General features: G+C 40.9%; 90 protein-coding genes, 2 tRNA genes, 1 pseudogene and 1 other annotated feature. Of the genes and pseudogenes, 41 read left to right on the forward strand and 52 right to left on the reverse strand.

Annotation, left to right across the window (positions count from 1 at the left end):
- Positions 1-516: 516 nt before the first annotated feature.
- Entirely contained in the window at positions 517-1,173 is a 657-nt protein-coding gene (locus EAE91_RS12705) for a riboflavin synthase subunit alpha (RefSeq protein ID WP_214088817.1), read from the reverse strand.
- Positions 1,174-1,397: 224 nt separating this feature from the next.
- On the opposite strand from EAE91_RS12705, the gene EAE91_RS12710 reads away from it, so the two are divergent.
- The 4 genes from EAE91_RS12710 (at position 1,398) to pykF (ending at position 5,011) form a co-directional block, all read left to right on the forward strand.
- Positions 1,398-2,771 carry an MATE family efflux transporter gene (locus tag EAE91_RS12710; RefSeq protein WP_214088818.1) on the forward strand — a complete coding sequence of 458 codons (1,374 nt, stop codon included), beginning with the start codon at positions 1,398-1,400 and terminating at the stop codon, positions 2,769-2,771.
- A gap of 171 nt (positions 2,772-2,942) precedes the next feature.
- A tRNA-Val gene (locus EAE91_RS12715) sits at positions 2,943-3,019 on the forward strand.
- Between the two features lie 45 nt (positions 3,020-3,064).
- Positions 3,065-3,141 (forward strand) — tRNA-Val (locus EAE91_RS12720).
- 460 nt (positions 3,142-3,601) lie between these two features.
- Positions 3,602-5,011 carry a pyruvate kinase PykF gene (pykF, locus tag EAE91_RS12725; protein WP_214088819.1) on the forward strand — a complete coding sequence of 470 codons (1,410 nt, stop codon included), beginning with the start codon at positions 3,602-3,604 and terminating at the stop codon, positions 5,009-5,011.
- Positions 5,012-6,210: 1,199 nt separating this feature from the next.
- Here pykF and EAE91_RS12730 read toward each other — a convergent pair.
- Complete coding sequence (locus tag EAE91_RS12730) at positions 6,211-7,062, reverse strand: enoyl-CoA hydratase-related protein (RefSeq protein WP_214088820.1); 852 nt, start codon at positions 7,060-7,062, stop codon at positions 6,211-6,213.
- Between the two features lie 439 nt (positions 7,063-7,501).
- Here EAE91_RS12730 and EAE91_RS12735 point away from each other — a divergent pair, with 439 nt between their 5' ends.
- Entirely contained in the window at positions 7,502-7,738 is a 237-nt protein-coding gene (locus EAE91_RS12735; RefSeq protein WP_036805405.1) for a major outer membrane lipoprotein, read from the forward strand.
- Positions 7,739-7,847: 109 nt separating this feature from the next.
- Here EAE91_RS12735 and EAE91_RS12740 read toward each other — a convergent pair whose 3' ends face one another.
- The 7 genes from EAE91_RS12740 to sufA form a co-directional block, all read right to left on the reverse strand.
- Positions 7,848-8,921 carry a L,D-transpeptidase family protein gene (locus EAE91_RS12740; protein WP_214088821.1) on the reverse strand — a complete coding sequence of 358 codons (1,074 nt, stop codon included), beginning with the start codon at positions 8,919-8,921 and terminating at the stop codon, positions 7,848-7,850.
- Between the two features lie 233 nt (positions 8,922-9,154).
- Positions 9,155-9,571, reverse strand: coding sequence for a cysteine desulfuration protein SufE (gene sufE, locus EAE91_RS12745; RefSeq protein WP_214088822.1), 417 nt, complete (start codon positions 9,569-9,571; stop codon positions 9,155-9,157).
- A gap of 36 nt (positions 9,572-9,607) precedes the next feature.
- Entirely contained in the window at positions 9,608-10,846 is a 1,239-nt protein-coding gene (gene sufS / locus EAE91_RS12750; protein WP_214088823.1) for a cysteine desulfurase SufS, read from the reverse strand.
- Positions 10,843-12,156 (reverse strand): Fe-S cluster assembly protein SufD, encoded by a 1,314-nt coding sequence (gene sufD, locus EAE91_RS12755; RefSeq protein ID WP_214088824.1) that lies wholly within the window; start codon positions 12,154-12,156, stop codon positions 10,843-10,845. The genes sufS and sufD overlap by 4 nt, the downstream gene beginning before the upstream one ends.
- Entirely contained in the window at positions 12,131-12,877 is a 747-nt protein-coding gene (gene sufC, locus EAE91_RS12760) for a Fe-S cluster assembly ATPase SufC (RefSeq protein ID WP_214088825.1), read from the reverse strand. Before sufC ends, sufD begins: the two co-directional genes overlap by 26 nt.
- A gap of 57 nt (positions 12,878-12,934) precedes the next feature.
- On the reverse strand, positions 12,935-14,431 hold the full coding sequence (sufB, locus tag EAE91_RS12765) for a Fe-S cluster assembly protein SufB (RefSeq protein WP_214088826.1): 1,497 nt from the start codon (positions 14,429-14,431) through the stop codon (positions 12,935-12,937).
- Between the two features lie 12 nt (positions 14,432-14,443).
- Complete coding sequence (sufA, locus tag EAE91_RS12770; protein WP_214088827.1) at positions 14,444-14,812, reverse strand: Fe-S cluster assembly scaffold SufA; 369 nt, start codon at positions 14,810-14,812, stop codon at positions 14,444-14,446.
- A 766-nt stretch (positions 14,813-15,578) separates the two neighbouring features.
- Here sufA and EAE91_RS12775 point away from each other — a divergent pair.
- The 3 genes from EAE91_RS12775 to EAE91_RS12785 all read left to right on the forward strand — a co-directional run bounded on the left by EAE91_RS12775 (position 15,579) and on the right by EAE91_RS12785 (position 17,503).
- On the forward strand, positions 15,579-15,737 hold the full coding sequence (locus EAE91_RS12775; RefSeq protein ID WP_071824117.1) for a Hok/Gef family protein: 159 nt from the start codon (positions 15,579-15,581) through the stop codon (positions 15,735-15,737).
- Between the two features lie 546 nt (positions 15,738-16,283).
- Entirely contained in the window at positions 16,284-16,442 is a 159-nt protein-coding gene (locus EAE91_RS12780; protein ID WP_075262240.1) for a Hok/Gef family protein, read from the forward strand.
- Between the two features lie 902 nt (positions 16,443-17,344).
- Positions 17,345-17,503, forward strand: a complete 159-nt coding sequence (locus EAE91_RS12785) for a Hok/Gef family protein (RefSeq protein ID WP_214088828.1) — start codon at positions 17,345-17,347, stop codon at positions 17,501-17,503.
- A 407-nt stretch (positions 17,504-17,910) separates the two neighbouring features.
- Here EAE91_RS12785 and menI read toward each other — a convergent pair whose 3' ends face one another.
- Positions 17,911-18,327, reverse strand: coding sequence for a 1,4-dihydroxy-2-naphthoyl-CoA hydrolase (gene menI, locus EAE91_RS12790; protein WP_036805375.1), 417 nt, complete (start codon positions 18,325-18,327; stop codon positions 17,911-17,913).
- Entirely contained in the window at positions 18,324-21,383 is a 3,060-nt protein-coding gene (gene ydiJ, locus EAE91_RS12795; RefSeq protein ID WP_214088829.1) for a D-2-hydroxyglutarate dehydrogenase YdiJ, read from the reverse strand. The genes menI and ydiJ overlap by 4 nt, the downstream gene beginning before the upstream one ends.
- A 223-nt stretch (positions 21,384-21,606) precedes the next feature.
- On the opposite strand from ydiJ, the gene ydiK reads away from it, so the two are divergent.
- Positions 21,607-22,716, forward strand: a complete 1,110-nt coding sequence (ydiK, locus tag EAE91_RS12800; RefSeq protein ID WP_214088830.1) for an AI-2E family transporter YdiK — start codon at positions 21,607-21,609, stop codon at positions 22,714-22,716.
- Positions 22,717-23,154: 438 nt separating this feature from the next.
- On the opposite strand, the gene ppsA is transcribed toward ydiK, so the two are convergent.
- On the reverse strand, positions 23,155-25,533 hold the full coding sequence (gene ppsA, locus EAE91_RS12810) for a phosphoenolpyruvate synthase (RefSeq protein ID WP_214088831.1): 2,379 nt from the start codon (positions 25,531-25,533) through the stop codon (positions 23,155-23,157).
- Positions 25,534-25,736: 203 nt separating this feature from the next.
- Here ppsA and ppsR point away from each other — a divergent pair, with 203 nt between their 5' ends.
- The 8 genes from ppsR (at position 25,737) to EAE91_RS12850 (ending at position 34,002) form a co-directional block, all read left to right on the forward strand.
- Positions 25,737-26,618 (forward strand): posphoenolpyruvate synthetase regulatory kinase/phosphorylase PpsR, encoded by an 882-nt coding sequence (gene ppsR / locus EAE91_RS12815; RefSeq protein ID WP_214088832.1) that lies wholly within the window; start codon positions 25,737-25,739, stop codon positions 26,616-26,618.
- Between the two features lie 141 nt (positions 26,619-26,759).
- Positions 26,760-27,806: a 3-deoxy-7-phosphoheptulonate synthase gene (locus EAE91_RS12820; protein WP_214088833.1), complete on the forward strand. Its 1,047-nt coding sequence runs from the start codon at positions 26,760-26,762 to the stop codon at positions 27,804-27,806.
- Between the two features lie 172 nt (positions 27,807-27,978).
- A complete protein-coding gene (hemP, locus tag EAE91_RS12825) occupies positions 27,979-28,176 on the forward strand; it encodes a hemin uptake protein HemP (protein WP_244868823.1) in 198 nt (65 codons plus the stop codon).
- A gap of 90 nt (positions 28,177-28,266) precedes the next feature.
- Positions 28,267-30,288: a TonB-dependent hemoglobin/transferrin/lactoferrin family receptor gene (locus EAE91_RS12830; RefSeq protein WP_214088834.1), complete on the forward strand. Its 2,022-nt coding sequence runs from the start codon at positions 28,267-28,269 to the stop codon at positions 30,286-30,288.
- Positions 30,289-30,318: 30 nt separating this feature from the next.
- Positions 30,319-31,392, forward strand: a complete 1,074-nt coding sequence (locus EAE91_RS12835; protein WP_214088835.1) for a hemin-degrading factor — start codon at positions 30,319-30,321, stop codon at positions 31,390-31,392.
- Positions 31,389-32,210, forward strand: a complete 822-nt coding sequence (locus EAE91_RS12840) for a heme/hemin ABC transporter substrate-binding protein (protein WP_214088836.1) — start codon at positions 31,389-31,391, stop codon at positions 32,208-32,210. The genes EAE91_RS12835 and EAE91_RS12840 overlap by 4 nt, the downstream gene beginning before the upstream one ends.
- Positions 32,207-33,208 (forward strand): FecCD family ABC transporter permease, encoded by a 1,002-nt coding sequence (locus tag EAE91_RS12845; RefSeq protein ID WP_214088837.1) that lies wholly within the window; start codon positions 32,207-32,209, stop codon positions 33,206-33,208. Before EAE91_RS12840 ends, EAE91_RS12845 begins: the two co-directional genes overlap by 4 nt.
- Positions 33,208-34,002, forward strand: coding sequence for a heme ABC transporter ATP-binding protein (locus EAE91_RS12850; protein WP_065391484.1), 795 nt, complete (start codon positions 33,208-33,210; stop codon positions 34,000-34,002). Before EAE91_RS12845 ends, EAE91_RS12850 begins: the two co-directional genes overlap by 1 nt.
- A 49-nt stretch (positions 34,003-34,051) precedes the next feature.
- Here EAE91_RS12850 and EAE91_RS12855 read toward each other — a convergent pair whose 3' ends face one another.
- Complete coding sequence (locus EAE91_RS12855) at positions 34,052-34,666, reverse strand: hypothetical protein (RefSeq protein WP_214088838.1); 615 nt, start codon at positions 34,664-34,666, stop codon at positions 34,052-34,054.
- Between the two features lie 263 nt (positions 34,667-34,929).
- Here EAE91_RS12855 and EAE91_RS12860 point away from each other — a divergent pair, with 263 nt between their 5' ends.
- A complete protein-coding gene (locus tag EAE91_RS12860; RefSeq protein WP_214088839.1) occupies positions 34,930-35,295 on the forward strand; it encodes a helix-turn-helix domain-containing protein in 366 nt (121 codons plus the stop codon).
- An 846-nt stretch (positions 35,296-36,141) separates the two neighbouring features.
- Here the strand turns inward: EAE91_RS12860 and EAE91_RS12865 are convergent.
- From EAE91_RS12865 to EAE91_RS12890, 6 genes are all read right to left on the reverse strand, one after another.
- A complete protein-coding gene (locus EAE91_RS12865; protein WP_214088840.1) occupies positions 36,142-36,615 on the reverse strand; it encodes a hypothetical protein in 474 nt (157 codons plus the stop codon).
- Between the two features lie 825 nt (positions 36,616-37,440).
- The gene (locus EAE91_RS12870) at positions 37,441-37,896 is read right to left on the reverse strand and encodes a hypothetical protein (protein WP_214088841.1); all 456 of its coding nucleotides are present in this window, start codon (positions 37,894-37,896) and stop codon (positions 37,441-37,443) included.
- A gap of 392 nt (positions 37,897-38,288) precedes the next feature.
- Positions 38,289-39,575, reverse strand: a complete 1,287-nt coding sequence (locus EAE91_RS12875) for an HlyD family secretion protein (RefSeq protein ID WP_244868824.1) — start codon at positions 39,573-39,575, stop codon at positions 38,289-38,291.
- Positions 39,559-41,037 (reverse strand): TolC family protein, encoded by a 1,479-nt coding sequence (locus EAE91_RS12880; RefSeq protein ID WP_214088842.1) that lies wholly within the window; start codon positions 41,035-41,037, stop codon positions 39,559-39,561. The genes EAE91_RS12875 and EAE91_RS12880 overlap by 17 nt, the downstream gene beginning before the upstream one ends.
- Positions 41,030-42,244: an ABC transporter permease gene (locus EAE91_RS12885; protein WP_376744756.1), complete on the reverse strand. Its 1,215-nt coding sequence runs from the start codon at positions 42,242-42,244 to the stop codon at positions 41,030-41,032. Before EAE91_RS12885 ends, EAE91_RS12880 begins: the two co-directional genes overlap by 8 nt.
- On the reverse strand, positions 42,237-42,980 hold the full coding sequence (locus EAE91_RS12890) for an ABC transporter ATP-binding protein (RefSeq protein ID WP_244868825.1): 744 nt from the start codon (positions 42,978-42,980) through the stop codon (positions 42,237-42,239). The genes EAE91_RS12885 and EAE91_RS12890 overlap by 8 nt, the downstream gene beginning before the upstream one ends.
- 310 nt (positions 42,981-43,290) lie before the next feature.
- Here EAE91_RS12890 and EAE91_RS12895 point away from each other — a divergent pair, with 310 nt between their 5' ends.
- Complete coding sequence (locus EAE91_RS12895) at positions 43,291-43,713, forward strand: flagellar protein FlhE (RefSeq protein ID WP_214088843.1); 423 nt, start codon at positions 43,291-43,293, stop codon at positions 43,711-43,713.
- Between the two features lie 99 nt (positions 43,714-43,812).
- On the opposite strand, the gene EAE91_RS12900 is transcribed toward EAE91_RS12895, so the two are convergent.
- Positions 43,813-44,037: a type II toxin -antitoxin system TacA 1-like antitoxin gene (locus tag EAE91_RS12900; protein WP_244868826.1), complete on the reverse strand. Its 225-nt coding sequence runs from the start codon at positions 44,035-44,037 to the stop codon at positions 43,813-43,815.
- A gap of 174 nt (positions 44,038-44,211) precedes the next feature.
- The gene (locus EAE91_RS12905) at positions 44,212-45,147 is read right to left on the reverse strand and encodes a hypothetical protein (protein ID WP_214088844.1); all 936 of its coding nucleotides are present in this window, start codon (positions 45,145-45,147) and stop codon (positions 44,212-44,214) included.
- A gap of 443 nt (positions 45,148-45,590) precedes the next feature.
- On the opposite strand from EAE91_RS12905, the gene EAE91_RS12910 reads away from it, so the two are divergent.
- Positions 45,591-46,394, forward strand: a complete 804-nt coding sequence (locus EAE91_RS12910; protein ID WP_214088845.1) for a YrpD family protein — start codon at positions 45,591-45,593, stop codon at positions 46,392-46,394.
- 283 nt (positions 46,395-46,677) lie between these two features.
- Here EAE91_RS12910 and EAE91_RS12915 read toward each other — a convergent pair whose 3' ends face one another.
- The 18 genes from EAE91_RS12915 to EAE91_RS13000 form a co-directional block, all read right to left on the reverse strand.
- The gene (locus tag EAE91_RS12915) at positions 46,678-47,169 is read right to left on the reverse strand and encodes a C40 family peptidase (RefSeq protein WP_214088846.1); all 492 of its coding nucleotides are present in this window, start codon (positions 47,167-47,169) and stop codon (positions 46,678-46,680) included.
- 105 nt (positions 47,170-47,274) lie between these two features.
- Positions 47,275-47,655: a 4-amino-4-deoxy-L-arabinose-phosphoundecaprenol flippase subunit ArnF gene (arnF, locus tag EAE91_RS12920; RefSeq protein WP_214088847.1), complete on the reverse strand. Its 381-nt coding sequence runs from the start codon at positions 47,653-47,655 to the stop codon at positions 47,275-47,277.
- Positions 47,652-47,993 (reverse strand): 4-amino-4-deoxy-L-arabinose-phosphoundecaprenol flippase subunit ArnE, encoded by a 342-nt coding sequence (arnE, locus tag EAE91_RS12925; RefSeq protein WP_214088848.1) that lies wholly within the window; start codon positions 47,991-47,993, stop codon positions 47,652-47,654. Before arnE ends, arnF begins: the two co-directional genes overlap by 4 nt.
- Positions 47,990-49,651: a lipid IV(A) 4-amino-4-deoxy-L-arabinosyltransferase gene (arnT, locus tag EAE91_RS12930; protein WP_214088849.1), complete on the reverse strand. Its 1,662-nt coding sequence runs from the start codon at positions 49,649-49,651 to the stop codon at positions 47,990-47,992. The genes arnE and arnT overlap by 4 nt, the downstream gene beginning before the upstream one ends.
- A 7-nt stretch (positions 49,652-49,658) precedes the next feature.
- Entirely contained in the window at positions 49,659-50,552 is an 894-nt protein-coding gene (gene arnD / locus EAE91_RS12935; RefSeq protein WP_214088850.1) for a 4-deoxy-4-formamido-L-arabinose-phosphoundecaprenol deformylase, read from the reverse strand.
- Positions 50,552-52,534, reverse strand: coding sequence for a bifunctional UDP-4-amino-4-deoxy-L-arabinose formyltransferase/UDP-glucuronic acid oxidase ArnA (gene arnA / locus EAE91_RS12940; protein WP_214088851.1), 1,983 nt, complete (start codon positions 52,532-52,534; stop codon positions 50,552-50,554). Before arnA ends, arnD begins: the two co-directional genes overlap by 1 nt.
- On the reverse strand, positions 52,531-53,514 hold the full coding sequence (arnC, locus tag EAE91_RS12945) for an undecaprenyl-phosphate 4-deoxy-4-formamido-L-arabinose transferase (RefSeq protein ID WP_214088852.1): 984 nt from the start codon (positions 53,512-53,514) through the stop codon (positions 52,531-52,533). Before arnC ends, arnA begins: the two co-directional genes overlap by 4 nt.
- Positions 53,515-54,660 carry a UDP-4-amino-4-deoxy-L-arabinose aminotransferase gene (gene arnB, locus EAE91_RS12950; RefSeq protein WP_214088853.1) on the reverse strand — a complete coding sequence of 382 codons (1,146 nt, stop codon included), beginning with the start codon at positions 54,658-54,660 and terminating at the stop codon, positions 53,515-53,517. It abuts the gene before it with no gap.
- Positions 54,661-54,816: 156 nt separating this feature from the next.
- On the reverse strand, positions 54,817-55,563 hold the full coding sequence (btuD, locus tag EAE91_RS12955) for a vitamin B12 ABC transporter ATP-binding protein BtuD (protein WP_214088893.1): 747 nt from the start codon (positions 55,561-55,563) through the stop codon (positions 54,817-54,819).
- Between the two features lie 34 nt (positions 55,564-55,597).
- Complete coding sequence (btuC, locus tag EAE91_RS12960; RefSeq protein WP_214088854.1) at positions 55,598-56,605, reverse strand: vitamin B12 ABC transporter permease BtuC; 1,008 nt, start codon at positions 56,603-56,605, stop codon at positions 55,598-55,600.
- A 66-nt stretch (positions 56,606-56,671) separates the two neighbouring features.
- Positions 56,672-56,968 (reverse strand): integration host factor subunit alpha, encoded by a 297-nt coding sequence (gene ihfA, locus EAE91_RS12965; RefSeq protein WP_011146885.1) that lies wholly within the window; start codon positions 56,966-56,968, stop codon positions 56,672-56,674.
- 4 nt (positions 56,969-56,972) lie between these two features.
- Positions 56,973-59,360 (reverse strand): phenylalanine--tRNA ligase subunit beta, encoded by a 2,388-nt coding sequence (gene pheT, locus EAE91_RS12970; RefSeq protein ID WP_214088855.1) that lies wholly within the window; start codon positions 59,358-59,360, stop codon positions 56,973-56,975.
- A 15-nt stretch (positions 59,361-59,375) separates the two neighbouring features.
- Positions 59,376-60,359 (reverse strand): phenylalanine--tRNA ligase subunit alpha, encoded by a 984-nt coding sequence (gene pheS / locus EAE91_RS12975; RefSeq protein WP_214088856.1) that lies wholly within the window; start codon positions 60,357-60,359, stop codon positions 59,376-59,378.
- A gap of 86 nt (positions 60,360-60,445) precedes the next feature.
- Positions 60,446-60,570 (reverse strand) — a sequence feature (Phe leader region).
- A 101-nt stretch (positions 60,571-60,671) separates the two neighbouring features.
- Positions 60,672-61,028: a 50S ribosomal protein L20 gene (gene rplT, locus EAE91_RS12980; protein ID WP_214054252.1), complete on the reverse strand. Its 357-nt coding sequence runs from the start codon at positions 61,026-61,028 to the stop codon at positions 60,672-60,674.
- Between the two features lie 41 nt (positions 61,029-61,069).
- Positions 61,070-61,267, reverse strand: coding sequence for a 50S ribosomal protein L35 (gene rpmI, locus EAE91_RS12985; RefSeq protein WP_011146889.1), 198 nt, complete (start codon positions 61,265-61,267; stop codon positions 61,070-61,072).
- A 97-nt stretch (positions 61,268-61,364) separates the two neighbouring features.
- Positions 61,365-61,904, reverse strand: coding sequence for a translation initiation factor IF-3 (gene infC, locus EAE91_RS12990; RefSeq protein ID WP_071647077.1), 540 nt, complete (start codon positions 61,902-61,904; stop codon positions 61,365-61,367).
- A gap of 3 nt (positions 61,905-61,907) precedes the next feature.
- A complete protein-coding gene (thrS, locus tag EAE91_RS12995; protein WP_214088857.1) occupies positions 61,908-63,836 on the reverse strand; it encodes a threonine--tRNA ligase in 1,929 nt (642 codons plus the stop codon).
- Positions 63,837-65,122: 1,286 nt separating this feature from the next.
- Positions 65,123-65,791, reverse strand: a complete 669-nt coding sequence (locus EAE91_RS13000) for a transglycosylase SLT domain-containing protein (RefSeq protein ID WP_214088858.1) — start codon at positions 65,789-65,791, stop codon at positions 65,123-65,125.
- A 217-nt stretch (positions 65,792-66,008) separates the two neighbouring features.
- On the opposite strand from EAE91_RS13000, the gene EAE91_RS13005 reads away from it, so the two are divergent.
- The 5 genes from EAE91_RS13005 to EAE91_RS13025 all read left to right on the forward strand — a co-directional run bounded on the left by EAE91_RS13005 (position 66,009) and on the right by EAE91_RS13025 (position 70,563).
- Positions 66,009-66,929 carry a metal ABC transporter substrate-binding protein gene (locus tag EAE91_RS13005; RefSeq protein ID WP_214088859.1) on the forward strand — a complete coding sequence of 307 codons (921 nt, stop codon included), beginning with the start codon at positions 66,009-66,011 and terminating at the stop codon, positions 66,927-66,929.
- Positions 66,926-67,822: a manganese/iron ABC transporter ATP-binding protein gene (locus EAE91_RS13010; protein ID WP_110086455.1), complete on the forward strand. Its 897-nt coding sequence runs from the start codon at positions 66,926-66,928 to the stop codon at positions 67,820-67,822. The genes EAE91_RS13005 and EAE91_RS13010 overlap by 4 nt, the downstream gene beginning before the upstream one ends.
- Positions 67,819-68,694 carry a metal ABC transporter permease gene (locus EAE91_RS13015; RefSeq protein ID WP_214088860.1) on the forward strand — a complete coding sequence of 292 codons (876 nt, stop codon included), beginning with the start codon at positions 67,819-67,821 and terminating at the stop codon, positions 68,692-68,694. The genes EAE91_RS13010 and EAE91_RS13015 overlap by 4 nt, the downstream gene beginning before the upstream one ends.
- Positions 68,691-69,578, forward strand: coding sequence for a metal ABC transporter permease (locus EAE91_RS13020; protein ID WP_214088861.1), 888 nt, complete (start codon positions 68,691-68,693; stop codon positions 69,576-69,578). The genes EAE91_RS13015 and EAE91_RS13020 overlap by 4 nt, the downstream gene beginning before the upstream one ends.
- 118 nt (positions 69,579-69,696) lie before the next feature.
- Entirely contained in the window at positions 69,697-70,563 is an 867-nt protein-coding gene (locus EAE91_RS13025; RefSeq protein WP_214088862.1) for a fructosamine kinase family protein, read from the forward strand.
- A 57-nt stretch (positions 70,564-70,620) separates the two neighbouring features.
- Here the strand turns inward: EAE91_RS13025 and EAE91_RS13030 are convergent, their stop codons facing one another.
- Complete coding sequence (locus EAE91_RS13030) at positions 70,621-71,163, reverse strand: YniB family protein (protein ID WP_214088863.1); 543 nt, start codon at positions 71,161-71,163, stop codon at positions 70,621-70,623.
- 183 nt (positions 71,164-71,346) lie between these two features.
- Here EAE91_RS13030 and hxpB point away from each other — a divergent pair, with 183 nt between their 5' ends.
- The 3 genes from hxpB (at position 71,347) to EAE91_RS13045 (ending at position 74,364) form a co-directional block, all read left to right on the forward strand.
- Positions 71,347-72,012 carry a hexitol phosphatase HxpB gene (gene hxpB, locus EAE91_RS13035; RefSeq protein ID WP_214088864.1) on the forward strand — a complete coding sequence of 222 codons (666 nt, stop codon included), beginning with the start codon at positions 71,347-71,349 and terminating at the stop codon, positions 72,010-72,012.
- 224 nt (positions 72,013-72,236) lie between these two features.
- A complete protein-coding gene (locus EAE91_RS13040; RefSeq protein ID WP_214088865.1) occupies positions 72,237-72,785 on the forward strand; it encodes a metal-dependent hydrolase in 549 nt (182 codons plus the stop codon).
- A 187-nt stretch (positions 72,786-72,972) separates the two neighbouring features.
- Complete coding sequence (locus tag EAE91_RS13045; protein WP_214088866.1) at positions 72,973-74,364, forward strand: L-cystine transporter; 1,392 nt, start codon at positions 72,973-72,975, stop codon at positions 74,362-74,364.
- Positions 74,365-74,434: 70 nt separating this feature from the next.
- Here the strand turns inward: EAE91_RS13045 and htpX are convergent, their stop codons facing one another.
- From htpX to EAE91_RS13065, 4 genes are all read right to left on the reverse strand, one after another.
- Positions 74,435-75,322 carry a protease HtpX gene (htpX, locus tag EAE91_RS13050; protein WP_214088867.1) on the reverse strand — a complete coding sequence of 296 codons (888 nt, stop codon included), beginning with the start codon at positions 75,320-75,322 and terminating at the stop codon, positions 74,435-74,437.
- A gap of 471 nt (positions 75,323-75,793) precedes the next feature.
- Positions 75,794-77,845 carry a carboxy terminal-processing peptidase gene (prc, locus tag EAE91_RS13055; RefSeq protein ID WP_214088868.1) on the reverse strand — a complete coding sequence of 684 codons (2,052 nt, stop codon included), beginning with the start codon at positions 77,843-77,845 and terminating at the stop codon, positions 75,794-75,796.
- 19 nt (positions 77,846-77,864) lie between these two features.
- A complete protein-coding gene (gene proQ, locus EAE91_RS13060) occupies positions 77,865-78,572 on the reverse strand; it encodes an RNA chaperone ProQ (RefSeq protein WP_214088869.1) in 708 nt (235 codons plus the stop codon).
- Between the two features lie 95 nt (positions 78,573-78,667).
- On the reverse strand, positions 78,668-79,165 hold the full coding sequence (locus tag EAE91_RS13065) for a GAF domain-containing protein (protein WP_214088870.1): 498 nt from the start codon (positions 79,163-79,165) through the stop codon (positions 78,668-78,670).
- Between the two features lie 665 nt (positions 79,166-79,830).
- Between EAE91_RS13065 and EAE91_RS13070 the strand changes: the two genes are divergently transcribed.
- Positions 79,831-80,073, forward strand: a complete 243-nt coding sequence (locus EAE91_RS13070; protein ID WP_214088871.1) for a DUF1480 family protein — start codon at positions 79,831-79,833, stop codon at positions 80,071-80,073.
- A gap of 351 nt (positions 80,074-80,424) precedes the next feature.
- Here the strand turns inward: EAE91_RS13070 and EAE91_RS13075 are convergent, their stop codons facing one another.
- The 4 genes from EAE91_RS13075 to ftnA form a co-directional block, all read right to left on the reverse strand.
- Positions 80,425-80,766, reverse strand: a complete 342-nt coding sequence (locus tag EAE91_RS13075; protein ID WP_214088872.1) for a YebY family protein — start codon at positions 80,764-80,766, stop codon at positions 80,425-80,427.
- Positions 80,767-80,912: 146 nt separating this feature from the next.
- Positions 80,913-81,806, reverse strand: a complete 894-nt coding sequence (copD, locus tag EAE91_RS13080) for a copper homeostasis membrane protein CopD (protein WP_214088873.1) — start codon at positions 81,804-81,806, stop codon at positions 80,913-80,915.
- 2 nt (positions 81,807-81,808) lie between these two features.
- Complete coding sequence (yobA, locus tag EAE91_RS13085; RefSeq protein WP_214088874.1) at positions 81,809-82,195, reverse strand: CopC domain-containing protein YobA; 387 nt, start codon at positions 82,193-82,195, stop codon at positions 81,809-81,811.
- 194 nt (positions 82,196-82,389) lie between these two features.
- Positions 82,390-82,893 carry a non-heme ferritin gene (ftnA, locus tag EAE91_RS13090; RefSeq protein WP_214088875.1) on the reverse strand — a complete coding sequence of 168 codons (504 nt, stop codon included), beginning with the start codon at positions 82,891-82,893 and terminating at the stop codon, positions 82,390-82,392.
- A gap of 439 nt (positions 82,894-83,332) precedes the next feature.
- Here ftnA and EAE91_RS13095 point away from each other — a divergent pair, with 439 nt between their 5' ends.
- The gene (locus EAE91_RS13095; protein ID WP_214088876.1) at positions 83,333-83,563 is read left to right on the forward strand and encodes a DNA polymerase III subunit theta; all 231 of its coding nucleotides are present in this window, start codon (positions 83,333-83,335) and stop codon (positions 83,561-83,563) included.
- Between the two features lie 50 nt (positions 83,564-83,613).
- Here EAE91_RS13095 and pip read toward each other — a convergent pair whose 3' ends face one another.
- The 3 genes from pip to EAE91_RS13110 form a co-directional block, all read right to left on the reverse strand.
- Positions 83,614-84,567: a prolyl aminopeptidase gene (gene pip / locus EAE91_RS13100; RefSeq protein ID WP_214088877.1), complete on the reverse strand. Its 954-nt coding sequence runs from the start codon at positions 84,565-84,567 to the stop codon at positions 83,614-83,616.
- Positions 84,568-84,640: 73 nt separating this feature from the next.
- On the reverse strand, positions 84,641-85,015 hold the full coding sequence (gene yebF / locus EAE91_RS13105) for a protein YebF (RefSeq protein WP_214088878.1): 375 nt from the start codon (positions 85,013-85,015) through the stop codon (positions 84,641-84,643).
- A 107-nt stretch (positions 85,016-85,122) separates the two neighbouring features.
- Positions 85,123-85,302, reverse strand: a complete 180-nt coding sequence (locus EAE91_RS13110; RefSeq protein ID WP_036781980.1) for a YoaH family protein — start codon at positions 85,300-85,302, stop codon at positions 85,123-85,125.
- 139 nt (positions 85,303-85,441) lie between these two features.
- On the opposite strand from EAE91_RS13110, the gene pabB reads away from it, so the two are divergent.
- The 8 genes from pabB (at position 85,442) to mntP (ending at position 93,942) form a co-directional block, all read left to right on the forward strand.
- Positions 85,442-86,812, forward strand: coding sequence for an aminodeoxychorismate synthase component 1 (gene pabB / locus EAE91_RS13115; protein WP_214088879.1), 1,371 nt, complete (start codon positions 85,442-85,444; stop codon positions 86,810-86,812).
- Entirely contained in the window at positions 86,809-87,372 is a 564-nt protein-coding gene (locus EAE91_RS13120; RefSeq protein ID WP_214088880.1) for a CoA pyrophosphatase, read from the forward strand. The genes pabB and EAE91_RS13120 overlap by 4 nt, the downstream gene beginning before the upstream one ends.
- A gap of 171 nt (positions 87,373-87,543) precedes the next feature.
- On the forward strand, positions 87,544-88,908 hold the full coding sequence (locus EAE91_RS13125; RefSeq protein ID WP_112893997.1) for an L-serine ammonia-lyase: 1,365 nt from the start codon (positions 87,544-87,546) through the stop codon (positions 88,906-88,908).
- A 622-nt stretch (positions 88,909-89,530) separates the two neighbouring features.
- The gene (gene manX / locus EAE91_RS13130) at positions 89,531-90,514 is read left to right on the forward strand and encodes a PTS mannose transporter subunit IIAB (RefSeq protein WP_214088881.1); all 984 of its coding nucleotides are present in this window, start codon (positions 89,531-89,533) and stop codon (positions 90,512-90,514) included.
- Between the two features lie 75 nt (positions 90,515-90,589).
- Positions 90,590-91,390, forward strand: coding sequence for a PTS mannose/fructose/sorbose transporter subunit IIC (locus EAE91_RS13135; RefSeq protein ID WP_214088882.1), 801 nt, complete (start codon positions 90,590-90,592; stop codon positions 91,388-91,390).
- A gap of 12 nt (positions 91,391-91,402) precedes the next feature.
- Positions 91,403-92,269, forward strand: coding sequence for a PTS mannose transporter subunit IID (locus tag EAE91_RS13140; RefSeq protein WP_214088883.1), 867 nt, complete (start codon positions 91,403-91,405; stop codon positions 92,267-92,269).
- A gap of 207 nt (positions 92,270-92,476) precedes the next feature.
- The gene (locus EAE91_RS13145) at positions 92,477-92,935 is read left to right on the forward strand and encodes a DUF986 family protein (RefSeq protein WP_214088884.1); all 459 of its coding nucleotides are present in this window, start codon (positions 92,477-92,479) and stop codon (positions 92,933-92,935) included.
- Positions 92,936-93,360: 425 nt separating this feature from the next.
- The gene (gene mntP / locus EAE91_RS13150) at positions 93,361-93,942 is read left to right on the forward strand and encodes a manganese efflux pump MntP (RefSeq protein WP_214088885.1); all 582 of its coding nucleotides are present in this window, start codon (positions 93,361-93,363) and stop codon (positions 93,940-93,942) included.
- A gap of 205 nt (positions 93,943-94,147) precedes the next feature.
- On the opposite strand, the gene rlmA is transcribed toward mntP, so the two are convergent.
- Positions 94,148-94,966: a 23S rRNA (guanine(745)-N(1))-methyltransferase gene (rlmA, locus tag EAE91_RS13155; RefSeq protein WP_214088886.1), complete on the reverse strand. Its 819-nt coding sequence runs from the start codon at positions 94,964-94,966 to the stop codon at positions 94,148-94,150.
- 280 nt (positions 94,967-95,246) lie between these two features.
- Between rlmA and EAE91_RS13160 the strand changes: the two genes are divergently transcribed.
- The 3 genes and pseudogenes from EAE91_RS13160 to EAE91_RS24995 form a co-directional block, all read left to right on the forward strand.
- Positions 95,247-95,498 carry a hypothetical protein gene (locus EAE91_RS13160; protein WP_244868827.1) on the forward strand — a complete coding sequence of 84 codons (252 nt, stop codon included), beginning with the start codon at positions 95,247-95,249 and terminating at the stop codon, positions 95,496-95,498.
- A 402-nt stretch (positions 95,499-95,900) separates the two neighbouring features.
- Positions 95,901-99,767, forward strand: coding sequence for an SIR2 family NAD-dependent protein deacylase (locus EAE91_RS13165; protein ID WP_214088887.1), 3,867 nt, complete (start codon positions 95,901-95,903; stop codon positions 99,765-99,767).
- A 257-nt stretch (positions 99,768-100,024) separates the two neighbouring features.
- Positions 100,025-100,145 (forward strand): annotated as a pseudogene (locus EAE91_RS24995) (IS982 family transposase); the annotation flags it as partial.

Raw genomic sequence — 100,145 nt, forward strand, 5'->3', positions numbered from 1 at the left:
AAACGAGTCAATTAAGCATTAAAGCGAAGCGTAGACGAATATGGATGAAAACCCAATTTTTGGAGCGAGTATTACAGGCGGGTTTTGCTAATGTGAGTGATATTTAATCATTCATGCGGTTGCCCTGGAGACCCCCCTTACTTATCTATTATTATAAAGAACCTTAATTATAAAAAACCGTTAAGGCCAAAGTGCGGTACCAAAAGGTACAACAGCTTGCGCATTCATCATTTCAACAGCATCATCGTGTGTAGGCTCTTCAAGCCATTCATCTAACTCAATCGGGTTTTCCATAAAGTAGCCTCTAAAAATATCATCGTGGAGATTAGTCTGCGCTTCACGAGAAAGAGCATTAACACAATAATAACAACATTAACTATATTAGCTAACAAAATATGCAAAACCCTGCAATATAAATCACAAAAAGGAGCATCAGCGGGTTCAATGCTCCTTTAACGCAGTTAATTCTGTTTGAAAGCGACAAGCAGAGTCCTCCTATCGCTCCTCATTTATTGATTACTCTTCCATCAATGTCTCTGGTTGCTGAGAGACAACCTGATCCCGCTCTTTCTGAGCAAGCACACGCTCCACAGTATCAACAATCGCTTGAGTTTGTGAGTCAATTTCAATATTAACTCTCTGACCAAGACGTTTCTTACCTAATGTTGTGCGTCCCAATGTTTCAGGAATCAGGTGAACACAAAAACGATTATTAACCACATCGCCAATTGTCAGACTAATCCCGTCGATGCCGATAAATCCTTTATGTAGGATATATTTCATTAATTGCTTATCATGGATACGGAACCATATTTGATGGTTATTTTCTGAAGTGAAAATTTTAGCTATCTCAGCAACCGTGATGATATGACCGGACATCAAATGCCCACCAATCTCATCTCCAAATTTAGCTGCCCGCTCCAAGTTCACATAATCCCCTAACTGCAAATCACCAAGATTAGTCAGACGTAGAGTCTCTTTCATTAAATCAAAACTAATCTCATCGCCTTCTATTTTGGTTACCGTCAGACAACAACCGTTATTGGCAACCGACGCCCCGGTTTCAATACCTGGCAATAATTCAGCCGGGAATTTAACAACATGAGTCCGAAAATTGCTCTTTTCATCAATAGCAACCAAGGGTGCCTTTCCCTGAACGATGCCCGTAAACATAGAAGAACCTCTTAATGACTGTGTATAATTATTAATTAGTTTATATCAAGTTATCATTGATAAATACCATCTGAACATTTGAATATAAACTCCGCATGATTGTTGTAATATAGTATTAAATAGATACAATACCTCCGTTAGTAAACGGTTGATTTTTCGAAAATCGTTTCTTATATACAGGCGTTTTTCTTAATATTTTCTACTTTTAAAATAAGGTGTAATGCGTGCAGAAGTATTTAAAAGAAGCGCGTAGTTTGCTCGCTCTAGGGATCCCCGTCATTATTGCCCAATTTTCACAAACTGCAATGGGAGTTGTAGATACAGTTATGGCGGGCAGCGTCAGTGCAACCGATATGTCCGCGGTTGCCGTTGGCACCTCTATCTGGCTGCCAGTTATTTTGTTTGGTTACGGCTTACTATTAGCTTTAACACCCATTATTGCGCAAATGAACGGTTCTGGCCGCAGGAATTTCATTGCTAACCAAACGCAGCAAGGATTCTGGTTAGCGACTTTCCTCTCCATTATCATTATCGCTATTCTATACAACAGCAAATTCCTGATTGACAGGCAACATAATATAGATCCACTTTTAGCCGAAAAAGCAGTTGGATTTATCCACGCAATAATGTGGGGTGCGCCAGGTTTTCTGTTTTATCATGTGCTACGTAATCAATGTGAAGGTTTATCGAAAACCAAACCAGGCATGGTGATTAGTTTTTTAGGATTGCTGATTAATATTCCAATTAACTACATACTCATTTACGGTAAATTCGGCGCACCCGCTTTGGGTGGTGTTGGTTGTGGTGTTGCAACCGCCAGCGTTTACTGGGCCATGTTCCTACTAATGCGTTGGTATGTGAAACATTCGTCATCACAAAAGGATATCCGCCCTAAACATCGTTTCGCCGCACCAGATTGGCATATTCTGAAACGTATTTCAGCCCTTGGTTTTCCTATTGCGATGGCGATGTTTTTTGAAATTACTCTATTTGCCATAGTGGCATTGCTAATCTCTCCTTTAGGCATTACTGCTGTTGCAGGGCACCAAATTGCACAAAATTTCAGCTCGTTAATGTTTATGTTCCCAATATCTTTAGCCGCAGCAACCACTATCCGCGTGAGCTACAATTTAGGGCAAAAGTCTACCGATAATGCCCGGATATCAGCCTATACCGGAATTATGGTTGGTTTAGTATTTGCTTGTTTAACCGCAACTTTTTCTACTATTCTGCGCGAGCCGATCGCTTTGATGTATAACGACAATCCTGAAGTTATCATCATGGCGTCGCATCTGATGTTATTCGCTGCGTTTTATCAATTATCTGATGCCGTACAAGTTGTAGGGGCTGGTGTTTTACGTGGATATAAAGATACGCGTTCTATCTTTTATATCACTTTTATCGCTTACTGGATTTTGGGGCTACCAAGCGGTTACATTCTGGGATTAACTGACTATTTCGTACCTGCTATGGGGCCACAAGGGTTCTGGATTGGCTTTATTATTGGCTTGACCGCATCAGCAGTGATGATATTTACCCGTATTTTGTGGATACAAAAACAGTCAGATGAGATAGTTTTGCAACGCTCAACCCGCTGATTTCCTTTTTATAAAGCCGGGGACGAATACTTAATTGGTGGAATAAACGGCAAATTCACTGTATGTAGATGCAAATACGAACAGTTGAACAATAATTTATATTATTCCCCTTGCCAGAAGGCTAACTCGCCGCTAATATTCGTCCCCGTTGTCACCAATGCAATTTAGATTGCGTCCGTAGCTCAGTTGGTTAGAGCACCACCTTGACATGGTGGGGGTCGGTGGTTCGAGTCCACTCGGACGCACCAATTATTTGGTTAAAATTGTTTGGTTGATAGCATAATCTTATTAGTGCGTCCGTAGCTCAGTTGGTTAGAGCACCACCTTGACATGGTGGGGGTCGGTGGTTCGAGTCCACTCGGACGCACCAAGTCTACAAATCTCCGTTCTTGCTTTTGTTATCTCATGGTTATACCCAATCGCTTCCGATGCCAAAATACGCTGTTAGCCATTTACAAACAGTTTCCGCAATGAATTATAACTCCTTCTTGTTAAGATCTACACCATTTTTCCAGTTTATCGTTATAATTAATTTACATAATCATTTTTTGATTCATTTCACAGAAATAAGTCTCTATAATACGGCGAAATTTACAGTTGAATGGTTTCAGCCTATTAATTTGCCGAACACTGAAAAGTTACAGATTAATCGTATGTATAAACTCGCATAACTACATGTGCCTAACCTCACACGAAAAGTACTGAATGTCTTCCCCGCCACCTGTCCTTAATGTGTTGCGCAACGTTCAACACCACATGGTATCTCTGCGCAAACCATAAAGCTGGCGGTTCACTATTTTTATCCAATTAAAACCTGTAGATAGATTGTCATGAAAAAAACCAAAATTGTTTGTACTATTGGGCCAAAAACAGAATCCGAAGAGAAACTCGCTGAACTGCTGAATGCCGGCATGAATGTTATGCGCCTCAACTTTTCACACGGAAACTATGAAGAGCACGGCCAGCGTATTCAAAATATCCGTTCAGTTATGACGAAGACAGGTAAACAAGCCGCTATTTTGCTGGATACTAAAGGCCCTGAAATCCGAACTATGAAGCTGGAAGGCGGTCATGATGTCTCTCTAACCGCAGGTCAGACCTTCACTTTTACCACTGACACATCGGTTATCGGTAATAAAGATCGTGTAGCTGTCACTTACAGTGGTTTCCCAGCGGATCTGGCTCCCGGTAATACCGTGCTAGTTGATGACGGCTTGATCGGTATGACAGTCAAAGAAGTCACTAAGTCAGAAGTCATTTGTCAAGTTTTGAATAACGGAGACCTCGGTGAAAATAAAGGTGTTAATCTGCCAGGTATTTCTATCAGCCTGCCTGCTCTGGCTGAAAAAGATAAACAAGATTTGATCTTTGGTTGCCAACAAGGTGTTGATTTCGTCGCCGCTTCTTTTATCCGCAAACGCTCCGATGTTCTGGAAATCCGTGAACATCTGAAAGCACACGGCGGTGAAAATATTCAAATCATCTCTAAAATTGAAAATCAGGAAGGTCTGAACAATTTTGATGAAATTCTGGAAGTTTCTGACGGGATCATGGTTGCCCGTGGTGACCTGGGAGTTGAAATCCCGGTAGAAGAAGTGATCTTCGCCCAGAAGATGATGATTCAAAAATGTAATATCGCTCGCAAAGTTGTTATCACCGCAACTCAAATGCTCGATTCCATGATTAAAAACCCGCGCCCTACCCGTGCTGAAGCCGGTGACGTTGCTAACGCTATTCTGGATGGTACTGATGCGGTTATGCTTTCTGGTGAAAGTGCAAAAGGTAAATATCCAATAGAAGCAGTGACTATCATGGCAACAATTTGTGAACGTACAGACCGCGTAATGTCAAGCCGTATTGAAGCCGTCAATTGCCGTAACCTGCGCGTAACCGAAGCTGTGTGTCGTGGTGCCGTTGAAACAGCAGAAAAGCTGGAAGCCCCTCTGATTGTGGTCGCAACCTATGGCGGTAAATCGGCCAAATCCATTCGTAAGTACTTCCCTGGCGCTCCTATTCTGGCATTGACCACTAATGAAGTGACTGCCCGCCAATTGCTGCTTGTTAAAGGCGTTTCTACCCAAATTGTCAAAGAAATCGCCTCTACCGACGATTTTTATCGCATTGGTAAAGAAGCGGCTCTGGCAAGTGGCTTGGCGGAGAAAGGTGAAATCGTGGTTATGGTTTCTGGCGCTTTGGTTCCAAGTGGCACAACCAACACATCATCCGTTCACGTACTTTAATTTAATCAGTCGTTTTATTTCTGAAACACCGTCAGTCTGGCGGTGTTTCAATTTCAGGACATTTAATATCTGATTTTTTCCGTTAATATAATGCAATAATGAATTATTTTACCCATCATCATAATCACAGATTTATTTCCATTCTATCTATTGCAATGAATAATAAAATAACCTTATTCTTCTTATTTACCATTAGCCAAATATTTAAAACTACCATTTTCAATTTTGGTTTTTAAATTATCCCTTTAAAATAGAATAGACTTAATAACCAGCCATAATACATATGTATTTTAAAAACAATGAGCATTATTAACACACATAAAATAATAAGATTATCTACTTAATCAAAAAATAATTTACACAGATAAAATCCTATGATTATATTAATAGCTTTAAAATATAATAATGTATCTTTGTTATTTACTTCTACCTTTATTATTTCCTTCATTTAATATCTTTTTCTTATTGATATTATCTCTACCTCGCTTCCTACTCCATCCGGCTAACGGCAAGTACAGATTACCAGCCAGTTTCATTGGCGTTCATGTAATAACAGGCAAAAATCTCAGTTGATGAAAATGACAATAGATTAACTCACTCCTGAAAAATATCGCTTTTAATACTCTAATCTCTAATCTCTAATCTAAAGTTATTAAAAAATTTCTCATTAACTACTATTTCTACAATCCAATCATTAATCACGAATGTCAAATAAAATCCAACAATAATAATATTTCATCAACACCTAAAATATTATTAATAATAAATAACAACGCGAATAATCAATCAAAATTAAATTTAAATAGGAATATTATTAGTATATATTAATTTTGATTTTTATGAAAATTCACAACCTGGCTATAAATCATTTATTAACAGAAAATAAAATGCTTTGATATATTCATTATATACCTTATAGATTTCAAGATGCATCGCGACGGCAAGGGAGTGAATCCCCGGGAACATAGCAAACTATGTGACCGGGGTGAGCGAGTGCAGCCAACAAAGAGGCAACTTGAAAGATGACGGGTATATATGGATCAAATTATTCCATCCACTTATATGCTGATTGATAATAATGCCATTCTCTGTTTTCGCATGGTCAGAAAATGGCATAAATCTCAACAATGATGACATTTTCCAGCACTACATCATTTGCAGAGAACCCACTTTGCATGTCATCAATAGCTTTGCCTTAATCATGGTTCATCGAAAGCTTTACCGACTTCACTTAAGTTTTGGAACTCACTTTTTGTTCCGGCCGCTTTCGCTTGAACCGAGCACAGAATATCTTGACGACTAAAAATCGAAGCTTGCAAAAGTGCTATTTGTTGCAATGATTCGTAGACACCATGATCACGACTGTAAAGCATGGCTCGTTTAACCCCATTAATGGCAATAGGAGGCCGATCAGCAATACGCCGGGCAGTCGCCAGAGCGCCTTCGACTAATGCCTCCGTAGAAGGGAACACCTTTACCACCAGCCCCAAATCATGAGCTTGAGCCACGCTCAGTGTCTCCCCAGTAAGGGCAAGATAGCGGGCCATACTCCCCGGAATCAAATGTTGTAAACGTTGCAGAATACCTAAATCAGCCATCATACCGATATTGGTTTCTTCTATACGAAACTTCGCATTTTCAGCAGCAAAACAAAAATCGCATGCAGCGATTAAGTCAAAACCGGCACCAAGACAGGCACCTTGTACTGCGGCAATAACAGGGAATCGAGCACGTTCCAATGCGCTTATCGCCTCCTGCATTTGCAATAAGCTGAACTGCATCGATTCCCGCTCATTAGGAGTAGCCGTATTAGCCTCTTTGCTAGAGGAAAAAATTTGCAGATCAAGCCCACCACAAAATGTGTTTCCCTGTGCAGAGATCACCATTGCCCGCACTTCACCTGAACGACTAAGCTGCTCTATTGCCTCAGGAAACCGTTTCCAGAACCCAAGTGCCAAACTATTTGCCTTTTCGGGACGACTGAGTTGCAAATGAGCGACTCCGTTGTCAATGTTGATGTTAAAATATTCGTTAGATTGATCAGTTAACATAACAAACTCCTCTTACCAGTTTGAATTTGAGCCTAGGATTCAACCTGAACATTGTCAAGTTGTTCATCTACAATAAGATTCAGTTAACAAATTTGTTTTAAGAGAACCCCTAAATTTGTGTATAAAAAATAGCTTCATTAAAGAGATGTCCGACGGTTCAATAGATGCAAGATGACCTGGATGTCGTATTTTTTATTTATAAGAATTTTTAACTAAAATTATTTCGAAGAATATCATTCCCTCATGGAATAGGCTTTTTTTGATTAAAATGTTACTCAACAGTTTTGTTTTTTTACATTCAGATGAAAATTAGCCACTCGTTAAAGAGAAAAATTGAAATAATTGGTTTTCATGACAAAAATTTATTCTCTTTCTAAAAAACTTTGTGTAATACTTACATGGCTACTTGGAGATTAACTTAAATCTAGAGGGTATTATAATGAATCGTACTAAAATTGTACTGGGTGCAGTAGTTCTGGCTTCTACTCTGTTGGCTGGTTGTTCAAGCACTGCTAAGGTTGACCAACTGACTTCTGACATTCAGACTCTGAATGCAAAAGTTGATCAACTGAGCAATGACGTGAACGCAGTACGTACTGACATTCAAGCCGCTAAAGACGATGCAGCTCGTGCAAATCAGCGTCTGGATAACCAAGTTCGTTCCTACAAAAAATAATTTTTTGTAATTATGTACAAAAACGGCGCACAGTTTATCTGTGCGCCGTTTTTTATCATCGAATTCTGTTAGATAAATATTTGCCGACTTCCTTGTCCACAATAAAATATTAATTTTGCCGATAGATTGGCCCAGGTTGATATAACGGTGGTAATTTAAACGGTTCGGATACATCTTTATTCACCGCTTGTTCTACCCCTTTAACATCATCATCTTCCCCCCGCACGATATTCTCTTCTCGCAACTCCTGTTGTGTTTCAGGCTCTATGCCTTCACTTACCAACACCGGCATACCAGAACGGCGTACTATCGCTTGTTCAACAATATTTTTATCCGTTTTGCTATTATCAATGAACTTGTTTAAATCGGCTGATCGAACAATAGGTAATGTCTGTGGATCATCATTCTCTTTCCTAGACAACGGCTGGTGCACTTCAATATAACGCTTGCCATTTGGTTCTACAGAATACTTAACTGCTTCATTGATAATCTGTACTCGCGTTCCACGGGACACTGTGTTGAATAACGTTTCAATATCATCAGGACGTAAACGGATACAACCGGAACTCACCCGCATGCCGATACCAAAATCAGCATTCGTGCCGTGGATTAAGTATTCTCCGCGCCCGGCTGCCAAGCGCAACGCAAATAAGCCCATTGGGTTTTCAGGACCAGCAGGAACAACCGCAGGTAAAGTAATCCCCTGTTCAGCATAATGCTTACGAATATTCTTAGTCGGTGTCCAAGTTGGATCTTTAATTAACTGATTGACAGATGTTGTCATTACAGGCGTATTGCGCCCAAGTTGCCCAATACCAATCGGATAAACGATGACTTTGTTTTTCCCTTTCGGGAAGTAGTAAAGTCTGAGTTCTGCAAGGTTAATCACAATCCCCTGCCTCGTTGTATCAGGCAACAACATTTGGGATGGAATAATCAGTTCAGAACCCGGAGTAGGCAAATAAGGGTCAGTACCTGGGTTAGCTTCCAGCATTGCCAGCAAACCAATTTTATATTCGGCAGCAATAGCCTCCAAGGAACGCCCATCATCGGGTACAACAAATGTAGTATTTTCGCCAATTAAACGGCTATTGGCGGCTGGCAAAGTATATTCTGTGGCGCTGACGGTGTTAGCTAGTCCACTTAACAATAACACGCCAATAAACGTTAAAACTCGTTTCATGCTTGCTTCCTGGAATGGCCGCTGAATGTTATCGAATAAATTTATACCCGTCATCTTTCAAGTTGCCTCTTTGTTGGCTGCACTCGCTCACCCCGGTCACATAGTTCTCTATGCTCCCGGGGATTCGCTCCCTTGCCGTCGCGATGCATCTTGAAATCCATAGGGTATAAGTGTTAAAAGGTTGAAGCCTTATCAGCCGTATATGTTATCAGTAAAACGCGTAAGACTGGTATTCAAACCATTTTACTTGCCCTATTTCGGATGGCACATATCATCGCATGCAGCCCCTGCGTGCGTGAGGGTGTAAGATGTTGCTCCAAAGATAATTTTCCAAAATATTCAGTCACATCCAAATCCAGAATCTCCTGGGGTGTTTTATCCTGAAACAGAATAAAGACAATCGCAACCAATCCTTTAACAATAGCGGCATCACTGTCACCAATAAATTCCACTTTATTTTGGTGATTCATTCTCAGCAGTATCCACACCTGACTCTGGCAACCTGCGATTAAATTCTCAGATTGGCGCTGTTCGTCAGTAAGAGGAGGCAACCTCGCCCCCAGTTCAATCATATAGAGATATCTTTCTTCCCAGTTCTGACAACGGGAAAAATTACGTAATAACTTATTTGTGTCGGGCAAACTTGCCATGACTTTTTCCTTATCACTCTTTTGATCTATACCAGCTCAACCCAGTAACTGCTCTATTCGCTGCAACGCAACAACAAGCGCATCAATATCTTCTTGCGTAGTATAAATCGCCAATGATGCCCTACACATACTGGAAACGTGATAATGCTCCATTAAAGGAAGGACACAATGATGTCCGGTACGGATCGCTATTCCATATTGATCAAGGAAACTCCCCACATCATAAGCATGGTGCTGACCAAGGTTGAACGCAATAACCCCCTGACGCTGCTCAGGGCCATACAATTTCAGGGTTCTGACCTCTTTCAGCCGTGCTATTGCATAATCCATCAGTGCCTGTTCATGTTGCTGAATTTCATCCAGCCCAAGTGAAGTGACATAATCGACAGCAGCACCAAGCCCAATAATTCCCGTAATATTTGGGGTTCCCGCTTCAAATCGCCACGGTGGTTCTGCATAGGTTATCCCCTTTTGCAGGCTAACCTGTTTTATTATCGCGCCACCCCCTTCCCAAGGAGGCATAGCATCCAGCAAAGATTTACGCCCATAAAGCACACCGATGCCTGTTGGACCATATAATTTGTGGCTGGAAAAAACATAGAAATCACAATCCAGATCCTGCACATCAACTTTCTTATGCATAATGGCCTGAGCGCCATCGACCAGAATATGTAACCGGCTCCCCTGCTCATCAGCCAGTTTTCTTGCCTGTTTTATGATTTGACGTACAGGATTCACGGTGCCAAGCACATTAGAAAGATGAGTAAAAGAAAGCAATTTAGTACGTGAATCAATCAGAGAGGCTAAAATTGCTTGATCCAATTCGCCATTCTCATTCAATGGCCATATTCTAATTTCAAATCCAATCTGTTCTGACAGCATATACCACGGAACGATATTGGCGTGATGTTCCATTTCAGTAATAACAATATTATCGCCATTATTGATAAATTTGCGGCCATAACTGTTAGCAATCAGATTAATCCCTTCTGTCGTACCTTTGACGAACACAATCTCTTCATTACTTTGAGCATGAATAAATTGCGCCATCTGGTAGCGCACATTTTCAACCATCCGAGTAGCCGCGGAACTCAGGGTATGAATTCCCCGATGAACTGCCGCATACTGGTGCAAACAAAATTCACTTTCTCGTTCAATAACCGAAACCGGCTTCTGAGCACTAGCAGCACTATCAAGATAAACCAATGGATGTCCATTAACCTGTTGAGCTAACACCGGAAAATCTTGCCGTACCTTTTTTACAGAAAAAGTCATTTTTCCACTCTCGCTAAACGGTGCTTAATGTGTTTCATCACAACGGCTTTCAGGGATTCATCTTCAATAGATTCAGTCAGCTCAGCAGCAAAAGCAAATACCATCATATGCTCTGCATCACGTCGGTTGATACCACGTGATTGCAGATAAAACAGTTGTTCTTCATCTATCCGACCAACGGTCGCACCATGACTGCATTTCACATCATCAGCGTAAATTTCCAGTTGAGGTTTGGTATCTACTTCTGCCTGTTTACCTAACAACAAATTGTTATTGGTCATTTGTCCGTCAGTTTTCAATGCATGAGGCGCTACTTTAATCATGCCGTTAAATACCGCTTTGCTCTGATCCATCACAATGGTTTTATGCAACTGACGGCTTTCACAATACCCCTTATTATGTTCCAAATAAGTACGAGTATCGGCGACCTCTTTTCCTTGCGGCAACAGTAAGCTGTTCAACGACAGATTGGCCCCTTCGCCATTCAACTTAACACTGGTATTGTGTCGGCCAAGCCCAGAACCTAGTAAAAAACTGGTGCTTTTTACTTGAGCATCACGACCAATCACAATATCGTTATGTGCAAAGTGGTAACTTGCACTGTTCTCAACCCCCAGTTTTATATGGGCGAAATGGGCATTATCCCCCACTTCCGCAGTCAATCGGCTTCCTGTCATATGAGGTTGCTGTTTATCAATACTGACGAAATGTTCAATCACGCTGGCACTCGCATTCGTGCCTACGGCAATGTGGTAGCGATAATGACTGCTATTCAATACTTCACTACTGTGACCACTGGTTATATTCAGCAGGTACAGCGGCTTTTCTGCCACTTGTCCAGCCTTTAGCGTAATAACCAAAGGTTGTTGGGACAAGCTCTCTGTCAGATGCAGAAAAATCTCACTTTGTATCGGTACCGGCAGCCCACTTTTGTTATCCAGTAAATTTAGTTGATAGGGTCCAAATTCGTAGGAACTGAGTAAAGGTGAAAAACAACCATCCACCATAACAACGCGCCAACAATCTATCGGAATCGCCAGTTGTTCACATTGCGCTACTGTCAATTCCCAAGTTTTGCTGCTGTATTGCTGATTTAACAACTTATCCAGCGGAGTATAACGCCAATCTTCATGTCTGAATTGGGGAAAGCCGGTTTGAGTGACTCGTTGCCAATGCAAACTGGCATGAGATGAATCCTCACCATGACGGCAACGATATAAATTTGCAAAACGTGCTAATGCTTGCTGGTTACGTTCTGCAACCTGCCGCACTTTTTCAGCTTTTTCACTGTTGGTCAATAAGCCAGCCATAACCTTGCTCCTCCAACTTTTTCGCCAAACTGAAATCACCGGATTTAATAATTCTCCCCTGATAAAGTACATGCACAAAATCAGGTTTCACGTAATCCAAAATACGTTGGTAATGGGTCACAATAATGAACGAGCGGTTTGGAGCACGTAAGGAGTTCACACCATTAGCCACAATTTTCAAGGCATCAATATCCAGCCCTGAATCTGTCTCATCCAGAATACAAAGTGTCGGCTCTAGCGCGGCCATTTGCAGAATATCATTACGTTTTTTCTCACCACCGGAAAAACCGACATTGACTGAACGTGTCAGCAAATCCGGCGGCATATCCAACAATTCAATTTTTTCTTCGATAAAATCGGCAAAATCAAAGCGATCTAGCGGCTCCTGATGGCGATACTGACGGACAGCGTTCACTGCGGTTTGCAGGAAAAATTGATTACTGACACCCGGAATTTCTACCGGATATTGAAAAGCCAGGAAAATCCCCTCCCTGGCTCGCTCTTCTGGCTCAAATCCAAGTAAATTTTTGCCTTTAAAGGTGATTTCGCCATCATCAATTTCATACTCTTCACGGCCGGCTAACGTTGCTGATAATGTACTTTTACCGGAACCATTTGGCCCCATAATGGCATGAATTTCACCCGGTTTAACTTCAAGATTTAATCCTTTTAAGATTTCATTACCTTCAACACTGACTCGTAACTTTTTAATACTTAACATATTACATGCCTTCGAACGACCTAACGTTCTGTCATAAAAAAGGGAAACCGGGAAAACTCATCCAACGCTGTGTTCAAGACTGATCGCCAGCAATTTTTGTGCTTCAACGGCAAATTCAAGGGGAAGTTCAGAGAACACATCCTTACAGAATCCATTAACAATCATGGAAATCGCATCATCTTCACTGATGCCTCGTTGCAAGCAATAGAACAATTGATCTTCACCAATGCGGGAGGTTGTCGCTTCATGCTCCAGTTGCGCCGTATTATTTTGAACTTCTACATAAGGGAATGTATGCGCACCACACTCAGTACCAATCAACATGGAGTCACATTGGGTATAGTTACGAGCGTTTTCTGCTCCCGGCAATATTTTGACCAACCCACGATAACTATTCTGACTACAGCCAGCAGAAATGCCCTTTGAAATAATGGTCGATTTAGTGTTACGGCCGATGTGGATCATCTTGGTACCGGTATCTGCCTGTTGAGTGCCGTTAGTCAGAGCCACGGAGAAAAATTCACCAATCGAATTATCCCCTTTCAGGATCACACTGGGATATTTCCAGGTAATTGCGGAACCGGTTTCCGATTGAGTCCAAGACATTTTGGCATTTTCGCCTTCACATAACGCTCTTTTAGTGACAAAGTTGAGAATTCCCCCTGTATTGTCACCCCCTGAGAACCAGTTCTGTACCGTGGAATATTTCACTTCGGCATCTTTATGGATAATCACTTCGACAACCGCGGCATGAAGTTGATAGCTATCACGCACCGGCGCAGAGCATCCTTCTATATAGCTGACATAGCTACCTTCATCAGCGATCAGGATAGTGCGCTCAAATTGTCCCGTTTTCGCCGCGTTGATACGGAAATAGGTGGACAGTTCCATTGGGCATCGAACACCTTTTGGCACATAAACAAAAGTACCATCAGAAGCCACTGCGGCATTCAACGCGGCAAAAAAATTATCGTGGCTTGCAACCACACTGCCGAGGTATTTACGGACCAATCCGGGATATTCCTGTATCGCTTCACTAAATGAGCAGAAAATAATCCCCTCTTTCGCTAATTTATCCCGATAGGTCGTTGAAACAGAAACGGAGTCAAAAATAGCATCTACCGCAACAGCTTCACCTTCCCGTACAGGAACACCCAACTTATCAAATGCTTCTTCAATTTCCGCGGTTAAATAGCTATTAGCTTGCTCCGCTCCAGTTCCTTGAACAACACCAGATTGTGAATCGCAACTATCATCACAAGCACCACATGAAGGTGCTGAGTAATAACTGTAATCCTGATAATCAAGATTGGGATAATTGGCTTTCAACCAATGAGGTTCTTCCATTCCTAGCCAATGGCGATAAGCCTCCAGCCGAAATTCAAGCATCCATTCTGGCTCATTGCGTTTTGCGGAAATAGCCCGCACAACTTCTTCACTCAAACCTTTAGCCAATTCATCCGTCGCTACCTGAGTGAAGAAGCCTTCTTTATAGCGATGATCGCTGAGCCAAGTCTGCACATCATCACTGATTTCTACATTGCTCTGAGACATATATTGGTACACTTATATACCAAAGCTTTCACCACACCCACAGGCATGTTGTGCTTTTGGATTATTGAATTTAAATATCTGATTTAAACCTTCACGAACGAAATCCACTTCAGTACCATCAATAAATGGCATTGCTTTCAGAGGGACATATAGACACGCGCCTTCATTTTCATACCTCAGATCATCAGGTGCGGGATCACTAACCATCTCAAACACATAGCCAAAGCCGGCACATCCCGATTGCTTAACCCCCAGATATAACCCTTTGCTTTGTGGGTCTTGCTGCATCAACTTTAAGATCTGCGCTGCGGCTCTCGCGGTGATGGTGATTCCTTGCCATGCGGTTTCATTCAGAGAAAAGGTTTCAACACTGCTTGTCATAGTTGACCTCACATTTATTCTATAGCTATTCTTGCCGCCGTTATCGGAGTGCTCTCCTCCCGTATAATGGTAATGATAACCTTTATCACTTCAACCATTTGTTTTAAGAGGATATACCTTAACAAGGTTAAATTTTATTCGAATACGATAATTTATGTTCATTTCATATGAAGGTATCTCTTTAATTTACTGTTTTATCTATAAATTATTAGTTTGATCAATTGTGCTATCTTTTACTTATTAGCGTAAAATAAAAGCACAAAAAGTTCATCAGAAACACTATTTGATGTGAACTTTCAGATATACGGGAGAGTAGTTCCTTTCCCAGTATGAAAATAGCAGCCAACCAGATAAAATTGACATAGTTAGCCGAAGATGCAAAATAGAGATTGTCATTATGATCATAATATATAGAAATAGCATTTCTATTTAATCGAGACAATTAATCAAGCGCATTAAGAAACAATTTCATCTATATATTCCATCATCAATATCCCTTCCTTTCTTTATTAATAGCTTTACTAGCTGGTTAATTTAATTCGAAGGTATTACATGACAATAATAAATATTTTCAAGATCTTGCATCTTATATGAATAAAAGTATACTGCCTCCGGGTGCTTGAGACTTTCTGTCTTAAGCATTATGTTTCAGGCAGAAAGAGAAAAGCCCCATCCGACTATAAATCGAAATGAGGCTATCCCTATGCCTAGCAACGTAAGGCTAGCCTCTTGCCTCTTACCTGATAAAAAGCAAGGAGAGAAGGTGATGAAGCCGCAAAAAATCGCAATATTTAGTTTGATCATTATTTGTGTGACATTACTCATATTCACGTGGATAACAAGGGGTTCAATCTGTAAACTCCATATCAAACGAGGTAATACAGAGGTTGCGGCAATCATGGCTTACGAATCCAGCGACAGGTAAGGCAACCTTAGGCGGGAGGTTTTTACTCCCGCCCTTTTAGATGTTGTTATGACTTGGTTCTCAGGCACCCTTCATATTTAAGCGGCATTAAGCATAAATTAAAGCTACTGAAACTCTGGCATTCTTGGATTCACATAATAAGTGCAACATCGTTAACCGGAGATGTAAAATAGAGGTTGTTATTATATATTTTCTATTTAATCAACTCAATTAATCAAATGCATTAAGAAACCATTTTATCTATATATTCCATCATCAACATTCCTTCCTTTCTTTATTAATAGCTATACTGGCTGGTTAATTTAATTAGAAGGTATTACGTGACTATAATAAATATTTTCAATATCTTGCATCTTAGATGAATAAAAGTATACTGCCTCCGGGTGCTTGAGACTTTCTGTCTTGAGCATTATGTTCTAAGCAAGAATTATGTTTCAAGCAGAAAGAGAAAAGCCCCATCCGACTATAAATCGAAATGAGGCTACTCCTAATGCTGAACAACATAAGGCTAGCCTCTTCCCTGACAAAAAGCAAGGAGAGAAGGCGATGAAGCCACAAAAAATCGTAATATTTAGTTTGATCGTTATTTGTGTGACATTACTTCTGTTCACATGGATAACAAGAGGTTCACTCTGTAAACTCCATATCAAACGAGGTAATACCGAGGTTGCGGCAATCATGGCTTACGAATCCAGCGACAGGTAAGGCAACCTTAGGCGGGAGGCTTTTACTCCCGCCCTTTTAGATGTTGTTATGGCTTAGTTCTCAGGCACCCTTCATATTTCAGTGGAATTAAACAATAATTAAAATCACTGAAATTTTAACATTAATTGATATATACTGGTGTTTACAGATTTGAATAAATATTTGCAATTAGATTTTTTCCTATTTCAATATTAATTTTTTAATATAATTACGCAATTAACTCAAACAACCCATAATATTATAAAAATATCGATAAACTCCATAAATATCTATACTTCTTAAATGTTATTGCAACTCAATTCAATTACCGTAAAAAATAAATTTTTCACTTAAATATCAGGTTATTCCACATCAATAACCCACTTCTATTTTTATATTTTATATTTTATATTTTATATTTTATCCAAGAAAACCTGATGTGGTTAGCCAAGAGTAAGAGGATATATACTGATTAACGCAAGACAAAAGCACAAAAAGTTAATCAGAAATACTATTGATGCGAGCTTTCAGATATACAGGAAAATGGCTCTATCCCCGGAATGAGGGATTCTATTTAATCAATATAATTAATTAAACGCATTAAGAATGCCATTTTATCTATATATTCCATTTTCAACATCCCTCTATATTTTTATTAATAGCTTCACTAGCTGGCTAATTTAATTTGAAGGTATTACTTGACCATAATAAATATTTTCAAGATCTTGCATCTCATATGAATAAAAGTATACTGCCTCCGGGTGCTTGAGACTTTCTGTCTTGAGCATGATATTCCAAGCAAAAATTATGTTTCAGGCAGAAAGAGAAAAGCCCCATCCGACTATAAATCGAAATGAGGCTACTCCTATGTCCAACAACATAAGGCTAGCCTCTTACCTGACAAAAAGCAAGGAGAGAAGGCTATGAAGCCGCAAAAAATCGTAATATTTAGTTTGATCGTTATTTGTGTGACATTACTCTTGTTCACATGGATAACAAGAGGTTCACTCTGTAAACTCCATATTAAACGAGGTAATACCGAGGTTGCGGCAATCATGGCTTACGAATCCAGAGACAGGTAAGGCAACCTTAGGCGGGAGGCTTTTACTCCCGCCCTTTTAGATGTTGTTATAGCTTAGTTCTCAGGCACCCTTCATATTTCAGTGGAATTAAACAGTAATTAGAACCACTGAAATTTTAGCATTAATTGATATATCGGCATTTACAAATTTAAGTAAAATTGTTCAATTAGTTATTTATCTATTTCAATATTAATATCCTTAATATAATTCAAAATTTAAATTCATCGAATATACATAAGAAACTCAAAAAACCCATAATATTATAAAAATATTGATAAGCTTCATAAATATATATACTTCTTAAAGATTATCACAATTAAATTCAATTACTGTGAAAAATAACCTTTTCACTTAAATAGTAGGTTATTTATCCATACAATAACCTACTTTCATTTTTGTTTTATATTTTATCCAGGCAAAACTGATGTGGTTAACCGAGAGGTACAGCACAAATGCTGCCGCTCATCAAAAATATCAATTCGCCACACCTGGTGATTGCGGCCAATATGAAGAGGTTTACACACGCCTTTCACTTCACCACTACGAACCGACCGAATATGGTTAGCATTGATTTCCAGCCCAACAACTTTTTTCTCACCTTCGGAACAGAGATACCCAGCTAAAGAACCGAGTGATTCTGCCAGCACAACAGATGCCCCGCCATGCAATAAACCAAATGGTTGACGGGTGCGATGATCAACCGGCATTGTGCCTTCAATATAGTCATCACCGATATGCGTGATTTTTATGCCCAGATGGCCCATCATACATTGGCTATTTACTTGATTTAGGCTATCCAGTCCAATATCACGTTTCCAAATCATGGGATTATCTCCAATAAAGCTTGCAACGGATGCTTAAGTACTTGCCCTTCTATCCGCTTAACCTGACTGCGGCAGGAATAACCGGAGCTTAGACAACGCTCCAATGGTAATTTCTGCAAGGCAGGTTGCCAGGATAATTTATAGATACCAATAGAGTGTTCTATATTTTTGTTTTCATGACCATAGGTTCCAGCCATGCCACAGCAGCCTACACTGATATTATCCAGCTTGCTACCCAACCGATGGAAAATTTTTCCCCATTGTTGACTACTGCCCGGTAGCATAGTCACTTCAGTACAATGTCCAAATAGATACCATTTATCACCTGATTTTTCTTCATGGTTACTTTTCTCTGGTAAGGTATTAATCAACCATTCATGAACAAGCTGAACCTCAAACTTCCCACGCTGTTCTCCCAGGATTTCTTTATATTCGTCCCGGTAGCACAGTACCAGCGCTGGATCGACACCGACCATAGGAATACCCAACTCAGCCACTCGGCTCAGAAAATCTGACGTTTTTTTGGCCGTTTTAGCAAAGCGAGATAAGAACCCTTTGATATGTTGTGCTTTACCGTTTGGCGAAAATGGCAGCAATACCGGTTTATATCCCAATTTTTCTACCAAATAGGCAAAATCGGCCACAACCTTAGCGTCGTAATAGCTAGTGAACGGGTCCTGAACAATCAACACATGTTCGTTACGATGAACTTGATCCATTTTTTCAAGCTGTTCCAGCGTGGTCGAAAGCGCATAATGACCCGCCAATTGTTGGTGTAATGTCGGGCTGGATAACAAGGGTAAATCCACCATGCCAATAGTCCGGCGACTCAATTCTTGCATCCACGGCTGTTTCAGGAAGAAATTAAAGACCCGAGGAACCTTAGCCATTAATGGCGTACTACTTTCCGCACTCGCCACAATATGATCACGTAAAGGGCGAAAATAGCGACCGTGATATAACTCAAGAAAACGTGCACGAAATGACGGAACATCAATTTTAATTGGGCACTGTGTTGAGCAAGCTTTACATGCCAGACAACCAGACATTGCCTCTTTCACTTCGTGAGAAAAGTCATACTCCCCACGCCATGCCTGCCAGCTATTGCGAGTCTTTTCAATCAACCCACGCAAACTTGGGCGTTTTTGCGCTAATCCCTGTTTCAGTAACGTTAGATCCACACCCTGTTCAGACAAAAGGCGCAGCCATTCACGCACGAGTGTCGCACGTCCTTTCGGCGAATGAATACGTTGCTGAGTCACTTTCATCGATGGACACATCGGGCTTTTTACATCGAAATTAAAACAGAGCCCATTCCCATTACACTCCATAGCGCCACGGAATGTATTCCTGACATTTACCGGAATTGTCCGGTCATACGTTCCTCGTTTAACAGCATCGACTTTCATCATAGGGGCATCAATCCCCATCGGCGGACAAATTTTACCCGGATTCAAGCGGTTATCCGGATCAAAGGCAGCCTTAATCCGGCGTAATTCTTCATACAAGATGCTACCAAAAAACGCCGGGCTGTATTCAGCACGAAATCCTTTACCATGTTCTCCCCACAGCAAACCACCATAACGTGCCGTAAGATTGACAATTTCATCAGAAATCTGTTTCATCAGTATTTCTTGCTGAGGATCACACATATCCAGCGCGGGCCGAACGTGCAGCACCCCCGCATCCACATGGCCAAACATCCCATAATTGAGCTGGTGACTATCCAATAGCTGCCGGAATTCAACAATATAATCAGCAAGATGCTGTGGCGGCACACACGTATCTTCCACAAAAGGAATGGGTTTCGCCGCACCTTTACTGTTACCCAACAGGCCAACCGCTTTCTTGCGCATTGCATAAATACGCTCAATATCAGCTAATTCTCGACAAATTTGATAACCAATAACCCCTGCTTGCTTGCTATCCATCAGCTCATCAAGGCGCTGACAAAGTGTTTCTACTTGCCGGTCTATCAAAGGTTGATCATCGCCGCTGAATTCAACAATATTCAGCCCCTGCATATCTTTGTTAGGAATATCAGTGATCAATTCCTTAACTGAATGCCAGACGATATCCTCACGCGCCAAATTCAGCACCTTGGAATCTACGGTTTCAACCGATAACGCCTTTGCCTCCACCATAAAAGGGGCATTACGCAGTGCAGAATCAAATGAATCATATTTCACATTCACCAATCGCCTGACTTTCGGCAGCGGAGTAATATCCAAAACCGCTTCAGTAATAAAAGCGAGTGTTCCTTCTGAACCAGTTAAAATACGCCCCAAGTCAAATTTCTGCATATCGTCACTGAAAACATGACGCAAATCATAACCGGTCAGAAAGCGATTAAGTTTAGGGAATTTTTCAACAATAAGTTCACGCTGTTCACGGCAACGGCTAAGCACCGTGTTATAAATGCGACCAGTAACCGAATCTTCTTGCGCAATCGATTCCGCTTGGGCGATGTCCATAACACGAGTGTCAAGTAATTCCCCCCCTAATAGAACTGCCCGCAGGCTAAGAACATGATCAGAAGTTTTACCATAGACTAATGAACCTTGACCGGATGCGTCGGTATTAATCATGCCGCCCAATGTTGCACGGTTACTGGTTGAAAGCTCTGGCGAAAAGAAATAACCATATGGACGTAAATATTGGTTTAGTTGGTCTTTAATCACACCCGCTTCAACTCTGACCCAGCCTTGCTCCGGGTTAATCTCAAGGATACGATTCATATAGCGGGACATATCCACCACCACACCATCATTAAGCGCCTGACCGTTTGTGCCTGTACCGCCACCGCGGGGAGTAAATGTCAAATTCTGATATTCTTTTTCACCGGCGACACGAGCCAGTAAAACCACATCGGCACTGGATCGAGGGAAAACGACAGCCTGTGGTAAGAGTTGATAGATACTGTTATCTGTCGCCATCGTCAGGCGATCGGCATAACTGCTTGCAACATCTCCGGTGAATCCTTGTTCCTTTAATGTAGCCAAGAACTTCTGCGCGACCTCACTGACGTGCGGTGCTTGTGATATGCGTGGGATCATTATCGTTTTGACCCTTTTAAAATGAGTGTCCACATTGCTCCATTTATACTATCTTTGAATCAATGCCTTAATCAGCCGTAACCATTTACCACCGTTAACTGATTTGTCTGAGAAGGCAAGCGTTTACCTTACCATAATATTCACCTATTTTGAGTAACCTGTAGATAACATCCTATTTATTCATTATCTTTAGCGCCACTAAATCCCTGAGAGAAATTAACTTATGGACAAATCTCAACCGCATTATGACCTGCCAAAGCTATTATTTACTTTAATTTTCCTATCACTGTTAATTGTTACCAGTTTTTGGGTGATAAAGCCTTTTATCTTCGGTTTTGTCTGGGCTGGCATGGTTGTTATCGCCACCTGGCCATTATTAGAAAAACTACAGAACAGTTTATGGGGTAAACGCTGGATTGCCGTCTCCATCATGACGCTACTGTTAATTCTATTGTTTGTGATCCCTGTCGCATTACTGGTCAGCAGCTTATTGGAAAACAGCGCGCCATTAATCCAGTGGGCTAAATCCCCTTCCCATTTTCAGATACCGCCAATGACCTGGCTGAATAGTATTCCTCTGGTTGGCGATAAACTTTACAGCGGTTGGAACTCGCTCATAACTGGTGGTGGAAATGTCCTGATAGCTAAAGTCCAGCCTTATATTGGAGAAGCAGCAACCTGGTTCTTTACTCAAGCAGCAAATGCCGGGCGCTTCGTCTTCCATCTCGGTCTGATGGTGCTATTCAGCGTACTCTTATATCTGAAAGGCGAACAGGTAGCGCTAAGTATTCGCCATTTTGCCATTCGCCTGGCAAAGAAACGCGGAGATGCCGCCATCCTGTTGGCAGCACAATCTATCCGTGCCGTAGCGCTCGGCGTAGTCGTTACCGCGCTGGTTCAAGCCATTATCGGTGGTCTCGGCCTGGCTGTTTCAGGTATTCCTTATGCTACGTTGCTGACAGTACTTATGTTTGTCTGCTGTGTCGCTCAGCTTGGACCATTACTGATTTTAGTCCCTGCTGTCGCCTGGCTTTATTGGACAGGTGATACAACTTGGGGAACCGTACTACTGGTCTGGAGCTGCATCGTAACAACAATGGATGGATTTCTTCGCCCATTTTTAATTCGTCTGGGCGCAGATTTACCTATGGCGCTGATATTAATAGGTGTTATTGGTGGGATACTCTCATTTGGCATGATTGGCTTATTTATCGGCCCCGTTGTATTAGCAGTTGCTTATCGTTTATTAATCGCATGGATGAACGAAGTCCCAGAACCTGAAAATGATTTAGCTGAAACGGAAAAATATCTGGAACAAGAATTTTCAGAATAATTTGTATGATAATTAATTCTGACTTACATAGCGAAAGAGAATTAGCTCTTTCGCTAAAGCATAATCTTATAAAACTTACCACTCTTTTTCGGTGCTTATTCATTAAATATAATTATTGTGAAAAAATTGTTAAAATTTAGTTAAATTTGGCTCATTTTAGCCGTAAATAATACGGAAATTAGGACAATTCTTAATGAATAAACCACATAACTAAATTAATATAAACGGGCTATGAACGAGACGTTTATTTCTCCTTTTGATGGTTCTACTTGTTAGAAACTCCTATATTGCTGTGTGTAGTCCTTGCCTATCACGCCCATGATAGGCTTTTTTTTTGTTACTTTTACTTCCACAGAAACTGTAATCAGCAACCTTAACTGTGAAAAAACCCGCCATTATTTTGACGGGCCTTTAATTTCAATTGCGTACTATTCTCAATTAACTCACTTTCGCTAATCCTAACCAAGTTTTTACCACGGTATCTGGATTTAATGACAAGCTATCAATACCCTCTTTCATCAACCAGTGAGCGAAATCCTGATGGTCTGAAGGCCCTTGACCACAAATTCCCACATATTTGTTTTGACGTTTGGCTGCCTGAATAGCTAATGAAAGCATGGCCTTGACCGCATCATTACGTTCATCAAAGAGTTCAGATACCACGCCAGAATCCCGATCCAAACCAAGAGTCAATTGAGTCATATCATTAGAACCAATAGAGAAGCCATCAAAATGTTCAAGGAACTGTTCTGCCAGAATTGCGTTGGACGGAATCTCGCACATCATAATGACTTTTAAGCCATTTTCACCGCGCTTCAACCCTTGGGATGCCAGTTCAGCAATAACCGCTTCAGCCTGAGCTACCGTACGTACGAACGGGATCATAATTTCGACGTTGGTCAACCCCATATCATTACGTACACGTTTAACCGCTTCGCACTCCAAGGCAAAACAGCGACGGAAACTGTCAGAAACATAACGCCCTGCGCCACGGAAACCTAGCATGGGGTTCTCTTCATCAGGCTCATAAATCTCACCGCCAACCAAATTGGCATATTCATTGGATTTAAAGTCAGACAAACGCACAATAACCCGTTTCGGCCAGAACGCAGCCGCCAGAGTCGCGATCCCCTCGGTCAAGCGTCCAATATAGAATTCAACCGGATTATCATAACCGGCCATCAGCGATCTTATCTCTTGCTGTAACTCCGGAGTTTGTTGATCAAACTCCAGTAATGCGCGGGGGTGTACACCAATCATCCGATTAATAATGAACTCCAAACGAGCAAGACCTACACCGTCATTCGGCAATCGGGCAAAATCAAATGCACGATCTGGGTTGCCGACGTTTAGCATAATTTTTACATCAAGCTCCGGTAACTGATCGACCTGAGAACTTTGTACAGTAAAGTCCAGTTGATTCTGATAAACAAAACCCGTATCACCTTCCGCGCAGGAAACTGTTACCGGCTGATTCTCTTGCAAACGTTCCGTTGCATCACCGCATCCAACAACTGCGGGAATGCCCAATTCCCGGGCAATAATCGCGGCATGACAGGTCCGTCCACCTCGGTTAGTCACAATTGCAGCGGCTTTTTTCATAATAGGCTCCCAATCGGGATCGGTCATATCAGTGACCAGAACATCACCCGGTTGGATGCGGTCCATTTCATTCAGGTTGTGAATAACTTTTACTCGACCTGCACCAATACGATGACCTATGGCACGCCCTTCCACCAAGACTTGACCTTGTTCATTCAGTTGGTAACGCTCCATAACCTGCTGGTTTGAGCGGACAGTCTCAGGACGCGCTTGAACAATGTACAACTTGCCGTTATGACCATCTTTAGCCCATTCAATATCCATTGGTCGGCCATAATGTTTTTCAATTAATAATGCTTGACGCGCTAATGCCTCAACTTCTTCATCAGCTAAAGAGAAACGATTGCGTTGTGATGCAGGTACATCTTCGATACGTACCTGCTTACCATGTTCTTTATTGTCAGCATAGATCATATGCAGTTTTTTAGAACCCAGGTTACGCCGCACAATTGCCGGTTTTCCCTTATTCAGGGTTGACTTATGAACATAGAACTCATCCGGGTTCACTGCGCCCTGAACAACCATCTCACCCAATCCGTAAGCAGAGGTAATAAAAACAACCTGATCAAACCCTGATTCAGTATCAATAGTGAACATCACACCAGAAGAGGCGAGATCAGAACGCACCATACGTTGTACACCCGCAGATAGTGCAACGCCTCGATGGTCATATCCCTGATGGACACGATAGGAAATAGCGCGATCATTAAACAATGAAGCAAACACATGCTTGATGGCAACCATCACAGCATCAATGCCTTGCACGTTTAGAAAAGTTTCCTGCTGCCCGGCGAAAGAGGCATCAGGCATATCTTCAGCCGTTGCCGAAGAACGTACAGCAAAAGAGGCTTCTGGCTCTCCTTCAGACAACTGTTGATAAGCATCCTGAATATCTTTTTCCAATTGTGGCGTAAATGGCGTATCAATCACCCATTGGCGAATTTTTGCGCCAGCTTTAGACAGTTGATTAATATCATCAACATCCGTTTCATCCAACAAGTCATAAATACGCTGATTGACGCCACTTTGTTCCAAGAAATCATTAAATGCCTGTGCTGTCGTAGCAAAACCATTCGGGACAGAAACCCCCAATTCTGACAGGTGAGTGATCATTTCTCCCAGGGAGGCGTTTTTACCACCAACCCGGTCAATATCATGCATACCTAATTGGTTATACCAAAGCACATTACGCGGGGTGAGGTCATTATTGGGCATTAAAACAATCCTTTTAGCATTTGGGTACAAATCGGAAAATTGGCGCTGCATAGAGCAGCCATAATTAGATTAACACAATGTTTTCGCACACATAGAAAGGTGAATCGATCAACCCAACACATTATTTTTTTCTTAGGTATACTTTGCAGAAAATCGATATCCGGTTTTATTCAACTAAACAATAAAAGGTCACTATAAATATCATGGCAGAATTCAGATTAAAAACATCAGCGGAACGCAATAATGTTGAAGGCGTTGAGAATGTTGAACGCACCGTTTTCTTTATTTCAGATGGCACGGCAATTACCGCGGAAGTATTAGGCCATGCTGTCTTATCACAATTTCCCATCAAAATAACTTCTTATACTCTCCCTTTTGTTGCCAGTGAAACTCGCGCAAAAGAAATAAAGCAACAAATAAACCAGATATATCAGGATACGCGCATAAGACCTTTAGTTTTCTATTCCATTATCTCTTCTGGAGTGAAAAATATTATTACCAGCAGCGAAGGATTTTGTCAGGATATTGTACAAACACTGGTCGCCCCATTACAGCAAGAAACCGGATTGGAACCCAAACCCGAACTTAATCGCACCCACGGTCTGACTGAGAAGAATCTCAGTCAGTACGATGCGCGCATAGCCGCTATTGATTATGCCCTGGCACATGATGATGGCATCTCTTTACGTAATCTTGACCAAGCACAGGTTATCCTACTGGGCGTATCCCGCTGCGGGAAAACCCCCACCAGCCTCTATTTAGCCATGCAATTTGGTATTCAGGCTGCAAATTATCCTTTCACTGCGGATGATATGGACAATTTACAATTACCTGCGACATTAAAACAATTTCAACATAAGTTATTCGGTTTAACTATAAGCCCTGAACGGCTGGCGGCGATTAGGGAAGAACGTCGAGAAAACAGCCGTTATGCATCATTAAGGCAATGTAGAATAGAAATTTCCGAAGTTGAAGCTTTATTCCGTAAAAATAAGATTAATTATCTTAACACCACCAATTATTCTGTTGAAGAAATCTCGACCAAAATAATCGATATGATGAAGCTAAACCGCCGAATGTTTTAAAAATATATCAATAGGAATAATGGAAAAAAATTTATCATATGATTAATTATATCATTTGTTTAACTTAGTCGTTTTCGTTTATTGTAATTTCAATTACCTATAGATATGCCTGCTAATGTGAAACGAACTTTGAGAAAATATATGTACAAAACAGATGGTTTAAGGACTCACCGTGTTGATAGTTTGGTCACACCTCAAACTCTTGCAATTCAATTTCCCGTATCCGAAAAAATCGCCAACAATGTGACAGCGTCACGGAAACGTATTGCCGATATTCTCTGCGGGAATGATCCACGGCTTATGGTAATCATCGGTCCTTGTTCTATTCATGATATTGATGCTGCTTTGGATTATGCTCAGCGATTGAATAGATTGCGTACAAAATACCAGCACAGACTGGAAATTATTATGCGCACCTATTTTGAGAAACCACGCACGGTGGTAGGCTGGAAAGGTTTAATTTCAGATCCCTATCTCGACGGCTCTTGCCAGGTAAATCGGGGTATTACTTTAGCTCGGAAATTATTGGTTGACGTCAATGAGTTGGGTTTACCCACGGCAACCGAATTTCTAGATATGGTGACCGGCCAATATATTGCTGACCTGATCAGTTGGGGCGCTATCGGAGCCCGAACAACAGAGAGCCAGATTCACCGTGAAATGGCATCCGCCCTCTCCTGTCCAGTTGGCTTTAAAAATGGCACGGATGGCAACATCCGTATCGCCATAGATGCAATCCGCGCAGCCAGTGTTCATCACACATTTCTCTCGCCAGATAAGCGCGGTCAGATGACCATCTATCAAACCGAAGGCAACCCATACGGCCACATTATTATGCGTGGAGGCAAACAGCCTAATTACAGTGCCGAAGATATCGCTCTGGCTTGTGCCCAGCTACGTGAATTTAATTTACCAGAACATTTAGTTGTCGATTTCAGTCATGGTAATTGTCAGAAAATACATAAACGCCAACTGACTATAGCAAAAGAGGTGGGCCAACAGATTCAAGAAGGTTCTACCGCTATTGTCGGTGTGATGGTTGAAAGTTTTCTGGTTGAAGGCACCCAGAAAATCATTCAAGGGGAACCGCTAAATTATGGTCAATCGATCACAGATCCTTGTCTAAACTGGCAAGATACAGAACAACTTATTGACATTCTCGCCGAAGCAGTCAGTTACCGTTTCTAACTCCTTATTCTGAGTTAGCCTTTTTCATTCATAAAAGGCTAACTAATAACAAATTAATTAACTTGCATTAATGTATTGATCATGACCACCAAAAATATTGCTTGAAGTCACCTCTTCATATAACGATAATAATTCTCACTATGATAATAGTTAGTATTCGCAAAGTGGTTTTATGACTAAAATGTGTCACCAACATTCTTGCATTGCGCTTGAAAAACAATACAACGCCTATCCTGCTGAAATTGTAGAAATTGGCTACATTGACAGCAAACAACTATTAGGTGAGCTAGGAATTACCAGAATTCGTCACCAAGGAGAATTCTACCAATTACGCCAAACTAAAGCCGGTAAGCTGATACTAACTAAATAAAATAATAACTCAGCCAGCCACCCAGATCGCGTATCGGGGCAGCCAGCTATATCCATAACTCATTAAATATTATTATGGAGATTCCGTCTGATGTCTCAATCTGCAAGATCAACACTTAAACTATCAGCATTAAGCTTAGCGATTATCAGTAGTATTTCGGCTACTCACGCAGCAACAAAATCGCCCGATTCCGACAGTGATAAATCATCCCGCGATGTGATAACTGTTTATGCAACAGGTAATGAACGGGATAGTTTCGAAGCTCCCATGATGGTAACGGTGATAAATAATCAGTCACCACAAAGTCAGACAGCAGGTAATGCTAACGACCTCATCAGAAAAATACCCGGCATTAGCATAGCCGGTACAAATCGTGCTAATGGGCAAGATGTCAGTTTGCGTGGTTACGGTCCAAAAGGTGTTTTGACATTGATTGACGGGATTCGCCAAGGTACCGACACTGGTCATATCAATGGTACGTTCCTAGACCCGGCACTCATTAAACAAGTCGAAGTTGTACGCGGCCCTTCTGCCCTACTCTACGGCAGCGGTGCCTTAGGCGGTGTTATCGCTTATCAAACCGTTGATGCCGCAGATCTTCTGCAAGCGGGTCAAGATCACGGATTCCGCGTGTTTGCTCGCGGTGCAACGGGTGACCATAGTATGGGCTTTGGTGGTGCAACTTTCGCAAAATCAGAATCCCTGGATGGCGTATTTGCTTTCAGTACCCGTGATTCAGGCAACATCCGTCACGGTGGTGGCGTAGTTGGCGATAATGATGAATTTATCAGTAACCTGATGGCAAAAGGCAGTTGGAAAATTGATGACAACCAGTCCCTGAGCAGTCAATTACGCTACTACCGTAATGAAGCTAATCAACCTAAAAATCCACAAACACTCACCGGAAAAAATAAAGATCCTAGTACTTGGACTGACCGCACGACAACTCAACGTGATGCTCAACTTAGCTACCAATTAAATCCAGCGGAATATGATTGGTTAAATGCCAAAACCGACCTCTATTATTCCGATATCACTATTGATGCTCGTACTAAGAAAAAGGGGTTCGAAGGCCGTAAGCAAAAAACCTATGGCATAAAATTGGAAAACCGCTCCCGTCTGTGGACAGACAGCCCGCTGGCGCACCAATTTACCTACGGTGGTGAAACTTACAAACAGAAACAGACTCCAAACGGTAATACAGATAGCTTCCCTGACGCTGATATCCGCTTTTATTCCGGTTGGTTACAAGATGAAATAACTCTGCGCGACCTGCCAGTCTCTATTATCGCGGGCACTCGCTATGACAACTATAAAGGAACCAATTCTAAAGATAAGGCTGTCAACGCAGATAAATGGTCTTCCAAAGGTGCCATCAGTATCACGCCAACTGACTGGTCGATGCTGTTTACCTCTTACGCTCAAGCTTTCCGTGCACCGACAATGGGAGAAATGTATAACGATTCCATGCACTATCCCGGAAATTTCTGGATTCCCAATCCAAATCTCCGCCCAGAAGCTAATGAAACGTGGGAGTCTGGTTTTGGTTTACGTTTCGATAATCTGCTGGCAGATAATGACGAACTAAAATTCAAAGCGAGTTATTTTGATACTAAAGCTAAAAATTATATTAAGTCAGATGTAGTCAACCGAGGAAGGAATACAACATCTGTCAATATATCTAGCGCCAAGATCTGGGGATGGGATGCTTCCATAAACTATGAATCCAATCTGTTCTCTTGGGAACTGGCTTACAACCGTACAGAAGGTAAAGATGAACAAAGCGGTGATTCTCTAGATAACCTTAGCCCAGATACTATCACCAGCATCTTGGATATCCCTGTTGCACAGACCGGTTTCTCTGTCGGCTGGGTAGGTCAATTCACCAAGCATACTAATTTCAAAGGTAAAGATGCCAGAGGTAGAGATCCTAAACAACAAGCCGGCTATGGCGTTAATGATTTCTATGTCAGCTATCAAGGTGAAGGAATGCTAAAAGGTGTGACTACCACGGCAGTTTTGGGCAACGCTTTTGATAAAGAATACTACTCGCCACAAGGAACACCTCAGGATGGCCGCAATGCCAAACTGTTAGTCAGTTACCAGTGGTAATTAAATAAATATATTTCAAGGAGTTAAATTGTGAATTCGTCACTTTATGAACGTTACTTGCAAGCCAAAGCTGATAATAAAGCCAAATATGCCCGTGACTTGGCTGCCTATCTGAATGTCAGTGAAGGTGAATTATTGCATAGCCGCGTTGGTATCGATGCCAAACGCCTTAATGTTGACGCGCCAACTTTACTGGAAGAATTATCCATTGTCGGCGAAATTAAAGCGATCACTCGCAACGATTTTGCTGTTCATGAACAAATTGGCCGGTATGAAAATACACGTTTCAGCAGCCATGCAGGGCTAGTCCTGAACCCTCGTGAACTTGACTTAAGAATATTCTTTGAACATTGGAGTAGTGTATTTTATCTGGTTGAACCCGCAAAAAATGGTATGCGCCACAGCATCCAATTTTTTGATCATCAGGGTGATGCATTGCATAAAGTTTATGCAACAAACAATACTGATATGGCAGCCTGGGAAACGCTGATCGAAAAATATCAAACAGAAGACAACCCTGCGCTGGTCATCAAGCCTATAGAAGAAACCCCCTATTCGACCATAACAAATGAACTGAAAGCCCAGCTTGATGAAGAGTGGCGAGCAATGACTAACGTTCATCAATTCTTCACATTACTTAAACGCCATAATCTGAGCCGTCAGCAAGTCTTCAATGCGGTACAGGATGATCTGGCTTACAAGGTAGAAAATTCTGCGCTGAATGAGCTTATCAACACCGCTTATAACGATCAGAATGAAATCATGATCTTTGTCAGCAACCGCGGTTGCGTACAAATTTTCACCGGAAAACTGGAACGTCTGATGCCATATCAGGAAGAAAACTCAGATCAGAAATGGATTAATATCTTTAACCGCAATTTCACACTACATTTAATAGAGAGTGCCATCGCTGAAAGCTGGGTAACTCGTAAACCAACAGAGGATGGTTTTGTCACTAGCCTTGAGCTATTTGATGCTAATGGCAATCAGATTGCTCAACTGTTTGGTCAGCGTACAGAAGACACTCCTGAACAAACTCAGTGGCGTGAGCAAGTGGCTGCTCTGCCAAAACTGCAATCAAAACAGGAAGAGTGTATAGCATGAAACAATGGCTTCTGACATTTGTCCTTGCGGTATCATCGTTCAGTGTTTTCTCCACTGAACGGATCGTCACTATCGGTGGCGATGTATCTGAAATTGTTTTTGCACTTGGTGAAGGCGGAAGAGTTGTCGCCAGAGACAGCACCAGCCAGAAACCAACCGAGTTGCTTACCTTACCCGATGTCGGCTATATGAGAATGCTCAACCCTGAAGGTATTCTTTCTATGAATCCGACACTGGTTCTAACCAGCGAGTTGGCAAAACCTTCACTGGCGCTCAAGCAACTCCAGGATTCTGGTGTAGAAGTGATTCAGATAACCGGAAAAGCAGCGTTAGAAGCCGTTCCTGAAAAAATTAAGACCGTCGCTAAGGCGGTCAATCAGGCTGAACGTGGTGAACAACTGATTCAGCAATATCAAAAAGCGCTGGCAGAAATACCGACAACGACATTGCCCACTCGTATTCTGTTTGTAATGAGTCACGGGGGTATCATGCCAATGGCCGCCGGGCAAAAAACCGCAGCGGATAAAATGATTCGCGCTGTTGGAGCCACTAATGCCATGCAAGGTTTCAACAATTATCGTCCACTTTCCCAAGAAGGCGTTATTGCCAGCGCACCAGATCTGTTATTAGTGACGGAAGATGGCGTTAAATCAATGGGCGGTTTGGATAAAATCTGGCAATTACCCGGATTGAAACATACCCCTGCCGGACAGAAACAACAGGTTTTAATTGTAGATGATATGGGGCTACTCGGCTTTGGCCTCGAAACTCCTTCAGTAATGAAACAACTCAGGCAGGCGGCGGAGAAAACTCAATGAGCCGTATGAAGTCTCCGGGATTGGGTTTGGCGTTTCTTTGTTTATTATTGTCTGGGTTGGCTATCGGCTCTGCCAATATTGGCGCATTATCATTATCTTTTAAGACATTATGGGAATCATCCATTAGTGATCCCCAGTGGCAAATCTGGCTAAATATCAGATTACCAAGGGTGTTATTAGCCATACTGGTTGGTTGTGCTTTAGCAGCTTCCGGCGCTGTAATGCAAGGATTATTTCGCAATCCACTGGCTGATCCTAGCCTGCTAGGTATTAGCAGTGGAGCCGCACTGATGGTTGCAATGGCAATTGTTCTGCCCGTTAGCCTGCCATCTGTAATTGCTGTGTACGGACATATTATCGCTGCTTTTATTGGCAGCCTGCTAATTTCGTTACTGATTTTTTCACTCAATAAATATAACTACGGAAATCTGGCCCGCTTATTACTCGCCGGGATTGCTATCAATGCCCTTTGTATGTCTGCTATTGGCGTCCTGAGCTATATCAGTGACGATCAACAGCTACGACAATTCTCCTTATGGATGATGGGTTCACTCAGCCAGATAGAGTGGCCAACGTTGGCAATTACAGCTTCTTTAATTGTTCCCGCGACTATCCTAACTTTCAGCCAGGCCCGTAAACTGAATTTGCTGCAATTAGGAGATGAAGAAGCCCACTATCTTGGTATCAATGTCCAACGCACTAAATTCCAATTATTACTACTCAGCGCTCTGCTTATTGGCAGCGCCGTTGCATTAAGTGGTGTTATTGGATTTATTGGGTTAGTTGTCCCGCATTTGATCAGAATGCGATTTGGTGGTGATCATAATTGGCTGCTTCCCGGTGCTGCATTAGGCGGAGCTTCTCTTTTGCTTACCGCGGATACATTGGCAAGAACATTGGTCTCCCCGGCAGAAATGCCGGTTGGCCTCATCACTGGTTTAATCGGCGGTCCATATTTTCTATGGTTGATACTCAAACAACCGGGGAGCCGCACATAATGGATGTCATAAAAAATAATATTTCTCTGCAAGCAGAGAATTTAAGCTATTCAATTGGCAACCAGAAAATAATTGATAATGTTTCTCTCTCGGTAAATAAAGGTGAGATTGTCGCCATCATTGGGCCAAATGGCGCGGGGAAATCCACATTATTGCGACTATTAACGGGATATATAAAACCTGAACATGGACAATGTTATTTACATGGAATACCCATTGAGCAATGGCCGGCGGAACAACTAGCCCGCACTCGTGCCGTCATGCGTCAACATAACTCACTCTCATTCCCTTTTAGTGTGGAAGAAGTGGTCGCGATGGGGCGTTCTCCTCATGGTATCCATCATAAACAGACAGCAATTGATACCGTTATTGAGCAAACGGATTGCCAAGAGTTACGTCACCGTGACTACCGGCAACTCTCCGGTGGTGAACAGCAAAGAGTACAACTCGCTCGCGTCCTTGCGCAACTTTGGTATCCAACACCAATAGAATGCTGTTTGTTTCTTGACGAACCCACATCAGCCCTGGATCTTTACCACCAGCAACATACTTTGCGTCTGCTTTACCGACTGACACGGGAGCAACCTATGGCTATGTGCTGTGTTCTACATGACTTGAATCTTGCTGCTCTCTATGCAGATAAAATCTTTTTGCTACATAAAGGGAAACTTGTCGCTGCGGGCACACCAGAAGAGGTACTGAATGATCATACTCTGAGAAAATGGTATCAAGCAGATCTTGGCATTACCCGCCATCCTGAAACTCAGCAACCTCAGATTTATTTAAGACAATAACAGCAAATCTGACAGGCAAATTATTTCAATCTCTTGCCTGTCTTACTCTTTACTTACGAAATTTTATTGCATCAGGCAGATACCAAAAAGTTGCAATCAAACACAAGCAATAACCCAGAAGTTCACACCCCTCTTCAACCATGTTTTTTGCTGTTCGATCAAAATTTTCGAGCATCAAACCTTTCCATAATTCTCCCATACCAAACAAACGGGAAAAAACGAGTACACACAAGATACCTGCAACCATCATGCCGTAACTTTGGTGGCGCGTAAAATGAGCAAGCCCAACCAACGTATCTCTGCCTTTATAAGCAGCGTAAAAAATACAAATTAGCGCTAATGGAATAGCAATCCATGCCCAGGCACCATGAAATATTTCATCGAAAATAGAATCCAATTCTCTTATCAATAAACACGCAAAAAAACCTGATATTAAGACTAACGCGGGACGCAATTGACTATTCTTCTTTGCTTCCAACAGAAATACAGCAGAAATAATAAACAGTATACTCTCCTGAGAAATTTCAGTTAATGAGTTCTCCTTCACCGCATTCTGCAAATAGATAACATCAATAAAGAGCAATCCTATGACCATAGTTAAAATCAGAGCATAAAGAACAAAAAATGCCAATTTTTTAGTTAAAAAAGTCAAGTCCGATTGCATTACAACCTCCATTAAATTAAATGACGAACGATGATACTGTTTTAAATAAATTAGTGAAGATCATTTGATGCTACTTATTGTTAAAACAAAGGAAATTTGCATAAATGATAATAATTATCAATTATAAATAGCACTTTTTGCCTATAGATATCCCGAATTTATTTTAAAATACACACATTAGTAACCATCGTTATTATCATTATGAAAATAACTAACGAAGTCTAATGCTTTAGCAACTAGCCCACCATTAGTGGGAGGTGAAAATGTCAGAAAGTGTAGTAAATGATATTGTCAGATGGCTCGAAACTCAGCTTCAACTCAACGAAGGTATAAAAATAGCGACCATTGCTGACAGAAGCGGTTATTCAAAGTGGCATCTACAAAGAGTGTTTAAAGAAGTGAAAGGCTATACCCTAGGTGAATATGTTCGCAAACGGCGTTTACATGAAGCAGCAAGATCTCTGCGTGAAGAAAACCTACCAATCCTTGATATCGCCTTACAGTATGGTTTTAGTTCTCAGGCAACATTTACCCGGATCTTCAAAAAACACTTTAATACCACGCCTGCCAGATTCAGAGAAAATGGTAATCTACCTGAATTAAAGTACTTCTTAGGTCATAGGCAATAACCGAGTTCCTAATAACCTTATTAATAGTATTCCCTAATGGTCAATATTTTATTGACCATTTAACTTTTATGCTAGCTGAATTCACTAACGTCCCAATTGTTCAAAAAACAAAATAAGGATTTTCCAGCTAGCTATTAGCTATCTCCACTTTATTTACTAGAAATGGAGGATAAATTTCTATAAGTCTGTTAGAGGCATTACCACATATACTAGAATAAGTTATTTCAGATAATAACTTTATTAAATGACAATAAAATCCATTCGGCTTTATTAATCCGCGACAAATAAATAGATTAATATAATTTAAAAATAAAAATATTTTTATATAAATCACAATCATAATGTGAAATATCTTCTTATTTAACCAGCGGATAATGTTTTATTGTCAACAGACAGATAAAAAAACATTAAGAAAACCAGTCAGAAATATAAAAACACCATTTCACTTATTTTTCGCCCATTCATATTAACGGAAAATCATTACTTACTGACAAATAGTGTTAATTCGAATGCCTTATTTAACACTAATTAATAACCAAAAAAATAAAATTAAAAAAACCATATATTTATAAGTGCCTTTTCTTAAAGTTCAGTGTATGTTCAGTTATTAATAAGTAAAAACCCTGAAGTTAAATATCAGGGTTTTTATTCGAAATTAATTCCAACTCACTATTTATCCCAATGGACATTATTCTGCGAACAGTTTGAATACTGCTCAAGTTTAAAATGGTAAATAAAATAATTTAATGGGATAGGCTTTTAATACCTTTAACGTAAATAATAGCGAATAATATTTTCTATAGGAATTCTCTCACTCCAATCATCCCTAATATTTACCGCCCTTTATCATCCGCCTGTACCGCCGCCTGTACCGCCGCCTGTACCACCACCTGTACCACCACCTGTGCCACCACCTGTGCCACCACCTGTACCACCACCTGTACCACCGCCTGTGCCACCACCTGTGCCACCACCTGTGCCACCACCTGTGCCACCACCTGTACCACCGCCTCCTTTATCCTCCTTAATTAATACGCCGTTGATATATCCATGTTTATTATATTCATATCCGGTAGTTCTAATAGTGACTTTTTTTGAATTAAGATGTGCAAGAATCAAAGCTATTAAACTGCCACTCCCTTGATAACCACCATCAGAATTATCCAAAAGAAAATCCCGTGAAGCACCTTTGTCATCAACAATTATTATATGAACATTGTTTCTGGCTATCTCTGGAGCAATTTGAATGGCGGACACGGTTACATCAGAAATCGTTACATTAGGTGCAACTATATTATTAGAATTATTTTGATCAATCATAATATATTATTCCTTACAAGGTTAAATTCACACCAAGTTATAAATATAGAGATTTATATTAAACTAAAAAACTTAACTAATTTACTGAACATCCATATTCAATCATCATAATCCATAAACTTATAAAAAATAAATACACTTTCCAACTTTAAAAATAGTGCAGAACCAATAGTGCGTCAATAAAATACCAAAGAAAATTAAAACTAAAAAAAATAAGCATTCAATATTAATTTATAATAACAAATTAAATTGCCGTATGTTTTTTTATTTTTAACCTAGTGCTACATGGCCCATACATTATGTTATTTACACTAAACATACAATAAAGAAAAAATACTCCTAATAATAGTGGCTCGTAATTATATGATCAACATAAAATTCAAGATAAAAAATATAACTGATAGGTAATCTAAAATTCACATAGCTATATACCCTATTGGTTTCAAGATGCAACGCGACGGTAAGGGAGCGAATCCCCGGTAGCATAGGTAACTATGTGACCGAGGTGAGTGCAGCTAACAAAGAGGCAACTTGAAAGATAACGGGTATAGAGCGAGATCCTACTATGCATACAGTATTTAATTAAATATCAGTTCACTAAACAGAATTAGCCATGAAATGTTTACTTCAAAGCAAAGTAATATCTGCGATTATATGGCCGATACAATAGACAACGAGGGAATTCTATTTCACATTGAAATCAGATCGGCCATTAAAAATCACAATAGCCAATTGAATAACAGTCACCACATCAGGAAAAATGCTAAAAAACAAGATGAGCCAGATCTATCTCCTATAACATAGAGTAATCTGACTCACTGTTCACTACTTCATAGTAAATTCAACTGACCATGCATAGGTCGCAATATTAGTAGAAGTGATGGTTGCATTACAAATAGCACCTCCACTCGGCGTTGCACCTTTATTCCATTTTGGAATTTTAACGCCATTAACATATCCGTTCACAAAAGTGGTCATAAATTCGCAGGTTTTAAACCCTATCTTATATCGCACCATTGCATAGTTTACGTCAGGCGAAAGCGGGCTTTGAACCTGATAACTATTGACTCCTCCTGGCACTACACTTGCACTAGGTTTAGGTGTTGCATTGACATAGGTACCGGATTCATTATTAGTAATGATGGTATAAACAGCATTCTCGCTACCAGACGCACCAAGATGCTTAAATGTAACTGTTACAGGCGGACCTGCATAAGCGATACCCGCAGCAGTTAGGGAAGTAGTTGCAAACAGGGCCAACAACGATTTACGTACTAACATGTTAGATACTCTCCTTTATGTTGTTTAGGATGGCTTACTGCGTTTTAATACAACTTTCTTTTCTATAATTTATTTTTACGTACAATATATGCTCAACCTCATAAAGTAAATTTTCACTTTATGTTTCTACAATATAGACTACTTTTTTGCAGAATTTATTTAAATAGTGCACCATCAGTAATATCTAAGCACTTTTTGAAATAGGTAAAACCCCTCCTCATGTTCACATTTTGATTGACAGCTATGGTCGAGATCTTACTTTACTTAACGAAAGACCATTAATTGCAGATTCAAAAATTTAAATATTGTGACAAATGAACTTCCAATATATAAACTTTCGCAACGAAATATTACACCCAAATTAGATTATCTGATCAATGAGGTTAAATCCGTTATTTTTGCTCAAGAACTTCAATATAACCAGACTCCAATCCGCTCACTTCTACACCTTGAGGAACGGCATGCCCCGGTGTCACTACAATTTGCTGTGTCTGTGCGTTTAATTCACGACGATAGGTGACGAAAGTTCGTCCATCAGAGCCGGTATGTAATGCTTCGGCTGGCACAGCCAATCCACGTTCATTACGATAGGTGACAATAGCCAGTTTCGCACTCATACTCAGCCGGATACGCTGCCGCTGTTCGGGAGTAAGAGGATCAATCGCCACTAATAGATCATAGGTTACACCCGCTCCCTGCATTTCCTTTGAATTCCCCTGTACACCAATTGTCTTAATTTGCCCCCGTAGAGATAGCCCGGCAAAACCATCACCGGTGATCTCAACCGGCATTCCTTCATACACTTGATGAAGGTCGGCCTCTTCAATGCGAGCTACCGCCTGAATTTGCTCCAAATTGATTACCCCTAACAGAGGTGTTCCCTGAGTGACACGTGTCCCCTTTTGAATAAATACCCCCTTATCCGATTCCGGTACCTGAGGGCGAATAACAATGCCATCAAAAGGAGAAATCAATTCACGTTGGGCTTGCTGAACCTGAAGCGCCTGATAACGCGATTGGGCATTAGCTAATTCCATATCAGCAATCTGGCGATTCTCCCCTGTGCCTTTATCGAGGGCAACACTCAGTTCCACCTTAGCGGCGGCAAGATCGAGCTGTTGAACTTTGACCTGCTGCTCCAGTGTATCAACCTCCATACGGGGAACAATGCCGCGTTCGAACAAAGCCCGGGTATCGATTAACTTGCGTTCGGTATCACTCAAACTTAACTGGGCATTCGTTAAAGTTCTACGTACCCTAGCGACATCAGGACTGTTCTCCCACCCCACCAAATCTTGTACGGCTTTTTGGGCTTTCAACAGTTCTGTGAGCGCCTGCCGCAATTGAATGTCCAACTGTGTCGTGTCAAGGCTCAATAGCGGTTGCCCACGCTTAACGCGCTGGCCTTCAGTTACCATCACTTCAGCAATAACGCCATCAAATGGCGCGGCAATCGTCAAACTGGTTGCAGCCTGAATACGACCAACTAACCCAAGACGATTTTCCAGTAGTTGCGGTTCAACATGCACCCATCGTTGCGGTGATGATGTATCAGTTGAAGAAGAAAGGAAAACATAAGCAACCGCAGACCCAATGACTAATGCAACGGCAAGTGTCACGAGCCAACGAGTTTTATATCCGAAACGGGCAAGTCCCCTGATCTTAGTCGTTAAGTGCAATATCCCAACTCCCTAGCGTGGTACCCAATGTTTCGTCCAACTCCGCTTGCGCATTTAAATAGGTGATCAACGCATTGAGACGAACATTCTCGGCATTACGCAAATCGGTTTCAAAGCTCAATACTTGAAAGTTACTGGAGCGGCCCACCGTCAATTTTTCACGCTCAATTTCTAACTTGCGCAAGGATAGATCCCTGGCACGCTGTGCGATCTCATATTGACGCCAACGTGTACCAATATCGCGCACCGCATTACCCACATTACGTTCCAATGACTGTTTTACCTCTGCAAGACGAATATCTTGGTTCTGAACATCAACCCGCGCCCGCACTTCCGCCTGACGCTGACTCAAATCACCAATGGGTATCTCTACCTGAACACCGGCGTAATTTTCCCAATTACGGGAACTATTTGACCCTGTTCGATCTCGTACCTGGCTGGCTCCACCAACCAAAGAGACATCCCATAAACGTTCGTTGCGGGCAACAGTCAGGTTAATTGCAGCCTGTTCCGCAGTAATCAATTGAGTGAGATACGATGGTTGCTGCTCTTGGGCTAAATGTTGCGCTTGGAGCAAGTGAATATCTATGCGTTTAGCTTCCAATCTATCAGTAGCTTTCACCTGAGTTTGTAAGTCTAAAGCAAGCAACCGCAGCAGTTCTAAACGACTGGTATCCAATTGATTAGCTGCTTCCTCCGCAGCCAGTTCCTGCATTGCAACATCAGCCTCCGTCTGGACAATCTCAAAAGCAGCCATTCTGCCTGCGGAGATCATAGCTTTGTTAACTTCCAGCAATTGACGCGAACGTTCAAGAGCATCACGTGCGATTTGTAATTGTTCTTGAGCACGCAACAATTCACGGTAAGCCATAATAATTTGCGTGATAGTCTGGGATACCGTCGCTTTTAGGTTCAAACGATTTGTCTGCTCCATCAATTGAGCAAGGCGCACAGGCGCTGTAGCCACATCTTTGCCAGCACCACGCAGCAGAGGCTGAATAACTGAGAATGAAACACCATCATTACGGCTACGACCCGCGTTGTCTGCCCATGTCGTCCGATTCGTCCAAGACAAGCTGAATCGAGTGCCATATTCTCCAAGCAGCGTAGATGTAGGTGTAATCTCGCTTTGGCGATAACGATCGCTTTGATTACGGGCTGCGATATAACGGCTGTTAATCAACAATTTTGGCGTAAAACGATCCTCAGCAACGCGTAAATCGAATTTCTGTGCAATCCGATCCAAATAAGCACTACGAATCGAGCGATTGTTTCGTAACCCTAAATAGATTGCATCACTGAGTGTCAGACCAATAGTTTGCTGATTAAGCGAAATTGTCTTCGTTGCAGGCATGGTTGCCTGTGATGGATTCAACTGCTCCGCTAAAGACTGTTTGACAGACACAGCGACTATCAAGGCAATGATGATGCCAATAGCACGTTGAAAAACTTGGCTAATCATCACGCAGTGCCTCTACAGGTTGTAATCTGGCAGCCGTTAATGCTGGATTGATACCAAAAAACAGACCGATCACTAATGAACTGGCGATACCCAGAGGCAAAGAGAATAAGGATAACGTAAATACCCAACCGGAAAATTTTACAAATAGGTACCCTGCCGCAACCCCCAACAATGAACCAACCATTGCACCGGCAATGGCTAGAATGGCCGCCTCCAACATAAACAGTATACCAATATCAACAGGCCTAGCTCCCAAAGCCATACGAACACCAATTTCACGCCTGCGTTCCGAAACATTCATCAGCATGACATTCATCACGCCCACACCTCCCACCAGCAACGAAATTCCCCCTAAACCCGCAAGCAAATAGGAAAATGTTCTTGCCTGACGCGTCAATCCATCAAGCAATTGTTTCGGGATATCAACTTCGACACGACGACCTTTTGATAATGAGACAAGGTAGTCACGTAACGACACCGCGTCACTGCTTAGCGTTGTTGTGTCACGTGCTCTGGCAATGACGCTGCCAATTTCTGGCGCAGGCCGCAACCGTCGCATTGCTTCAATGGGCAGTATGATGGAATGATCAATAGAGCCGGGAAGTAGAGGGTTCGGCCCCTGAGCAGCGAGAACTCCTATCACTTCAAACAGATATTCCCCAATTTGCAATTGACTACCTACTCGAATAGGTTGATTGGCTACTTTTAATTGTTTGGCAATATCCGCTCCAAGCACGGCATAGGTCGTTTGACGATCATAGTCCGATAGAAAACGTCCCTGCTCAATCTGTAAATCCAGCACCGCAGCCAGATCAGAGGATGTACCGGTAATATTTGTATCTATCCCTTGCCCTTGGAAGCGTATACGGGTTGAGTGTAACGTGATGGGCGCAGCATGTGTGATAGTCGGTATTGTACGAGTCAACGCCTGAGTATCCAGCGTAGAGGGTGCGGGTTTGACATCGACACCTGGAGTGAAAGCAAAATGAGCAACCAAAATATTGCTTCCCATACTTTTAAAAGTGCTGATAGCTTCATTAACAGCGTTATGACCGATGTTTAAAAGTGCAATGACCGAAGCACATCCGACTGCAATACCAAGTAAAGCAAGCAAAGAGCGTCTTCCTAGCAGACGCAGGCTACCCAGTGATTCTCGCAGTGCTTGCGTGAAGGAAAAACCGTAGCGACCAGAATTCAGATTAAGCATCGGTGCTACCCAGCCACAAATCAGTTTCGGAAAGCCGCCCGTCATTAACATAGAGGCAGCGCTGCATATTTTTGGCTATGGCTTCATCATGCGTAACCATGACGAGTGTAACGCCTTGCTCACGGTTCAATGACAGAAGAAGTGCCATAATATCACTCGCTGTAGCACTATCGAGATTGCCTGTCGGTTCATCCGCCAGAATCAGAGAAGGTTTACCGACCAAAGCCCTGGCAATAGCAACACGTTGCCGCTGTCCCCCGGAGAGATCAGCCGGACGATGATAAATACGATCAACCAAACCAACCAACTCAAGCTGGTATTTCGCCTCCTGCCGAGCTAGAGAACGAGAATATCCACGATATAACAATGGCAGCGCCACATTATCCAACGCCTGCATTTTGGGAAGTAAATTGAAACTCTGGAATACGAAACCAATTTCTTGATTTCTTATTCTCGCCCGTTCATTAGGAGTAACATTTGTTATATTAACGCCACTAAACTGAAAATAACCAGAAGTGGGTTGATCCAGTAAACCAAGAATATTAAGTAGAGTACTTTTACCCGAGCCGGAAGCGCCGACAATTGCACAACTTTGCCCGCGCATGATAGTGCATGATATTTTATCAAGTACTGGGTAGTATTTTTCCCCCATACGATAAGATCGACAAATATTTTCCATGTAAATCAGGGCTTCCTGGCATGGGGAAGTTATGATTGTCATGTCTGATTTATTCATCGCGTTTGACATCCATTAAACGTATCACTGACTCCACTTGGTTGTTTAGCAGGTTTTATATCATGAGAAGATCTTCTTGTAAAAGATTACGGCCTAAGTAACAAGAACAAACATCGAACAGTGAAAATATATTAGATTTACTTAACATAATTTCAAATCATCCATTGCATTTTGGGGTTAATCCACCCAAATTACTCCTGCCTACTTTGGCATTGCGTATATGCTTTTATAAAAATTCAGGAGATACAGAGCGCGAGATCAAAATGTATATCCAAGTTCTCGCAATAGAAAATTATCAGATATTGGGGTAATGGCTATGAAATTAAAAAAAATCTTTGGTATTGGTAGCGCTTTATTGTTAACTATGTTCTCACAGACAGTAGCTGCGGCAAGTGGCAGCTATCACTCTTCGGTTGTTTTGCCCACACTGTATTCCAAAAATTTCTTAGAAACTGTTAACGTTCCTATTGTCGGTTCTCCTCCTGCAACAGGAAAGATTACCAATGTATCTTGGACTTGGAACGTTGTTGGATGGCCTCAGAATTTATCGGTTTATCTTTGTCAGGGAGATACCAGCAGTTGCGTAGATATATCACGCACGCGAAGAATGTCAACAGCCGCATTTAATAATAGAAGTCCGACACAGCAATTCCTTTTCGCCTTAAAGGTTGGAAACGGTAATGTTATGCCAATAGCAGGTCAAACCGGAGAAATTACTGTCAGTTGGCAATAACATTTCAATAACTCTCCAAAGATTGCCGCTAATATTTAGGCGGCAATTTTGATTTACTTTGAATATTGTAGGATCTAAGAAAGTTGCTAGATGACTTCTTCAATGATTACGGACATTCACCATATCCTTATAGTGCTTCGCAGCTTTAAGTAGTTTAGAGTTTGCTTTTGGCGGATTTTCCAAAGCTGCCAACAAAGCATCAGCCTCCTCCATCGAAAGATGTAAGGTTTCAGTTCGTTCAGCCGCTATTTGTATGCTCTCTTGAATCTCTGTGGAATTTCTTGCAACTAAACAAGTCTCTTTACGTTCTGTATTAGTAACCATGATTTCATCTGCATTTTTAATCCATATAAACATAGTGCCATTATGGCATAAAAAATAGACGCTCATTAATATGTATGTCGAAAAGGCACAATATGAACATCCAAGAATGTATTATTTTCTGCCTGATAATAGATGACGACAGCCTCAGCCGCCATCTTAGTCTCCCTCAGATAATTAATCCTGCGGTAATTGAACCCCTGTATAACCAGATAAAATCAATTCCCATTCCCGTTGAGCAAACCATGTCTGGGTTTTACCATCATAATGAAGACTATCAGGCAGGAAAACACCAAACTCAGTCGCCTTTCCGGTATAGTCTGGAGAATTCCGTGCATCAATCAACGTTCGATATTTGGGATCATCAGCGATAACATTATTGATTGCCTCAAGCACATAGCTGGTGTTGATGGGATCAAATGCAACCGAAAGTGGATAATACAATCTCCACGGTATACTGCGAGAACCCAAAGCATCACTGATACCAGTAATGATGTGGGTAAAATTCCGCTCTGATGCCTGTGCCGCCAATAAACTTTCGGTTTCTGCTTCCCACTGGTTCCAATGGACAGCCAAAATGCGAGGATTTTTACCTAGCTTATGCAGTGATTCGACGGCCATACGCAACGTTCTGATTGCGCGCGGATAGAGCGATTCCACATCGCAGGGATCTCGCTCAGGTGCCCAACGGTTATCCGGCGGATTATCCAGATACATGCCCTGGCCGCCCCACCCCATTAAAATGACATAAAGATCAGGCAAATTAAGTGCATTACCTCGGTTAATATGGCCTTGCCAGAGTTTGGCAAAACGGTTAGCGGCATTGACTGAGTGATCCTGATTGCCACGAGATAAACCGACAGGAGCACCAATATTAGCATCACCAAAGCTAGTCAGCCCCATCCAGTTGATTGCGGGAAAGTCAACGCTATAAGCTTCTGATAGAGATAATGTGAATACGTTTTTTAAACCTTGGGTTATTTCTTCATCTTGTGGTAATTGTGTTCCATGACCATAACTATTTGATTGCCCAAGTATGATAAATAGCGGCGCATCATTAGGTGCCCACGGAGAATATTTTATTTCAGGTGAATAAGCTTGTTTATCTGTCATCAGTTTTCCTCTTAAAATGATTTAAATTATTAAGTCTGTTCTCTTCGATAAAATATAATTAATTTCTGGCAGATAAAAAGTCACCCAGTTAATCATCATATTTATGGTCCAAGAATATAAAACTATTTTAAATATCTCACTTCACAGGCAAGTTATTTATATTTCATCTTAAAAAATACACTTGCCTGTGTAATCAAGCAAACAAAAATATAACTCATAAAAACGAGTCAGTTTGATAAATAATATTTAAGCCTTTTTTATCACAAAATAAAATAAAAATGTTTTTTGTTTAATTTGGGATTAATGATATTTTACTCCTGAATAAAAACTTACTGAAATATATGGTTATCTGATAAAAAATTATGGATTCAAATTAATACATTTCTATCAATATTATTCACATTGATAACTAAATTCCAAAATACATTAATGAGGAAAATAACATGATTAAATTTAAAGATAAATTATCCATGAGAGGAAATATTGTGACCTCAAGTAAGAAATTCTCTAAAATCACTTTAGCCAGTATAATTGCAATTAATACTTTATCAATAATTAACGCATCTGAGGTTAAAGCAGCCGAAACACAATCTCTTTCAAATATATCATCTCTTCGTGAAGAAACTATTAAAGGTGGTATCGGAGGAAGAGCAATTCTTAATAGTAAAGGGTCTATTCTCACCACAAAAATAACCCTGCCAGAAATTAAACAAGGTTCTTCGTTTAAAGCATCAGGGGGAACGCTATATGTATACTCTGGTTTTTCTGGTCAAGTAGAATCAGATATTGGCTTCCAATATAGTGCTATCTATAATGTTTGGAAGCCATATATGAAAGTAGGACGCCGTGGACAAGACGCTGTTCAATATATTGAAGGAAAAGATAACTTTACTTATAAAAATGGTTTTAAACCTGGTAGTGAAGTACAACTCACAATATATAAAAATCTAAATGGTGCAACAAGGGCGACATATTGGGGAATCTCCAATAATGGTTATGCCAGTAGACTAATTTCGGAAATAAAAAATACTAATGTCAGCTCTGTAAGTAACTGGAAAATATTATCTACAATCGCTGTGTTTCGTGGAACACCAGAAAGAAATATTAAAGTTCACAAAGAATATATTGCTACATTTAAAAATGTAGTTATCGATAATAAACCCGTTAATCCAGTAATTCATGCAACAAAAGGGGCAAATATTACTACAAGCTCAAATAGTGCCGCAATAAAAATAACAACCAGATAATACCATAATAGATATTTTAACCAGTTCCCTAATATCTAAGGAACTGGTTATTTGTTTTTTAACTTTTTTATTTTTAAATAATATACCTTAAATCAAAATCAGGTATTCCCTGATCAGGTTAAATATAATATAGATAATTTATTTATTGTCATAAAATTATTATTATTTCCGATGATTAAAATTCAATTGATTAAATTGAAATTAATGTTATTAATTACTGAAATTTAAATACAACGGCTATCTTAATAAGAGTAATCTTTACAGATCACTGATAAAAGCGTATTTAAATTCTACGGGCTTGCCAAAAAGCCTTTTTCCAGTAAACATTATTCATAGATGAACGAGTAACACCTTTATGGGTTGATGCATGTATAAACTGGTTATTGACATCATAAATGCCAACATGTAACCCATGTTCGCCACTACCTGTTCTGAAAAAGACCAAATCACCCGGCATTAAATCGCTTTTATCAATACGAGTCCCTAATTTTATTTGCCCACCGGTGGTACGAGGTAATTGAATATCAAACCGGTCACTGAAAGTACGGTAAACAAAACCAGAACAATCTACCCCCCGACGATCCATTCCACCATAATGATACGGTGTACCACGCCATTGATTAAGCTGCTCCTTAAGCTGAGTAATCACCATGATTGGATCAGAAAGCGCCGTTTTTAACGCTGGAGCCGGGGTCCTGGGGGAGTGACTGGAACAACCAATAAGTAATAGGCTGAGCAACAAGAGCAACTCTTTTATTTTTATTCTTATTATCATTATCCCCCCCTCATAAGATCAGCAAAACAAGCTAACTCTATCCGGCACTCAATAAAAAAACAAGGCTGTACTTTAAATAAATCAGTTAAATATTTATTTTATGCTTCATTCTGGGCGGCTAATCAACCAAATACCATACAAGATAAAAATCACACCCGCGGTTTTCAATAATGTGATGGTTTCATTAAACCAAGGCAATAAAGCCGCCATTAAATAGACAAATACATAACTTAAGCTTATTAACGGATAGGATTTATTTAATGGCAAATATTTTAGCGTAAATAGCCAGCACAGCATAGATAATAGATATCCAGCCAGACCAGCCATTACCATCATCAGAGAATGACGATAACTCCATAGCCACTCAACATCAAACCAATGCAAACCAAGATTCAATGTTGGTAAATTGACAACACCCCATTTCAGTAATAACTGGGCTATTGTCACCAGTAATACGCTAACTAATCCCCAAATATAACCTTTCATTCATTCAAGCTCATCAGCAAAATTCCCAACATGATAAACACAACCCCACTCCAATGTTTTCTGCCTGCTTTTTCCTGATAGAAAAATTTCCCCGCCAAAGTGACCATAATAAAATTTATACTCAACATTGGATAAGCAATGCCTAACGGCAATATCTGCAATAAACGGAGCCAAAATAACATTCCTATAGCCAACAGAATCACCGCTCCTATCAACCATTTCAATACAGATGCCCGCTGATAAACATCACTCTGCCAACATATCACAGCCTGTTTCTGACATAGCTGGCCAGCACATGTCAGTAAGCTAACCAGCAACAATAAAGCAAAATTTATCATGGTCGCTTCTCGTAAACCAAAATAGCAAAGCGATAATTGCGACTAATTTGATCTGCCTTTGGCAAATCAGGTAATTTTTCATTTTTATATAAATGGAAGAGTACTGATACCCGCCCTTCTTTACGCGCTTTCTCTAACCATTGCGGAAAATCTTTATAGCTGATATATCGATATCGGCTATCTGGATAATTCAACCCATATTCCAGCTCTCCCCAATTCTCAAGCATATAAATATCGCTACGCTTCATCTCCCAAGCTACAGTGGTTGCAAGACCAACACTTTCCGATAGAATATAGCGACTATCTGCAAGTTCCTGATGATGTAACTTAATAAAACTCTGCGGTAATTTGGAGTTAACAGTATTCTCAGGCAAAGCATTACCTATCACTGAGCTGACAACAATGGAACAAAATGCGGCCCATAACCAATATTTCCCATTCAGCGCAAAACATAGATAACCAATAATTCCCCAAATACCAAAAGCAACAATCGCTAAAACCCATTTAGACCATTCTGATGGCTGATATAAAGAGTGTTCTGTTACTGCTTCCATAGCAAATAGAATCATTACCGCCAGCAAACCAAGAAATACGTTAATCATTCCATTGATCTTTAGCAATTTCATCTTGCCATCTTTTACACAATCGACACCAAATTTAGCCATCATCATTGCCAATGGTGCCATACAAGGCAGGATATAAGTTGGCAATTTTCCCTTTGCAATACTGAAAAATAACAATGGCACGACAAACCAGCAAAGTAGAAAAAACATTTCAGGATTGGATTTTCTTTCTTTCCAACTTTTCACCACTGCCCCGGGTAATAATCCCAACCACGGAATCACACCAAAGATCAAAATGGGTATGTAGTACCAGAACGGTGCAATATGCTGTGCATCATCGGAAGAAAAACGCTTAATATGCTCAATCCAGAAGAAATAGTGCCAATAGTCAGGCTCACGTTGGGCAATTGCAATCACCCACGGTAAACTAATTGCTATCGCTGAAATAACAGCAAGTGGGCCAAAGTAGACTATTTGCAGGAGCCGTCTCTGATAAATAACAATGGGTAGCACCGCAATGACCGGAACGGCCAATGCCAGAAACCCTTTGGTCATAAAGCCCATACCGCAGCACAAACCAAGCACCAAATATGCAATAATCCGTTGTCTGGTACAATCTGCTGTTAGCGCCCAGAAGCTGCACATCATAGCTGCCGTTACCCATAAAGAAAACATCGGATCGAGTACGCTATAAGTACCGATGGCAAATACCAGAAACATTGAGATATAAATAAGGCTAGCGGCAAAAGCAATATGCCGGTTATGCCACATCATCATAGCAAGTCGATATAATAAAATTGTGCTGATAAAAATACAGAAGACCGACCCAAAACGGACCGCAAAATTATTATCACCAAAAATCCACTGGCTAATATTATTAATCCAATAACCCGCTACAGGCTTTTCAAAATAACGAATATCCAGCAAATACGGAACAATCCAATCACCTCGTTGCAGCATTTCTCGACTAATTTCTGCATAACGGGTTTCATCAGGCTGCCATAGCAGGCGGCCATTAAGGGGCAATAAATAGGTAAGGACAAAAAAAAGAGCGATCAAAAAGGCCCCCACTTTACACGCCCGGTTATTTAACATATATAAGTTAAACCTCTTGTTGGCATCCTAACCATCCTTCTCTGCCGGGAAACTCGGAACGAATAATTCTCCCGACAGGAAGCCGCTGTATATTTTCAGGCAGCAGATGACTCAATGCACAAAATTGTATGTTTTCCTGATGAACCATTTCCAACAGCGTTGCAAATTCTGTGGACTTGGACATCCCTTCAACTTCCGTATGGATGGTATATACCGGAACTCCCTGGCTGTTTTTTATCTTATCAAGGATAAATTGATTAAAATCTTCATCTTTGACCTGAATTCCTATCACTTCGTCATAAGTTGGCAACGTCACCGGAATTTGCACAGTACCCAGAGTACCATCAGGCAAAATGGGCCTGAATGGATGAGTTCCCCGACAATCGCTGTTGTAATCAAATCCAAACTGTTGCTTTACCGCGAGTACGCGTTCATCCGCTCGCCAACCAGCAACAGCAGAACAAGTTACCCGTTGACCAATTGCCTGTACCAATGCATCCACCCCCAGTTTAACCTGCTCTGTTAACTGAGTTTCAGACCAACGGCCAACTTTCGCCTGCCAACGCTGATGATCCCAGGCATGCAAACCCACTTCATGGCCTGCATCCAGTGTTTGCTTCATCAAGTAGCCTAAATCTTTAGCAATCTTCTTACCCGGCCATGCCGTTCCCGCCAGTAAAATATCAAGACCATACAGAGACGCTGCATTTGACCTCAACATTTTCCATAAGAATTTCGGCCGTAAAAGACGCCACAAATGGCGTCCCATATTATCCGGCCCAACACTAAAGAAAAAACTGGCCTGAATCTGATGTTTTGCCAAAATTTTGAGCAATTGCGGCACCCCTTCAACGGTCCCTCGATAGGTATCCACATCAACTCTCAAGCCAACTTGTTTCATTAATTTTTCCCTAATTCTTCCACTGCGCCACGTAAGAAGAAATCCAGTGTTTCATTTATCGTCTGCTTCATATCAATGGTTGGCTTCCAACCTAATAACCGTTCCGCGTTTTTAATACTTGGTTTACGGTGTTCAACATCCTGATAACCTTTACCGTAGTAACTGCCACTTTCAATCTTTTTAAATCCAGCAAACGGAGGAAAATGATCTCTCAATTCATGGTTTTCAAAGCTATCAAGTAATATTTCCGCCAATTGGCGAATACTGGCTTCATTAGTTGGATTACCAATATTGATAATTTGACCGTCACATAACCCATCTCGGTTTTCAATAATACGGAACAGCGCCTCAATACCATCGTTAATATCAGTAAAGCAGCGTTTCTGTTCGCCACCATCTACTAGTTTGATCGGTGAACCCTCAACTAAGTTCAATATTAATTGTGTGATCGCTCTGGAACTGCCAATACGCGCGGAATTCAAATTATCCAAACGTGGCCCCATCCAGTTAAATGGGCGAAATAGGGTGAATTTGAGCCCTTCTTTCTCACCATATGCCCAAATAACACGATCTAACAATTGTTTGGATACAGAATAGATCCAGCGCTGTTTGTTGATCGGGCCAACAATCAGACGAGAGTCATCTTCATCAAATTCTTTATCATCACACATTCCATAAACTTCTGATGTGGATGGGAAAATAATTCGTTTATTATATTTAACGCAATAACGAACAATCTTTAGATTCTCTTCAAAATCCAATTCAAATACACGCAGCGGATTACGGGTATATTCAATTGGAGTCGCAATGGCGACCAATGGCAAAACAACATCACACTTTTTAATGTGATATTCGATCCATTCAGTATGGATATTGACATCACCTTCGATGAAGTGAAAATGCGGATTACCAATAAAACGCTCAATGGCGGAAGAACCGATATCCATACCATAAATATCATAGTTGCCATCACGTAATAGACGTTCTGTCAAATGATTACCGATAAAGCCATTTACACCGAGAATTAATACACGTTTCCGGTGGCTAATTTGAGTGGTTGCTTTTGGACCAACACGGACATCAGTCACAATGCTCATATCTACCGCCAAGCGGTGGCCCTGAACATACAAACCTGATTCACTCTGCCCATTAACAATTTCTAATGCACCTTCTCCACAGGCAATAATTAACGGATCTACCGATAATACCGTTCCCGGCTGTTTGTCATGAGTCTTATTCAATGGGGAGGCGCGCCAGATCGTAATTTTACGCTCACCCAAGAAAGTAAATGCCCCGGGATATGGCTCAGTCACTGCCCTGACAAGATTGTTAATTTCAGTGGCTGATTTCCGCCAGTCAATCTCACCATCCTCAGCAGTACGACGCCCAAAGTAAGTTGCCTGACTTTCATCTTGAGGTATGGCTGGATAAGTTACCGCTTTGATCTGGGGTAATACTTGATCAAGCAGTTTTTCCGCTGCTTCACGAATTTTACCGTGCAAAGTCAACGCGGTATCTGTCTCTGCAATAGCAACCTTGTGTTGAGCGATAATATCCCCGGCATCAGGTTTCAACACCATTTTATGCAGAGTTACACCTGTTTCCACTTCACCATTTAAAATCGCCCAGTTAATCGGGGCACGACCACGGTATTTCGGCAACAGTGAACCATGCAGATTAAATGCACCTATGCTCGCCAGCGATAAAATATCTTCGCTCAACATATCTCGGTAATAAAAAGAGAAAATCACATCAGGTTTCAGTTCCCGAATACGTTCAATCCAAAGTGGATGGTTAACATTCTCTGGCGCAAAAACCGGCAGCGCCAAATCTGCACTTAAACGGGCAACAGAAGAGAAAAAATGGTTTTCATTAGGATCATCTGTATGGGTAAATACCGCCTGAATATCAAAACCGGCTTTAATTAAAGCATTGATCCCGACACAGCCGATATCATGATAGGCAAATACAATTGCTTTCATTTAGTACTCTCTTCCTGGTTGTCGTTGGTCTTTTTATTTCCGACCACTTTTTGAATAAAATAACGCGGGCGTGCACGAACATCGTTATAGATACGGCCTATGTATTCACCTAATAAGCCCATCGCGACGAACTGTGCGCCAATAAACATGAAAAGGATGGCAAATAGAGTAAATACCCCTTCTGCTGCCCATATGGCACCGAAAATCAGACGTAAAACCACCAATAATACAGCCAGCAAAAAACCAGAAACTGCAATCACACTGCCTACTACACTCAGTAAACGCAAAGGTGCGGTTGTCAGGCAGGTCAGCAAGTCATACATCAGATTAATCAGCTTCATAAAGCTGTATTTAGAATCGCCAAATTCACGCTCTGCATGAGCAACATCAATCTCAATGGTTTGACGGGCAAACGTGTTTGCCAGAATAGGAATAAAGGTGCTGCGCTCATGGCACTGCAACATGGCTTCAACAATATGGCGACGATAGGCACGGAGCATACAGCCATAATCTCCCATAGAACGGCCTGTTGCCTTAGTAATCATCGCATTGATGATTTTTGAAGCTGTTTTACGGAACAGAGAATCCTGCCGATTAGCCCGGCGAGTACCCACAACGTCATAACCTTGTTCAGCCGTTTTAACAAGACGGGGGATCTCTTCTGGCGGATTCTGCAAATCAGCATCGAGGGTAATAATTAAATCACCATTGACCTGATTAAACCCCGCCATAATCGCTGAATGCTGACCATAATTACGATTAAGTAAAATTGCGATAATATGATTTTCAGGTTGTTCCGCGGCCTGAATCAGAATTTCCGCAGATTTATCACTACTGCCATCATCGACAAGAATAAGCTCATATTCCTGAGTCAATTGTTTACAAGCTGCTAAGGTTCTTTCCAATAAAAGAGGCAAACTTTCTTCTTCGTTATAAACCGGAATAACAACAGAAACTTTTTTAATTTGTTCAAATAACACTTATCTGTGCTCCGAGATAATTTCTTGTAAAACATCAATAACATAATCCACATCGTCATCACTCATATCAGGAAAAAGTGGTAATGAACAAAGTGTTGCTGAATTCCATTCTGATTCGGGTAATGACAATTTCGGATACCGATCCCGATAATATTTTTGTGTATGCGCAGCCCTGAAATGCAAACCTGTGCCAATATTTTTCTCTTTTAAACGTTCCATTAACGTATCGCGATCAATACCACAACCATCCTTATCAACCCGCACCATAAATAGATGATGTGCATGCATATGCTCATAATCAGGCACATTTAACATCAGCAAAGGCGAATCTTTTAATGCCGCTGAATAACGGGCAACAATTTGCCGACGGCGAATATTCATTGATTCCAATTTACTTAATTGCACAACAGCAATCGCAGCATGAATATCAGATAAATTATATTTGTAACCCGGTTCTACAACTTCCGCCTGTGGTCTCCTGCCTTGAATCTGACGATCAAAAGCATCAATGCCTAGTCCATGAAACTTTAGACATCGAATCCGTTCAACAAGTTCATTATTATCCGTAGCAATTAATCCACCTTCCGCACAAGTGGCATTTTTTATGGCATGGAAAGAGAAAATCGCTGTGCCATGCTCACCAATCCATTCACTCTTATAACGGGTTCCTAATGCATGAGCTGCGTCTTCAATCAATGGAATATCCGCTTCCTGAGCAATCCCACGCAATGCATCTAAATCACAAGGCGCACCGGCATAGTGAACCGGAATAATCGCTTTGGTTCTGGAAGTAATCGCCTTTTTCACTACCTGCGCATCGACCATTAATGTATGACGATCAACATCAATCATGATCGGTTCAGCGCCAAGCAAACAGATCATATTTATTGTGGAAACCCAAGTTTGAGACGGTGTAATCACTTCGTCACCAGGGCCTATTCCCAGTGCCATGAGTGTCAGATGCATACCCGCCGTTGCAGAGGCCAATGCAACCGCATGTTTGCAGCCAAACATACGGCAAAAGTCCTGTTCCAATTGATGATTTTGCGGGCCTGTTGTAATCCAACCCGAACGAAGAACCTTCTCTACTGCCTGAATCTCTTCATCACCTATCGCAGGACGAGAAAATGGAAGAAAGCTACCCATAAACCACAATCCAATTCATTCATAATATAACGATATATTAGATGACTATATTTGAACGAATCGTAAACACAGGTATGATTTAGCAAATTAAGTGAAAATTACTATAGATCCACGATACGTACAGATTCACAGTAGGCACATCAGGCTGGGCTGTAATTAAGGTAAGAAAACCTGCCAATATTTATCTGCCTTTTCTGGCATGCATTTGATATCAGCAGCAAAAACTTGAGAGAGCGTGTTTTCTTTCATGACCTCATCCGGTTTTCCATTCGCAATCAATGCTCCATTAGCAAGCAACCAGATCCGATCAGCTTTATCATAACTATGATTTAGATCATGACCACTCATAACTACGGTTCCACCGAATGCACAAAATTTCTTTATCAACAGATCAAGTGCTGCTACCTGAGTGATATCAAGATTATTCGTAGGCTCATCCAAGAGCAATAATTTGCCTTCCGAATTGATTGCTGGCCAGACTTGCAAAAAAACCCCTGTTAATCGCACCCTTTGCCATTCACCACCAGATAGATTGCCTACAGGTGTCTCCAGCAGCTTTCCCAACTTAAAAAAGGAACAAAGTTCTGACAACACGCCGTCACAATTAACAAGATGCGCAGCTAAATGCAGTTGCAGATATTGAAAAACCGGCATTATTGGCACAGAAGAAATTTGTTGGCTAAGCCATGCTCTGTGCCGTGCTAATTGGCAGTGACTATATTGACTAAGACACTTTTGCTGCAAATTGATTACACCACTATAAGGTAAAATACCGGCCATACAGGCCAGTAATGTACTTTTTCCTGAACCATTCGGCCCAATGAGATGTACCTGCTCACCTTGTTGTACCAACGCTGTCAGCGGCATTAATCGGTTTCGTACTGATACTTGGCTGAGAGCCATTAACTGATTGGTCACTTGCACATTATTCACCTTCTTAATTCCAGTCTCTGACTCTCAATAATAACCAAATGAATACTGGCGCACCCAATGTTGCAGTCACAACGCCAATCGGCACTTCTGCATTATTTAAGCTAAGGCGGGAAAACAAATCAGCCAGCAATAATCCACAACCGCCGGATAGAACACAGGCAGGCAATAGCATTTTATAATCTGTCAGACCGCATAGGCGCAAAATATGTGGAATAACCAAACCAATAAAACTGATTGTTCCAGCAAGTGCAACACTTAACCCTACCAATAACCCAACAGCAAATACAAATAAATTACGCCAATAATAAAGCGAGATACCCAACTGTTGAGCCTGTGTTTCTCCCAGTGAAAGAAAATTAAGTACTTTTCCTTGCCTGCTCAACCAAATGATCAAAGGAAACAAAGCGACTACCAACCATTGCTGCCGCCAGTCTATTCCACTGAAACTTCCCATCATCCAATACATTAGCTGACGCAAATCTAGGCTAGTACTAAAATAAACCATCCAGGTCATTAACGCTCCAGAAACGACACCAAAAGCAACCCCCACCAGCAACAAACGCGCATTATTCAGATAACGCTTTCTTGAAAAAGTCAGCAATATCATTGTGACAGTCAGCGCTCCGAGCACCGCGCTAATACTTAATAACCAGAATGGCGCAATACCATGAAACATCAACACCAGAAACACGACTACCACGCTAGCACCATTACTGACCCCCAATAGCCCAGGTTCCGCCAACGGATTTTCAAATAGTGCCTGCATTACGGTACCCGCCACAGTCAAGCTTGCACCCACAGCAACTACAGCTAATACACGCGGAAAACGCAACTGCCACACAAATAATTGACCTGTTTCAGAAAACCATTCATCAGGCCAGATCCAATTTTCCCCGGCACAGAGTGAGAGAAAAAAAACCAATAGAAATAAACAAATGAGAATTGCCAGAAAGCGATAATCACGCCTTTTCTGACGAGTCACTAATTCAGTGATGGAATAAGTGGGCTGCATGGTAAATCAAGCTCATGAGGGAGAATTCGTTTAAGAAAAAGGCCGCTATTGATGCGGCCTTTTTGATTATTCTTTAGGCGTGGCTTTCTCAACCCTGCTTTTTAACTTCTGACCAGGACGGAATGTCACTACTCGGCGAGCTGTAATCGGAATGTCCTCACCAGTCTTAGGATTACGCCCCGGACGTTGGTTTTTATCCCGTAAATCAAAGTTGCCAAATCCAGACAATTTTACCTGCTCACCATTCTCCAAAGAACGACGCACTTCTTCAAAGAATAATTCAACCAGATCTTTAGCATCACGTTTGCTAATTCCCAGTTTCTCAAACAGATTTTCTGACATTTCAGCTTTAGTAAGCGCCATAAGTTCAGTCCCTCAAGGATGCTTGGAATCGCTGTTTCAGCACTGCAACACATTTATTAATTGTCGCAGCAATCTCTTCTTCTTCCAGTGTACGCGCGGTATCCTGCAAGATAAAACTTATAGCAAGGCTCTTATGACCCTCTGCTACACCTTTACCACAATACACGTCAAACAAGTTTATGCCAACTATATGATTTACGCCAACTTTCTTGCACTCAGCCAGAACATCTTCTACAGCAACACTTTCAGGCACCACGATCGCAATATCACGACGGTTTGACGGGAAACGGGAAATCTCTTTCGCATGAGGAACCACGCGGCTTGCCAGCTTGCTCCAGAGTACTTCGAACACCACGGTGCGACCATTTAAGTCAAGTTTACGTTCCAATTCTGGGTGAACTACACCAATATATCCGATGTATTCATTTTCCAAATAAATCGCGGCGCTTTGACCTGGGTGCAACGCCGGATTTACATCTGCCCTAAAAGAAATCTTAGATAATTTTCCGGTTAACTCCAGAACAGCTTCCAAATCACCTTTCATATCGAAGAAATCAATAGATTGTTTTTCCAGTGACCAATGTTCTTCAAAACGATGACCGGTAATGACTCCCCCTAACATCAACTCCTGACGAATGCCCTGCTCCGCATTTTCATCAGGAACAAAACGCAAGCCAGCTTCAAACAAGCGTACACGGTTTTGCTGGCGGTTCTGGTTATATACCACCGTCGTTAGTAAACCCGTCAGTAGAGATAAACGCATTGCTGACATATCTACTGAAATTGGGTTAGGTAGTATCAACGCTTGTTGCTGTGGATGTAACAGCGCCTGAATTTTGGGATCAACAAAGCTGTAAGTAATCGCTTCTTGATAACCTCTATCAACAAGCATCGTTTTAATACGTTGCAGGGAAAGATCCGCTTCATGATGTTTTTTCATGATAAGATCTGCACGCATCGGTACATCTGGAATATTGTTGTAACCGTAGATACGGGCAACTTCTTCCACCAGATCTGCTTCCAACTCCATATCAAAACGCCAGCTTGGCGCAACCGCTTGCCAGCAATTTTCCTGAATAGTGACTTTGCAACCTAAACGGGTCAGGATGTCACCAACCTGTTCATCAGGTATATAGTGACCAATCAACCGATCCAGTTTTTCACGACGTAATGTGATTGTCGCGGACTGTGGCAATTGAGATTCATCAGTAACATCAATAATCGGACCGGCTTTACCACCACAAACATCAATCAACAGTTGAGTCGCTCTCTCTATTGCTTTGTGTTGCAACTGAGGATCAACGCCACGTTCATAACGGTGAGAAGCATCAGTGTGTAAACCATAACGACGAGCACGGCCAGCAATCGCTAAAGGGGCAAAAAATGCGCACTCAAGTAAAATATTTTGCGTCTCTTCATTCACACCTGAATGTTCACCGCCAAAAATACCTGCCATTGCAACAGCTTGTTTTTCATCAGAAATAACTAGCGTATCAGTAGAAAGATTAGCTTCTGTGCCATCCAGCAGCAGCAATTTTTCATCCTGCTTCGCCATACGCACAGTGATTGAGCCATTCAGACGTTCCAAATCAAACGCATGCAATGGTTGGCCCAATTCAAGCAATACATAGTTAGTCACATCGACAATCGGGTCGATGGAACGGATACCACCACGACGTAATTTTTCACGCATCCACTGTGGTGTTGCCGCTTTCACATTAATGTTTTTAATTACCCGTCCCAAGTAACGTGGGCAAGCTTCTGTTGCTTCAACACGAATAGGGAAAACAGCATCTGTTGTCGGTTTTACTGCTTCAATTTGTGGTTCAGTTAATGGCATTTTATTAGCAACCGCCACATCACGCGCAACCCCTATAATACTTAGGCAATCAGCGCGATTAGGCGTAATACTAATTTCAATAACTTTATCATCCAGCTCCAGATATTCACGCAGATCAACACCTAAAGGAGCATCAATTGGCAATTCAATAATACCGTCGTGATCCTCAGAAATACCCAGTTCAGAAAAAGAACATAGCATCCCTTCAGAAGGTTCACCGCGCAGTTTTGCCGCCTTGATTTTGAAATCACCCGGTAATACAGCACCTACGGTTGCTACTGCAACTTTCAACCCCAAGCGGCAATTTGGTGCACCACAGACAATGTCCAGTAGCCGTTCACCGCCTACATTCACTTTTGTTACCCGTAGCTTATCTGCATTTGGATGCTGGGCACATTGAACAACTTCACCGACAACCACACCATGAAATTGACCGGCAACAGCTTCAACGCCATCAACTTCCAGACCTATCATGGTAATTTGATCAGATAATGTTTCACTGCTAATGGCTGGATTTACCCATTCGCGTAACCAGAGTTCACTGAATTTCATGAGATATTCCCGCCTTTATTTAAACTGTTTGAGAAAACGCAGATCATTTTCGAAGAACGCACGCAAATCAGTTACACCGTAACGTAACATTGTTAAGCGTTCCACTCCCATGCCGAAAGCAAAACCAGAGTAAATTTCAGGATCAAGGCCAACATTATGCAATACATTAGGATGGACCATACCGCAACCCAACACTTCCAGCCATTTGCCGTTTTTACCCATTACATCAACTTCCGCCGAAGGTTCTGTAAATGGAAAGTAAGAAGGTCGGAAACGAACCTGCAAATCTTCTTCAAAAAAGTTAGTCAGGAAATCGTGCAATGTTCCTTTCAGGTTGGTAAAACTGATATCACGATCAATAATCAAACCTTCCACTTGATGGAACATAGGTGTGTGTGTCTGGTCGTAGTCATTACGATATACACGACCCGGTGCAATGACGCGAATTGGCGGCTGTTGACTGTGCATAGTTCTAACCTGAACACCTGAAGTCTGAGTACGCAACAGACGTTTGGCATCAAACCAGAAAGTATCATGATCAGCACGCGCAGGATGGTGAGCAGGAATATTCAACGCATCGAAATTATGATAATCATCTTCAATCTCAGGGCCTGATTCTACAGAAAATCCTAATTCACCAAAGAAAGTTTCAATACGCTCTATTGTGCGGTTAACCGGATGTAGCCCGCCATTTTCCATACGGCGACCCGGCAATGATACATCAATCTTTTCTGCTGCTAAACGGAAGTTCAGAAGGTCAGTTTCCAGTTTTTCTTTACGAATATTCAGAGCTTCCAGGACTTCCTGCTTAGCTTGATTAATAACCGCCCCTGCTGCTGGGCGTTCTTCGACCGGCAGATCACGCAGCGATGACATTTGGAGAGTTAAATGGCCTTTTTTGCCTAAATATTCAACACGCACCAAATCCAACGCAGCAACATCCTGGGCATCTTCTATGGCTGCTCTTGCTTTTGCAACCAATTCAGCGAGATGTGGCATCGTTTTCCTCTTCCTTCGGCCTAACGGCCTGCTAGTAATGATCGTTAATGACTTTATATACCTATTTCTGTTCTTACTGTCATAAAAACAAAAAAGCCTCCACGACGGAGGCTCAGGCGCTACTTTTCGTTTCTTTTCTTACGCGCATAGCCCCCTGAATTCAGGTGCTAAAGTAAAAAAAGATGCGAAAAAAAGCTAAGGACATAATGTTGGTTCTCTCGGAATAAAAATCTTTTTGACAGCGATATTTTCGTAAGCCGCATGTGACAACAAAGTAAAAGAGGGAGCGTGCTCCCTCTTTACTACCCTAACTTATGCCAGAGCGCTCTTCGCTTTTTCAACTAAAGCAGCAAACGCCACTTTGTCAAACACAGCGATGTCAGCCAGGATCTTACGGTCGATTTCAATAGAAGCCTTTTTCAGGCCATCAATGAAACGGCTGTAAGAAATGCCATTCTGACGTGCAGCAGCGTTGATACGTGCAATCCACAGTTGACGGAACTGACGTTTACGCTGACGACGGTCACGGTAAGCGTACTGCCCTGCTTTGATTACTGCCTGGAAGGCAACACGGTAAACGCGCGAACGGGCACCATAGTAACCTTTCGCTTGCTTTAAAATTTTCTTGTGACGTGCACGGGCGACAACACCACGTTTTACGCGAGCCATATACTTCTCCTATCGTCTCTGAGTTCTAATCTAAAAATTGCTTATGCGTAAGGCAGGCAAGCAACAACCAGGCCCAGATCACCTTTGGAGACCATGCCCTTTGGACGTAAATGACGTTTACGCTTGGTTGATTTCTTAGTCAGAATGTGACGAAGGTTAGCGCGCTTACGCTTAAAACCACCACTTGCAGTTTTTTTAAAGCGTTTAGCGGCGCCGCGTACTGTTTTAATCTTTGGCATTTTAATTTCCACTTCGCATTGTGAATTACAACGAATTAGTCAGGCGAACAAGCCCCAACCATCTGAACCGACTGGAGCTTATTACTTGATTGCCTAACTATTTCTTCTTAGGAGCGAGCACCATTATCATCTGACGGCCTTCAATCTTCGAAGGGAAGGATTCAACTACCGCCAGTTCATCCAGATCGTCACGGATGCGGTTAAGCATCTCGACACCAATCTGTTGGTGCGCCATTTCACGCCCACGGAAGCGCAGGGTGATTTTGGCTTTATCGCCATCTTCCAGAAAGCGAATCAGGTTGCGTAGTTTGACCTGATAGTCGCCTTCATCTGTACCAGGACGGAATTTAATTTCCTTAACCTGAATAACTTTTTGTTTTTTCTTCTGCTCTTTGATCGACTTACTCTTCTCATAGAGGAACTTGCCGTAGTCCATAATACGGCAAACCGGCGGCTCGGCATTCGGGCTGATTTCAACTAAATCAACATCCGCTTCCTCAGCTTTTTCAAGAGCTTCCCTCAGACTGACAATGCCAATCTGTTCGCCATCTAAACCTGTTAAACGAACTTCAGAAGCGCGAATCTCTCCATTAATGCGATTAGGACGCGCTGTTTGAATTCTTTTTCCGCCTTTAATACCTTATTCCTCCAATTGATGAAGATTGCGACTGCGTATTTCTATAAGCAGTGTTTCGATGAACTCATTAACATCAATGCTACCCAAATCTTTACCACGGCGGGTACGAACAGAAACTTTTCCTGATTCGACCTCTTTTTCACCACAGACAAGCATGTAGGGAACACGACGAAGAGTGTGTTCACGGATTTTAAAACCAATCTTCTCGTTTCTCAAGTCTGCTTTTGCACGAATGCCTGCATCTTGAAGTTTTTTTACTAATTCCTGTACATAATCAGCCTGGCTATCGGTGATATTCATCACTACCACCTGCTGTGGAGCAATCCATGTCGGGAAGAAACCCGCATACTCCTCTGTTAGGATGCCGATAAACCGTTCCAGTGAACCCAGAACCGCACGGTGAATCATTACAGGAACCTTACGTTCATTATTTTCACCTACGTAGGACGCACTCAAACGACCTGGTAGTGAAAAGTCGAGCTGCACAGTACCACATTGCCACGCACGATCCAAACAATCATGCAAAGTAAATTCAATTTTCGGTCCGTAGAAGGCTCCTTCACCTGGCTGATATTCAAATTGAACACCATTTTCTTGTAGCGCCGCCGCCAGAGCTTCTTCCGCTTGATTCCATTGTTCCTCAGTACCAATGCGCTTTTCCGGGCGGGTTGACAGCTTAACCACGATTTTTTCAAAACCAAAAGTGCTGTAAACGTCATACACCATCTTAATGCAACTGCTAACTTCCCGGTGAATTTGCTCTTCCGTACAAAAGATATGAGCATCATCCTGAGTAAAACCACGAACACGCATTAAACCATGTAATGCCCCTGATGGTTCATTACGGTGACAACTACCAAATTCAGCCATACGTAACGGCAAATCACGATAGGATTTTAAGCCTTGATTAAAAATCTGAATATGCCCTGGGCAGTTCATCGGTTTAACGCAATATTCTCGGTTCTCTGAAGAAGTGGTAAACATATGCTCACCGTAGTTTTCCCAGTGACCCGTTCTTTCCCACATAACACGGTCCATCATAAACGGACCTTTAACTTCCTGATATTGATATTCTTTCAGTTTGGTCCGAACAAAAGTTTCCAGCTCACGGAAAATAGTCCAACCATCATTATGCCAGAATGCCATACCAGGAGCTTCTTCCTGCATATGGTACAGATCTAATTGTTTTCCAATCTTACGATGGTCACGTTTAGCCGCTTCTTCCAAGCGTTGCAGATAAGTATTGAGCTGTTTCTTATCAGCCCACGCAGTACCGTATATCCGTTGCAACATTTTATTGTTGCTATCACCACGCCAATATGCCCCTGCGACTTTCTGCAATTTAAAATGATGGCAGAAACGCATATTTGGCACATGTGGGCCACGGCACATGTCAATATATTCTTCATGATTATAGAGACCGGGACGATCATCGCGACTGATGTTTTCATCCAAAATCTGTACTTTATAATCCTCGCCACGAGCAACGAAAGTATCACGAGCTTCTTGCCAGCTCACTTTTTTCTTGATGACGTCATAGTCTTTCTTGGCAAGTTCCAACATACGCTTTTCAAGCAGCGTAATATCTTCCTGCGTCAGGGCGCGGCCAATATCAACATCATAGTAAAAACCATTATCAATAATCGGACCAATAGCCATTTTCGTATCTGGCCATAATTGTTTAATCGCATGGCCTAATAGATGAGCACATGAGTGGCGGATAATTTCCAGCCCCGCATCATCTTTACTCGTGATGATGGCAAGATTTGCATCTGAATCGATTAATTCACAAGCATCCACTAGCTCACCATTTACGCGGCCAGCAATACATGCTTTCGCTAAACCTGGACCAATATCACAGGCAACATCCATTACAGAAACGGCATGGTCAAACTGGCGTTGGCTACCGTCAGGAAGAGTAACAACAGGCATTTAAAATCCTTATCTACAGTGGTGACCCACACGAAAGGTCACTTGAAGGAGTTTGATATTCAACTAAAATAACGATTTAAATTATTATCTCGTCAATCCATTAAAGTTTGGTACTAAAATTGGCACCCAATGTAAAAAGTGACTACCTTCAATACCTAAACATCGCGAAAATATACCACCAACAACCATTCAGGTCACGGCGATGTTTAGCATCGGTACCATCATTTGCACTTATTTATGCAAATGCGCAAACTATAAAAAATAATTTTATACCCGTCATCTTTCAAGTTGCCCTTTGTTGGCTGCACTCGCTCACCCCGGTCACATAGTTGGTCACATAGTTATCTATGCTCCCGGCGATTCTCTCCCTTGCCGTCGCGACGCATCTTGAAATCCATAAGGTATATATTTTCTGGCCCTGAAAGAGAAGGTCGTCTTTAAGGATACTTCCTGCTTTTTTAGTCATGCCATCTTTCATCTACTATCTCAATAAATCTGTTAGATATTTGGCAACTATCATTCTTGGCAATCATTACAAATGTTTCTCTATTTTTGCCCCACTTATCCCAGTCGGCATGAACATGGGTTCGATAAACATTAATGAAAATACTCAGGCAACGCTTTCTCTCTGGAATTGGATGTAAATGATTTATTATCAATTCTGTAGTGATAATTTCCCTAATAACGGCAAATGGTCACTCATGAAATGTAAATATTTGTTCTATTTCATTCTTATTTTTCGGATAAACACTTTTTATTGACAATTAATGCCATAACTTAGACTAAAATCATCAACAACTACCAACATCCACTCAATATCTTATTGAAAAATAAACAACTTAAACAAAACAAGGAACAAGTAAAATGCCGCATCAAATACAACTCATTAAACATTTACAAAAACATTCCGTATATTCAATTACTTTAAAATATAAGTTAAGGATAAAATTAATTTCAGCATATGTTATTCCATGATAATAAATCACTATAATTAATGTAAAAATTAATTACCTTTAACCCCATAAGAAAATAATTTCCAATTAGAATTTACCATCGCATGATGTAAATTGAAATGAAGTCTTACACCTTTTAACTTGTAAACATCAGTGAACATACATATTAAAACCCCCTCCTCCACAATCAGTATTAAAGGAGGGATCATTTTATCTCCCAAAATCCACTACAGATTTAGGGCAAGCCTTTCACAGTTAAATTTAACAAAAACCGCTGTAAATCCTCGCCAATGCGAGGCTGTCACAAATGGAATCATCATTTTTATCAGCAACTCAATCTGCCAATACTAACGAACGATAAGCCTTCTTTACCTTCCATAAATAGCGTGGAGCCTGAGGTGCTGGATGATTATCCTGAACATACTGATAAAACTCATCCGGTGTCATGCGGTTTATTTTATTAACGGCTAATTGACGATCTGCACTAAAAGTACGCAAAAGAGCACCCGCACCATTTACGTAGGCAACAATAGTGGCATAGTAGAGGGTCTCAGGGTTATCAATACCTGCCAGATGTTGCTCTTTCAGGATACTGATATAAGCAGTGCCAAGATCGATATTGGTTTTAGGATCTTTCAACTCACGAGTTGTCGGTTGACCAAAACGCCCCTTCTGTCGATATACATCCCGCCCTGCGGTCGATGCTTTAATTTGCATAAGACCAATTGCATTCGATTTACTGACTGCATCAGGGCGAAAACCGGATTCAACTTGAATAATAGCTCTGATAAGCGTTTCATCAACACCATACCGATTGGATGCCTGTTGAATAAATGTGTCAAAAGGCGTTGGCGGGAAAGAAGAAATTCTAGCTCCGTTGGCAATATTGCTAAGCATACGTTGCTGACCGGACTGTTTACCCACATTTGTTTGTTGAGCATTTCTCTCAGCACAACCGACTAACAGCACGACCAGTGCCACAAAGCTCAGTCTTAATTTCACCCTATAATCCTCTGGATCAAATTTTACTAAAGCGCAGCATATACAATTTCGTTTACAATCTAAAAATATTTTTACTTAACTTTTCACTGTATTCATGTTCATATCATATGGAATGGCTATCGCAACAATCGTTGTTTCCAAATTTTATAATCTTGACTTTACTTAAATGATATTGATAATCGTTATCATATACTTATAACAAGTAAGGTTTGAATTGATGAAGAAAAAACTTTCTCTGCTGTTACTTTCTCCTCCTGTCTTAGGAATTATGTTGATTCTCTTATCCGTAATTCTATTTAGTCATCAGGTATCCGCCGCCAAACAATTTAAAGTTGTCACGACCTTTACCATCATTCAAGATATCGCACAAAACGTAGCAGGTGACGCAGCGATTGTTGAATCAATTACTAAACCTGGTGCCGAAATCCATGATTACCAACCTACCCCCAAAGATATTATAAAATCTCAACATGCTGATTTGATCCTTTGGAATGGGCTAAATCTAGAACGCTGGTTTGAACGCTTCTTTGAAAACCTTAAAGATGTACCTGCTGTTGTTATTACTGACGGCATTGAACCACTACCTATCCGTGAAGGGCCTTACAACGGGAATCCTAATCCTCACGCCTGGATGTCACCCACAAATGCTTTGGTCTATATCGAGAATATCCGCCAAGCATTTGTAAAATACGATCCTGAAAATGCAGAAATCTATAATAGGAATGCCAAAGCCTATGCTGAGAAAATCGCGCAACTGGATTCTCCATTGAGAGAACGTCTTTCCCGTATTCCACAGGATCAACGTTGGTTAGTCACCAGTGAAGGGGCTTTTAGCTATTTGGCTAAAGATTACCAATTCAAGGAAGTTTATCTATGGCCGATTAATGCGGAAGAACAAGGTTCACCACAGCAAGTTCGTCATGTCATTGATACTGTAAGAGCAAATAAAATCCCCGTGGTGTTTAGCGAAAGTACCATTTCAGATAAACCCGCTAAACAAGTCAGTAAAGAAACAGATGCCCGTTATGGTGGCGTTCTTTATGTAGATTCACTCTCAGGCAGTGACGGCCCAGTACCAACTTATATTGATTTACTGAATAAAACTGTAGATACAATCGCAAAAGGATTTAATCAATGAATAGCAATATGCTGTTTGAACGTCCTCATTTAGTCGTCGATGACGCCACTGTGACTTATAACAACGGTCACACAGCTATTTATGATGCAAGTTTTTCTATCACCGGTGGAACTATTTGTGCGTTGGTGGGCATTAACGGTAGTGGTAAATCCACATTGTTTAAGACCATCATGGGGCTGGTAAACCCATCTCAGGGAAAAGTAACTCTGAGTGATATGCCAGTCAAAAATGCTTTGAAAAAAAATATCATTGCCTATGTCCCTCAAACAGAAGAAGTTGACTGGAACTTTCCAGTATTGGTTTCTGATGTCGTTATGATGGGCCGCTATGGGAAAATGGGATTCCTGAGAATCCCAAGTAAAAAAGATCACCAAGCTGTTGATAAAGCACTTGAACGCGTCGGCTTAACAGCCCTACGCAACCGGCAGATTGGCGAACTCTCAGGCGGACAGAAAAAACGAGTTTTTCTTGCAAGAGCTCTGGCTCAGGAAGGCAAAGTTCTATTACTGGATGAACCTTTTACTGGTGTTGATGTAAAAACGGAAAATGCCATCATTGACCTGTTGTGTGATTTACGTGATGAGGGCCATCTGGTTCTCGTTTCCACACATAACCTTGGTAGCGTGCCTGAATTCTGCGATCATGTTATCTTGATCAACCGGACTGTTCTGGCAAGCGGCCCAACAGAAACAACATTCACCCAAAAAAATTTAGAGATGACTTTTGGTGGAGTACTTCGTCATATTAATCTATCCGGCCCGGAATTACATGATGATGATGATCCACGCTCCTTGACTGTTATTACTGATGATGAACGCGCTGCCGTATTTTATGGTCACGATCATCATGTTCCGCCAAGGCAGAGTCAGCATAAGGAGAAACGTCAATCATGACAGAGCTTTTGCTGCAACCCTTTCACTATAATTACATGGTAAAAGCCATCTGGGTTAGCGCCATCGTCGGTGCCGTTTGTGCCTTCCTTTCTTCCTACCTGATGTTAAAAGGCTGGTCATTGATGGGAGATGCTCTCTCTCACTCAGTTGTGCCTGGCGTCGCTGGTGCTTACGCATTAGGTCTGCCTTATGCAGGTGGCGCTTTTTTTACCGGAATGCTGGCAGCGCTATCTATGACTTTGGTTCGTCATATCACTCGGTTACGTGAGGATGCGGTCATCGGGTTCATTTTCTCCACTTTCTTTGCTGCTGGCTTATTAATCGTTTCTCTCAATCCTACATCCGTTAACGTACAAACCATTATTTTCGGCAATATCCTTGGCATCGCTGATGAAGATGTTCTCCAAGTTGAAATCATTATTGCGATTTCATTTATCGTGCTCATGTTTATCTGGAAAGATTTACTTGTTGTATTTTTTGATGAAACGCATGCTCGGTCTATCGGCTTATCTCCCTTGCGGATGAAAATTATTTTTTTTACTTTGTTGAGTGCTTGTACTGTCGCAGCCTTACAAACCGTCGGCGCTATTCTGGTGATTGCAATGGTAGTCACCCCTGGCGCGACAGCTTATTTATTAACTGATCGTTTTAAGCACCTGCTGATCATTGCCGTTGCTATTGGTTCCCTGACCAGTGCATTTGGCGCTTACCTAAGTTTCTTCCTTAACGGCGCTACTGGTGGTGTTATTGTTACGCTGCAAACCATTATTTTCCTACTAGCATTCCTCTTTGCACCAAAACATGGGCTATTCGCTTCACGCATGCGTGCCAGAAAAGAATCCTCAACATTGGCTCAGGAGACACAACCATGAATGAGTTAATACAGCTACTCACTGAGCCGTTTATGTTTCCATTTATGCAACGGGCGATATTCGCCGCGATTGTAACAGGAGCAGTATGTGCAATGCTCTCCTGTTATCTGGTTCTTAAAGGCTGGTCGTTAATGGGCGACGCCATTTCTCACGCGGTATTACCCGGTATTGTGCTGGCTTTCGCCGCCGGTATACCGCTGGCTATTGGCGCATTCCTTTCCGGTATCTTTTGTGCTGTTGCAACAGGATATCTGAAAGAGCATAGCCGGATAAAAGAAGATACTGTCATGGGGATTGTTTTTTCAGGCATGTTTGCCTTTGGTTTAGTCCTTTTTGCCCGCATTGATACCGATCAACATCTGACTCATATTCTGTTCGGAAATATACTAGGGATCACTAAAGACGAGTTGAATCAAACATTATGGATCACCGGTATCACGATGGCGGTAGTACTGCTAAAGCGCAAAGATTTCATGCTTTATTGCTTCGATCCGAACCAAGCACGCGTAGTAGGATTACCGGTTAAACTTTTGCATTACGGTTTGCTTTGCCTGCTGTCCATGACCATCGTCGCTTCTCTGCAAGCAGTGGGAATGATTTTGGTTATTGCAATGTTGATATCACCGGGCATTATCGCTTTCATGTTATGCCGCAGTTTTGACCGAATGTTAATCGTCGCTATCATTGCATCGGTCAGTTCCTGTGTCCTGGGTACTCTGATCAGTTTCCACATTGATGGTGCAACAGGGCCATGCATCGTTATTGTTCAAGCTATCTTTTTTGCACTAGCTCTGGCTTATAGTCAGATAAAACTTGTAAGAACAAAATCTAAACGTAAAACGTATCAAGCTGCTCTACAAATCTCTAACGAACCCAACCAATAACAAAAAGGGTTATATCTGTTTTGAGATATAACCCTGTTAATCATCTTTTTTACCTGATCATATATTTTCTCTGACTATAATTGTTCATAAAGTAATTGACGACGTAGAGAGGTGAACCATGTGGCAGGCAATAAATCGTTTGTTAAACGAACATTTCGGTGTTGCTGAAATTCACGATAAAACTCAATTAGCCGGAGGGGACATCCATCAAGCTTGGCGAGTCACACATGGAAAACAACAAGTTTTTGTCAAATCAAACCTGCGGGAAATGCTCCCTGTCTTCAAAGCAGAATCAGAACAGCTTGAACTCCTGGCACGTAGCCAGACTATCCGTGTTCCAACTGTTTATGGTATTGGCAACACCCGTGACCATAGCTTTCTATTGCTTGAATTTCTGCCTTTAAAATCTTTTGACCCTCACAGTGCCTATCGCTTCGGTCAACAACTGGCAAAACTTCATCAGTGGAGTGAGCAACCTCAATTCGGCTTTGATTTTGACAATATGCTGGCAACGACACCACAACCCAATAACTGGCAACGACGTTGGCACCAATTTTATGCGGAAAAACGGGTTGGTTGGCAATTACAAATCGCAGCAGAAAAAAACATGATATTTGGTGATATTGATACTATCGTCCAAGCTGTAAGTAACAAACTTCAACACCATCAGCCACAACCCTCTCTCTTACATGGCGATCTCTGGCCAGCTAATTGTGCTTCACTGGATGATCAAGCCGTTGCCTTCGACCCAGCCTGTTATTGGGGAGATCGTGAATGTGATTTCGCTATGCTACCGTTATACCCTGATTTACCCATGCAAATTTTCGATGGCTATCAGAGCGTATGGCCACTCCCCGCCAATTTTATTGAACGGCAACCTGTGTATCAGCTCTATTATTTGCTTAACCGGTGTAATCTGTTTGGTGGTGATAATCTTATTGCGGTTCAAAATATTATTGATAATATTTTGACTGAAAATAGCTAATAAGTGGCTAATCAAGCTGCGAAACCCTTATTCCGCAGCTATAGCCAACCGGAGAATCTACCAGCCTAAGATTTTCAATAGAAAATAAAAAATTGCACCGATAATTACCGGTGAAATATATAAGATATAAATCTGACTGAACAGTGTATGACGAGGAAGCTTAATTTTTAATTCAATCTGTTCTCTCGTCAGGCCATCATTGCCTTTGGCTTTTTCAATAATAAGCTGGTCTTCAATGCTTTCGCGTATAAACTTTACTTGTCTGTACATACGTTGACCTGATGCATTCATAGCAAGGCCGAAAAAAATAAGAAAATAGATAATCAGGAAACCAAGTGTTGATCCAGTAAAAGCAGCCAGATGATCAGGTGTTGGCGAATTTTTCCAGAAGAAATCCAGAAATGGGGTATTAAAACGCACCATTTCAGCCATCATTTTCAGTAAATCATCCAAAACAGCGTTGATACCATCACCTTTAATACCATGTAACCAAGCAAGATTGATCACAGAAACAATAGTCGATAAAAGTGCCGGAATAAAAATCACCCAACCTAAAACTCGCTTAATAACAGCGATGTATCCGGCTTTGTGGTAAGTCATCGATACCCCTCATAGCAATAAGCAGATTTTATTTTTGGCTAATCATAGCCCATCAATCACCAAATTTAACTTTATATTTAATTAACTAAGGATTTCTTACCATGTTCCCGCTTAGGAAAAGATTTCACCTATTGAGATTGTTACAATCAGCTTTCGCTAACTGTCTGACCAGAGAGATACTAAATGTCTTTTCATTTACCAATAAAAGCGGCCATTTTCGATATGGACGGTTTACTGATTGACTCTGAACCCTATTGGACCCAAGGAGAAAAAGAAGTATTTAGTGAGTTAGGCTTGGATTTTTCTTTAGCAAAAAAACTACCAGATACTCTTGGACTACGAATTGACCAAGTTGTGGAGCTTTGGTACCAAGCTTCTCCCTGGCAAGGGGCATCAAAATCAGACGTGGAACAGCGAATTACCGACCATGTTATCGATTTGGTAAAAGAAAACCGTCCTTTACTCCCAGGTGTTGAATATGCTCTAAACCTTTGTCGCAAACAAGGACTGAAAATCGGCCTAGCCTCAGCCTCTCCACAATATATGTTGGAACAAGTGCTTGAAATGTTCAGCCTTGATCACTATTTTGATACTGTCGTTTCTGCTGCCAAATTACCTCACAGTAAACCCAATCCTGAAGTTTATTTGCGCGCTGCCGAACAATTGGATGTCGCTCCGATAAGTTGTGTAGCTCTGGAAGATTCATTCAATGGAATGATAGCAACAAAAGCTGCAAGAATGCGTTCAATCGTTGTGCCATCCGCTCATCACTTTGATGATCCACGTTGGGCTCTAGCAGATATTAAACTGCATTCTCTCGAACAACTCACTGTAATGAACATCACCTGATTATAACTTTAGCTGCCATCATTTGTGCCGATGGCAGTTTCTTAATTGTTTACATAATAGCCGTGGCGCTTATGTCTTATTCTGTCAAACAAAAAGCTAATTAGATATTAACGTCATATATTATTAAATAAGATATTTTTGCTTTTCACCCTCTATCTTACCCACGTAAAACCCTCTATACTTCGCCGACTGTATGGATAGACAGTTATTAGTCAGAGGAATTTATGACCGCAGAAGGGCATCTTTTATTTTCCGTTGCCAGCATTGTCTTGGCACACAAGCTAGAAATAACACCAGAGATAGCTAATGGAGACTGGCTGCATATGCTACCAGGGGTGTTGCTTACTGCCTTGTTACCTGATATCGATCACCCTAATTCAACCTTGGGTAGATTATTCAGATTTATCTCCATTCCCGTTGCCAAACTCTGTGGTCATAGAGGATTTACTCACAGCTTACTTGCTCTCATATTAGGGATTACTTTATTTTGGCTAAAAATACCGGAAGAGTGGCTAATCCCAACTGATTTTTTTCATGCCATGATTGTTGGCTATCTGAGCCATCTGATTGCAGATATGTTAACACCTGCGGGTGTGCCGTTATTATGGCCAATCAAAATACGTTTCTGTCTACCTGTGCTTGGCAAACAAGGAAATAAAAAAGCAGAAAGGTTTATTTCTGCGCTATTAATTGTCATTGCCGTTTTTCTACCAGAACATATTGAATATTCTATACTTTTCTATATCAATCGCATCAAAGATCTCTATTTCTAATGTTCTAATTGACTAAAAATAAATCTTAAAAGTCATATTTGTTATATCAAATTCTATATAGTTATAAATGAGAATAATTTAAGCTGATACTATCTTCCCCAACTGCTTGTTGTAATGTGTTCGTTTGCAAACTTACACGATTCGATACAACTTATGACTTAACTAAATTGAATTCTGGAGTTTGGGGATGAATTTACCACTCATTTCGAATGTGCTCGTCTTCGCAGCACTGCTTTTGCTATTGTCAAAAGCCAGTTCACGACAATGGAACTTGTCGAAAAAGGTTTTTGCGGGCCTTACCATTGGCGTTATTTTTGGCTTGGCACTGCAACTAGTTTATGGCTCTGATAATACCATCGTGAAGGAATCCATATCATGGTTCAACATTGTAGGTAATGGTTACGTACAGCTTCTACAAATGGTCATTATGCCTCTGGTATTTGCCTCTATTTTGAGTGCAGTTGCCAAATTACACAAAGCATCTTCTCTAGGAAAGATCAGTTTTCTGACCATTGGAGCGTTACTATTTACTACAATGATCGCAGCGCTTATCGGTATCATGGTTATCAACCTGTTCGGCCTGACTGCTGAAGGTCTGATTCAAGGTCCTCAAGAAACAAGCCGCCTGTCTGCTATCGAAAACAACTACGTCAGCAAAGTCTCCGACTTATCTGTACCACAATTGATTTTATCTTTTATTCCTAAAAATCCATTTGCAGATTTAACCGGCGCTAATCCAACTTCTGTTATCAGCGTTGTCATTTTTGCAACCTTCTTAGGTATCGCAGCCCTGCAAATGTTGAAAGATGATCATGAGAGGGGTGAACGCATATTAGTCGCTATCGATACTATACAAGCATGGGTAATGAAACTGGTCCGTTTGGTTATGCGCTTAACGCCGTATGGTGTTATGGCCTTGATGACCAAAGTTGTCGCCAACTCTAATATTCATGAAATTGCAAAACTGGGAACCTTTGTCATTGCATCCTACATTGCACTAGCGCTAGTATTTGTTGTTCATGGGTTTCTACTCTCTCTCATCGGCATCAATCCACTTAGATTCCTCAAAAAAACCTGGCCAGTGTTGACCTTTGCATTCACCAGCCGTTCCAGTGCAGCCAGTATTCCGCTGAATGTCGAAACCCAGACACTCCGTATTGGCGTACCAGAATCTATCGCCAGTTTCTCAGCATCTTTCGGAGCAACAATTGGTCAGAATGGCTGTGCCGGGATTTATCCCGCCATGTTGGCGGCAATGGTTGCTCCAACAGTGGGCATAAACCCTCTTGACCCGATGTGGATTGCAACACTCGTTGGCATTGTCACTATCAGCTCTGCTGGCGTTGCCGGTGTAGGTGGCGGTGCTACGTTTGCCGCACTGATTGTCTTACCCGCAATGGGATTACCTGTAACATTGATTGCTTTATTGATTTCTGTTGAGCCTCTCATTGATATGGGCCGTACAGCACTGAATGTAAGTGGCTCAATGACTGCTGGTACTATTACCAGCCAACTGATGGGGCAAACTGATAAAACTATCTTCGATCAGGAAGAACAAGTTGAATTAAGCCAGCTATAATTTAAAACTTCAAAAGTTGCAAACAAAAAAGCCGGGGTTGATTTCCCGGCTTTTTATTTTATTAACAATACTATTTATTCAGGTATTGTCCACTACGCAGCGCTTCAATACGTTTGTCCAATGGTGGGTGAGACATAAACAGCTCACTGAATGTTTTTGATTTACCATTAATACAGAACGCTTTCATACTGCCTTCTTCCTGAGGTTCATAACTGGTTTTCAGGCGTTGTAAAGCAGCAATCATTTTTTCACGGCCGACCAACTTAGCAGAACCTGCATCTGCATGGAATTCGCGATAACGTGAGAACCACATTGTGATAATGCTTGCCAGAATACCAAATACTATTTCCAACACCATTGAAACAACCATGTAAACAATCGGATTGCCGGAAGAGTTACTCTCTTCCTCATCACTGTTGCCAGACAGGAAACTTGACACAGCCTGAGCCAACAGACGAGAAATAAAGATCACGAAAGTATTTACTATCCCTTGCAGCAAGGTCATCGTAACCATATCACCATTAGCAATATGACTAATCTCATGAGCAATAACAGCTTCTGCTTCTGCCCTACTCATGTTGTCCAATAGACCGGTGCTGACAGCTACCAGAGAAGCATTACGACGCGCTCCGGTAGCGAATGCATTAATATCAGGCGCGGCATAAATCGCAACCTGAGGCATGGCAATATTGACCTGTTCCGCTTGACGGCGAACAGTTTCAACTAACCAATGTTCAACTTCATTTGCTGGCTGTTCTATGACCTGACCACCCACTGAACGCAGGGCCATCCATTTGGACATCAATAGGGAAACAAATGCTCCACCGAAACCGAACAGGCCAGCCATAATTATCAGACCTTGTACACTACTCCCCCGAATTCCTGTCAAAGAAAGTATTATCCCGAACACCAACATAACAGCGAGGTTAGTGAGGAGGAACAAAACAATTCGCATCATAAAAACCGGCTTCCTTTATTAATAATCATAAATGCACTTTCAGAACTACTCTATAAATAAGGCTGTTCTTGCTATATTCAAGGCTTTTAACCTGTTAAGCGACAAGATCAACACAACTTTACAAAATCATAAAAAAACCCGCATTAGCCTAACACCAATTGGTTAAACAAAATACTCCAATACCCGGTAATGCTGAGAAAATGTGAAACAATTCATCTTTCCTGAAAAGAAAAAAACACCTTAAAAAGGTTGTTCATATTACTGAAAACCTAATATACCCGTTATCTTTCAAGTTGCCTCTTTGTTGGCTACGCTCACTCACCCCAGTCACATAGTTATCTATGCTCCCGGGGATTCGCTCCCTTGCCGTTGCGATGCATCTTGAAATCCATAGGGTACATACCGTTCACTCAAAACATCCCAAGCAAACGGTATTGGGCATTAATCATTGACAGGTTTGAACCCATTATTTTACTTAGATTTAGCTAACATTTTCTCAGCAGGTTGGTGTGCTAAATCAAGTGCAATCTTCACTGACTCATCAAGATAGGGATCTGGCCCCTGATAATCTTTAGGTAAATCATCCAGTGAAATTAACGGCTTTTTACCCTCGCGTTTAAAGCGATCATTTATACGATTCAGCTTCAGAGCATCCGCCTCTTTATTCTCTTTCTCCCTTTGTGCATAGTTCAGAGAAACCATATTTTTATGCTCTTTCATCGCTTTATAGTGAGCAATATCCTCATTGATATACTTGAATTCTGAATCATTTGTAATACGAGCATTGTGAGCGGCATTCAATTGAGGAACCAATGCAGCAATAATTTTAGACCCTGTATAACGGGCAGGAGGAATGCCATCCCAAGGCAAAGCATTATCTTCGAAACTTTCCCCCGTTTCTGCCGGATCAACCCCCGTTGGCATGACGATATCAGGAGTCACCCCTTTACGCTGAGTACTACCGCCATTCACACGATAGAACTTCTGAATCGTATATTGGACAGAACCCAGTGATGGCCAATCAGGACGCATCATTTGATCGTAAATACGACTCAAAGAACGATATTGCTGGACGGTACCTTTACCAAAAGTCGGCTCACCAACAATCAACGCTCGCCCATAATCCTGCATTGCCGCAGCAAAAATTTCAGAAGCAGAAGCACTAAAATGGTCTACCAGAACAACTAAAGGCCCTTTATAGTACACCACTTCATCGGTATCAGAATCCTGGCGGATTTTTCCATTGTTATCTCTAACTTGGACAATCGGACCACTTGGGAGAAACAAGCCTGATAAAGAAACCGCCTCTGTCAGTGCACCACCACCATTGCTACGCAAATCAATGACAATAGCACTGACATGCTGTTTGATCAGTTTTTGTAATTGAGTTTTAACATTATCAGTCAAACCAACATAAAAACCGGGGATATCAAGAACACCCACTTTTTCCTGACCAATTGTCTTAACTGACATCTTCACAGCCCGGTCTTCCAAACGGATCTGCTCGCGAGTTAAAGTCACAGTACGTGGTTTTGCCCCTTTGGTATCAGAAACAACCTCAAGCCGTACTTTACTCCCTTTAGGACCTTTAATCAGCGCAACCACATCATCCAGACGCCAGCCAATAATATCCACCATAGCCTTACCTGGCTGAGCAACACCAATAATCTTATCGCCCACGTTTAATGCTTTGCTTTTGGCGGCAGGTCCACCAGCAACCAAAGAATTTATAACTGTGTAGTCATCATCTATTTGCAAAACAGCACCAATCCCTTCTAGGGAAAGACTCATTTCTGAGTTAAACTGTTCAGTATTGCGAGGTGAAAGATAATTGGTATGAGGATCAATTTCACGGGCAAACGCAGTCATAATCAATTGGAAAACATCTTCACTTTGACTTTGTGTCAGACGTTTTAACGCGGATTGATAGCGCTTGGTGAGCATCTCTTTGATTTTATCGTCCTCTTTACCGCTGAGTTTGAGGTTGAGCCAATCATACTTAACTTTAGCATCCCAAAGTTTATTTAGCTCTTCCACACTCTGTGGCCAAGGGGCTTTGGAACGATCAACATCAATTGTATCGTTACCATCAAAATTCATTGGCTGTTCAAGACGCGATAAAGCGTACTGATAACGCTCAAAGCGACGTTTCTGTAACAAATTAAACAAGTCATATGGAAGTTCCAGATTCCCACTTTCCAACTCCTTGCCTAACAACTTTTTCTTATCGGCATATTGAGCAATATCTGATGCTAATAATATGTTATGGCTGTAATCCAGTATATTGAGGTAGCGATCAAATATTTTTGCCGAAAAATCACCGTTTAAATCAAATTGGCGATAATGAGAACGAGTGAAGCGGGATGTTACCCGCTCGCTCACTGTTGAATGCTGAGGTTCTTGTTCCAATATAGGTAGTTGTTCAATACGAACAGGAACAGCCACTGGACTGTTTGTATTTGCATAACAAGTACCAAAAATTGAAACACCTAAGACAAAAGCCAGTCTGACGAATTTGTTCATGCCCAGGTTGGCCTCCGTATCAGAACTGTAAATGTTCTGCGCGTACAATCATTGCCAAACCGGAAGGCAATTGTACTCGTACACCATCTTTGGCGATTTCAAGCACAGAAGCATCCACTGAACTTTTACCCACTCTTACTTTAATTTCCTGACCGATTTTCAGCGATGAAACATCGACAATCTGAGTCGGTGCAGGTTGAGCAGGTTTAGCAACTGGCTTACGTGCTTGCTGAGGGCGCTTTTGTTGGCGGGGCTGTTGCTGCCGTTTTTCCCCCTCAGTATTGTTAGCACGGCGACGAGGAGCTGGTTTCTTGGCTATGGGCCGTTCATTTTTTTCACCAGCAGCCGCATTTTCAGCTTCACGTTTTTTAGCTCTTTGCTCTGCCCGCTGCGCCTGAACCCGTGCTTTGGCTTCAGTCAGTTGCTGGAGAGCGTGCTCAATGTGCTCCGCTTCCAGTTCACCGCACGAATTACCATCAAGGTCAACACGCTGCGCACCTTCTTTAACACCATACAGATAGCGCCAACTTGATGTGTACAGACGTAAGGCGGAGCGCAGTTGTGTTTTACTTAAACACTCTTCGTCCTGAATACGTTCAACGATATCTTGAAAAATACCGATCTTTAAAGGACGAGCTTCACCTTCTGCTACGAAACAGAGCGGGAAACGCTCAGCTAAAAATGCAATAATCTCTTTACTACTATTCAACTTAGGTTGATTTTCCATGAAATTTCCTGATTACAACGGTTTTGCCAACCAGCATAGGCATGAACTGGCGTCATTATAATAGCGTTGCTGATAAATGCCACGTTATCCATATGTTAAGTTACATTCAATTCAACATATTTAGGCACAACGCACTGTTCTAAATGAGCACAAAGCCCACCAATAAGGGCTTGTAAGCCAAATTCGTCTTTCTCGTCGAACCTATTAAAGACCGTACTATCAATATCCAATACACCGATGATTCTATCGCTTACGATTAACGGCAACACAATTTCGGCGTTGCTAGCAGCATCACAAGCGATATGGCCGGGGAACGCATGAACATCATCAACACGCTGGGTGCGCTTTTCCAGTGCAGCCGTTCCGCATACCCCCTTGCCAACAGGTATTCTGACACAAGCAACTTTTCCCTGAAATGGCCCTAACACCAACGTATCACCATCAATCAAGTAAAAGCCAACCCAGTTAACATCATGCAAGCGTTCATACAACAATGCACTGGCATTAGCCAGTGTTGCTATTAAGTCATACTCACCAGACAACAGAGCTTTTAAGTCCCCCGTAAGCTCCCGATAGAACTCATTTTTATTCATAATTGACCTATCCGATGAAATTCACAAAACGCATCTCTATTTTTATATCAAAAAAATATCCAATGCCCATAACAATAAGGTTAACAGTCTGTCACACTGACGTAAATTTTTTACTGTCTTTAATAAGATATTCTTTAATTATATTTATTGAGTACTGGTAAAGGCTTGTGAGATATCACACTACTCACCAAAACATTATCAGAGGTGCAACCAGTACAAATATGATTCACTGTCAGCATCTCTATACCCTCATACAATAAAATCAAATTGAGCTTTTTCACAATTATAAAGATCAATTATCTGATAACAGTGTCGCACATTAGCCCCTTTCATTTGAGAGTTAACTAATTGTGTAGTAAAAAACAAAACATTCAAACAATTTATCCGTAGAATTATTGCATCTACCACGCCATCACTAACACTTTTAGTCCTTACTACCACACCAAATAAATATTTCCTACTGAATGTATAAAAGGTCAAAGAATGACAAAGATAAAAAAAGCAATATGACGATAGTAAGTTTTAGAACAGATAATTATAACAGCAATATCATCTACCGATTATCCAACATAGAAAATATTATTACTGGAAATCTCAGCTATTTGATCTATCCTCAATGATGGACAAACTGGTCTTACCTGTTATCTAAAAGTTAAGGAGCGATCATGAACCAGACAAAATTAAGAATTTCTAGCTACGAAATTGACGATGCTATCCTCTCTTTACCTTCTGAAGAGGAAGATATCACCATTAGTATTCCTTGTAATTCCGACCGTGAACTTTGTATGCAGTTGGATGGATGGGATGAACACACAAGTATTCCCGCCTTACTAAACGATAAACACATTCTGCTTTACAGAAAGCATTATGATAGACAAAAACATGCATGGGTGATGAGGGTGGTCTGATGTCCACGAAACTTGTGACAAAAAAAGGCCGAGTTGACTCCTCTACTCGGCCTAGGGAAAATGGCTCTTAAGAGCCGTGCGCTAAAAGTGTCATTGAGACGGAAAACAACTTACAATTTAAAGCGTAGCTGACATACTTGCATTTTACCAACTTTCTGGATAATAAATAATCAAAAACAACATCTTCCATTAAGCCAAATAGACGCTATACCCTACGGATTTCAAGATGCATCGCGACGGCAAGAGAGTGAATCCCCGGTCACATAGCAAACTATGTGACCGGGGTGAGCGAGCGCAGCCAACAAAGAGGCAACTTGAAAGATAATGGGTATATTGCTTAACTCAATGACATTATCTCTTATCGCACAATGCTAAAGCTGCTTGTTGGAATGGTTCTATACTCATTTTTTGAGTCGGATTTTTGCTATCATCCAATAGAATAATATCCAAAGGCTTAGCATTTACTTTCCCTACCTTCATCATCTCTGTAGCCATATCATTCAATGGGTATTGCACTAGCGTACTTGGATTAATCACAAACAGAGCCTTATTTGTTCGGCAATCCAACATCACCTCTTCCCGTGTAAATGCCCATTTATCACCAAATTGTAGCTTACTCACCGTTTCAATCGGTGCGGCAACATTTTGAAAAGAGAGACAAAACAAGGAAAGTATTAAAAGTAAATGTTTCATAATAGTTACCAATGTAGATATAAAAGCAAGCGAAATGGATCTTTTCACACTATCTATCACTATCTATACGCTCCAGCTTCTACCATATTCACTATATTTTAGTGTCAAGAATAGACTACACCAATAGCACTAGTCAGTTAAGAAAATCAAATCGGTTGATAAGTAGCAAAAACAGCAACACATAATAAAACTAATGCTCCAAGAATAATTTCAACCCAACTATTGATCATCAACAATTGATAGCGGCCAGGTTGCTTCAGTTTAGGAACCAAGATATAGCGGTTAATTAATGCCAGCATCACCATACCCGCCACTAATGCTATCTTCAGCCATAGCATGGATTGATATTCACTGCCGCTGTATTTCGGCCAGTTCGGCAGCAAAATTAAGCTGCTTATGATGCCCGTCATAATAATCAGGGTTACAGCAACGTGACCATACTTGGAAAAACGCATCATAGAAATCATAATCTGTTTATCCAACCCTATAGCCAATTCATTTTGTATCCGTAAAAATTGCAGGCATAGCAAAAAGGGCCATAATCCACCAAACCAATACCCAACACTTACTAAGTGAATTACCTGATTAACTTGAGAAAAAACACCGGTTATCCCATCATGCATTACCGAATGGCCTATAAAGGCATGGCAGGAGAGTAAAACTGTAGAACTGATTAACATCAGAATATTTCTGGCTTTTTGTTTACTGATAAACAAAAACCCCGTAGCAACTATTGAAATCAGTATTTGCCATTGCCAAACTTTACCAAAAGTTGTTCCCAGTACTGCCAACCAGATTTCTAGATTATAAATATCCTGCCAGCCATCACCCATTATTCCCGCTTGAATAGCCAACCATCCAATTGTTGTTATTAATGTCACAACGGTACTGATAATTATTCCTAAACGAAGGCGCGCATCAATCAGAACAGATAAACGCTCAGGAACCAAGATGGCAGTAAATACGCTAAAACCAAACATTAACATAACTGCCACAAAATGGGTGAAGCGACAAAGAATATACAGCGCCGCCAGAGACATAATTATTTCACTGTAAAGCTATAGACACCTTTGGTCTTATGCCCATCAACAGAAACCACGCTCCAGTTAACATCATATCTCCCTGTCGTTAGTTTATCTTCGATGGGAAGAATCAGTTTTGTGTTAGTTGCCGGATCAAGCTTCAATTTTCCGGTTTTAATGGGCCTATTTTCCGGACCAATCACTTTTACTTTACTAAAATTCAGTTCAATACCTTCCGAAAAGCTTAGCGTGATTATCTGCGGTGTATTTTCTACGGTAGTATCTTCTGCCGGAATTTGTTCTGTTAAGTGCGCATGGGCCAAAGCTTGCTGGCAAGATATGCCAACAAAAAGAACAATTAAAGCAGATAATTTTCGGCAAAAAGAGCGGATTGTGCTAATGGTCATCAATAACTCCTTAATTTTCAAATGAATCTCTATAAATTGTCATCATTTTATATCAAAAGAGTTATTTTATCTGCGATAACTTACAATGAGAATTTCGTCTTGTGAACTATCGCGCAAAAATAAAGGAAAACCGCAGCATTGGCTTTAAATACCTAAAGTTATTGCGACTACTGCGGCTAATTAATTCCATTTCATTAGGCAGGATTTGCAGCAGCCAAGCCTTTCAGATCTTTATCTAACAAGAAGAGTGCCTTACCATCCTCACCTACCATATCCAGTTTATCAAGGATAGATTTAAACAATTTCTCTTCTTCATGCTGTTCTGCTACATACCATTGCAGAAAGTTAAAAGTAGAATAATCCTGCGTGATTATCGCCAGATGAGCAAGTTTATTAATTTCGGCAGTAATAAACTTCTCGTGTTCATAAGTTCTATTGAGTACATGGGTTATAGATTCATAATCGACCGAAGGCGCATCAATTTGTCCCAAACGTGGCATTGCACCTGTATCACTTAGATAATCAAACAAGCGATGCATATGCTGCATTTCTTCCTGAGAGTGTGATTTAAAAAACGCAGCGGCACCTGGTAATCCTTGATCACTGCACCATGCACTCATTTGCAGATATAAATTCGCAGAATAGAACTCCAGATTCATTTGCTCATTTAATTTACTAATCATTTCTTGGTTTAACATAATAGATACTCCAGTTATTAATTCACCTGTATTATGCCAATTAAATCAAAATAATAAAACCCAATAAGAGAAAATAAATTAAATGTATATATCACATTGAAATATAAATAAATTTATCAATAAAAAAATGAAAATGAATCTCATTTAATATATTTAAATGAAAATGAATTACATTTACAAAATAATCTTCATCAAAGAATTTTTATATTTAATGATAATGAATATTATTTATATTTATAAAATAATCAATTCAGACCTTGCCAGAAAAACCTGTCTAGATTAGTTTTATACCCTATGGATTTCAAGATGCATCGCGGCGGCAAGAGAGCGAATCCTTGGGAGCATAGAGAACTATGTGACTAGGGCAAGTGAGTGCAGCCAACAAAGAAGCAGTTTGAAAGATAACGGGTATATCACTTTGTAAATGAAAGAGACACTTATGAAACATAATCTGGCCGAGCTTTCCACAGAGAATATGGATAAAGTGAATGTTGATTTGGCAGCCTCCGGCGTAGCTTTTAAGGAACGTTACAATATGCCAGTAATTCCCGATACGGTTGAACAAGAGCAACCCGAGCATCTGCGGCAATATTTTCAACAACGTTTAGTGCATTATCGCCAATTATCCAAACAACTTTCCCGTTTACCCTACGAACCCAAAAGCCGCTGATCATTCAGTAAGAGATGGATAACCACCGGACAACCGGTGGTTATATCCAATTACTGATCGGCAAACCTATCTGTCGCACTAATAAGCTGATGTAAAATACCCGGCTCATCAAATGAATGTCCTGCTCCTTCAATGATATGTAATTCCGCTTCCGGCCATGCCTGCGCCAAATCCCAAGCATTTTGCACCCGGCAAGCCATATCATATCGGCCATGAATGATAACAGCCGGAATATCCCGTATAACGTCAATATTATTCAACAGTTGCTGCTCCTCATTCATAAAACCATCATTGATAAAATAGTGGTTCTCAATCCGAGCAAATGCTAAAGCAAATTCATCTTCTGCAAAACACTCCACACTATTTGAAGGAAGTAATGTTACCGTCTCTCCTTCCCACAAACTCCAGAGACGAGCAGCTTCTAATTGCACCCGAAGGTCATCACTAGTCAGCCGCTTATTATAGGCTCCAATCACATCCTTTCGCTCTTCCTCCGATAAAATAGATACTGTTCGTTGCCATTTGTCAGGGAAGAAATTAGAAGCACCATCCTGATAATACCAGTGCAACTCTTGTGGCCTCAGCAAGAAAATTCCCCGAAGAATTAATTCAGAAACGCGTTGAGGATGAGTCTGGGCGTAAACTAAAGATAATGTTGAACCCCACGAACCACCAAATACCAGCCATTTCTCCACCCCCATCAATTGACGTAAACGCTCAATATCTTCAACTAAGTGCCAAGTGGTATTATTTTCCAAGCAGGCATGAGGTTTTGAACGCCCACAACCACGCTGATCAAATAACATGACATGATATTTCTTCGGATCGAATAACCGACGGTGATAAGAGGCAATACCACCACCCGGCCCGCCATGAATAAATACAGCGGGCTTACCTACAGGGTTACCGCACAATTCCCAATAAATTTGATGGCCATCGCCTGTATCCAAATAACCCGAGCGATAAGCTTCACAAGCTGGATATAATTTTCTCAATTCTGACATAACATTTCCTTTACTGACTAACACCAAACCTGGTATCCATCTAATGACGGGTAGAGATAACTATCAGAAAATGTTATTTCAATTCGCTATAACTAATCGTATTTTGCTGACAATCAACGACAACACGATAATCTTTGTCACGCTTAGAACCACGAACAGTCAGCGGAATTTTTAATATATCTTGATCGCCAGTAATATTCTCTGCCTTTATCCACACCACTGGTTTAGAAGTTCCCAACTGCTTTCTATCTTCAGACCAATGGTTAATACGATTTTGCAAAAAATCACGCTTTACTTGAGCGGCGATTTGCGATTTGGTTAAATTATCGCAAGAAATAAATTTATCAACACGTTTGTTCTCCGATACAGCAGATACTGTGAATGAAACAGTGAGCAAAAGTGCAGCACCCGATAGGCCAACTCTGTTAATGATATGACATGCTTTCATACTACCTCCCGTTAATATCTCAAAGTAAGAGATTAAATATGGAGCTAACCTAACATGCCAAGTGAAATAAATGTGTGATTATTGTTAAATAAATAATTTAATTATGTTCATTTTTCATCATCAAACACTACATTAACCTGTTCTTTTCCTCGATGCTGTTCACGAATTTCTTGTGCAACCAACGCAATTGCTTCCCCACTACTCATTCCTTCAACCATCAATTGCTGAATTTTTTCCACTGCTAGCTGCTGTTCCTGATGGGATAAAGTTGGCATATCCGAAAACATGATAATAACCTCTATAAAGTGATCTATGCCGAAGAGTATAGCGATTTTTAACTCAAGTAAGGAATGGATTTCTATGTTAATCTGTAAGGATTAAAATCAAGACTAACTTTCACATTACAACTGCTAAACCAACATCATAATGAGTATTTCACTACAAAAACGGCAATTACCCTATCAACCAGACGCTGCCATCAACTATTTCGCGCCGATTTCAAACCAACCTTGGGCAATGCTGCTCCATTCTGGTTCTGCCGACCATCCCCATAATCGGTTTGATATTCTAGTTGCAGAACCACGGATAACGTTACTCAGTCGTAATAAATCAACGGAAATAAACGAAGATAGTGACAGCTATGTTACTGAGGAAGATCCCTTTTATCTGCTAAAAAGACAGCTAGAGAAATTAAATATTACAGCAAAACTTGATCCCGATTTGCCATTTCAGGGTGGTGCACTCGGTCTATGGGGATATGATCTTGGGCGTTATATTGAAGAATTACCATCACAAGCCAAAAATGAACTATCGTTTCCAGATATGGCGATAGGTATTTATGACTGGGCACTGATTGTTGATCATCATAAAAAAGAAGTGATTTTATTCAGTTATAGTAATGTTGATACGCGCCTGAACTGGCTGACATCTCACCAAACTTCACCAAAAACAGCTTTTACGCTGACCAGTGAATGGCAGTCAAATATGAGTGCCAAACAATACAACGAGAAAATTAACTGCATTCATCACTATCTGTTAAGTGGCGATTGTTATCAAGTTAATCTGGCACAACGATTTTGCGCTGGTTACCAAGGAGATGAATGGCAAGCATTCATAAAACTTAATGAGAGCAATCGCGCACCTTTTTCAGCCTTTATTCGTTTACCGGAAAACAGCGTTATCAGTATCTCTCCTGAACGCTTTCTACTCCTGGAAAATAAACAAATTCAAACTCGCCCGATTAAGGGAACATTACCGCGCTTAGGTGATGCAGAGAAGGACGCCCTGCAAGCTAAAAAACTAGCGACTTCGAAAAAAGACCAGGCTGAAAATTTAATGATCGTCGATTTACTGCGTAATGATATTGGCCGGGTAGCCACACCGGGGTCAGTTAAAGTTCCTGAATTATTTATGGTTGAACAATTTCCTGCCGTTCATCATCTGGTTAGCACAATCACCGCAACACTGCCAAATGAACAACATGCTACAGATCTATTACGTGCCTGTTTTCCCGGCGGTTCTATTACCGGAGCACCTAAAATCAGAGCGATGGAGATAATCGAAGAACTTGAACCTCACCGCCGACATGGATATTGTGGTTCAATTGGCTATATTAGTTTCTGTGGTACAATGGACAGCAATATCACCATTCGTACCCTCTTAACCGAGAAAGAGAAAATATATTGTTGGGCTGGTGGCGAGATCGTTGCCGACAGCATTGCCGAAAAAGAGTATCAGGAAACATTTGATAAGTTGAATTGTATTTTGCCTCAACTAGGGAAAATAAAAGTAATATGATATCGCTGTCTGATTTCGTTAACAGATTTCAGTTACAACTTCCACCATCACCTAAGCGGCTTTCAGATAACAACCGCCATGCTGCGGTGTTATTGCCGATAATCTGCAAACCGAAACCAACGTTATTATTGACCCGACGCTCCGCCACTTTGCGATCACATGCCGGTCAAGTAGCCTTTCCAGGAGGCGCTGCTGATCCTCAAGATAAATCAATAATCGCGACAGCCCTACGGGAAGCGGAAGAAGAAGTTAACATACCTCATCAGAAAGTTCAGGTTCTGGGACAACTTGCCCCTTTAAATAGCATCAGTGGCTATCTAGTAACGCCTATTGTCGGATTATTGCCCCCCGGATTATCCCTCCACAGTAACCCGACAGAAGTTTCCAAAATATTCGAAGTTCCTCTCTCTGAAGCACTTTCACTTTCGAGTTACCACTATCTTGATGTGAATCGCCGCGGTCAGCAACACCGTATCTATTTTTACTGGTATCAGCAACATCTCATCTGGGGATTAACAGCGACGATAATTCATCAATTAGCTCAACAAGTTCAGGTTTGATCCAAATCATTTAAGGATAGTTAATTTGTATTTTTTTTGCCCACCTTTATCACTATTGCTATCATAATTCAAAAAAAACTGTAAACTCCCTTATCAACACTACTAAATCACAGTAAAGTAGCGTACCTCAATATATATAACTATATCTCTATCTTTTTTAAGGAGTCTGGCGTGATTAGCGTTTTCGACATGTTTAAGGTCGGTATTGGTCCATCTAGCTCTCATACGGTTGGCCCGATGAAAGCCGGCAAACAGTTTGTCGACGATCTGGTAAACCAGGGATTAATGCCTTCTATCACGCGTGTAGCCGTCGATGTTTACGGCTCACTCTCATTAACCGGCAAGGGTCATCATACGGATATCGCCATTATCATGGGCCTGGCAGGCAATTTACCCGCCACCGTTGATATTGATTCGATCCCCGGTTTTATTCGTGATGTAGAGCAAACACAGCGTATTAAGCTGGCCAACGGTTTACATGAAGTCGATTTCCCGCGTGACAGCGGCATGGTTTTCCGTAGTGATAACCTGTCATTACATGAAAACGGCATGCAAATTCACGCATTCGCGGGGGATAAAAAAGTTTATAGCAAAACCTACTACTCGATTGGTGGTGGTTTTATTGTTGATGAAGAACACTTTGGCAAACCCTCTCAGGATACCAAACCCGTTTCATATCCATTCAATTCAGCAAAAGAATTACTGATGAATTGTAATAAAACCGGATTATCTATTTCCGGTTTAATGATGAAAAATGAACTGGATCTCCACAGCAAAGAAGAAATTAATGCCTATTTTGCCGATGTCTGGGATACCATGCAGGCTTGTATTGAACGCGGTTTGAACACGGAAGGGGTTTTACCTGGCCCACTGCGCGTACCACGCCGAGCAGCGGCACTACATCGCATGCTGACCTCATCAAACAATCTGTCTAATGATCCAATGAATGTTGTAGATTTGGTGAACATGTTCGCCCTGGCAGTCAATGAAGAAAATGCTGCGGGTGGACGTGTTGTTACCGCACCAACCAATGGCGCTTGTGGCATTGTTCCTGCCGTACTCGCTTATTACAACCATTGCATTGAACCTGTAACGCCAGAGCTTTATATCCGCTATTTCCTGGCTTCCGGCGCGATTGGCATTCTCTATAAAATGAATGCATCAATATCTGGAGCTGAAGTGGGTTGCCAAGGGGAAGTGGGTGTTGCCTGCTCAATGGCAGCAGCCGGCCTGGCTGAACTGCTTGGCGGCAGCGCTGAACAAGTCTGTGTTGCGGCTGAAATCGGTATGGAACATAACCTCGGCCTTACCTGTGACCCAGTAGCAGGCCAGGTACAAGTACCTTGTATCGAACGAAATGCCATTGCTTCAGTAAAAGCAATCAATGCTGCACGCATGGCTTTGCGCCGTACCAGTGAACCACGTGTTTCTCTCGATAAAGTTATTGAAACCATGTACGAAACAGGTAAAGACATGAACGCTAAATATCGTGAAACATCCCGCGGTGGTTTGGCAATTAAAGTTCAGTGTGATTAATCAAATAAATAACCTGTTTTTTAATCAATAAATGCTTCTGTAATGAAAATATCCCTACCTTATGGTTGGGATATTTTTTAGCCAAAACTTAAAATGATCATCTTTTGATCTAAAAAGATGAATATGTTTTCGATTTTAAATTAATAAGATGTTACCGGAAACAGAATAAACGCCTAACAATAAACAAATTATAGATAATTATAAATTAATTTTACAATTTTTAGCTTATTAAATTGTTTTGTGGTTAACATTTTTATCTATTTCATTTTTTCTGACTGACAGCAATTTTCCTCCGGTATTTCTAATGTTAATCTAACAGCCGATTTTTTCAGTCAATAAGAGATAAAGTCTAAATCAAGTCAAATATTTAGGTATCATATTGACAAAAGGTCACTGTTCATACAAATAAGATTTTTATTGGAGGAATGATTCATCAAAATTATTGCAGTAACTTTGTAATAATCCTGCGTTTATACCCAATGGATTTCAAGATGGATCGCGACGGCAAGGGAGCGAATCCCCGGGAGCATAGGTAACTATGTGACTGGGGTGAGTGAGTGCAGCCAACAAAGAGACAACTTGAAAGATAACGGGTATATATTGTTAACAGAGGGGAAAACAAGTGAGTATAGCCATTATGATTGGCACACACGGGGCTGCGGCTGAGCAACTACTTCGTACCGCAGAGATGTTAATTGGAGAGCAAGAAAATGTTTCTTACATTGACTTCGTTCCTGGTGAAAATGCCGATACTTTATTTGAAAAATACAACAGTAAACTCGAAACGCTTAATACAGAGCAAGGTGTACTGTTTCTTGTCGATACATGGGGAGGGAGTCCATTCAACGCGGCTAGCCGTATCGCCGTAGATAAAGAGAATTATGAAATCATCACCGGTGTTAACGTTCCAATGTTGGTTGAAACCTTTATGTGTCGAGATGATGACCCATCTCTGGCAGAACTAGTTTCTGTTGCTCTGGAAACAGGGAAAGAAGGCATTCGGGCCCTGAAAACAGAAGAACCTCAAAAAGCTGAACCAGCCAAGCCTGTAGCACCCATTGCGGCACCTTCATTTTCACCATCGACTGGTGGTCATATGAAAATTGCGTTGGCTCGAATTGATGACCGCCTCATTCATGGTCAGGTCGCGACTCGTTGGACAAAAGAAACCAATGTCAAACGGATCATTGTCGTCAGCGATGAAGTTGCTGCTGATACTGTCCGTACCACCTTGCTAAAACAAGTTGCTCCACCAGGGCTCAGTGCTCACGTTGTCGATGTTGCAAAATGTGTTCGCGTTTATAACAACCCGAAATATGCCAATGAACGTGTCATGTTGCTGTTTACAAACCCAACAGATGTTTTACGTTTAGTCGAGGATGGTGTCGATATCACTTCTGTCAATATCGGAGGAATGGCTTTCCGTCAGGGAAAAACACAAGTTAACAACGCAATATCCGTTGATGAAACCGATATTGCAGCCTTCAAGAAACTAGATGAACGAGGCATTGAGCTCGAAGCCCGTAAGGTTGCCAGTGACAGCCGTCTACAAATGATGGATCTACTCCAGAAGGTTAAAAACGAAAACCAGATCAGAGCAATTTAGCTATTACTCAATGACAAAATTTACTCAATGATAAAAATTTCTTACCGAATTTAATTTGGTTACAGGAGACAAACAATGGAAATTACCGTTGTTCAAATTACATTGATATTCATCGTAGCTTGTATAGTCGGAATGGATTCCATTCTTGATGAATTTCAATTCCACCGCCCACTCGTGGCCTGCACCTTAATCGGGATCATCCTCGGTGATATGACAACCGGTATCATTATCGGCGGTACGCTAGAGATGATCGCCCTTGGCTGGATGAATATCGGTGCTGCAATTGCCCCGGATGCGGCCTTAGCATCAATCATCTCAACGATTCTGGTCATTGCCGGTGGTCGTGATATCGGTGAAGGTATCGCCTTGGCCATTCCGCTGGCAGCAGCAGGACAAGTTCTGACTATCATTGTACGTACCATCACAGTCGCTTTCCAGCATGCGGCTGACAATGCGGCAGAACGCGGCAGCTTGCGGGCGATTAGCTTTATCCACCTATCCGCATTACTGCTCCAGGCTATGCGTATCGCCATCCCTGCCCTGATCGTTGCACTATCGGTTGGCACCAACGAAGTCCAGCAATTACTTGCTTCTATTCCAAAAGTGGTGACAGATGGCTTGAACATCGCAGGAGGCATGATCGTCGTTGTGGGTTACGCAATGGTTATCAACATGATGCGTGCCGGCTACCTAATGCCTTTCTTCTATCTCGGCTTCGTCACAGCGGCATTCACTAATTTTAACCTGGTCGCATTAGGCATTATTGGTATTGTTATGGCCGTGCTGTACATCCAGCTAAGCCCTAAGTATAACAAATCTCAGGTAGTTGCTGCCCCTGGACACGCCAATAACGATCTTGATAACGAATTAGATTAAAAGGATGAGCAAATGTTAGATACAACAAAAACGGCTGCTCAGACAGCAGACCAGAAAAAACTGACACCCAGTGATATCCGCGGTGTATTTCTCCGTTCTAACGTGTTTCAAGGTTCATGGAACTTTGAACGTATGCAGGCCCTGGGCTTCTGCTTCTCTATGGTTCCAGCTCTTCGTCGTTTGTATCCAGAAAATACCGATGAGCGTAAACAGGCACTTAAACGCCACCTTGAATTCTTCAACACTCACCCTTATGTCGTTGCGCCGGTACTGGGTGTCACTCTGGCAATGGAAGAACAGCGTGCTAACGGTGCAACCATTGATGATGGTGCAATCAACGGTATCAAAGTTGGTCTAATGGGACCATTAGCCGGTGTTGGCGACCCTATTTTCTGGGGGACAGCTCGCCCAGTATTTGCTGCTTTAGGTGCGGGCCTCGCAATGAGTGGTAGCTGGCTTGGGCCTGTCTTGTTCTTCTTCTTATTCAACCTTGTACGCTTATTAGTTCTCTATTCAGGTATCTCTTATGGTTATAAGAAAGGGATCGATATCGTTCAGGATATGGGGGGTGGCTTCCTGCAAAAAATGACGGAAGGAGCGTCAATCCTTGGTCTATTTGTCATGGGGGCATTAGTTAATAAATGGACGAAAGTCAATATCCCGTTGGTTGTATCAGAAATTCCTAACCAACAGACGGGTGAAACGACAATAACCACGGTTCAAAATATCCTCGATCAGTTGATGCCGGGCTTGGTACCACTCTTGCTGACATTTGCCTGTATGTGGCTATTACGGCATAAAGTCAACGCTCTGTGGATCATTATTGGCTTCTTTATTTTGGGGATTATTGGTGCCAGATTTGGTTTCCTTGGTCTCTAGTACAATGGTCTTTTAGTACAATATCATTCGGGGAGGCACTCCTCCCCATATTTTCTTTTTTATATACCCTATGGATTTCGAGATGCATCGCGACGGCAAGGGAGCGAATCCCCGGGAGCATAGAGAACTATGTAACCGGGGTGAGTGAGTGCGGCCAATAAAGAGGCAACTTGAAAGATAACGGGTATAACAATGCAAGGATAAGGAATGAGCCTTAATGATATAGTATTAGCTGGTTTAATCGTACTAATGCTAGCTTTTGCTGTTTATGATGAATTCGTGGTTAACTTACTGAAAGGGAAAACTTACTTACAAATAAAGCTAAAAAGAAAACACAAAATTGATGCACTCATCTTTATTATCCTTATACTTATTGTTGTTTATAACAATATTACCGCCTATGGTAGCCGTTTAACCACATATTTATTGCTGTTTACTATCCTGGTGACTACTTATATCGCCTATATACGTTCGCCTAAATTATTTTTTAAAAATGACGGCTTCTTCTATGCAAATACCTTTATTTCCTATAGCAGGATAAAAACCATGAATTTATCTGAAGATGGCATCCTGGTTATTGGTTTAGAAAACAAAAAATTATATATATCAGTAAGCCAAATTGATGATTTAGAAAGAATTTATAAATTTCTCATCGAAAACAGATAGATAAGTAATAATAATGAATTAGCAAATAAATAATAAATAGTCAGCTATGCGCTGGCTTTTATTTTTCTCATAAAATAGATAATGATAATTATTATCAATATCATTGATTAACCCTAAAAATAATATTATTTTCCCTTTTTGAATTATTGTGCTATCTTTTAAATTGTCATGGGGAGTAGCCTGTTTCAGAGAAACGATTTAGTTAATTTCTCTGAAAAGCCCGTATCAACACGCTCGTTACAAAATAAACGTGGTGCGGGTAGCCTTATTGCTATCTTAACAGGCATTATTGTTGCTAAAAATAGCAAATGAAATAGTCTAATGAGATAGCTATTAATTCGGTTGGCAAGACCATTGCATATAGCACCATCATTGGTTGGGGGTGGGTTATATGTATATGGAAACACCCAACCGAGGCTATATTAATGAATATGTACGCAACCCTCATCCTAGCTTTAGCACTTTCAATGGATGCCTTTGCTGCTTCAATTTGTAAAGGGGCCGCACTACATAGACCACATTTTCGTGAAGCAATCCGTACCGGTTTAATATTTGGTTTGGCAGAAGCCTGTACCCCATTGATTGGCTGGTCTCTAGGGCTTTATGCCAGCCAATATATTATGGAGTGGGATCACTGGGTTGCTTTCACTCTGTTATTCATTCTGGGTTGTAGAATGATTACAGAGAGTTTCAAAGCAAAGCAGGAAAAAAAGTGTGAGTCACCCTGCCGCCATAATTCAATAGTGTTGATAACAACAGCCATTGCCACCAGCCTGGATGCAATGGCAATTGGTATTGGGCTAGCGTTCCTTGAAGTCAATATCGTGCATACTGCGATGGCTATCGGACTGATGACAATGATTATGGCAACATTGGGCATGTTAATTGGCCGTTATATTGGCCCACGGTTAGGCAAACGTGCTGAACTTATTGGTGGGCTAATTCTGATTGCAATTGGCTTCAATATCTTATTTGAACATCTAGAATTATTTATGTACGCTAAATAACGCCACCAGCCCAAAATATTTATACCCTATGGATTTCAAGATGCATCGCGACGGCAAGGGAGCGAATCCCCGGGAGCATAGGTAACTATGTGACCGGGGTGAGAGAGTACAGCCAACAAAGAGGCAACTTGAAAGATGACGGGTATATGCCCGTAAGTCCATAGGGTATACCTGTTAAACGCTATATTTTGGGCTGAAATCTTGATCAACTAAAGCGTTGATAGACCCGCAATATAAAATCAGTTTCACATTCAAACAGCGTTCTATCTGCCAATCCTTTTTTCACAGCTTCTGCTGCTCGCCAGGCAAATGGTGTCATCTGTAATAAATGATACGCTCGCAGGCCATCTAATTTCATTGGGTAAGATAGCGATTCCTCGGTTATCAATTCAAATCCTTCCAATGGTTCTGCCTTCAATGGATGAAGATGAATATTTTGATAAATCAACTCTTTGAGCTGATAAAGATGGCGAGGACCAGGAGTGACTGTCAAAACAATTCCCTGTGGCTTAACCACCCTCGCCAACTCTTCCGCTTTACAAGGCGCATAGATTCTTAACACCCCGGCAAGCGACTTATCAGCAAATGGCAAACGATGGCTCGACGCAACACAAAAGCTGACAGCAGGATAGCGCTTAGCGCCATAACGAACCGCGATCTTAGCAACATCTAACCCATAGATTCTAAGATTACGTCTCTTGCTTAACTGTGCTTCAATCGCAGCGGTGTAATAACCTTCACCGCATCCTATATCCAGCAAACTCTCTGCATTTTCTGGCAGATACTTTTCCAGTAATTCCGAAACCCGTTGTTGTAATGGTTGATAATGCCCTGAATCCAAAAACGCTCTTCTTGATTGCATCATCTCCGGGCTATCCCCCGGCTCCTTGGATTTTTTATGCTGAACGGGCATCAAATTAACATACCCTTCTTTAGCACAATCAAACTGATGATTATTCTCACAGCGCCATTGCTGTCGAGCGAGCAATAAAGAGTGATGACATAAAGGACATTGATAAGACATAAGATTCCAAAAAATATAAGCAAAAACCAGCCAGCACTATAGCATATTCTGATACTTTTCGTCGTAAATCATACTAATTAATGATTCTATATAAACGATTAATCATTATCTTGAATGAAATTATATTCCATTATTTTCAGTCCTTTTTTTGAAGCGTCTCGCAATATCTCTATGGCATAAATATATTTATCAGGTATGATTTTTCAAGTAAAACCCAATAAAATATCATTGTTAATAAGTCATTTAACTAATAGAAATAACTAATAATGCAGGTAATAGAATGAACATTTTCATACAATATTTTCATAAATTAAGATCAATTTCACCGAAATTCGATATTATGCCCAATACAAACTACTTTGATCTTATCCCACAGAAAAGTGACGTTGATACTTTAGCCGATGATCTGGATAAAGTCCGCGCAGATTTTGCTGCGGTATTAAAGCAATTCAATGATGAAATCATATTATCTACAGGGAAAGAGACGATACATGAACAAAAGAATCACCGGAAAACATCCGAAAATAGCTAAACAATCTAATCAAAGTGATATCAATCCATTATATCCTATGGATTTCAAGATGCATCGCGACGGCAAGGGAGAGAATCCCCGGGAGCATAGCAAACTATGTGACCGGGGTGAGCGAATGCAGCCAACAAAGAGGCAACTTGAAAGATGACGAGTATATAAATAATATCCCAAAATAGCGCTACATTTTATACCGCTCATAATTCTATGTATAACAATGAGTTGAAGAGGGCTATGTGTAGCATAATTACGAAATGTTATTTATTATCAATTTCCTGATTCAGAAATATTAACGCTTTATGAACAACATCAGAAACACAAACATGGGATGGAAAAAATTTGCCTTATTCCAAGGTAAATGATAAAAAAGTATAATGAAATTATTTGCAATATAAGGAGAGAAAATTGCGGTTTATTCAAGATGGGCCACTTATTCCTGATGAATTATTACTTGCCCGTGATCAAGGGCGCGTAGTTTTCTTTTGTGGCGCAGGGGTATCTCTTGCTAAAGCTAAGCTTCCTAGTTTTTTTCAATTGGCACAGAAAGTTATTGATTTACTCGGAACGACTAATGATAGCCGAGCTCGTCAACTTTATGATTTTTTGAATAAAGGATTAAAAGATAAGGAAGGAAATGAAGTTGAATTACCTTCTTATGCATCAACCCTTATTTCAACAGATCGGATATTTAGCTTATTAGAACAAGAGTTCGAAACGAATTTAATTGAAAAAACTGTAGCTCAAGTACTGAAACCATCGGACATAGTTGACACATCTGCACATAAATCATTGTTAGACCTTGCCACTACATCCGAAGGTCGAGTGCAATTAATTACAACTAACTTTGATCGCTTATTCAATGAGTGTTCCTTGACAGAGATTCCGTATTTTCTACCTCCAAATTTACCAGATTTATCCAAAAATGAATTAATTGATGGACTGGTATATCTTCATGGAAGATCTAATTCCGATTACATTGGTGCAGAAAGCAATGGTTTTGTTTTATCAGGTTCAGAGTTTGGAAGAGCCTATCTTTCCGATGGTTGGGCAACGAACTTTATTCGAGAGATTTTTTCTAAATATACAGTTGTATTTATTGGCTATTCTGCAAATGATCCCCCAATGCAATATTTGCTCGAAGGACTTAATAAAAATCTGATAAAAGCAAAAAATGTATATGCATTTCAATCTGGAACCATAGAAGATGCAAGAAAACTATGGGAACATAAGGGTGTTCAAGCAATTGCTTATAGTCCTGAAGATAAACATGCCGCTCTTTGGAAGACATTAGATGCTTGGGCGAAAAGAGCGCAGAACGTAGAGCAATGGTATAGCGAAACTATAGAGATGGCTCGACGTGGCCCAACCAATCTCTTATCCCACGAACGTGGACAAGTTGCTCATATTGTATCTACTTCAAAAGGTATGGAAAAATTTGCACTTGTCGATAATCCACCTTCTGCAGAATGGTTATGTGTTTTTGATCGTAATATACGACTTGCTACACACTCTAATAACCGCTGGCCTTTGAGATGTAACACTTCCCCTGAACCTTTCACTTTATACGGTTTAGACTTTGATAAAACACCTGATATTTATCAAAAGAATAATGAAGATATAGAAATAGCTAAAAAGGCATGGGATGCGTTTCAACCACATCATGATGATGTTAAAGAGTTAAACGAGAAACATTTTGCTTCATTCAGAACAACATCTGAATATGGAAACTCAAAGTTATCTAGTAGACAATGGTATCTTGGTGCTTGGCTTGCAAAAGTAGCTCATCAGCCGACAGCCATATGGTGGGCAACGAAACAAAATTATCTCGAACCAGCTATCCAACATTACATTTTACAGAAACTTAAAGAGAATAAAATAGATAGTGAAATTCGCAAAATCTGGCAATACCTAATTGAGTCTTGGCAATATGAAGATAAAGATTTAGATCTCCACTGGTATAGTCTATCACACGAAATTAAAACATACGGTTGGAATGAAGTGACGTTCCGTCAATATATAAAACTGACGCGCCCATATTTAGCTGTATCTAACAAAATAAATAGCCTTCTTCCTCCAATTAATACGATAACTGAGCTTCGTGAATTTCTGCAATTAGATGTACGGTATATAGAAAAACACCATTTTGATGCAATTAATATTCCAAATTCTTTACTAATTAAAGTGATTCCAGAACTGAGGAAAAATATTGAATACGCTCATTCGTTAGAATCAGAGAAAAGGACACCTCACTCAGTGCGTTTGTTATCACCAATTAGAGAGGATAGCAGTATAGAACTAGGTTTAAGTATAAGAGATGTCGGACTGGAAGGATACGTATTGCGATACGTACATTTGTATGAAAGGTTAATTCAACTAGACCTGTATGAAGCAAGAAACGAATTCTTGAGTTGGCCCAGAAATAATCCTATATTTTCACAAATTCGTATATGGATTGCATGTAAGCCTGAAATCGTCCCCTCTTCCGATTTTTACCCACTTATCAATGCATTAAGCGATGATGAATTTTGGAATGAACATAATCAAAGAGACCTGATGCTAACACTTGCAGATAGATGGGATGAATTAAGAGAGAATGAGTGCATTGAAATTGTTGAGCGCTTATTAAAAGGTAGGCTCATTCCTACATGGATAGATAGTAATCTAGGCGATAAATGGCAAGCTGATAGTATCCTAAATCGAATATTCTGGCTTAAAAATAAAGGTTGTAACTTTTATATTGATATAAAAGAGCAAGTTAGAGAACTTCAGAATATATCTCCTGAATGGGAGATTGAGCTAGAAAATAATGCCACTACCTCTATGAAATCCAAAGGCGGATATATAAGTATTGAATCTAACTGTAATGAATTATTGTATATTCCTATAAGGGATATTATTCCGCAAGCCTTAGAATTTAATTGTGTTGAACAGATCGTTTCAAAGAAGAACGACCCTTTTAAAGGATTATCACAGCAATATCCATTAAGGGCTTTTTCTGCACTAAGACATTGGGCTAAAGATAAAAAAGAGTATCCTAAAGAAATATGGGAAAAGTTCCTGTCGTCTGAATCGCGAAAAAATGATAAAAAAAAATTCATTTATTTTATTGCAAGACAAATGATGTCTTATTCTAACAAAGATTTAGTCTCAATTATTGATCCTGTTTTATGTTGGATTTCGTCTATAAATGAAAAGTTAGCTTCTATAGATATTGACATCTATGACACATTATTAAAGCATCTTATTGATACTATAGGGATAATGCCAGCTCCTATTACTACCATCGAAATTAAAAAAGAACAGCGAGATTGGATTCGAGAAACTGAAAACTCTCCCATATCATCAATCGCACATATATTGTTTAAAGACTCTCGTCTAAAAAATTTCCATTTAGAAGATAAATTATCTCAACAATGGCTTTCTCATATTGAACGTTTGAATGCTTTATCAGGTGATTCCAGGAAATATGCCTTAGTATATTTAGCCAAACAACTAATTTGGTTTCATCACCATATTCCAGTGTGGACTAATAATAATTTGTTGCATGTTATTGAAAATAGTGAGCCAGACGAGAAAGAAGCATTCTGGAATGGCTATTTCTGGGGAGAAGCCTTCCCCGGAAGCTCTCAGTTGTATGATACTTTGAAACCATTTTTACTAGGCTTTTTACGTGATAGCGTGTCTTTTCACCCTGAACTTCAAACAAATTCAATAGCAAATTTTTTATTATTTGGTTGGGCTAGTGAATTGTATGAAAAATCAAAGCAATTTATTTCCGATTCTGAATTTAGATATGCTCTTGTTTATGGTGATGAAAAATTACGCCATAAAATCCTATGGTTGCTATGGAGGCTTTCTTCAAAAGATGAACCTGATAATAAATTTTTTTTACAATGGCGAGTTTTAATAATTCAATTTTTTACCCATGTTTGGCCTCGTCAAAAGGTAATAAAATCACCAAAAACAACAGAAAATATTTCCCGTATTTTATTTTCTCAAGAAACTATGTTTCCAGAGTTAGTAGATATTGTTATGCCTTTCTTAACATGCACGAACAATGGTGAATCCTTGATGTATTATATTAAAGACGAAGAAATAGTTAAAAAATTCCCTAAAGAAACAATAGCGGTTTTATCCAATACTTTACCTGAGGATGTAAAGAAATGGCCTTATGATTTTGAGAAATGGCTTGAAAAAATGGAAAAAACTGATGCCAGCTTAGGTTCTGATAGCAAATTCATTGAGCTTAAATATAAGTGGGAGTATCGCTAGACACTAATACAAATAACAGTCTCTATGAGTCTGTAGTTTTGCATATGGCGTTAACTGCAACATCCCTAAAGTAGTGAGTGAACCTGTTCTGTAACCAGTATAGTTCACTCCTTTTAGTTTTCCCTTTCTCCACAACAAGCGGGCAAATAGCAGGTTATTCATTACTTAACCTGAGGTTTGCTTAAGAAGGGAACTAAGTGCCTGAGGCACGATCAAAGTTTTTGTCAAAGAAAACAAAATCGTGGAGATCCTCAGGCATGTTTAATTTAGAAGAACTTTACTGCTGCGTCGATGACTTTTGCCAAAAATTTATTCCTCTCTGGCATCAACAGTTAATTGAACATGGTTTGCTCAAACGTCGCCGCGAAGCTTCCCTTT

The sequence above is a fragment of the Photorhabdus noenieputensis genome (genome assembly GCF_018448935.1).
GTDB classification, from domain to species: Bacteria; Pseudomonadota; Gammaproteobacteria; order Enterobacterales; family Enterobacteriaceae; genus Photorhabdus; species Photorhabdus noenieputensis.

Excerpts from the sequence above, each read along its gene's own strand:
- EAE91_RS12705 (WP_214088817.1), bottom strand. The coding sequence starts at position 1,173 with ATGTTTACGGGCATCGTTCAGGGAAAGGCACCCTTGGTTGCTATTGAT.
- pykF (WP_214088819.1), top strand. The coding sequence starts at position 3,602 with ATGAAAAAAACCAAAATTGTTTGTACTATTGGGCCAAAAACAGAATCC.
- EAE91_RS12730 (WP_214088820.1), bottom strand. The coding sequence starts at position 7,062 with ATGTTAACTGATCAATCTAACGAATATTTTAACATCAACATTGACAAC.
- EAE91_RS12735 (WP_036805405.1), top strand. The coding sequence starts at position 7,502 with ATGAATCGTACTAAAATTGTACTGGGTGCAGTAGTTCTGGCTTCTACT.
- EAE91_RS12740 (WP_214088821.1), bottom strand. The coding sequence starts at position 8,921 with ATGAAACGAGTTTTAACGTTTATTGGCGTGTTATTGTTAAGTGGACTA.
- sufE (WP_214088822.1), bottom strand. The coding sequence starts at position 9,571 with ATGGCAAGTTTGCCCGACACAAATAAGTTATTACGTAATTTTTCCCGT.
- sufS (WP_214088823.1), bottom strand. The coding sequence starts at position 10,846 with ATGACTTTTTCTGTAAAAAAGGTACGGCAAGATTTTCCGGTGTTAGCT.
- sufD (WP_214088824.1), bottom strand. The coding sequence starts at position 12,156 with ATGGCTGGCTTATTGACCAACAGTGAAAAAGCTGAAAAAGTGCGGCAG.
- sufC (WP_214088825.1), bottom strand. The coding sequence starts at position 12,877 with ATGTTAAGTATTAAAAAGTTACGAGTCAGTGTTGAAGGTAATGAAATC.
- sufB (WP_214088826.1), bottom strand. The coding sequence starts at position 14,431 with ATGTCTCAGAGCAATGTAGAAATCAGTGATGATGTGCAGACTTGGCTC.
- sufA (WP_214088827.1), bottom strand. The coding sequence starts at position 14,812 with ATGACAAGCAGTGTTGAAACCTTTTCTCTGAATGAAACCGCATGGCAA.
- EAE91_RS12775 (WP_071824117.1), top strand. The coding sequence starts at position 15,579 with ATGAAGCCGCAAAAAATCGCAATATTTAGTTTGATCATTATTTGTGTG.
- EAE91_RS12780 (WP_075262240.1), top strand. The coding sequence starts at position 16,284 with ATGAAGCCACAAAAAATCGTAATATTTAGTTTGATCGTTATTTGTGTG.
- EAE91_RS12785 (WP_214088828.1), top strand. The coding sequence starts at position 17,345 with ATGAAGCCGCAAAAAATCGTAATATTTAGTTTGATCGTTATTTGTGTG.
- menI (WP_036805375.1), bottom strand. The coding sequence starts at position 18,327 with ATGATTTGGAAACGTGATATTGGACTGGATAGCCTAAATCAAGTAAAT.
- ydiJ (WP_214088829.1), bottom strand. The coding sequence starts at position 21,383 with ATGATCCCACGCATATCACAAGCACCGCACGTCAGTGAGGTCGCGCAG.
- ydiK (WP_214088830.1), top strand. The coding sequence starts at position 21,607 with ATGGACAAATCTCAACCGCATTATGACCTGCCAAAGCTATTATTTACT.
- ppsA (WP_214088831.1), bottom strand. The coding sequence starts at position 25,533 with ATGCCCAATAATGACCTCACCCCGCGTAATGTGCTTTGGTATAACCAA.
- ppsR (WP_214088832.1), top strand. The coding sequence starts at position 25,737 with ATGGCAGAATTCAGATTAAAAACATCAGCGGAACGCAATAATGTTGAA.
- EAE91_RS12820 (WP_214088833.1), top strand. The coding sequence starts at position 26,760 with ATGTACAAAACAGATGGTTTAAGGACTCACCGTGTTGATAGTTTGGTC.
- hemP (WP_244868823.1), top strand. The coding sequence starts at position 27,979 with ATGACTAAAATGTGTCACCAACATTCTTGCATTGCGCTTGAAAAACAA.
- EAE91_RS12830 (WP_214088834.1), top strand. The coding sequence starts at position 28,267 with ATGTCTCAATCTGCAAGATCAACACTTAAACTATCAGCATTAAGCTTA.
- EAE91_RS12840 (WP_214088836.1), top strand. The coding sequence starts at position 31,389 with ATGAAACAATGGCTTCTGACATTTGTCCTTGCGGTATCATCGTTCAGT.
- EAE91_RS12845 (WP_214088837.1), top strand. The coding sequence starts at position 32,207 with ATGAGCCGTATGAAGTCTCCGGGATTGGGTTTGGCGTTTCTTTGTTTA.
- EAE91_RS12850 (WP_065391484.1), top strand. The coding sequence starts at position 33,208 with ATGGATGTCATAAAAAATAATATTTCTCTGCAAGCAGAGAATTTAAGC.
- EAE91_RS12855 (WP_214088838.1), bottom strand. The coding sequence starts at position 34,666 with ATGCAATCGGACTTGACTTTTTTAACTAAAAAATTGGCATTTTTTGTT.
- EAE91_RS12860 (WP_214088839.1), top strand. The coding sequence starts at position 34,930 with ATGTCAGAAAGTGTAGTAAATGATATTGTCAGATGGCTCGAAACTCAG.
- EAE91_RS12865 (WP_214088840.1), bottom strand. The coding sequence starts at position 36,615 with ATGATTGATCAAAATAATTCTAATAATATAGTTGCACCTAATGTAACG.
- EAE91_RS12870 (WP_214088841.1), bottom strand. The coding sequence starts at position 37,896 with ATGTTAGTACGTAAATCGTTGTTGGCCCTGTTTGCAACTACTTCCCTA.
- EAE91_RS12880 (WP_214088842.1), bottom strand. The coding sequence starts at position 41,037 with ATGATTAGCCAAGTTTTTCAACGTGCTATTGGCATCATCATTGCCTTG.
- EAE91_RS12885 (WP_376744756.1), bottom strand. The coding sequence starts at position 42,244 with ATGCTTAATCTGAATTCTGGTCGCTACGGTTTTTCCTTCACGCAAGCA.
- EAE91_RS12890 (WP_244868825.1), bottom strand. The coding sequence starts at position 42,980 with ATGAATAAATCAGACATGACAATCATAACTTCCCCATGCCAGGAAGCC.
- EAE91_RS12895 (WP_214088843.1), top strand. The coding sequence starts at position 43,291 with ATGGCTATGAAATTAAAAAAAATCTTTGGTATTGGTAGCGCTTTATTG.
- EAE91_RS12900 (WP_244868826.1), bottom strand. The coding sequence starts at position 44,037 with ATGGTTACTAATACAGAACGTAAAGAGACTTGTTTAGTTGCAAGAAAT.
- EAE91_RS12905 (WP_214088844.1), bottom strand. The coding sequence starts at position 45,147 with ATGACAGATAAACAAGCTTATTCACCTGAAATAAAATATTCTCCGTGG.
- EAE91_RS12910 (WP_214088845.1), top strand. The coding sequence starts at position 45,591 with ATGATTAAATTTAAAGATAAATTATCCATGAGAGGAAATATTGTGACC.
- EAE91_RS12915 (WP_214088846.1), bottom strand. The coding sequence starts at position 47,169 with ATGATAATAAGAATAAAAATAAAAGAGTTGCTCTTGTTGCTCAGCCTA.
- arnF (WP_214088847.1), bottom strand. The coding sequence starts at position 47,655 with ATGAAAGGTTATATTTGGGGATTAGTTAGCGTATTACTGGTGACAATA.
- arnE (WP_214088848.1), bottom strand. The coding sequence starts at position 47,993 with ATGATAAATTTTGCTTTATTGTTGCTGGTTAGCTTACTGACATGTGCT.
- arnT (WP_214088849.1), bottom strand. The coding sequence starts at position 49,651 with ATGTTAAATAACCGGGCGTGTAAAGTGGGGGCCTTTTTGATCGCTCTT.
- arnD (WP_214088850.1), bottom strand. The coding sequence starts at position 50,552 with ATGAAACAAGTTGGCTTGAGAGTTGATGTGGATACCTATCGAGGGACC.
- arnA (WP_214088851.1), bottom strand. The coding sequence starts at position 52,534 with ATGAAAGCAATTGTATTTGCCTATCATGATATCGGCTGTGTCGGGATC.
- arnB (WP_214088853.1), bottom strand. The coding sequence starts at position 54,660 with ATGGGTAGCTTTCTTCCATTTTCTCGTCCTGCGATAGGTGATGAAGAG.
- btuD (WP_214088893.1), bottom strand. The coding sequence starts at position 55,563 with ATGGCTCTCAGCCAAGTATCAGTACGAAACCGATTAATGCCGCTGACA.
- btuC (WP_214088854.1), bottom strand. The coding sequence starts at position 56,605 with ATGCAGCCCACTTATTCCATCACTGAATTAGTGACTCGTCAGAAAAGG.
- ihfA (WP_011146885.1), bottom strand. The coding sequence starts at position 56,968 with ATGGCGCTTACTAAAGCTGAAATGTCAGAAAATCTGTTTGAGAAACTG.
- pheT (WP_214088855.1), bottom strand. The coding sequence starts at position 59,360 with ATGAAATTCAGTGAACTCTGGTTACGCGAATGGGTAAATCCAGCCATT.
- pheS (WP_214088856.1), bottom strand. The coding sequence starts at position 60,359 with ATGCCACATCTCGCTGAATTGGTTGCAAAAGCAAGAGCAGCCATAGAA.
- rplT (WP_214054252.1), bottom strand. The coding sequence starts at position 61,028 with ATGGCTCGCGTAAAACGTGGTGTTGTCGCCCGTGCACGTCACAAGAAA.
- rpmI (WP_011146889.1), bottom strand. The coding sequence starts at position 61,267 with ATGCCAAAGATTAAAACAGTACGCGGCGCCGCTAAACGCTTTAAAAAA.
- thrS (WP_214088857.1), bottom strand. The coding sequence starts at position 63,836 with ATGCCTGTTGTTACTCTTCCTGACGGTAGCCAACGCCAGTTTGACCAT.
- EAE91_RS13005 (WP_214088859.1), top strand. The coding sequence starts at position 66,009 with ATGAAGAAAAAACTTTCTCTGCTGTTACTTTCTCCTCCTGTCTTAGGA.
- EAE91_RS13010 (WP_110086455.1), top strand. The coding sequence starts at position 66,926 with ATGAATAGCAATATGCTGTTTGAACGTCCTCATTTAGTCGTCGATGAC.
- EAE91_RS13015 (WP_214088860.1), top strand. The coding sequence starts at position 67,819 with ATGACAGAGCTTTTGCTGCAACCCTTTCACTATAATTACATGGTAAAA.
- EAE91_RS13020 (WP_214088861.1), top strand. The coding sequence starts at position 68,691 with ATGAATGAGTTAATACAGCTACTCACTGAGCCGTTTATGTTTCCATTT.
- EAE91_RS13025 (WP_214088862.1), top strand. The coding sequence starts at position 69,697 with ATGTGGCAGGCAATAAATCGTTTGTTAAACGAACATTTCGGTGTTGCT.
- EAE91_RS13030 (WP_214088863.1), bottom strand. The coding sequence starts at position 71,163 with ATGACTTACCACAAAGCCGGATACATCGCTGTTATTAAGCGAGTTTTA.
- hxpB (WP_214088864.1), top strand. The coding sequence starts at position 71,347 with ATGTCTTTTCATTTACCAATAAAAGCGGCCATTTTCGATATGGACGGT.
- EAE91_RS13040 (WP_214088865.1), top strand. The coding sequence starts at position 72,237 with ATGACCGCAGAAGGGCATCTTTTATTTTCCGTTGCCAGCATTGTCTTG.
- EAE91_RS13045 (WP_214088866.1), top strand. The coding sequence starts at position 72,973 with ATGAATTTACCACTCATTTCGAATGTGCTCGTCTTCGCAGCACTGCTT.
- htpX (WP_214088867.1), bottom strand. The coding sequence starts at position 75,322 with ATGATGCGAATTGTTTTGTTCCTCCTCACTAACCTCGCTGTTATGTTG.
- prc (WP_214088868.1), bottom strand. The coding sequence starts at position 77,845 with ATGAACAAATTCGTCAGACTGGCTTTTGTCTTAGGTGTTTCAATTTTT.
- proQ (WP_214088869.1), bottom strand. The coding sequence starts at position 78,572 with ATGGAAAATCAACCTAAGTTGAATAGTAGTAAAGAGATTATTGCATTT.
- EAE91_RS13065 (WP_214088870.1), bottom strand. The coding sequence starts at position 79,165 with ATGAATAAAAATGAGTTCTATCGGGAGCTTACGGGGGACTTAAAAGCT.
- EAE91_RS13070 (WP_214088871.1), top strand. The coding sequence starts at position 79,831 with ATGAACCAGACAAAATTAAGAATTTCTAGCTACGAAATTGACGATGCT.
- EAE91_RS13075 (WP_214088872.1), bottom strand. The coding sequence starts at position 80,766 with ATGAAACATTTACTTTTAATACTTTCCTTGTTTTGTCTCTCTTTTCAA.
- copD (WP_214088873.1), bottom strand. The coding sequence starts at position 81,806 with ATGTCTCTGGCGGCGCTGTATATTCTTTGTCGCTTCACCCATTTTGTG.
- yobA (WP_214088874.1), bottom strand. The coding sequence starts at position 82,195 with ATGACCATTAGCACAATCCGCTCTTTTTGCCGAAAATTATCTGCTTTA.
- ftnA (WP_214088875.1), bottom strand. The coding sequence starts at position 82,893 with ATGTTAAACCAAGAAATGATTAGTAAATTAAATGAGCAAATGAATCTG.
- EAE91_RS13095 (WP_214088876.1), top strand. The coding sequence starts at position 83,333 with ATGAAACATAATCTGGCCGAGCTTTCCACAGAGAATATGGATAAAGTG.
- pip (WP_214088877.1), bottom strand. The coding sequence starts at position 84,567 with ATGTCAGAATTGAGAAAATTATATCCAGCTTGTGAAGCTTATCGCTCG.
- yebF (WP_214088878.1), bottom strand. The coding sequence starts at position 85,015 with ATGAAAGCATGTCATATCATTAACAGAGTTGGCCTATCGGGTGCTGCA.
- EAE91_RS13110 (WP_036781980.1), bottom strand. The coding sequence starts at position 85,302 with ATGTTTTCGGATATGCCAACTTTATCCCATCAGGAACAGCAGCTAGCA.
- pabB (WP_214088879.1), top strand. The coding sequence starts at position 85,442 with ATGAGTATTTCACTACAAAAACGGCAATTACCCTATCAACCAGACGCT.
- EAE91_RS13120 (WP_214088880.1), top strand. The coding sequence starts at position 86,809 with ATGATATCGCTGTCTGATTTCGTTAACAGATTTCAGTTACAACTTCCA.
- EAE91_RS13135 (WP_214088882.1), top strand. The coding sequence starts at position 90,590 with ATGGAAATTACCGTTGTTCAAATTACATTGATATTCATCGTAGCTTGT.
- EAE91_RS13140 (WP_214088883.1), top strand. The coding sequence starts at position 91,403 with ATGTTAGATACAACAAAAACGGCTGCTCAGACAGCAGACCAGAAAAAA.
- EAE91_RS13145 (WP_214088884.1), top strand. The coding sequence starts at position 92,477 with ATGAGCCTTAATGATATAGTATTAGCTGGTTTAATCGTACTAATGCTA.
- mntP (WP_214088885.1), top strand. The coding sequence starts at position 93,361 with ATGAATATGTACGCAACCCTCATCCTAGCTTTAGCACTTTCAATGGAT.
- rlmA (WP_214088886.1), bottom strand. The coding sequence starts at position 94,966 with ATGTCTTATCAATGTCCTTTATGTCATCACTCTTTATTGCTCGCTCGA.
- EAE91_RS13160 (WP_244868827.1), top strand. The coding sequence starts at position 95,247 with ATGAACATTTTCATACAATATTTTCATAAATTAAGATCAATTTCACCG.